This window comes from Akkermansia sp. N21116, assembly GCF_029854705.2.
Lineage (GTDB): Bacteria > Verrucomicrobiota > Verrucomicrobiia > Verrucomicrobiales > Akkermansiaceae > Akkermansia.
This window is the reverse complement of record NZ_CP139035.1, coordinates 2,075,257-2,190,599: the sequence shown is the minus strand read 5'-3', so window position 1 is coordinate 2,190,599 and position 115,343 is coordinate 2,075,257. Positions and strand designations below refer to the sequence as shown.

At 53.0% G+C, this 115,343-nt stretch carries 81 protein-coding genes, 2 tRNA genes and 1 other RNA gene (2 of these 84 only partly in view); 33 read left to right on the top strand and 51 right to left on the bottom strand.

The features are described 5' to 3' along the window. Both QET93_RS08480 and QET93_RS08475 read right to left on the bottom strand, forming a co-directional pair. Positions 1–92: the beginning of a hypothetical protein gene (locus QET93_RS08480; RefSeq protein WP_322189943.1), read on the bottom strand. 226 nt of this gene lie to the left of the window's left edge; 92 of the gene's 318 nt are visible here — the first part of the coding sequence; the start codon lies at positions 90–92; its stop codon lies beyond the left edge, outside the window. A gap of 570 nt (positions 93–662) precedes the next feature. After that, positions 663–1,259: a DedA family protein gene (locus QET93_RS08475; RefSeq protein WP_280131483.1), complete on the bottom strand. Its 597-nt coding sequence runs from the start codon at positions 1,257–1,259 to the stop codon at positions 663–665. A 305-nt stretch (positions 1,260–1,564) separates the two neighbouring features. Between QET93_RS08475 and gap the strand changes: the two genes are divergently transcribed. Further along, complete coding sequence (gene gap, locus QET93_RS08470; protein WP_280125395.1) at positions 1,565–2,566, top strand: type I glyceraldehyde-3-phosphate dehydrogenase; 1,002 nt, start codon at positions 1,565–1,567, stop codon at positions 2,564–2,566. A 171-nt stretch (positions 2,567–2,737) separates the two neighbouring features. Next, positions 2,738–3,934 (top strand): phosphoglycerate kinase, encoded by a 1,197-nt coding sequence (locus QET93_RS08465; protein ID WP_280131484.1) that lies wholly within the window; start codon positions 2,738–2,740, stop codon positions 3,932–3,934. 149 nt (positions 3,935–4,083) lie between these two features. On the opposite strand, the gene QET93_RS08460 is transcribed toward QET93_RS08465, so the two are convergent. The 9 genes from QET93_RS08460 to QET93_RS08420 all read right to left on the bottom strand — a co-directional run bounded on the left by QET93_RS08460 (position 4,084) and on the right by QET93_RS08420 (position 22,717). Then, on the bottom strand, positions 4,084–14,253 hold the full coding sequence (locus QET93_RS08460; protein WP_322189942.1) for an autotransporter-associated beta strand repeat-containing protein: 10,170 nt from the start codon (positions 14,251–14,253) through the stop codon (positions 4,084–4,086). Positions 14,254–14,383: 130 nt separating this feature from the next. After that, positions 14,384–14,719 carry a hypothetical protein gene (locus QET93_RS08455; protein WP_280131551.1) on the bottom strand — a complete coding sequence of 112 codons (336 nt, stop codon included), beginning with the start codon at positions 14,717–14,719 and terminating at the stop codon, positions 14,384–14,386. Positions 14,720–15,028: 309 nt separating this feature from the next. Continuing rightward, entirely contained in the window at positions 15,029–15,238 is a 210-nt protein-coding gene (locus tag QET93_RS08450; RefSeq protein WP_280125715.1) for a hypothetical protein, read from the bottom strand. Further along, on the bottom strand, positions 15,235–16,185 hold the full coding sequence (locus tag QET93_RS08445; RefSeq protein WP_280131552.1) for an AraC family transcriptional regulator: 951 nt from the start codon (positions 16,183–16,185) through the stop codon (positions 15,235–15,237). The genes QET93_RS08450 and QET93_RS08445 overlap by 4 nt, the downstream gene beginning before the upstream one ends. 505 nt (positions 16,186–16,690) lie before the next feature. Then, positions 16,691–17,503: a nucleotidyl transferase AbiEii/AbiGii toxin family protein gene (locus tag QET93_RS08440; RefSeq protein WP_345786080.1), complete on the bottom strand. Its 813-nt coding sequence runs from the start codon at positions 17,501–17,503 to the stop codon at positions 16,691–16,693. 4 nt (positions 17,504–17,507) lie between these two features. Continuing rightward, positions 17,508–18,065 carry a hypothetical protein gene (locus tag QET93_RS08435; RefSeq protein ID WP_322189941.1) on the bottom strand — a complete coding sequence of 186 codons (558 nt, stop codon included), beginning with the start codon at positions 18,063–18,065 and terminating at the stop codon, positions 17,508–17,510. A 964-nt stretch (positions 18,066–19,029) separates the two neighbouring features. After that, positions 19,030–19,959, bottom strand: coding sequence for a D-alanyl-D-alanine carboxypeptidase family protein (locus QET93_RS08430; protein ID WP_280131555.1), 930 nt, complete (start codon positions 19,957–19,959; stop codon positions 19,030–19,032). A 165-nt stretch (positions 19,960–20,124) separates the two neighbouring features. Beyond that, the gene (locus tag QET93_RS08425; RefSeq protein WP_280125710.1) at positions 20,125–21,357 is read right to left on the bottom strand and encodes an aspartate kinase; all 1,233 of its coding nucleotides are present in this window, start codon (positions 21,355–21,357) and stop codon (positions 20,125–20,127) included. 22 nt (positions 21,358–21,379) lie between these two features. Continuing rightward, complete coding sequence (locus tag QET93_RS08420; protein WP_280125709.1) at positions 21,380–22,717, bottom strand: homoserine dehydrogenase; 1,338 nt, start codon at positions 22,715–22,717, stop codon at positions 21,380–21,382. Between the two features lie 174 nt (positions 22,718–22,891). Between QET93_RS08420 and QET93_RS08415 the strand changes: the two genes are divergently transcribed. Further along, positions 22,892–24,487, top strand: a complete 1,596-nt coding sequence (locus QET93_RS08415) for a GDSL-type esterase/lipase family protein (protein ID WP_280131556.1) — start codon at positions 22,892–22,894, stop codon at positions 24,485–24,487. Between the two features lie 51 nt (positions 24,488–24,538). Then, complete coding sequence (locus QET93_RS08410; protein WP_280131557.1) at positions 24,539–27,802, top strand: FG-GAP-like repeat-containing protein; 3,264 nt, start codon at positions 24,539–24,541, stop codon at positions 27,800–27,802. A 102-nt stretch (positions 27,803–27,904) separates the two neighbouring features. Here the strand turns inward: QET93_RS08410 and uvrA are convergent, their stop codons facing one another. From uvrA to QET93_RS08395, 3 genes are all read right to left on the bottom strand, one after another. Continuing rightward, on the bottom strand, positions 27,905–33,454 hold the full coding sequence (gene uvrA / locus QET93_RS08405; protein ID WP_280131558.1) for an excinuclease ABC subunit UvrA: 5,550 nt from the start codon (positions 33,452–33,454) through the stop codon (positions 27,905–27,907). Positions 33,455–33,752: 298 nt separating this feature from the next. Then, positions 33,753–33,977: a hypothetical protein gene (locus QET93_RS08400; protein ID WP_280131559.1), complete on the bottom strand. Its 225-nt coding sequence runs from the start codon at positions 33,975–33,977 to the stop codon at positions 33,753–33,755. Between the two features lie 6 nt (positions 33,978–33,983). Further along, on the bottom strand, positions 33,984–34,235 hold the full coding sequence (locus tag QET93_RS08395) for a hypothetical protein (protein ID WP_280125704.1): 252 nt from the start codon (positions 34,233–34,235) through the stop codon (positions 33,984–33,986). A gap of 159 nt (positions 34,236–34,394) precedes the next feature. Here QET93_RS08395 and QET93_RS08390 point away from each other — a divergent pair, with 159 nt between their 5' ends. The 3 genes from QET93_RS08390 (at position 34,395) to QET93_RS08380 (ending at position 36,880) form a co-directional block, all read left to right on the top strand. Beyond that, a complete protein-coding gene (locus QET93_RS08390; RefSeq protein WP_280125703.1) occupies positions 34,395–34,625 on the top strand; it encodes an RNA-binding protein in 231 nt (76 codons plus the stop codon). Between the two features lie 162 nt (positions 34,626–34,787). Beyond that, complete coding sequence (trpB, locus tag QET93_RS08385) at positions 34,788–35,999, top strand: tryptophan synthase subunit beta (RefSeq protein ID WP_345783049.1); 1,212 nt, start codon at positions 34,788–34,790, stop codon at positions 35,997–35,999. Positions 36,000–36,103: 104 nt separating this feature from the next. Then, a complete protein-coding gene (locus QET93_RS08380; RefSeq protein WP_280125701.1) occupies positions 36,104–36,880 on the top strand; it encodes a ParA family protein in 777 nt (258 codons plus the stop codon). A 73-nt stretch (positions 36,881–36,953) separates the two neighbouring features. On the opposite strand, the gene QET93_RS08375 is transcribed toward QET93_RS08380, so the two are convergent. From QET93_RS08375 to QET93_RS08350, 6 genes are read right to left on the bottom strand one after another with little or no spacing between them, the layout of a single operon-like run. Beyond that, positions 36,954–37,922, bottom strand: a complete 969-nt coding sequence (locus tag QET93_RS08375; protein WP_280131560.1) for a hypothetical protein — start codon at positions 37,920–37,922, stop codon at positions 36,954–36,956. A gap of 25 nt (positions 37,923–37,947) precedes the next feature. Continuing rightward, complete coding sequence (locus QET93_RS08370; RefSeq protein ID WP_280131561.1) at positions 37,948–38,304, bottom strand: hypothetical protein; 357 nt, start codon at positions 38,302–38,304, stop codon at positions 37,948–37,950. Then, positions 38,301–40,010 carry a portal protein gene (locus QET93_RS08365; protein WP_280131562.1) on the bottom strand — a complete coding sequence of 570 codons (1,710 nt, stop codon included), beginning with the start codon at positions 40,008–40,010 and terminating at the stop codon, positions 38,301–38,303. Before QET93_RS08365 ends, QET93_RS08370 begins: the two co-directional genes overlap by 4 nt. Before the next feature lie 33 nt (positions 40,011–40,043). Further along, entirely contained in the window at positions 40,044–40,250 is a 207-nt protein-coding gene (locus QET93_RS08360) for a hypothetical protein (protein ID WP_280125697.1), read from the bottom strand. Between the two features lie 33 nt (positions 40,251–40,283). Then, on the bottom strand, positions 40,284–40,721 hold the full coding sequence (locus tag QET93_RS08355; RefSeq protein WP_280131563.1) for a hypothetical protein: 438 nt from the start codon (positions 40,719–40,721) through the stop codon (positions 40,284–40,286). Continuing rightward, positions 40,718–40,996 carry a hypothetical protein gene (locus QET93_RS08350; RefSeq protein ID WP_280125695.1) on the bottom strand — a complete coding sequence of 93 codons (279 nt, stop codon included), beginning with the start codon at positions 40,994–40,996 and terminating at the stop codon, positions 40,718–40,720. The genes QET93_RS08355 and QET93_RS08350 overlap by 4 nt, the downstream gene beginning before the upstream one ends. Before the next feature lie 220 nt (positions 40,997–41,216). Between QET93_RS08350 and QET93_RS08345 the strand changes: the two genes are divergently transcribed. The 3 genes from QET93_RS08345 (at position 41,217) to QET93_RS08335 (ending at position 42,600) form a co-directional block, all read left to right on the top strand. Next, positions 41,217–41,822, top strand: a complete 606-nt coding sequence (locus QET93_RS08345; protein WP_280125694.1) for a hypothetical protein — start codon at positions 41,217–41,219, stop codon at positions 41,820–41,822. A 187-nt stretch (positions 41,823–42,009) separates the two neighbouring features. Next, the gene (locus QET93_RS08340; RefSeq protein WP_280125693.1) at positions 42,010–42,306 is read left to right on the top strand and encodes a MarR family winged helix-turn-helix transcriptional regulator; all 297 of its coding nucleotides are present in this window, start codon (positions 42,010–42,012) and stop codon (positions 42,304–42,306) included. A gap of 18 nt (positions 42,307–42,324) precedes the next feature. After that, positions 42,325–42,600 (top strand): hypothetical protein, encoded by a 276-nt coding sequence (locus tag QET93_RS08335; protein WP_280125692.1) that lies wholly within the window; start codon positions 42,325–42,327, stop codon positions 42,598–42,600. Between the two features lie 88 nt (positions 42,601–42,688). On the opposite strand, the gene QET93_RS08330 is transcribed toward QET93_RS08335, so the two are convergent. Further along, complete coding sequence (locus QET93_RS08330; RefSeq protein WP_280131564.1) at positions 42,689–43,633, bottom strand: peptidylprolyl isomerase; 945 nt, start codon at positions 43,631–43,633, stop codon at positions 42,689–42,691. Positions 43,634–43,940: 307 nt separating this feature from the next. Here QET93_RS08330 and QET93_RS08325 point away from each other — a divergent pair, with 307 nt between their 5' ends. The 5 genes from QET93_RS08325 to QET93_RS08305 all read left to right on the top strand — a co-directional run bounded on the left by QET93_RS08325 (position 43,941) and on the right by QET93_RS08305 (position 50,112). Beyond that, complete coding sequence (locus QET93_RS08325) at positions 43,941–46,106, top strand: AMP-binding protein (protein ID WP_280131565.1); 2,166 nt, start codon at positions 43,941–43,943, stop codon at positions 46,104–46,106. Positions 46,107–46,116: 10 nt separating this feature from the next. Then, positions 46,117–47,490, top strand: coding sequence for an exodeoxyribonuclease VII large subunit (gene xseA / locus QET93_RS08320; RefSeq protein ID WP_280131566.1), 1,374 nt, complete (start codon positions 46,117–46,119; stop codon positions 47,488–47,490). Positions 47,491–47,505: 15 nt separating this feature from the next. Next, entirely contained in the window at positions 47,506–48,747 is a 1,242-nt protein-coding gene (locus QET93_RS08315) for an N-acetylmuramoyl-L-alanine amidase (RefSeq protein WP_280131567.1), read from the top strand. A 65-nt stretch (positions 48,748–48,812) separates the two neighbouring features. Beyond that, an RNA gene (rnpB, locus tag QET93_RS08310) (RNase P RNA component class A) lies at positions 48,813–49,212 on the top strand. 39 nt (positions 49,213–49,251) lie between these two features. Next, the gene (locus tag QET93_RS08305; RefSeq protein WP_280131568.1) at positions 49,252–50,112 is read left to right on the top strand and encodes a metallophosphoesterase; all 861 of its coding nucleotides are present in this window, start codon (positions 49,252–49,254) and stop codon (positions 50,110–50,112) included. Between the two features lie 31 nt (positions 50,113–50,143). Here the strand turns inward: QET93_RS08305 and QET93_RS08300 are convergent, their stop codons facing one another. Both QET93_RS08300 and QET93_RS08295 read right to left on the bottom strand, forming a co-directional pair. Continuing rightward, the gene (locus tag QET93_RS08300) at positions 50,144–50,467 is read right to left on the bottom strand and encodes a hypothetical protein (protein ID WP_280131569.1); all 324 of its coding nucleotides are present in this window, start codon (positions 50,465–50,467) and stop codon (positions 50,144–50,146) included. A gap of 20 nt (positions 50,468–50,487) precedes the next feature. Further along, positions 50,488–50,901, bottom strand: coding sequence for an Rrf2 family transcriptional regulator (locus tag QET93_RS08295; RefSeq protein WP_280125685.1), 414 nt, complete (start codon positions 50,899–50,901; stop codon positions 50,488–50,490). Between the two features lie 138 nt (positions 50,902–51,039). Between QET93_RS08295 and cysK the strand changes: the two genes are divergently transcribed. The 3 genes from cysK to mdtD all read left to right on the top strand — a co-directional run bounded on the left by cysK (position 51,040) and on the right by mdtD (position 54,938). After that, positions 51,040–52,041 (top strand): cysteine synthase A, encoded by a 1,002-nt coding sequence (gene cysK / locus QET93_RS08290; RefSeq protein WP_280131570.1) that lies wholly within the window; start codon positions 51,040–51,042, stop codon positions 52,039–52,041. A gap of 39 nt (positions 52,042–52,080) precedes the next feature. Then, on the top strand, positions 52,081–53,352 hold the full coding sequence (locus QET93_RS08285; protein WP_280125683.1) for an O-acetylhomoserine aminocarboxypropyltransferase/cysteine synthase: 1,272 nt from the start codon (positions 52,081–52,083) through the stop codon (positions 53,350–53,352). A 179-nt stretch (positions 53,353–53,531) separates the two neighbouring features. Beyond that, on the top strand, positions 53,532–54,938 hold the full coding sequence (gene mdtD / locus QET93_RS08280) for a multidrug transporter subunit MdtD (protein ID WP_280131571.1): 1,407 nt from the start codon (positions 53,532–53,534) through the stop codon (positions 54,936–54,938). Between the two features lie 72 nt (positions 54,939–55,010). On the opposite strand, the gene QET93_RS08275 is transcribed toward mdtD, so the two are convergent. Then, positions 55,011–55,973, bottom strand: a complete 963-nt coding sequence (locus QET93_RS08275) for a hypothetical protein (RefSeq protein ID WP_280131572.1) — start codon at positions 55,971–55,973, stop codon at positions 55,011–55,013. Positions 55,974–56,510: 537 nt separating this feature from the next. Between QET93_RS08275 and QET93_RS08270 the strand changes: the two genes are divergently transcribed. Continuing rightward, entirely contained in the window at positions 56,511–57,491 is a 981-nt protein-coding gene (locus QET93_RS08270) for a metallophosphoesterase family protein (RefSeq protein WP_345786079.1), read from the top strand. Between the two features lie 201 nt (positions 57,492–57,692). On the opposite strand, the gene ilvB is transcribed toward QET93_RS08270, so the two are convergent. Continuing rightward, positions 57,693–59,546: a biosynthetic-type acetolactate synthase large subunit gene (ilvB, locus tag QET93_RS08265; protein WP_280131574.1), complete on the bottom strand. Its 1,854-nt coding sequence runs from the start codon at positions 59,544–59,546 to the stop codon at positions 57,693–57,695. 647 nt (positions 59,547–60,193) lie between these two features. Then, positions 60,194–62,431: an inorganic phosphate transporter gene (locus QET93_RS08260; protein ID WP_280131575.1), complete on the bottom strand. Its 2,238-nt coding sequence runs from the start codon at positions 62,429–62,431 to the stop codon at positions 60,194–60,196. Between the two features lie 200 nt (positions 62,432–62,631). Between QET93_RS08260 and QET93_RS08255 the strand changes: the two genes are divergently transcribed. Next, positions 62,632–63,585, top strand: coding sequence for a hypothetical protein (locus QET93_RS08255; RefSeq protein ID WP_280125677.1), 954 nt, complete (start codon positions 62,632–62,634; stop codon positions 63,583–63,585). 94 nt (positions 63,586–63,679) lie between these two features. Here QET93_RS08255 and QET93_RS08250 read toward each other — a convergent pair whose 3' ends face one another. The 8 genes from QET93_RS08250 to ppdK form a co-directional block, all read right to left on the bottom strand. Beyond that, positions 63,680–64,279 carry a LysE family translocator gene (locus QET93_RS08250; RefSeq protein WP_280125676.1) on the bottom strand — a complete coding sequence of 200 codons (600 nt, stop codon included), beginning with the start codon at positions 64,277–64,279 and terminating at the stop codon, positions 63,680–63,682. Between the two features lie 28 nt (positions 64,280–64,307). Next, positions 64,308–65,780, bottom strand: a complete 1,473-nt coding sequence (gene rseP, locus QET93_RS08245) for an RIP metalloprotease RseP (protein WP_280125675.1) — start codon at positions 65,778–65,780, stop codon at positions 64,308–64,310. A 222-nt stretch (positions 65,781–66,002) separates the two neighbouring features. Beyond that, the gene (locus QET93_RS08240) at positions 66,003–68,621 is read right to left on the bottom strand and encodes a glycoside hydrolase family 3 C-terminal domain-containing protein (RefSeq protein ID WP_280131576.1); all 2,619 of its coding nucleotides are present in this window, start codon (positions 68,619–68,621) and stop codon (positions 66,003–66,005) included. A gap of 219 nt (positions 68,622–68,840) precedes the next feature. Then, a tRNA-Met gene (locus QET93_RS08235) sits at positions 68,841–68,915 on the bottom strand. Positions 68,916–69,028: 113 nt separating this feature from the next. Next, positions 69,029–70,150, bottom strand: coding sequence for a redox-regulated ATPase YchF (ychF, locus tag QET93_RS08230; RefSeq protein WP_280131577.1), 1,122 nt, complete (start codon positions 70,148–70,150; stop codon positions 69,029–69,031). A 385-nt stretch (positions 70,151–70,535) separates the two neighbouring features. Continuing rightward, a tRNA-Asp gene (locus QET93_RS08225) sits at positions 70,536–70,613 on the bottom strand. 102 nt (positions 70,614–70,715) lie between these two features. After that, positions 70,716–72,098, bottom strand: a complete 1,383-nt coding sequence (locus QET93_RS08220; protein WP_322189940.1) for an MATE family efflux transporter — start codon at positions 72,096–72,098, stop codon at positions 70,716–70,718. Between the two features lie 196 nt (positions 72,099–72,294). Beyond that, positions 72,295–75,042 (bottom strand): pyruvate, phosphate dikinase, encoded by a 2,748-nt coding sequence (ppdK, locus tag QET93_RS08215; RefSeq protein WP_280125671.1) that lies wholly within the window; start codon positions 75,040–75,042, stop codon positions 72,295–72,297. Positions 75,043–75,336: 294 nt separating this feature from the next. Here ppdK and nuoB point away from each other — a divergent pair, with 294 nt between their 5' ends. From nuoB to QET93_RS08190, 5 genes are all read left to right on the top strand, one after another. Continuing rightward, positions 75,337–75,918: an NADH-quinone oxidoreductase subunit NuoB gene (nuoB, locus tag QET93_RS08210; protein WP_280125670.1), complete on the top strand. Its 582-nt coding sequence runs from the start codon at positions 75,337–75,339 to the stop codon at positions 75,916–75,918. Positions 75,919–75,967: 49 nt separating this feature from the next. Beyond that, positions 75,968–76,555, top strand: coding sequence for an NADH-quinone oxidoreductase subunit C (locus tag QET93_RS08205; protein ID WP_280131579.1), 588 nt, complete (start codon positions 75,968–75,970; stop codon positions 76,553–76,555). Between the two features lie 78 nt (positions 76,556–76,633). After that, entirely contained in the window at positions 76,634–77,392 is a 759-nt protein-coding gene (locus QET93_RS08200; protein WP_280131580.1) for an RbsD/FucU domain-containing protein, read from the top strand. A gap of 104 nt (positions 77,393–77,496) precedes the next feature. Further along, positions 77,497–77,829 (top strand): hypothetical protein, encoded by a 333-nt coding sequence (locus QET93_RS08195; RefSeq protein WP_280125667.1) that lies wholly within the window; start codon positions 77,497–77,499, stop codon positions 77,827–77,829. Between the two features lie 99 nt (positions 77,830–77,928). Continuing rightward, complete coding sequence (locus QET93_RS08190) at positions 77,929–78,993, top strand: AMP-binding protein (RefSeq protein WP_280131581.1); 1,065 nt, start codon at positions 77,929–77,931, stop codon at positions 78,991–78,993. 28 nt (positions 78,994–79,021) lie between these two features. Here QET93_RS08190 and QET93_RS08185 read toward each other — a convergent pair whose 3' ends face one another. Continuing rightward, positions 79,022–79,900, bottom strand: a complete 879-nt coding sequence (locus QET93_RS08185) for a DMT family transporter (protein WP_322190168.1) — start codon at positions 79,898–79,900, stop codon at positions 79,022–79,024. A gap of 266 nt (positions 79,901–80,166) precedes the next feature. Here QET93_RS08185 and QET93_RS08180 point away from each other — a divergent pair, with 266 nt between their 5' ends. From QET93_RS08180 to QET93_RS08145, 8 genes are all read left to right on the top strand, one after another. Beyond that, positions 80,167–81,147 (top strand): hypothetical protein, encoded by a 981-nt coding sequence (locus QET93_RS08180; RefSeq protein ID WP_280131583.1) that lies wholly within the window; start codon positions 80,167–80,169, stop codon positions 81,145–81,147. Positions 81,148–81,248: 101 nt separating this feature from the next. After that, a complete protein-coding gene (rbr, locus tag QET93_RS08175; protein WP_345783047.1) occupies positions 81,249–81,827 on the top strand; it encodes a rubrerythrin in 579 nt (192 codons plus the stop codon). Between the two features lie 157 nt (positions 81,828–81,984). Next, positions 81,985–84,648, top strand: coding sequence for a cytochrome c biogenesis protein CcsA (gene ccsA, locus QET93_RS08170; protein WP_280131584.1), 2,664 nt, complete (start codon positions 81,985–81,987; stop codon positions 84,646–84,648). Between the two features lie 66 nt (positions 84,649–84,714). Beyond that, positions 84,715–85,140 carry a hypothetical protein gene (locus QET93_RS08165; RefSeq protein WP_280131585.1) on the top strand — a complete coding sequence of 142 codons (426 nt, stop codon included), beginning with the start codon at positions 84,715–84,717 and terminating at the stop codon, positions 85,138–85,140. Between the two features lie 15 nt (positions 85,141–85,155). Beyond that, positions 85,156–85,632 (top strand): methylated-DNA--[protein]-cysteine S-methyltransferase, encoded by a 477-nt coding sequence (locus tag QET93_RS08160; protein ID WP_280125661.1) that lies wholly within the window; start codon positions 85,156–85,158, stop codon positions 85,630–85,632. Further along, positions 85,619–86,239 (top strand): hypothetical protein, encoded by a 621-nt coding sequence (locus QET93_RS08155; RefSeq protein ID WP_280131586.1) that lies wholly within the window; start codon positions 85,619–85,621, stop codon positions 86,237–86,239. Before QET93_RS08160 ends, QET93_RS08155 begins: the two co-directional genes overlap by 14 nt. 234 nt (positions 86,240–86,473) lie before the next feature. Beyond that, positions 86,474–87,799, top strand: coding sequence for a Na+/H+ antiporter NhaC family protein (locus QET93_RS08150; RefSeq protein WP_280131587.1), 1,326 nt, complete (start codon positions 86,474–86,476; stop codon positions 87,797–87,799). A 156-nt stretch (positions 87,800–87,955) separates the two neighbouring features. Next, the gene (locus tag QET93_RS08145; RefSeq protein ID WP_280131588.1) at positions 87,956–88,642 is read left to right on the top strand and encodes a M15 family metallopeptidase; all 687 of its coding nucleotides are present in this window, start codon (positions 87,956–87,958) and stop codon (positions 88,640–88,642) included. Positions 88,643–88,736: 94 nt separating this feature from the next. Here the strand turns inward: QET93_RS08145 and QET93_RS08140 are convergent, their stop codons facing one another. The 16 genes from QET93_RS08140 to murA form a co-directional block, all read right to left on the bottom strand. After that, positions 88,737–89,774 carry an endonuclease/exonuclease/phosphatase family protein gene (locus QET93_RS08140; RefSeq protein WP_280131589.1) on the bottom strand — a complete coding sequence of 346 codons (1,038 nt, stop codon included), beginning with the start codon at positions 89,772–89,774 and terminating at the stop codon, positions 88,737–88,739. Positions 89,775–89,936: 162 nt separating this feature from the next. Continuing rightward, positions 89,937–90,743, bottom strand: coding sequence for a hypothetical protein (locus QET93_RS08135; protein ID WP_322189939.1), 807 nt, complete (start codon positions 90,741–90,743; stop codon positions 89,937–89,939). A 17-nt stretch (positions 90,744–90,760) separates the two neighbouring features. Further along, positions 90,761–92,554, bottom strand: a complete 1,794-nt coding sequence (locus QET93_RS08130; RefSeq protein WP_280131591.1) for a collagen-like protein — start codon at positions 92,552–92,554, stop codon at positions 90,761–90,763. Between the two features lie 331 nt (positions 92,555–92,885). Further along, on the bottom strand, positions 92,886–93,668 hold the full coding sequence (locus tag QET93_RS08125) for a hypothetical protein (protein WP_280125654.1): 783 nt from the start codon (positions 93,666–93,668) through the stop codon (positions 92,886–92,888). A gap of 44 nt (positions 93,669–93,712) precedes the next feature. Beyond that, on the bottom strand, positions 93,713–94,141 hold the full coding sequence (locus tag QET93_RS08120; protein ID WP_280125653.1) for a hypothetical protein: 429 nt from the start codon (positions 94,139–94,141) through the stop codon (positions 93,713–93,715). A gap of 18 nt (positions 94,142–94,159) precedes the next feature. After that, the gene (locus QET93_RS08115) at positions 94,160–94,858 is read right to left on the bottom strand and encodes a MotA/TolQ/ExbB proton channel family protein (protein WP_280125652.1); all 699 of its coding nucleotides are present in this window, start codon (positions 94,856–94,858) and stop codon (positions 94,160–94,162) included. 65 nt (positions 94,859–94,923) lie between these two features. Next, on the bottom strand, positions 94,924–95,694 hold the full coding sequence (locus QET93_RS08110; RefSeq protein ID WP_280131592.1) for a hypothetical protein: 771 nt from the start codon (positions 95,692–95,694) through the stop codon (positions 94,924–94,926). A 12-nt stretch (positions 95,695–95,706) separates the two neighbouring features. Beyond that, positions 95,707–97,503: an alpha-amylase family glycosyl hydrolase gene (locus tag QET93_RS08105; protein WP_280131593.1), complete on the bottom strand. Its 1,797-nt coding sequence runs from the start codon at positions 97,501–97,503 to the stop codon at positions 95,707–95,709. Positions 97,504–97,665: 162 nt separating this feature from the next. Continuing rightward, positions 97,666–99,048 (bottom strand): CCA tRNA nucleotidyltransferase, encoded by a 1,383-nt coding sequence (locus QET93_RS08100; RefSeq protein WP_322189938.1) that lies wholly within the window; start codon positions 99,046–99,048, stop codon positions 97,666–97,668. Then, entirely contained in the window at positions 99,041–100,309 is a 1,269-nt protein-coding gene (locus QET93_RS08095; RefSeq protein ID WP_280125648.1) for a TlpA disulfide reductase family protein, read from the bottom strand. Before QET93_RS08095 ends, QET93_RS08100 begins: the two co-directional genes overlap by 8 nt. A 243-nt stretch (positions 100,310–100,552) precedes the next feature. Further along, complete coding sequence (locus QET93_RS08090; RefSeq protein WP_280131596.1) at positions 100,553–101,080, bottom strand: hypothetical protein; 528 nt, start codon at positions 101,078–101,080, stop codon at positions 100,553–100,555. Positions 101,081–101,221: 141 nt separating this feature from the next. Continuing rightward, positions 101,222–112,048 carry an autotransporter-associated beta strand repeat-containing protein gene (locus QET93_RS08085; RefSeq protein WP_322189937.1) on the bottom strand — a complete coding sequence of 3,609 codons (10,827 nt, stop codon included), beginning with the start codon at positions 112,046–112,048 and terminating at the stop codon, positions 101,222–101,224. A gap of 279 nt (positions 112,049–112,327) precedes the next feature. Then, a complete protein-coding gene (locus QET93_RS08080) occupies positions 112,328–112,951 on the bottom strand; it encodes a 5-formyltetrahydrofolate cyclo-ligase (RefSeq protein ID WP_280131598.1) in 624 nt (207 codons plus the stop codon). A gap of 140 nt (positions 112,952–113,091) precedes the next feature. Further along, positions 113,092–113,829, bottom strand: coding sequence for an N-acetylmuramoyl-L-alanine amidase (locus QET93_RS08075; protein ID WP_280131599.1), 738 nt, complete (start codon positions 113,827–113,829; stop codon positions 113,092–113,094). A 240-nt stretch (positions 113,830–114,069) separates the two neighbouring features. Continuing rightward, on the bottom strand, positions 114,070–114,339 hold the full coding sequence (locus QET93_RS08070) for an HU family DNA-binding protein (RefSeq protein ID WP_280125290.1): 270 nt from the start codon (positions 114,337–114,339) through the stop codon (positions 114,070–114,072). Positions 114,340–114,439: 100 nt separating this feature from the next. Beyond that, on the bottom strand, positions 114,440–115,343 hold the 3' portion of the coding sequence (murA, locus tag QET93_RS08065) for a UDP-N-acetylglucosamine 1-carboxyvinyltransferase (RefSeq protein ID WP_280131600.1). The gene runs 374 nt beyond the window's last position; only the last 904 of its 1,278 coding nucleotides appear in the window; its start codon lies off the right edge, out of view; it ends in the stop codon at positions 114,440–114,442.

Here is a 115,343-nt window from a genome sequence, read left to right as displayed (position 1 = left end):
ACGGAAGAGCCTGGTTTAATTGATTCCATTTCTCTAATATGCTGCTCCATCCATGCTGAAGCAATAGCTGTAGAAATCTCGGGAGGCGGCATTTTCACCTGTTCGACTTTTGTTCGGTCAACTACCGGAGCTGAAATGGAAACGGGGGATTCGTTTGCGCATGACTCAGAAGAAACGGAATACAAACAGAGAATAAAAAATATTTGTTGGTGAGTATTTCCATCATTGTTCAGATCTCTATTTTTGTGTTCTCACAAAAATTCCTTTAGGTCAATTTTCATACAATTACAACAAATCAAAAAAAGTCAAGGTGCATTTTTTTCGAAGCAGTATATTCCGATTCTGTTAACAAACGTTCCTAATCTCGATAACTCATGTCAATGATGCGTGGGGCAGATGTTCGATAACGTTTTTGGATGACAAGGCATCCAATTCGCCATCTTGCAAGAGACGAGTAACATAACAATCATCCATGTTCCCCATCCTTGCGCACTTACTAACCCGGAGTTATCGCCACAACAGTCGTCATTCGTTTTTTTCCGGACCCTGTGTGGTTATCTCATCTGTTTTTGCTTCAGGAAGAATCTGAAGTATCTGGCCGTGTTTCCCCTGCTCGGCATCATCTATTTAGGCATCTCCATCTACAAGTGGGATGCAGTTTTTCACAGTGAAGAATCCGTATTGGAGGCAACCTCTTCCTTTTTCTTTTTACGGGAAGGATCCGTCACACGCAGCATCACGAAGTACAGAACCGCGATCACAAAGGACAAAATGGTGATTTCGAGGCTTTCAGCCTTGGCTGTGCGGATGAATTCTTCCGGGTTATCCAGCATGTGAGGATTGTTGAGGCCCATCCTCTGACCGTACCAGGCAAGTACCCAGCACCAAAGAAACGATCCGACAAAGGTATACAGGGAAAATGCCCAGAAATTCATCCGTATCAGCCCTGCCGGAATAGAAATCAAATGCCGTACGACAGGCAGCAGGCGGGAAAAGAAAATAGCGCCCTTTTCATAGCGTTCCATGAACACCTCGGCTCGCGCCAATTCACCAGGAGGCATGAATATGTACTTTCCGTACTTCAAAATAAGAGGACGTCCCACAATCAACGCAAACCAATACGTCAGTGCGGAACCGGCCCATGTCCCGAGAGCGGCAACAAAAATGACTCCCCAAAAATTCAAATGACCTTGCGTAGAAGCTATTGCCGCCGGAATCACCACCACCTCACTTGGAACCGGGCAAATAGAACTCTCCATCGCCATCAATAGAAAAATTCCTACATACCCAATCCCGTGAACCCACTCCAGCCACAATATGATCATCTCATGCATCATGTCCGGAAGAACATACCCTCCGACACCGTAATTTCAAGAGATTTCGCCCCCATCATAACCGATATCCCCAGTCTCTGCGTGACAAATCCGTCATTCGCGAATGCCAAATCAAGACAAGAATAGTATTGACGGACACCCAAATCACTTCTATCATTCTTCAGGTCCTTGTTCCAAGTCGGCGCCGGGACTGATTTCTAAATCAAACTTAAAAACCAAGACCTTATCTTATGGCAAAGTACGCTATTAATGGTTTCGGACGTATCGGCCGCAATGTTCTGCGCGCCATGTCCAAGGAAGAACGCGCCAAGGTTGTTGCCATCAACGACTTGACCCCGATCGCAATGATCGCCCACCTTCTCAAGTATGACTCGACTCAGGGTAAATTCGACGGCGAAATCGCCATCGAAGGCGATTACCTCGTTGTCGACGGTCACAAGATTCTCATCACCGTCGAACGCGATCCCGCCAACCTTCCCTGGAAGAAGCTCGGCGTTGACGTCGTCCTTGAATCCACCGGTCTCTTCACCAAGCGCGAAGGCGCCCAGAAGCACATCGACGCCGGAGCCAAGAAGGTTCTCATCTCCGCTCCCGCCACCAATCCCGACCTGACGTTCTGCCTCGGCATCAACGACAGCGAATACGATCCGGCCAAGCACAACATCGTTTCCAACGCTTCCTGCACGACTAACTGCCTTTCCCCCATGGTGAAAGTTCTCGAAGCCAAGTTCGGCATCGAAAAAGGCATGATGAGCACGATCCACTCCTACACGAACGACCAGCGCATCCTTGACCTGCCCCACAGCGATCCCCGCCGCGCCCGTTCCGCCGCCATCAACATCATCCCGACCACGACCGGCGCCGCCAAAGCCATCGGTGAAGTGATTCCCTCCCTCAAGGGACTCCTCAACGGTGCTTCCTTCCGCGTTCCGACCCCGACGGGTTCCCTGACCGACTTTGTCGCCATTCTCAAGAAGAACGTGACTGTTGAAGAAGTGAACGCCGCCATGAAGGAAGCTGCCGAAGGCGAACTCAAGGGCATCCTCGCCTACAGCGAAGAAGCTCTCGTTCTTCAGGACATCGTTTCCGATCCTCACTCCTGCATATTTGACTCCGGCTTCACCTATGTCGTCGGCGGCAACATGGTCAAGGTGTGCGGCTGGTACGACAACGAATGGGGTTACTCCAACCGCGCTGCTGAAGCCCTCAAGAAGCTCGGCGACAGCCTCTAAAGACAACTGGGTCTTTCGGATTGGAGCATCCTTTCCGTTCCGGCGTTGTCGGATAAGAAAATCAGGGACTCCATCCCGAACCGTTGATTCCATTTTGATCCGGGGGAGGCAGCAATTGCCTCCCCCGTTTTCTTTTTCATCATCCATCCATCTCAAACATTACCACATATTATGGCCAAACTGACTGTTCGCGACCTCGATGTCAAAGGCAAGGAAGTCCTCATGAGAGTTGACTTCAATGTGCCTCTTAAAGACGGTTCTATCACCAACGATGCCCGTATCGTTGCCGCTCTGCCCACAATCAAGTATCTTCTGGACAACGGAGCCAAGCTCATCCTCTGTTCCCACCTCGGTCGTCCGAAGAACGAACCCGATCCCGTTTTCTCCCTGAAACCCGCCGCCGTCCGGCTGGGTGAACTTCTTGGCAAACCTGTCACATTCGTTTCCGAAGCCATCGGAGCCGAAGCCGACAAAGCTCGTGCCGCCATGAATGAAGGCGACGTAATCCTTCTGGAAAACGTGCGTTTCTATCCCGGTGAAAAGAAAAATGACCCGGACTTCGCCAAGGCACTCCTCGGCAATGCCACCATCTTCGTCAACGATGCATTCGGTTCCGCCCACCGCGCCCACTCCTCCACGGAAGGCGTTACGCACTTTGCCAAACAAAGCGCCATGGGCTTCCTGATCGAACGCGAACTGGAATACCTTGAAGGTAAACTGGAAAACCCGGAAAAACCCTTCGTCGTCATTATGGGCGGAGCCAAGGTTTCCGACAAAATCGAAGTCCTCTCCAAGCTTATGGAAAAAGCCGACACCTTCCTTATCGGTGGAGCTATGGCCAATACCTTCCTCGCTGCCGAAGGCTACGATCTGGGTGCTTCCAAAATCGAAGGCGACAAACTGGATCTCGCTCGTGAAATCCTTGCCAACGCCAAAGCCAAAGGAGTTCGATTCGTCCTTCCGGCCGATGTCCGCGTTGCCATGAAGTTCGAAGACGGCGCAGAAACAACCTGTCCGGCTCCTTTCGCCGAAGGCGGCAAGGTGTGCGAAGGCGGCATGGCCATCGATATCGGCGACAAGGCGATTGAAGAATTCTCCGCAATCATCAAGGGAGCCAAAACCGTTCTTTGGAACGGCCCCATGGGAGTGTTTGAAATGGACTGCTTTGCCAAGGGAACCAAGGAAATCGCCGAAGCACTGGCCAACAGCAATGCGATCACCATCGTAGGCGGCGGCGACTCCGTCACGGCAGCCAAAAAGTTCAAGGTTCAGGACAAGCTCTCCTTCTGCTCCACGGGAGGCGGCGCTTCCCTGGAACTTCTGGAAGGGAAAATCCTTCCCGGAGTCGGTTCTCTGACCGACAAATAATTCGGTAGGATTTCCCTCTATTCCATCTACAAGGCGTCTCAATTGTCGAGGCGCCTTTTTTTTATTGGTTCGGTACGTATAAAACAACAGAATCCGCCTTCCCCACGCGGGAAAGACGGACTCCTGTTTTCTTGTCTTCCGACTTCCTATCAGAAGTTGTACCGGTAACCCAGCGAGCCGCTCGCCCAGGTCGCTCCGCTGCGGAGTTCCGTGTTCGCCTCCGCAAAGATTGTGCCATTCACTCCTACGGGAACGCTCAGCCCCGCTCCGAACTGAACCCCTGTCATCCCCGCCTTCGCTCCTTCCACCTCGCGGCGGATGCCGGGGTTGCCTTGCAAGCCTACCTGGCCGCTCGCGCGGTCGTCTCCCATGTCCTGCACTACTTGCACCCGCAGTTCGCCCAGCGCCTCCCGTCCGAAGACGTTGCTCCCTACAAGGCCCAGGTAGCGAAGACCCGCCGTCACGCTCCCCGTCGTCGCGTCCAGGTCGCTGACGTCCAATCCCGCGTTCCCAGCTCCGCTCTCGCGGTAGTCGTCCATGCCGACGTGTACCAGCGAGGCTCCGAACAGGGGCTGGAGGATCTTCGTCCCTTCGTCGTTGAGCTTGATGTCGCAGGTCGCTTCGTAGAGGACTCCCCAGCCTGTCCCGTCGCTTGTCCCGTGGCCGGTGTAGCTGTCCGTTCCGAAGTTCACCGTCCGGTCGACGCTCGCGTCGTAGCGGCTCCCGGTGACGATGAGTGAGTGGCCCCACTTGCGTCCCTGGTACTTCCCGAACAGGCTGATGTAGGTCCCGTCCAGGTCTCCGCTGAGGCGGTCGGTTCCGTCGCTGCTCAGGTCTCCGTAGTTCGCGCTGAAGGCTGCCCCGAGGGTTACGGTGCTGCTGACGTTCACGTCGGCTCCCACCGTGCCTCCCCAGTTGACCAGTTTGTAGCCGGCGTAGTCGCCGCTCGTGTCGAGCTGGTTGTAGCTCCCTGTCCCCTGCAGCCAGAAGTTGTAGTACGGCAGGGTGTTCTCGTAGGTGTAGTCGTTGTTGTTGAGCCCCATGCCGGCTACGCGGTTGCGCAGCATGCTCTGCTGGTAGGCGAGGTCGCTCTTCGCCGCGGCCAGGATGCCCGTGACGGTGCTGCCCGCGACGGCGGCCAGCTTGCGGCTCGCTCCGCTGCGGTTGCCCGCCTTGACGTCGTCCATAATGCTTGAGAGGACGCGGTCGAGGCTGGTGCCGGATTCCTGCAGGCCCGCCTGCCAGATGAGGTCGGCACCGGCTCTGGCGACTCCGCTCCGGGCAACTTCTTCGAGGAGGTTGCCGGAGCTCACCGAGAGGTCGGCGAGCAGGCGACGCCCGTCGTCGCTGACGTGCAGGTTGGCTCCCGTGTAGAAGAGGCCGAGGCTCTGTTCCATGTTGACCGTCCAGGTGATCAGGCTGCTGCCGAAGCCCAGCGGGTTGCCGGAGGCGTCGAGGAAGCCGCCGTGGGCGGCCATGAGTTCGAGGGAGTCGGTGTCGGATGGTTTCCAGCTCCCGTCGCGGCTGCCGTTGACGAGGTTGAGGGTGACGCCGTCGCCCAGGGCGATGTGTCCGTCCGCGTCGATCGAGGCGATCGGGTTGGGCAGGACGAGGTCGAGGGTGGAGCCGGATTGCAGGTCGACGTTGCCGGCGCAGGAGAGGATGCCCGGACGATTTTCTCCACGGTTTAAGGTGAGGCGTCCATGGGTACCAACAGTCAAGCTGTTAATGAGGATGTCTTCCGCCAGACGCAGAGTGGCCTTCCCGTTTCCTGTGCCGACCGTGACCCGATCGTAATTACCGTCGTGTGCAGAGAGAACAAGGGTGCCTTCGCGCACGGCAAGGCTGAGGTCTTTCGAGGCTACGCCGAGGGTCTGGGTGCCCTGGCCTTCCTTGGCGAGGGTGCCCCGGCCTTCGAAGGCGATGCTGAGGTTCGAGTCGCGGTCGCTCTTCACGGTCAGGGTGCTGCCCGTTCCGTTGAAGCGCACGATGCCCGCTCCCGTCAGCAGGCCGACGGTGACGTCGTTGCCGCCGGCCACGTCGAGGACGGAGCCCGATTGGAGTTCGAGCGTCGAGTTGCCCGAAAAGTCGCCTCCGTCCACCAGGCGCAGCGTCCCGTAAGCCATCGAGAAGGTGCCGTCCCCGGTGATGTGGGTGGCCAGGTCCATCGTGTCGCTTCCGGTGACCACCAGGCGGGAGTCCACTCCGCGCAGTTCCAGGGTGCCTCCCTGCCCGTATACGCCCTTCACCAGGGTTTCCCCTCCGATGACGGTCAGGCCGTCTCCGGTGCCGGCGGTGAGGCTTTCGAGGCTGTTATGCCCGTTGAGGACGAGGGTGCCTTCCCGCGTTTCGATGCCGCCGTCGATGGTCACGTCGCCGTTGATGGTCAGCGATCCCTTGCCCGTCTTGACGAAGTCGACGATGCCCGCCTTGAGGTTGCCTTCGTAAACGGTGTCGAGGTTGCGACCTTCGTAGCTGCCGTTGACCAGTTCGACACGGGCGACGCTGTCGGTGCCGAGGTTGTTTTCGAACTCGAGGGTGTAGCGTTCCCCGGTGGCGGAGTTGAGGCCACCCGAGAGGTTTTCGACGTGCAGGCCAAGGGTTGACGCGTCGCCGGGGGCTCCGCTCATGACGACGTTGAGGTCGGCGTTGATCATCACCATCTTGTAGGCGTCGAGGTAGTTATAGTGGGTGGAGGCGGGCGTTTCTTCGGGTTCTCCCGGATTGCGGTAGCTCAGGTCGAGGCGCCGCCGGCCGTTCCCGTCGAGAGTCGCGTCGGTGGCGTAGTAGATTTCCCCTCCGGCGGTGACGGCCAGACGGCCCGCGTCGAGGTTGGCCTGCAGGGCGTCGGCATCCAGGTTGCGCTGGACGGCATAGCCGAGGTATTCCAGGACGGGGTTGAAGCGGATGGAGCTGAGCCATGCGTGGGCCGCGTCGCTGATGCCGTTGGCGGTGCGCGTCAGAGGATCGGTGACGGCGAGGGCTCCGTCGGTGAGCTGGAGGAGGATGGTGGTGCCTTCCGCCCGGAGGTCGTGGAGTTCTTCCAGCAGTCCGTCGGTGAGGTTGATCTGCATGTCGCCGAGGTAGACTTGGTGGGATGTCCCCGGCGTCTCGAAGGAGATGAGCGATTGAGCGCTGCCGGAGCTGCCGCCGATGAGGGCGTTGCCGCTGCCGGCGGTCAGGAGAACGTTGGGGGTAGAAACGCCGCCTTCGTCTGTGGCGCCGGAAATGGAGATATTGCCCGTGAGCCCGGTGATGGAACTGCCGTAGTCGAGACCGCCGGAGGAGGCCCCTGCGCCAAGATGGATGCTGGTGAGGGCGCTGCCGTTGAGGCCGCCCAGGTCGACGGGTGTCGCCTGGCCGGTGAGTTCGACCGTGACTCCGCCTGCGGGGGCGTAGTTCGAGGCTCCGGACAGGGCGCCGCCCCGTACCGTCAGAGAGGATCCGGAGGAGGCCATGCCGTTCAATTCGAGAGTACCGCCCGAGACGGTAACATGGGATGTGCCGAGGCTGGCTCCGTCGACAAGTTCGAGACGGCCTTCTTTCAGCGCGATCTCGCCGGAGACGGTATTGCCGCCGTTGCCGAGGACGAGGGTGCCTCCCCCTTGCTTGGTCAAGAGGCCGGAGCCGTTCAGGACTCCGCCCAGGGTTACAGTCTGTCCGTCGCCGAGGCTGACGAGCGTTCCGTTCTCGCCCGTGCCCGAAAGGGTCATAGCATGGGAGGCTGTCCAGCCCGAGCTGCCTGTGGCCGCGGTGAGAGTTCCGTTGCCTAAAGTGACCGTGCCTTGCGTGCCAGAGAGGACATCATCTGTCGCAACCCCGGAAGCATTGCACAGCGTCAGCGTACCGCCGGCGAGGGTAAGGCCGGAACCGGAGTTGACGGAGATGGTCCCATCGACGGCAAGTTCTCCGTTGGAAAGCAACTTGAGTTCGGCTCCATCGGAAAGGATCAGACCGGAGGCCGACATCGTGCCGGAGAGTCCCAGGGATTTGTCGGTCGCCGTCGAACCGACGGCGCTGACGGTGAGGGCGGCGGCCTTCAACGTGCCGCCGAAGATGTCCCCTTCGTTGAGGAGGTTCAGAACGAGAGTACCGGAAGTTTTTTCAAGGGTACCCGCCACACCGGAGAGCTTCCCGGAGAGGGTGACCGAACCTTGCTGGACTACATTGACCAGTTCCAGCGAAGCTTCGTCTGAAACGGAAACCGTTCCGGAAAGTTTCGCATCCCCAGCCAGTCCGGACAATTGTACAAGTCCCGTACCGGAGATGGAGACTGCCGCATCGTTCCTACCGGAGTCATCGAAGACGAGGCCTCCGCCCGAGGAATGATTTACTGCCAGTGTCGTTCCGAGAGCGGCAAGAAGCTTGATGGCCTGCTTGTCCGTGATGCCGATAGCCGATTCGGGAATGGCGTCGGTCAACACGTTGGTAATCGTCACATCCGTTCCCGCGACGTTGCCCAACGTACCGCCCAGGAAATCGACAATCCCTGTTCCCAGGGAATTGGAGTTCCCCATTTCAATCATACCGTCGTAGAGATAAGTCCCTCCCGAATAGGTATTCTTGAGATTGGATGCCAGAGAAAGCTTGCCGGCACCTTTCTTTGTCAAAGCAGTCTTGCTGCTTTCCCCGGCATCCACGATCCCGCTTCCGGCTGTATGGTCGTCCGCAGAGAACATGTAGCCAATCGTGCTATTGTTGACATCGACGGAACGTGGTTTGACCTGACCGGAAATGAGAACGGAAGGTGACGCGGAATCGTCAAAAACGATCTTTACTCCATCGGGACCTTCCGAGTATTTGGCTTCGTGTGTCCATGGATTTTGATTGGACGAACTCCATACGTGATCTCCGGACGAGTTGCCGTCCCATGTCCACGAACCTATCTCAGTTAACTGAAGATAAAGCGTTTTCCGATCGTCGCCGAGCTTCAGGTTGTAATTGTAGTAATCCGTGGATTGCGGATCGTATGTCCACCATGTTGAAAGATATTCCGGGGTATTCAAAGAAGCCGCTCCTGTTGTTGTGATGAGGGCATAGGCACCTTCCTGATTCTTTTGATCGCGGCCGAAATTATGCAGAACCAAGCTGAAATTTGTATCTCCCGTGATATTTCCGCTTAAGTTGATAAATGCCGGAGCAGCCGTCGTCCTGTTCTTGAGATCAAAAACAAGAGACTTGGTTCCCTGAAGAGTCAAATCGGTTCCTTTCAAATACCCGTTGCCGGATATTGTCAGTGAAGAGGATGTGAAAGCCGAGGTAAGCTCAAGAGTTCCATCCAGAATAGAAGTTGAACCGGTATATGCCGCTTGCGCCAGTGTCTGTTTTCCGGTTCCATCCTTTACCAGTGATAAAACAGAACCGTCATTGACTCCGGACCAGTCTTTGATGATACCGGCGTAATTGGCATTACCGTCTGTCTCGACAGTCAAGGTTCTAGCTCCTCCCTGAGCATAAACGGAGGATTCGGCAATGCCGGAGATGCCTCCTATTGTAATCTCATCCCCATTGACAACCAATGCCGTATTGTCAGGTTTTTCCTTGATGCTTTCCGTGAGGTTGATCGATGCCCCTTCCAAACTGGAATTCAGGCGCAACCGCACGTTATGAACATTGACGGTGCCATTGAAATCATTGGAAGCATTGCTCAATGTCAGCAAATTATCGGAAGCTTCCTGGTCTCCGTTGACAATATTCAACGTTCCGTGACCCGAGACTTTGCCGGAAATCACAGTGCCGTAGGTTTTGGCTCCCCATCCCGCATCCTGGAATGTCGTGGTATCCCCGGCATGCTGACCGAAGGTCAGTGTTCCCGTCAGTTCGTGATTGCCGTCGAGAACTTCCAGAGTCCCTCCATTCTTCGTGGTGATGTCCGAGGCAAACTTCACGGTACCATACGTGTTGTAACTGAGGCCTAAACTGAATTTGGCCGTATCTTCGATGTAAACCGTTCCCGTACCGAAACGGTGTTCGGTTTTTTGATCGTACGTTTTCCAGAGAATACCTAGTTGGAGTTCTCCTTCCGAGACGATTGTATCGCCATGCTGGTAGATGGCAGTGTGAGCGGTGGTTCCATCGTTCTGTTCATCGGCGGAAGCATCGCAGAAGGTAAGGAGGGAAGCCCCCTTCTTGACAAAGGTATTGTTTCCGGATGTCGAACCTGCAAACAGAGCGTTGTCATGACTGGATTCCACGGCTGCTTCTCCGTCCAATACCAGGGAATTGTCCCATCTGATGCCGGATTTCAGAGTGGCTCCGCTTCCCAGATGGACATTGCCGCTGCCAAGAGAGGAAGCATTGGTTATTGTGAGCGTTCCTGCCTGGACGGTGGTACCTCCCGTGTAGGAATTGGCACCGCTCAGAATCAATTCACCACCGCCGTTTTTCACAAGAGACAGGCTCCCATTGGCCGCATAGGCATTTTCACCCGTCGTCTTCATCTTATCGCCGATGGTACCGTTGAAGGCATTGGAAAGACTACCGGTAATATCCAGAGTCAATGTGTTGCTGCCTTCTCCGGAGCTGACATAACCGGAGCCCGTCAACCCTTTCAACGTAGCATTGCCCGTATCCACAACGAGGTAAGCCTGGGTAGAAACCAATTCCACCTGCGCGGACGAGAGGGCATCATCATTCTGCAGGATCAGCCAGCCCGGACGTTTTTTTGCCGTGGTGGTCGCCTCAATCATGCGAACCGTTCCTTCGTAGTCCGTATTGGCGGAGGAAATGATCAATTTGTTGTTTTCCTGCCAGGCAGCGTTGTCCTTAATCGTCGGGTCATAAACCAGATTACCCTTCCCTGACAATTTACCGCTAATGCCGATTTGCTTGGCCCATGTTTTCACGAGCGTCAAATCATTGTTCAGCATCATGGCTCCTTGCAGATCCAGCGCGATTTGACCGTTGAAACCGGCATAAAGGGAAATCCGGCTCTTGCCTTGGACGGTAACATCTCCGGCGACAATATGCCTGGCATTGTCTCCTCCATTAAGGAACAGGTCGGAACCGGTTTCCAGAATAATGCGGGACTTGCCGGTACTAACCGATTGACCGTTGACGGCGTTGCCCAACTGAAGCTGCCCCCCGATCACGTGAATTGTACCATTGAAATTCTCCAGAGTCTGGGCTGATAGCATCTTCATGGTCCCGGTACCCGTTTTTTCCAAAATTCCGGAACCGGATATCGAACCGTTCATCGTTCCTGTCAGAGTACCTTCGGAGCCGGTATCCCACAGCAATTTGGAATCGGTATCGGTCAGGACGACATTGTTGGAGTAGGGATCGGAGGCCGTCAATTGCAGAATACCTTCCTCGTTGACAGTAACATCGCTTGCCCCCAATGCGGAGGCATGAGATGCCCGCAATGTCCCGGCGTTAATCACGGTACCTCCGGCATAGGTGCCTGCTTTTTGGAGGATGAGAGTACCGGCTCCCGTTTTGACGACTTTGCCGTCGCCTACAAGGCAGTCATTGACCGTTATCGTATGGTTGTTGGTGTTAAAGGTTGTTCCGGTAACCGCATCCGTCAAAGTCACGATATCCGTGGCATTGTCATCCAGACGATGGGGATCAATACTCAAATCGGCTTGAGCAATGATTTCGACAGTACCCAACGTAAGGGAAACCTTTGCGTCGGTTTGGTTTCCGGTGACACTCCACTGGTAGTCCGTGATACCGTAGTCCCCCAGTTTGACGGTACCGCTTTTAAGGTTGATGGCCACGGCATTGGTCGGATTGCTGCTGCACAGCCCTTTGACATTGATCGTGCCTCCTTCAAGATTAATTGTCGAGTTGCCTTCCCATCCGGTGGCAAGGACCGTGTCGGCCGCATCAATGGCGGCATTGGTCGCAATATGGAGAGTTGTCGTGTTGCTGCCCGTACCGGCTGTATTGAGCGAGAAAGAAAGATCCGATTGTTTGCGGGCATTGTTGGTGCCCGTTACCTTCAGGGTGCCGGATGTCAGCGTAATCGTTTGGGCGGCGGTACCGGAAACGAGGAAATTAGTGGTTTCCAGCGTATTTTCCTTGCCAATATCCATCGTCAGGGATGAATTGGCAGCCAGTTTGATGGTTCCTGTTACGGAACTACCGGCTTTTCCCGTCAAAGTAATCAGGGATTTGTCGTTACTGGAATTGGAAGTCAGATTGGAAAAATGGATGGCAGAGTCAAAAGTGACGGAACCGCGCTCATTGACAAATTCTCCTGAGAAACCGGTCATGTCCTTGAATGTTACATATCCTCCGTCCGTATGGGATATTTTGCCGGAGCCCGTAATGGGGCCGTAGTAGGTGGCATATTTCGCTCCGTAGGATCGGATAACCGCTCCATTTTCACCAATGGTAATTGGATTATAAACTTGTGTTTCCGGAGTACCCGTCGTAACAACACCGCCTCCGTTCAAGATAAGAGTCGGTCCGTTGGCTTCTGCATTACCCATGAGGACATTCTCTGAAGTTTCCCAATTGATCAATCCCGACTTCATTTCGATTGTTCCGTGGAATCCTTCCCCTACCTTGAACGTCGTGTTATTTCCATCGTTCCCCCCCGACGCGCTCAGGTTCCCTCTACCCCATATCTGCAAGTTGCCACCCTCTTTCAGTTCCTGATGATCGAAATCCGTCAAAATGGAAGAAGAACTACCGAGCTGCAAGGTTCCTTCTGCTCCCAGTGTGATTTGTCCTATTGCCGCGTCAGCGTTGGATACCCACAGGGATCCGGCGGAAACAGTCGTATTGCCCCCCGTACGGTTAACCGGTACTTGCATGATCACATTCCCCCCCTGGACTTCCAAGTCGAAGGAACCGTTTAACGAGCCGATTCCGGAAAACGTGTAATCGCCGTTGACCGTCATTTTTCCCGGAGCCAGTTGTTCCTGAAGGGTTACCGTTCCCGCATGATCGGGAGAGAACGTAACGTTATCGGCATCGTAATAGACATCATCCTGCGACGTTCCCGTTTTGAACCATCCACTTCCGATGGATTCCCACATTCCGGAATTACCTCCGTTCCAAGTGATATTTTCCCCGGCCGTATATTGAAGATCCGTGAAGGAAATAGACCCGTTACCGAAGACGATATCGGCGGAGGAACGCTTTGTAAACCGGATGTTCCAATGGGAGGAATCATCTGAAAAATTATAACTGTCCGCCTGGACGAGGATCGTAGGAGTGGACGAGCCTGTCGTAAAATCCCCGGTCAGTTTCAAAGTCGTTACGGCATCCGTTCCATACGTAACATTGCCGGTGACTTTCAGCAAATTGCCGGAGGGCATGGTGATCGTGCTCTTCCCATTCAACACCAAATTGCCACCCACAGTGGCATTCGATGAAAGCAGGAGGAACGTCGATGCATTGATGGTCAGGTTGCCCTGGCCCAGTGCGGATTCCTTGGCAATTTCGATACCTCCGGCATTGAGGGTTGTCCCGCCGGAGTAGGTATTGGCAGCTGTCAATACCAGAGTTCCAGCCCCTTCCTTAATCAAACCGCCCGTACGTACAATCTCTTGTCTATCTTCTGTTATAACAACATTGTCCCGTAGCGTAGCTCCAAGGATGATCTTTTTTCCATCTCCTATTTTGGTCGTATTGTCTCCCGTCCCATCTCTTGTTGCTTCTGTATTGATTGTGAATGTATTCCCTTCAAGCATGATTTCATTTACCACACCATCAGGATTGTACTTCCGTATTTCATTCCACTTCCAGTCAGAATCAAGAACGCCAAGCGTTCCCCCCGAAAATATCGTTGTCGTTTGAATATTGGCATCAACTCCCCCCGAACCAACATTCATCCTCCCTCCCGTCATATAAAAATAATCCATGCCGACTGGCTCATTCCCCGGAGCTGGTAAAGCACCATTGCTACCCCAGTTATTATCCCGACCGATATTAAGCTGCTGAACATTCAAAGTACCGCCACCAATCGTAAAAGTACTATTTTCCCCTGCATAGTTATTGTCGGGGATTGCCATAAACATATCCAATCTCGAAGTTATGGAAACGGTACTATTCCCTGTCATTTCAAACGTGAACCAGGCACGGTTGTCACCCAACTGCATCGTTGCCGCAGTCAGCGATGCGGATTCTTTCACTAATACAACCGTTTTGTTGTTTCCTCCGTTTGTTTTGAATCCACCAGATAAAGTCAGAGAGGCTGTACCAGACAATGTCAGAGTATCATTCCCTAGCGTCCAATTTTCCGTGTAATCAGTCACTGAACCCTCGGAATAGGAATAATCCATTGCTGAGGATTCCTGTGGTATAAACGAGGAAAAACATCCCAAAACGGCAGCAAGCAGAGAAAGAGGAAGTCGAAGTTTCATAGAAAAAAGAAATAGAATTGTCTTTTTTCTATCGAATTCCAATTCCGCTATCAAGCAAAAAAACACATTAATTGTCCGAACCTTACTCAACCATTTCCCATAAAAGCAGCAAAGAAAAATAATATTATTATTACCTGATAATAAGTAAATTACATTGATAATAAGCGGAATTGGAATCCGCCATTCTGGCTTCGATTGACAAGGCAATCATCTTCAGCATCCAGATAGAGTCCGACCAGTTGGCTGTAGTCTTGGCCTCCAAGTTGATTGCAGCGACAGATTTGACGATCTGGAATCCAGCCACCGAATGTATGCCCAGGCTTCCGGCGGCAAATCCGATGGTGAGTTCCTCTGCCGTCAGATCTTCGATAAGCAATGCATTAGATCCCAGAAGAGAAAGAGGTTCAAGTCCGTTCCATGTTCCCCAGACGGTATCTCCTTGAACTGATCCGGATATCGATCCCATATAAGAGAGATTGAGATACAATCAAGCATGAAAGCGCCGATTGATCTTGTTTTTTCTTCCAATGAATTTCTTGGAGACTTTCAAAAAATCAAGCGGATAAGTATTGAGAATCTTCTCTCAACATTACTATAATAGATTTACCATCTGCATTTTAGATATCGTATTGTCTCATGATTCAGAACTCCGGGAAAAAGCGAAGAAAAGAAAAAGCTGCCGGTTACCTCAAAATATGAGGACGCAGGGAGGAACGAACGAACAGTCCTGCCCAACTAACACGAACCATTCCCTTAAAATGAGCAGAGTCAGACTTCATTCATAAATCAGCCACGCAGTGGCAGTCGTATCCTTGTCCCCCGAAAGACGAATCCAGCGAGCATCAAAATCCGACGGAAACTCATGTTCCCAAACTTCTCCGGGCTTGACGGTCACCGTCTTGTAGATCATCCACGGGCCATGGCCGATTGGGTTGGCTTCGATAACAAAGGTCACGGGAAAGTCGGACTTGTGGCTCAATTTCATGAAACCTCCCCTTCATACACCATTTGTCGCAAGGAATGCAGGGAAGCCTTCTTCCGCCTCATGTTTTCCCTGTATTCGGATGGAGACATTCCCTGCCACTTGGCAAACGATACGGCAAAATACTGGGATGAAGAGAAGCCGCTTTGACTTGCGATTTCCTTGATCGACAACCTATTTTGTGCAAGAAGCATTTTGGCTTTTTCCAATCTGAGCTTGGACAGATACTCGCTTGGCGTAAAGCCCGTTAAGAATCTGACTTTTTTCTCGAAGGTCGATTGGCTCATATTGAACGAGTACGCCATTTTATCCATCGTAACACGTTGTTCGAAAGCCCAGTAATTCATTCTTTCCTGCAGAGTTTCCAGCCAGCCATCATGCCGTAACCCATCCACACTGGTTCTTTCCAGAAGGCGGGCTGTTTCCACCAACATGGAATCCAGAATAAGATTGATTCGTTCCACGTATCCCGTTTTATGAGAAACGAGTTCATCATTCAGACTCCTGTAGAACGAAAGCAGAGAACCAGCCTGGGGAATAAGAGCCGATTTGTTACCGGCAAAAAGACGGCCGATATGGTTTTGCGTTGTCGCCATGAGCCGAGACCATTCACCCAATTTCATTTTTCCGCTTCTTTCAAAGATTTCCGGACGAATAATCATCCAGGAAACAACGCCTCGTTCATGCCTGCCCAAGGGATTGCCGTGACGTTGCCAGGGACATGTAATAAAGCCGTCTCCCGGATACAACTGGTAGCATTTATCATCGACTTGCCACGTATGCGTTCCTTTGAGAATATAACAGATTTTAATCCCGTCATTGCAATGCATATCCAGAGAATGTTCATGGATCCCCGAAAACTTGAGCAGTCCCAATTCTATAAAATAATTCAAAAATGGAGCTATATCCGGAGAACCGGACCAATGAATAAAATAAGGAGAATTACTCATAATAGACGATTATTGCAGGAAAGCAGATTCAGAATAGGGCGACGGAAAGAAATGAATCAATAAGATATGACAAGGCATCTGGCATTAACGTCCAATTAACTCAAATTGGCACAATTTCATGTTCCCGATTCCTGTTTCTGTGAAACCGTATCTCCCAAACAAGGTACAGAGCGGTAAATCAAACACGGATTCCCGAACATATTGTCTTGTGTGATCTTTATGACAGAAATACCTTGTCAAATAAGACTAAAAACACTCTCAAAGTGTACACATTTTGTACACAGATTGTGTCCGTTTCATGAAATTGACCATTTCCCTATCAACAACAAGCCCCCCTCCAAGTTATTCACTTAAAGAGGGTTATTATTGGTACTCGAGAGGTGGCTCGAACCCCTACGGATAATTTACTTCATATTCGTAAATTTACTGCATCAGTGAATTCCCGAGCATGGAGTAAATCAAACGAATGCAATAAGGGGCTTGCTGGTCGAATGAGGTCGAGTATTTAGGACAACTTCACCATGTCCGCTAATTGCAGGAAGTACTCTGTTGACCAGATATTAAGCTTGTTCTGATCTTTGATGAAAGGCATGACGTCATCCTTGACCTGCCGGATGTCAGTCTCCTTGATTTTGTCTTTCAGGATTGCGCGGAAGCGATCCGGTGTGAGCCTCCCCGGTTCTTCTGATCCAAATTGATAGGCTCGCTCACAAAAATGCTTGAAGTCCATGGCGACGTTTTTGCGTACATACCATTCGAAATCGTACCAGTCGCGTCCCTTGACACGATTCTTCCATGAACGATAGATCAGAGCATGCATCTTGCCGGCAAAAAGATCTGGCAGCGTAAAACAATTGGTATAGAAGGAAAACGGCTGCAAGAGAAGTTTCTGCTCGGTGGAGAATCCAAGAGGAGGCGTCGTATCTACTTCAATCTTGATTTTGATTTTTCGGTCGCGCCCCAAATGGATGTCGTACTGGGCCGTATCGCTTTTCAGGAAAGCGGACTGGATCGTACTCTGCGCCGTCTTTTCCTTGGTCGTAATATCGATGCTTTGTCCCAAAGCGGCAAACTCGGCGGTAATGGCATCGAAATAGGGATCCAGACGAAATCCGGGATCGGGGGCGAGGAGAGAAAAATCCATATCTTCGGAAAAACGGTCCAATCCGTGGAAGATACGCAGGCATGTCCCTCCGTAAAAAGCGGCCTTGTTGAAGAATCCTCCATTGTAAAGGCCTCCGAGAGCTACTTGCTGCATGACCTCATGCACGGCGTTCAGCCTGTCGTTATCGTTCCCTGTCTCATAGGAAGCCAGCATTTCATCAAACACGTTCACGGCAAATCGTCCTTTCCAGAAAATTCAATTCGTTCTTTTTCTTGTTCGTCTTTTCGGCACATGCCCGGATAATGGAGATATCCATTTCTGAAATCATGTCCCAGTCAGCTCTCAGATACTCCTCCAGGTAAGACCGCATGGTCTTCATCGACTGAATGCGGAGATTGGACGAAGATACGATCAGATCGCACAAGGCTTTTTCGGGAGTCGCTGTCAGGTAGAAATACCCTTCTTCCGTCTTTTGCCGGGTCAGTCCAATCGGGAAATAAGCCTCAGGCACCTGAATGTATTCGTAGCGGCCTGTCCCGTTGTCAAACACCTTGCTTCGCTTCATGCAGGAGGACTTGAGGAGAGTCACCCGCTCCGGAATCACTCCTGCCCGGGATAATACCGTTTCATAGGAAACATAAGAGGGATGAAGAAGATGATTCGCGACAAGCTCACGCGAATAGGTGCCTTCCCCATCTTCGGGAAGACACAGGTAAAGATCCCGGCGAAGGTTGAGAATGACGCCTTCTCTCTGCAGGAGGGATATTTTGGCCATAGGCGCCTTGTACTCCTTAAGCGCGGACTTAAGAGTATGTGTGTTGACAGGAACAGTCCCGAACTGTTTGGACAGGAAAGAAGCCATGTGATCGAATAGAGAAAAATTAGCGAGAATTGTAGGGAAAATCAATTTAAAATGAAATAAGGATGCAAAAATCGCTAGAATTGATGACGAATATCAAGTGTGTTCAACGGTAGCGAGGTTAATGAGCGGATAAATGCTACCCTTGTAATCGCTCCCTCGTCGCCCGGAGGTCGACAAACCGACTGCTTCCCAGACCCAGGATACAAAGAATGCCTCTTTTTTCCCAGTTGTAGACTGTTCTGCGGCAAGGGCAGGATGAAGCCTCAAACAAGTCGGTTCCCTTAGCGAAAAGCGATAATTTGACAAGTTGAGTTTCCCTCATGACATATCGGAACCCATTTACGCGAACTTGCCCTTCCAGACGCTGGGATAGAGCTTTCATATCTATAAATATCGTCTTTTCTATCCGCTTTACAGGAAGGTGTTTGTCTTCGACCCAGGCATGGACGGCCCCCCGGGAGGGAGATGACCCCGAAACAAAAATCCCAGAGTTGGTCATGGATTGACCGATGCGGCAGTATTGGGATATAGGGATGGGAGATGCTTGTTTCAAATGCATGTGTGATTCATAGACATCGTTTCAACTCCGAAGTAGAAAGGAACAATGAAAATGGATCACACATTTCGGTTTTCACTGTCTGAACCGTTTTCCCATTGGTGGATGAAAACTCCGAAATTACCCTCACCACGGTTCAACAAAGCTTGGGCAGACAGCGGCCAAGCTCCTGCTCAACAAAATGATCAATCCCGGTATCGTTTTGAACCCTGCGGAACGAATTCTGAAAACGCGTTTAATAATCCGGGAGTCTACTTCATCGCACCAAACACCATCCAGGAAGTAAAAAATTTCTACTTCTCTCAACACGCCCCAAATATCTCAGATCTGCAAGGCCCACTTCAGCAAATTCTCGGATTCCTGCCAAATCAGGCTGGGTTTACACCCCAGAACTACCACAATGGCATGACGACCGTTGACGCCTCCGGAGGAAACCAGGCAACGGCCGGCAGCGTTTGTATAACCGGTCTTCATCCCTGTCACCCACGGATATTTTTCCAATAACTTGTTCGTATTGCGCAGCAGTGTATTGCGACCGCTGGAAAGGGAAAAATTAAATGTCGGCGTACAGACCATGTTGCGGAGAGACGGGTTGCGGTAGGCGAAATAGGCACAACGAGCCATGTCGATCGCCGTGGAATACTGGTCGGCGGGTAATCCATTCGGATTGGCAAAACGCGAGTTATACATCCCCATGCTTCTGGCCTTGGCATTCATCATGTTCACGAAGCGGGGAACGGAACCGGCCGTATCTCGGGCAAGAGCGAGAGCTACATCGTTGTAGCTTCTGACCATCAAGGCATGGAGGAGTTCTCCTTTGTTATAGGTTTGACCGGCTCTTAATCCCAGTTTGGTCGGGTCGGCATGCGTATCGGAAGGTTCGATTACGACATTGCTGTTGAGAGACCCGTGGTCAAGAACGACAAGAGCCGTCACCAGTTTCTGGGTACTTGCCACCTGGCGCCTCTGAGAACCGTTGTGGGAGTATAGAACCCGCCCGGTCAAAGCATCCATCACGCATGCGCTGGCACAATGGGGTGTACGCGGAGGAGACGAAGGCAATGCAAGAGGACGCGACGGGAAATTGGATGGAAGCGAACGAGAAACGGGCATCTCCGGCACAGGAACGGCAACCGGAATAGCTGTAGCGGTCGGAATATACGATACGGCAGGTTCCCGCCCACCAACGGACTCACATCCAATCAATCCCAGGGACGTGGTCAAACAGGCAAATAAGGCAAACAAGCGCATGACCGCCATTACACTATATAAGTGTCTCAAGCAAGCACCAATAAACATTTTTACTATTTCCCGAAAGTTTCAGCTTCATGGAACGAACATAAAGCACAAGCAGTCCGGCTCATACAAACCGGACTGCTCCTACCTAAAAAACAAATTGAATTATTCGCAGACCAATCAGGCCAAACGGTTGATTTCATCAAGATGAAATGCCTGGTGAACAACCTGCGCGGCACGGTCCAAATCGGATTCATCCACAGTGACGGTAATTTTAATTTCCGATGTAGAAATCATACCGACCTTAATGTCGGCATCGGCCAACGCCCGGAACATCGTCGCGGCAACACCGGTATGGGAACGCATCCCGATACCGACGACGGAAATCTTGCCAAGCGCGGCTTCCGTTTCTATGTTGGCATTGGGTCCCAGCTCCGGCAACACCGGCTTCAAAGCCGCTTGTGCACGCCCGAGATCGTTCATATGCATGGTAAACGACTGGCGAACCAAACCGTCATGAGCCACGTTGGAGACGATCATATCCAAATTGATTTCCGCATCACCCAAAACCGACAGAATTTTGGCGGCATAACCGTTCTGAACCGGGATATTGGCCACTGTTACGCGGGCTTGGTTACGTTCAATTGACACGCCGCGAACGGCGATTGCTTCCATGGAGGGGATTTCTTCGTGCACGATAGTACCTGGGTTGTTATTCAGAGAACTGCGAACTTCAAAAACAACGCCGAATTTTTTAGCAAATTCGACGGAGCGTGTTTGCATGACCTTGGATCCGCTGGAGGCCATTTCCAGCATTTCGTCATAAGAGATTTCATCCAGTTTGACAGCATTCTTCACCACGCGGGGGTCACAAGTGTAAACACCATCCACATCAGTCAAAATCTGGCAGATATCCGCTTTAATCGCCGAAGCGATGGCGATGGCGGACAAATCGGAACCGCCCCGGCCCAGCGTATGGATCAGCCCGTCTTCCGTCACGCCCTGGAAACCGGCGCAAATCAAGGCGTAACCCTCGTCAAGATACTTCTTCATCATGACCGGTTCGATGGATTTGATACGACCGCGCGTATGAGAACCGAATGTACAAATCCCCGCCTGGGAACCGGTGATGGAAACCGCCTTGATGCCCAGTTCATGGAGAGCCATCGTCAGAAGCGCAATGGACTGCTGTTCGCCCGTCGCCATTAAAACATCCAGTTCCCGTTCGCAGGGAGCTTCGGAAATGCTTTTAGCCAGAGAGATCAATCCGTCGGTAACGCCGCTCATTGCGGAAACTACGGCAACCACCTGGTTACCCTCCCGGATCAAATCATGAATGCGCCTTGCTACATTGCGGATGCGGTCAATACTGCCGACGGACGTGCCTCCGTACTTTTGAACGATCAGTGACATAGGATTTTCTTATAATGAGTAATCAGGATTCGGAAACAAGGTGTTCTATACGCAGCACACTGGGATATGCTCCTACATTGGCAAGCAAAACAATCCCCGTCAGGGCATTTTGCAACTGCCCCCACGGGCAGGAATGGAGCATGAACACGAGGTCGTTCCATACATTTCCCTCTGCATCCACATGGCTGAACGAAGAAGAAGTCGCCGAGATGCCAATACCGTGGCGAGCCAGGATGCCGGCCATTTCCGCTATAACGCCGGCACGGTCCGCTACCTGGAAACGCACGTAGTAGGGCGTCACGGTATCATCCACATCCATGACCTTGCAGGCGGAAGCATAGGGGTTGAAGCCCGTATGATACTTGGGGTGGCGACTTTCGCGCATAGCCGTAATAGCATCGCTGATGACGGCGGAGGAAGTCGGATTCTTGCCGGCCCCACGTCCGTAAAAAAGAGTTTCCCCAACAATATCACCCGTTACGGCAATAGCGTTGAATACTCCGGAGACGGAAGCCAGAATGTGCCACTTGGGAACAAAACTCGGCTGCACGCGCAACTCCAGTTCACCATTTTCATGGCTCCTTATAATGACAAGCAATTTAATCGTGTACCCCAGTTTGTCGGCAAATTTAAAGTCGCAAGGAGAAAGATTTTCAATGCCACTGACAAAAATCTTTGCCGGGCTGATCGTCATCCCGTACGCCAGCATCGCCAGGATCAAAGCCTTGTGGCCGGCATCCCATCCATTGACGTCAAACGTGGGATCCGCTTCTGCATAACCGAGTTCCTGAGCCTTGGCAAGAGCATCACGAAACGTGGCGCCATGATCTTCCATGGCGGAAAGAATATAATTCGATGTCCCGTTAATAATGCCGACAATCGACGTAATATGATTACATATCAAAGAATTACGTAGACTTGCAATAATGGGGATTCCTCCCCCGGCGGAGGCTTCGAAGTAAATGGGAACTCCCAACTTGGCAGACAACATGAAAATTTCAGTTCCCCGTTCGGCCAATAGAGCCTTGTTCCCTGTCACGACGGGTTTACCTGCCTTCAAAGAAGAAACGATCAAGTCATAGGCATCCTTCGTTCCGCCAATCAACTCGATGATGATATCAATATCAGGGTCCTGCACCAGATCCCGCCAGTTATCCGTCAAGTGACCGGAGGGGATTTCCACCTCGCGGGGCTTGTCCAAATCCCTCACTGCTACCTTTTTGACGGAAAAAGGAATTTTGGCACGCGCTTCCAGAATATCGTGATTCCGTTGAAGGGTTTCGTAAACACCAGTCCCAACTGTACCAAGTCCGGCCAGTCCCAATTGCAACGGTCTCTCTTTCTGCTCTACCTGATCCATGTTAATGTAACGGGGGAATAATTATACGGAAATCAGCCTCAAGCACAAGACATATATTGATATACCATTGGAGAAACAGACTGATTAAAAAAGAGCGGAAGCTCATGAGATAATGTCCGAAATACACTTTTTGATTGAATCCCGCCCCGTCAAGCCGTAGATGAAAGGAAAGCAATGAAAGCAATATACTCCCTGATATTGATTGTACTATTAGCCCTGACACCGGCATTTTCCCGTGAAAAAGTAGCATTTTTAGGGGATAGCATCCCGTATGCCGGACAATGGCCCGCCCTTGTGGAAAACGCGCTACGCCAAACACCCAGGTTCGCCGATGCGGAGATTGTCAATTTTTGTCTGCCGAGCGAAACCGTTTCCGGACTCTCGGAGCCGGGACATGCTGGAGGAGCCTTTCCCCGGCCCTGCCTGCATGACCGCCTCGACAATATTTTGAAGCTCTACCATCCAACGGTCATCATCGCCTGCTACGGCATGAACGACGGAATTTACATGCCTCTGGACCAGAAACGTCTCAAAGCCTACCAAAAAGGAATCAATCTCTTGAAAAAGAAAGCGGAAGCCATCAAGGCAGAGATCATCTTCGTCACACCACCCCTTTTCAGGGCCGATCATCCCGAAACGGATACCGATTCCTATAACAATGTCCTGGAAACATTCGGTACATGGCTCGTCGATCAGAAAAAATCCGGCTGGAAAATCATCGATATCCGCCCTTCCCTTCAGAAAGATATCGAACAGGAAAAACAGGATCATCCAGACTTCGTGTACGCTGGAGATGGAGTCCATCCCGCCGAACGCGGCCATGAAATGATCGCCCATGCCGTCATCGACGGCTTATCGACGGTATGGAATACTCCTCTGCCCCAGGATTTCCCCGACGCTCCAGCTCGCCGTCAATTGTACGACAACGCAGCACTCTACAAATTCGCCTGGTTGTCTGCCGCTGGTCACAAACGCCCGGGAATTCCGCAAGGTATTCCCATTGACAAGCTTCCTCCGGATGTAATCGGCAAAGCCACCGTCTCCAACTGGGGAGGAGGTATTCGCCACGACTTTACAGTAGCCGGCAAGCAAGCTCTCCTCGTCCTCCCCCAACAATGGGCTCAAGGAAAGCCCTGGATCTGGAGAACGGAATTCTTCGGACATGAACCGCAAGCCGACCAAGCTCTTCTGAAACAGGGATTTGCCGTCGGATATATCGATGTGAGCAACATGTATGGAGCGCCCAAGGCACTGGATATCATGGACGAGTACTACCAAACCGTCACGAAAGCCTACGGTCTCTCCCCAAAAACCGTTCTGGAAGGATTCAGCCGCGGCGGCCTCTTTGCCTACAACTGGGCATCCAGGCACCCCGGACAAGTCATGGCCTTGTATGTAGACGCTCCGGTCTGCGATTTCAAGAGTTGGCCTGCCGGCAAAGGAAAAAGCAACGGTTCCCCCGAGGACTGGAAAAGACTCCTCGAAGTGTACGGCATGACGGAAGCCGAAGCTCTTGCCTACAAAGGAAATCCTGTCGATAACCTTAACGTCCTCGCCAAGGCCCGCATTCCGATTCTGGCAGTCGTAGGCGATGCCGACGATGTCGTACCCGTCGAAGAAAATACGGCAATTGTCGAAACCCGTTACAAAAAACTCGGAGGCCCCATCACCGTCATCCACAAACCGGGCTGCGGACACCACCCTCACAGCCTGAAAGATCCGGCTCCCATTGTCGATTTCATCATGAATATCTATTCAAAAAAACATTGATCTTGCCTTGATTTTTGTCATATTGATAGGCGTTCCTAATCGCCTATCAATATGTTACACCATTACCTCCATCCCCGACAATTTCTCCTGCATGTCGGTCTTCTTGGATTCGGCTTTGTCACGGCCAATACAGGCGCGGCAGCAGAAGACCTGACCGGGCTGAAATCACATTGGAATTTCGACGAAGCCAGGGACTGGCACAATATGCCCTTCCCCTTTTCTCAACCGGTTACAACCGCCGACGATTCGGTAGGAACCAACGGACTCTCTCTCAACGATAAACTGGATCCTGTAAAATCATGGGCATCCGGACGGCAATTCTCCGGCATCCGTTTCGATTCCCCCGGTCAATTCCTCCAGTCCCGTCAGCCGCTGGATACCTTAAAAGGTTCGGCCACCCTCTCCTACTGGATAAAGACGGATACAGAAGGCACCGCCGATTCCCCTCCCGGCATTGTCGGAGATGTGGCCGGCATGCAGTGGGGAATCATCACACCTGAAGGCAAACTGGCCGTCGTTCAGAACGGCAAAGTTCTTGCCACAACATCCGCTCCCGTCAACGACAACGAATGGCACCATATCGTGATCATGAGGAAGGCGGACAGCGGCCAGGTCGTTATCTTCCTGGACGGCAAGCCTAGCGGCAAGGGAACAGGAACCCCGGGAATTCTCCCGGGAGAATATACCGGTTTCGGCGCCATTCAAGGAGGAGGCGGCTACAAAGGCCTTCTGGATCAGATCCATCTTTTCGATAAACCTATCGACACCAACGCCGTCGGCGTCCTCTTCGACAACCACGCGCCCAAAGCGTATCCCCAGGACGCCCTTGTCACCCGCGGCAAACCATCCCAGACGGGCAGTATCCTTCATCTCTACACCTTCGACCCGGATCAGGACAAACTCTCCGTTTCCCGGTACGGTCAAGGCAAATTCGGAACCGTCAAATACAACGGCGACGGCACCTTCACCTACACGTCGGGAGCGGATTTTAAAGGCAGGGATAGCTTCTCCGTTACGGTTGCAGACGGCCGAGGCGGATTTTCCACCACCCGAATCGACGTTGGCGACGAAACAACCGTTCCCAAATCTCCGGTCAGCAAATTCACCTCGTTCCGGGATCTCCCGCCCATCGGAGAGGGTTCCGGGAAAACCGGTTCACGCATCCCCGTTTCCTTCGATTGGGACAGCAACGGCAAACCCGACCTGCTCGTCTGCGGCAACAACCGCATCTGGGCCTACAAAAATCAGAAGGGGCAATTCTCCGCTCCTTCCGTCGTCAAGGACGATTCCGGAAAAGAACTGGAAGCGGCATCCATCGCCATCCTGCCGCAGCCACGTAAAAAAATCCCTCTTCTCATCGTCAGGACCAACGACGGGACATTGCATACGTACGAACTCCAGCCCTCAGCCGGAAATTCCCCCATCTTCCAGAAAACGGGTACAATTGTCAACGACCAGGAAGGAGATTTCAAATGTCCGTCCAATGCACTCGCATTCGGCGACTTTGACAACGACGGCCTGCCCGACCTACTCGTCGGCAACAGCAGTTCCGGACTCTTCTTCCATAAAAACGTCGGTAAGCCCGGACAAACCAAACTGAAAACCGAAGCGGAACATATCGTCAGCAACTCATACAATCTGGCCCCTTACTTTGCGGACTTGAACAGAGACGGTAAACCCGACCTCCTTCACGGGATCAACTGGGGATCCATTCACTACTGGATCAACAAAGGAGGAAAAAACATCCTCGACACCGATCTCCAAGGTAATCTCATCCTGACAGATGAGAAGGGCAATATCCCCAAAAAAGGAGACAATACCGTCCTGAGAGCCATGAACGGCACCTTCGGAGCATTGGATGATTTTAACGGGGACGGTATTATCGATATCGTATTGGGAGCTTACAACGACGGCATGCTTTCCATGGCCAACGGAGTTAGCGTCAACGCTGCCGCCCGCAACCTGGCAGCCATTGAAAAAATCTACCGCGGTCACGAGAAAGATCTCGGCAAAGTTCTCGAAGCCAACAATCAGGAATTGCTTAACAGATATCGCAACCTGAGTCGCGAATGGATCACTTGGGCCGTCAGCCTCCCCTCCGCCGAATACCGGGAGAAAGCCTACCAGATGCTCAAAAACCACATCGCCAAATTCCCCTTCCTCAAGCGCGGCAAGCTCGATGCATGGGTCAAAAAGGATAAAGACGGCAACACGACTTTCGGTCCCATGCATCATGTTCCCGGCATCTTCGTCATGAACTGGGTCACTCTGCATTGCATGAAACCCGACAGCGCCGAGCACCGCATTGACGTCGCCAATACACTGGGACTGCAAGGGTTGGACCGCGAACGCTATCTCGCCTCCGGCCTCGCCCTGGCTGACAACAACAAATGTACGGAAGGCCAACTCCTTGCTATCAGGGATTTCCTGAAATACCACCCGCGTGTCCTCTTCCCGGACGACCACATCTCCATTGACCAAAACATGGGCGACGGCCGCGAAGCCATGGCCTATGTCTTCAAATCCAATAAGAATACGTTCGGAAACGACGTTGGCGGCCCTGCCTGTGAAAGCGCCGGAGACCTCAAGGAAGCTGCCGAAAAATATCTCGGTAAAGGCGCAGCCACCGGAGACTACTTCACGTTCGTCATGGGACATGAAATCTGCCATTCCCTGGATGCTTACGTCTATGGACGCAAAAACAAGGATCTTGCCAAGCGATGGAATGAGATGCTCATCTATGCCGCCAACAACGGAGGGGAAACGGAAGTCGTCGTCCCCGGAGAAGACGGTTGGATCGATCAGGAAAAAACCCGGGAACGTTTCAAAGAGAAAAACCTCTGGGACGGAATCACCCCCTGGAACCAGGCCTGGGACAATTATTGGCACGCATGCCCGTACAAGGATCTCACCTTCATGCGCGGCAACATAGGATGGTTCCTCGCCGCCAAGCAGGAAACCCTCGCAACGCAGGCCAACCACAATTGGGCCGGTTCGGAAGCCCGCCTCGTGGGAGCCATTGACCGCTACAACAGAGGTTACAAAGCCAACATCAACGAGGTCGTACTCTTCCTGGACTTCCTGTCAGCCGGACTTAACAAGGTTCCCATGTACTCATTCACCGTAACCCAGAACCCCAACAGGGTCCAATTCAACGTCCAACACTCCTGGCTGGAACGCAATGACAATGGTTACATCACCAAAATCTCGGTCGGCCCGCACGTCTACGAATTCGATGTAGACGATCGAGGCAAAGTCATCGCGATCAAAAACCATCCCTTTATGAAGGAAATGGCCCAAACGACGACGGAATAGAACAGTCCCCTGCCGATATTTACTCTCTCCTCTTCTTGCTTAACACCCCCTCCCGGATAAAACCCGGGAGGGCATTTTTTCGCCTTGCAGAAAAACGTTTCGTTACTCCTTCTCCTTCAACTCCTCCGCAATGTAGCGAGCCGTAGGTGACTTACCTCCGGCAATGCGTTCCGGCGTTCCTGCCGCTACGATAGAGCCTCCTTCATCACCCGGTCCGGGGCCCATGTCGATGATGTAGTCGGCTTCCGCCATGATTTCAGTGTTGTGTTCGATGACGACGACGGTGTTGCCTTGATCCACAAGGCGGTGCAGGACGTCGATGAGACGGCGTACGTCGTGGGGGTGGAGCCCGATGGAAGGTTCTTCGATGAGGTAGAGGTCTTTCGGCAATTCCCTGCCCTTCAACGTCGCTCGCCGGGAAATCAATAGTCCCTTGATCAATTCAGCCACCAGTTTCAAGCGTTGGGATTCGCCCCCGGACAAGGTGTTGGACGCCTGTCCCAGAGTCAGATAGCCCAACCCGGTATCCACCAGCAATTGCAGAGGAGCGCCGATACGCGGCTGGGATTCGAAGAATTCGGCGGCTTCCTCGAAATTCATTTCCAACACGTCGGAAATGGTCTTCCCTTTATAGCGGACGGCCAGAGTGGCGTCATTGTAGCGTTTCCCATTGCAGGAGGGACACTTCACATAACACGGAGGCAGAAAGTCCATTTCCAGTTTCTGCATGCCCGTTCCCTTGCACGATTCACAGGCGCCGCGGGATGTATTGAAGGAGAAGCGCCCTTTGTCGAAACCGAGTCGCCTGGCATCCTCCGTCTGGGCAAAGAGGGTACGAATGTCATCCATGAACCCGACATACGTTGCCGGTGTCGAACGCGGCGTCTTGCCGATAGGAGACTGATCTACCTGGTACACGGCCCGGAAGCAACCGAACCCCATGGCAGTATCCCAGCCGGAACGCCGTTCACGGTCAAGCTTTTCTCCGAGAGCGCTACGGGCCGCCCAGTATACGGTATCGTTCATCAAGGATGTCTTTCCGGCACCGGAGACGCCGGTAATGACCGTCAGAAGACCGATCGGTATCCTGGCGTGGATATCATTGAGATTATGGACTCGGCAACCTTCAATGGACAACCATCCGGTTTTGTCCGTGGCTGCCGGAATTTTCCTGCGTCGGCCGCGGTAGGGATGTTTAGGCCGTTCCCGGAAAGCCAAGCCTGTCACGGATTCCGGCATAGCGGCAATTTCTGCAAACGAGCCTTGGGCCATGATTCGGCCGCCATGGATGCCGGCTCCGGGTCCCAGGTCGACAATGTGATCGGCGCGCCGCATCGTTTCCTCGTCGTGTTCGACAATGAGAAGAGTGTTGCCGCGCTGCTTCAATTCATCCAGAGTTCCCAGCAAGCGGTCGTTGTCGCGAGGGTGCAGGCCAATCGTCGGTTCATCCAATACGTAAAGGATGCCACGCAAGTGGGAACCGAGCTGAGCCGCCAGGCGAATGCGCTGGGTTTCTCCGCCGGATAGCGTCGTCGCGCTGCGGTCCAGAGACAGATAGCCAAGACCGACGCGATCCAGAAATTCGAGTCTCTGGATGATTTCCGCCAGGGAATCCCGAGCAATGACAGCCTCACGCCCGTCAAAATGCCACGATGAGACAAGCCGGGCGGCATCCACGGCGGACAATGCGGACAATTCCCCAGGCCGCATCCCCTGCAAGCGTACATTGCGGGCAAAGGCATTCAGACGTTCGCCTCTGCAATCCGGGCAGACACGCAGGGAGGAGTCTTCATCCCCAAGGCTGCGCTCGACATCGCGGTCGTAGCGCAACTCCGCTTCAGTCAGAGACTCCGCCCCTTCTTCTTTCATGCGAACACCGGCCACAAAGCCGTGACCGCGGCAGGACGGACACCACCCTCTGGGAGAGTTGAAGGAAAATGTCGAAGGTTCCGGTTCCGGGAAAGACTCTCCGCACTGAGGGCAAGCCAGCCTGGTCCCCAGGAGCAAAGGTGGATTTTTCCGGGAGGATTTACCCGTTACCACATGGAGGAATCCCTCGCCCAGCTCCAGAGCTTGAGCCACCATATCCGCCAGTTCCTGCGGAGATGTTGTCCGGTCGGGCTGTCCCGTGACAAGATCGACATCGTGGTTGGAGTAGCGGTCCAGAGGCACAAAGTTGTCCATATCCACCCAGGCACCGTCAATCCAGAAAGCCTTGTAACCCTTGCCTGCCGCCCATTTTGCCAAATCATTGTAATGCCCTTTGCGACCACGAACGACGGGAGCCGCCAAGGCGACTCTGCCATGTTCCGTCAACAGGCGGGAAACCAGTTCGACAACCTCCCCATCGGAACGCCGCCCGACTTCCACCTGGCATTTCGGGCAGTAGCATACTCCCAGTTTGGCGTACAGGAGGCGCAGGAACTGCCAGATTTCCGTCACCGTTCCTACCGTGGACTTGGTTCCTCCGCGCGATACATTCTGCTCAATGGCGACAGTCGGAGGCAGTCCTGTCAGACGGTCGATATCCGGGCTTTCCATCTGTTCGGTGAACTGACGGGCGTAAGGAGACATGACATCCATGAAACGCCTCTGTCCTTCGGCAAAAAAGATGTCGAAGGCCAGGGAACTCTTTCCGGAACCCGACAGGCCAGTCAACACGGTCATATCGCCGCGCACGACATCAAGATCCACGTTTTTGAGGTTGTGATGACGGGCTCCTCGCAAGGCCAGAACACCTTCGGGAATGTCGTCTACTTCCCCCGGTTCACTGTTGTCCGGGAACTCGGCGGGTCTTCCTTCCAAGGCATCTCCTAGGAATTTCCAAGTAAATCCCTGCTGCGCGGCAACGATTTCCTCCGGAGTACCGACACTCACGACACGGCCTCCCCCTACGCCGCCTTCCGGGCCAAGGTCGATCACATAGTCCGCGGCCTTGACCAGTTCCATATTGTGCTCGATGACCAGTACCGAATGTCCGGATTCCGTCAAGCGGCGGAACAGTTTCAGCAATACGTCAAGATCCGAGAAATGAAGCCCCGTTCCCGGTTCGTCCAGAATCAGAAGTTTACCCTTTCCCTTGCCGTCCTTGCTGTTCTTATCTTCGTCCAGCAGGATCTTGGCCAGCTTCAACCGCTGGTTTTCCCCTCCGGACAGAGTATTGAGTGACTGCCCAAGAACAATATGTCCCAGGCCGACATGCACCAGAAGGTCGAGTTTGGACATGATGCGCCTGCCTTGTGCCGAGTGTTCGCATGCAAAAAATTCCATCGCCTGCCGGACGGTCATCTGCAGCACGTCAGACACGTTCTTGCCTCGGATGTAGATGGACAGAGCCTCCTGCCCATACCGGGTACCGTCGCAAAGAGGACACGGGACGAAAATGTCCGACAAAAACTGCATTTCCACCTTTTCGCTCCCCATACCGGCACACCGGGGACATCTTCCATCCCCATGGTTAAAGGAAAAAAAACCGTTTGTCAGGCCTCGGGATCTGGCCGCTTCCGTTTTGGCAAACAAAGCGCGGACATCTTCGAAAATACCCGCGTACACGGCAGGAGTCGAACGGGGCGTACGAATCAGCGGACTCTGGTCAACCATGACCGCCTGGGAAAGATGCTGCCAACCGTCAATGCCTCGCACACAGCCCGGACGTTCTTCCGTCGATTCGCCGCGATAGCGGCAATTGTTCAGATAAATGACATCGTGAGCCAGTGTACTTTTACCGGAACCGCTCACGCCCGTCAGGCAGGTGTATACCCCCAGGGGAACATCCACGTCCAAGCCGTTCAAATTGTTGCATGACGCTCCGCGAATACGGAGCCAGCGGGCAGACTTAAGGCGTTTTTCCGGAATGGGAATACTTTGTCTTCCGCTCAGATAGGCACCAGTCACGGACTCATCGATACCGGAAATTCCCTCCGGTTCTCCGGAGTATACGAGTTTCCCGCCCGCTGCTCCGGAACCCGGTCCCATATCGATCAGGTAATCGGCAGCTCGCATAACGGATTCCTCATGCTCCACCACTACCAGCGTATTGCCCCGGTGACGAAGACGCCGCATGGCATCCACCAGGCGTCCCGTGTCGCGAGGATGCAAGCCGACGGTCGGCTCGTCCAACACGAACAGGGTATCCGTCAAAGAGGCCCCCAGGCAAGTCGTCAAGCTTACGCGTTCGATTTCCCCGCCGGACAAGGTACGTGTCGTGCGGTCGGACGTGATATATCCAAGTCCGACCTCGTTCAAATACGCAATGCGAGAACGCAATTCAGCAACCGCGTTTTTTAATGACGAATCATTGCCGGCATGAGGTACAATGTGATCATCCACCCATGCGAGCAATTCGTCCATAGGCATTCCGTGAAGATCCGGCAGCGTTTTTCCGTCGATTGTAAAACACATGGATTCCTTTCGCAGACGCCTGCCGCAACATTCCGGACAAGTCGAATATTCACGGAATTTACTCAGCCAGACACGAATCATCATCTTGTGCGTCTGGGACTCCAAAGCCTTAAAGAAACCGACCAGGCCATACCACTTGTCCTCTTCCCACGCAGCCCTCCAATCGGGAGTTTCTCCCTCCATCACCCAGCTGCGTTCCCTGTCCGTCAGCTTGTTCCACGGGACATTCGTTCGAATGCCGCCCACGCGTTTGACCGCACGCATCAGATCCTTTTTGCATTCGGCCACGCGCCCTGATTCAAAAATGTGCAGGGCGCCGTCCTTCAGGCTGCGAGCCGGGTCTATAGCCCGTGAATAATCAATGGAAATAATGCGTCCATAGCCTTTGCATGCCGGACAGGCCCCCAGGGGAGAATTGGATGAAAACAACCCCGGCACGGGTTCCATCAGCGGGAACCAGTCACCGCGGAAAGACACCGGATCCCCCCACTCCGCTCCATCCGTGGAGGGAATCAGCCACACGACATTTCCTCCCAGATTCATCGCCGCGTCCACGGCCTCCATCAGGCGTTTTCGGGAGTCTTCCACCAGGCGGATACGGTCCTGAATAACCACCACGCCGTCCTCGGCATCAGCAGAAGCAATTCCGCTCGCCAAGCCGGCAGGAGAATCCTCCTCCAAGCGTTCCGGCTTTCCGGCTGCCAGAACCCGCACATATCCCTGCGCGGACAAATCGCGGCGCATGGCTTCGTCATCCATGCCTTCCGGCCTGCGAACGCAAAAAGCCACAAGAAGATTGCACCCCTCCGGCCATGAGGCAAAAGCCTTGTCACAAATCTCGGCCGGCGTCATCGGATGAACCTCCCTCCCCGTCTCCGGGTCATGCCCTACGGCCAGGCGGGAAAAAATGAACTTCCAGTACTCATGCAGTCCCGTCATCGTACCCACAGTCGAGCGCGACGTGCGGATTGAATTGCGCTGATGCAAGGCAATTGCCGGGAGGATATTGCCAACGGAGTCCACATCGGGCTTCTTCATCCTGTCCATGAACTGCCGGACATAGGGGGAAAACGTTTCCATATAACGCCGTTGCCCCTCGGCATACAAAGTATGCATCGCCAGACTCGTTTTTCCGGATCCCGACGGCCCCGTTACCACAGTTAACGCCCCCAGAGGAATATCTACATCAACATTCTTTAAATTATGCTCTCGGGCTCCACGAATCGAAATGGACCTGCGGTCACTGCTCATGAGCGCAAGCTAGCACTTTCCCAGGAATCATTCCAGTTCTCTGGAAGTCATGTTAAAAACAGGACGTGTTTTTGACTTCATCAACGACCACAAGAATAAACGCCCGCATGCCATCAAGCATACAGGCGTTATCCGTTTACTACTACCTATGAAACCAACACTTTCTCTAGTGAGGGTCCCCAAATGCTCTCTCCTTCATTTGGAAACCATGTTGCTTATGTGGGTAAGACAACAGGAAACATTCCTGTGTTCATTTTTTTGATTAGCTTTTTGTCATACAATTTTACATCAAATTACACTAATAATCCCTCCTTCCTTCGAGTTTATCGACCCGATTGGCCAAATCCCTGATACTCAGCGCCATCTCCGAAATGGAAACAGAAGCTTCGCGCAAGACCTCGGCATGTTTCTCCGCCAATGTCCGGTAATCGTGGTACACGACCCCGAACGCGACGGCAAACACGGCACCGACGCCCATTTTGGCCAGCTGTCCGGTGGAAAGACTTTTCAAGTATTCGCACATACCTTCTCAAGCCTCCTCCGCAACCGGTTGTTGTCTTGTTTTTCCATCGTACGGCAATCCATCGTCGCTTGGGAAATCCCACGTCAACGATCCGCTGCAGCCGGACAGCCAGCCTATGGCCCCGGCAAGCAAAGCCGCTATCAGGTAGGACAGAATCCTGGCCCACACGGGTTTCATCCCGCGGTCTGCCAACTTCCGTTCTGCCTGTTCACGGTATTCCCGCACTTTTTCCTTTTGTTGTTGTGTCAGGTCAGACATGACGCCACGGTAAGAAGGCCCCCCTTCTCCGTCATCCCGTCCAAAAGGTTTTCATCACGTCGAAACCGTGACACAGCCTGCAGGAAAATTGATTTGACCCGGCGGGGGCTTCGGGTTTATACAGAAATCCTAACCAAACCGGAGGCTCGTTAAACGACCGTGGAGGACGATATTATTTGTACTGAAAAAATCATAGCCGATCGCAAAACTTTCTTTTTGGATCTCAAGCAGAATTCCAGAGGACAGGTAATCCGCATTACTGAAAAGGTCAGTTCCAACCGGGACCGCATTATGGTTCCCGCCGAAATTCTGGATGACTTCATCGCAGCATTGCAGGATATACGCAAATCCGTTTCTTCTTCCTCTCAGGAAAGAGAAGAGGAAGAATAAATGCATCATCCCAAACCTTCATCAAGGGAGACTGTTTCAGTCTCCCTTTTTTGAAGATGGGGTTCCCGTTCCGATTCATCATTGACGCGGAATGCTCTGTCATCCCGTCTCCGAGTTTCTTTCCCGACTTCCGCACCATTTTCAATAACATACGACATGGACATCAATCTCAATACCTACCTGCGCAACTTCCCTGACGAAAACGGCTATTTTGGCGAATACGGAGGCATGTACCTCCCACCGGAACTCCTTCCCGCCTTTCAGGAAATTGCGGAGGCCTACCAAGCCATCTGCCATTCCGCCCAATTCATCAACGAACTGCGCCGCATCCGGCGCCAGTTCCAGGGACGTCCTACGCCGGTCTACCATTGCGAACGCCTCTCCCGCCTGCTGGGTACGTGCCAGCTCTACCTCAAGCGCGAGGACCTCAACCACACGGGCGCTCACAAGCTTAACCACTGCATGGGAGAAGGACTTCTGGCCAAATACATGGGAAAAAAGAAACTTATTGCCGAAACGGGAGCCGGGCAACACGGCGTTGCCCTGGCAACAGCTGCCGCCTTCTTCGGATTGGAATGTGAAGTACACATGGGAGCCGTCGACATCGCCAAACAAGCGCCCAACGTCACCCGTATGAAAATCCTCGGTGCCAAAGTCATCCCCGTCACGGAAGGCAATGCGACACTTAAGGAAGCAGTGGACTCCGCCTTTCGTTCCTACCTTGAAAGCTACAAGGATTCCATCTACTGCATCGGCTCCGTCGTAGGCCCTCATCCCTTCCCTCTCATGGTCCGAGATTTCCAGATGTGCGTCGGCGTTGAAGCACGTGAACAATTCCTGGAAATGACCGGACTCCTTCCGGACGCCATCTGCGCCTGCGTCGGCGGCGGCAGCAATTCCATGGGCTTCTTCACCGCCTTCCTTGGTGATCCCGTCGACATCTACGGTGTCGAACCTCTCGGCAAAGGCCCGAAACTCGGCGACCACTCCGCATCAATCACCTACGGGAAAAAAGGCATCCTGCACGGATTCGAAAGCATCATGCTTCAGGACGAAGAAGGAAATCCGGCCCCCGTCCATTCCGTCGCCAGCGGCTTGGACTATCCGTCCGTCGGCCCCGAACATGCCTACCTGCACGACATCGGTCGTGTCACCTATGATACAGTCACGGATGATGAAGCCATCGACGCCTTCTTCAAACTCTCCCGCTATGAAGGGATCATCCCGGCCTTGGAAAGTTCACATGCCGTTGCCTACGGTATGAAACTCGCCAAAACCATGAAGTCCGGAGCCATCCTGATCAACTGTTCAGGGCGCGGAGACAAAGACGTCGATTACGTCGCTGAACACTACGGCTACGGAGACGACCGTTAAAACATCCGGCCAGTCCAGTTATCCACATCCCGAGCGCCGGATGGTTCTGTTGCCCCCAACAACCGTCCGGCGCTCAGTCTCTCCACCCTCCCCATCACACCACTATGAACGTCATCGCCATTGCCAACCAGAAAGGCGGGGTCGGAAAAACAACGACAGCCATCAATCTGGCCGCAGCCCTTGCCCAGTTGAAAAAGAAGATCCTGCTTATCGATCTTGACCCGCAGGCCAACGCTACCAGCGGACTCGGTATAGATGCCCCCGAAGGCACCAGCCTTTACCCGGCCCTGATCGGTTCCCAGTCCATTGAAGAATGTATCCTCGAAACCGGACGTAAAAACTTGTCACTCATCCCGGCCAACATGGATCTGGCAGGAGTGGAAATCGAACTTGCCCAGTCGGGCAACCACCTCGTCCGCCTCAGGGAAACTCTCCAACCTCTCCGTGATGCAGACAATTACGACTTCTGCATTCTCGACACACCTCCTTCCCTCGGCGTCCTGATGACCTCATCCCTCGCCGCCTGCGATGAAGTCCTTACCCCCCTTCAATGCGAGTGGTTCGGCTTGGAAGGACTTGCCAAAATCCTGCATGTCATCTCACAAATATGCCTTTCCGGCGTCAATCCGACCCTACGGCATGAAGGAGTGCTGATGACCATGTACGATGGTCGCACCAACCTTTCCAGACAAGTCGTCGAGCAAGTCCAGCAGTACCTGCCCGACACCCTCTACTCCACTGTCATCCCTCGTTCTATCCGCCTCGGCGAAGCCCCGAGCTTTGGCAGAACCATCTTTGAACACGACCCTGCCGGTATCGCTTCCCAAGCTTACATGGCTGCCGCCAAACTTTTCGTCAAGCGACATAAAAAGCATAAATAAACCTTCCAGTGAAAACAAACACCACAGTTGAATTTTAAAATTCAACTGTGGTGTTTTATTGCTCCTTAATAACTTACCTCCTACCAAAGATCATGCGATCATAGGTTTCGTTAGCAAACTTGTGATTGGGGTGGTTGACGTTCATGTAGGCATCGTGAAGTGGATGCGCGGGATCCGACTCAATACGCCTGGCCTCATTGGAGGAATCCGGTGTCGGAGTACTTTCTCCCTTCAAGGGAGATTCTCCAACCATGAGAGCAACCTCCCTCATCAGGCGGATGAACTCGGGATTGCCGCCGAAAGAAGGATTCTCCATCAATTCGGAAGCATCAATGCCTGCGCGTTCCGACAGTCTCTCCACCATCGTGGCCGCCTGCCTCATATTGCGTTCATAGGACCCTCCCCACTCCTGCTGGAGAGATTGTTCCGCAATGTTCATCTGTTCTTCCAGCCGGGCCTGAGCATCGGCAGCAGCCTTCTGGTATTCCACGGCATATCTCTGGCTAAGGGCAGCCATAGCCTGTGGAGGCACGCCGTACTCGTAGGCAATGCCGGCCATGTCACGGGCCATCTCTGTGTTCCATTCCTCCGGAGAGATGCCTTCCGGACACTCCAAGGAAAATTCCTCGCACGTATCGGGCAACCCCACCATACGGCGAAAGGTCACCATCCTGTCTTTTTGATCATGTCCGGGATAATTCCGCATCTTCTCCATGGCTGCATAGCTTTTAGCCAAAGCTGCCGGGGAACGGAATTTAGTCAGCGATTTCTCGACATCCTTGAGCTCCTCGAATTTCTTATACCATTCCGGTACGAAATTTCCGTCCGGAGTAACAATGCCGTCTACGACCGGGAACGGAATATCCGAAGAATTTTCCGGTGATACATCCGCAGAGGTCTCCCTGGCGGGAGAATCCGGCATGTTATTCGTTTCCTCTCCGGCAGATGCGAGCCCGGGCTGCTGTTCAGCTTCGGGAGCTGCAGCGGCATCTTGCAGGAGGGTTTTCCTGAGTTGTTCCTTATCTTGGTTTTGTTGTTCCATATGATTTGATTATTATTATTGTTGCTTATTGTTCAGGAGTCCGGAATCCGGCCTCCGTTTCCATTTCTTCCTCCAAAGGTTCAGGAACGCTTTCCCTCTCCCTCCGGGCAAGATTCAATTGATGCCGTACATAGAGGAAGACCTCCCGGTACGCATCACGCCGCATGGCATCCAGAGGATCGAATGAGCCGGATTGCCCTTGAAAGACGGGCAAATGAACCTCGAAATGTCTTTCCAGTTCCTTCAGTACTTCCCCTCCTTCTTCGGAACCCAGCACACGTAAAAGCTGCCGGCGGCGGCTTTTTTGCAGGAACAGGCATTCTTCCAGAATCCCTTCCTTTCCGTTTCCCTCCGTACGATACGGTACAGGATATTCATTCATGGCATCATGCCTCCTTCCGGTATTGAAGACACGGACGGAGATGCGCTCTGTCCGGTCAATTCGGCCAGGAGAGAGGCCAGTGCTTCACTATTCCCGCTTTCATCCTGCTGCATCTGGGTAGATTCGCCGTTTTGTCCGGCCACTGTCTGGCGCGATTCTTCTTCTCGTTCCCGGCGAATTTTCCGCACCTCTTTCATACTCTTCAGCATTTTCTCCGGCGCCCCGTCAAACCGGCACGCCATACGGAAACAGGCATCCCAGTCCACATGGTCCAGCAAACCGGGAGAATAGGAGCTCATCATTCCCAGGCGCTGAAGGCTCCTGTCGATTCCTTCGCTCTGGATACGGCGCAACACCAGAGCAATCCGAGACTGGTACACGACACGCGGTTCGCCGATACCCAGAAGTCCGTCTGCTCCCTTCTTCATCACAGCCTCGGGTGGCCGGGGAAATTTTCCCTGCCGGAAAAGAAGTGCGAAAATGCGACACATGATCGGGTACAGGTCGCTGACAAACAATGTAAAAGACGGAGAAAACATCAGAACTCGTTCGTTTTCCCGGGCCATCACCTCCGTCGCTGTCATTGATCCGGCCCGGCTACCCCACAACTCCAGCATAGGAAGGTAGAAAGCTCTACGGATGGCATCCTGTTTCTTGTCCAGGCGATCCATGCCGATGTCATATCTTCCCTGAGTAGCCCACTCCTTCGGCAGATGCAATGAAGCGGCTTCGGGAGTAATGACCGTGCGGCCTCCGGCACGCATGTCGACCTCGCCGATTTGGTTAGCAAGTTCCAGAATACGGGGGAAGGCGGCCACTTCACCGAGTGTATCAAGTATCCTGTTGAGAAATTGAGCTTGCCGAATTTCCGGAAAAACAAGCCTCCCCGGAGCCAGTCCATAAGGGGTATCCCCCCATTTCAAGAACCGGCTTACCAGGTATGGAAACTCCCGATATCCTCCCTCTTCCGTCAGCGTACGGTCATCAAGGGAAATATAAAGGCTTTCGTACGGCATATTGAGGGCATCCTCCCGTTTCCTGTTTCTGGACACTCTGGGACGGACGGCATGCAGGAAGCGCAAAACGGCGGTATGGAGGTCATTGCCTTCTTCAATGATTTTGCGGGCTTTGGGGCCGAGGTTCCTCCGTCCGAACATCCGTTCCGCCTGGTAGGCGCTCAACGAAAACTCGCGGAAGTACGTATCCACCTTTCCTTCTTCATTTTCTGCACAGCAAAATCTGCCGCAGGGAATGTGGGTGAACATCAAAGCCCCCGTAGAACTCACACCGGAGTACAAACTCCCCGTACCGAAAGCGACGCGGTCAAGAAAACATTCGTGGATTTCCGTATAAAAATTGGAAACCGATAATTCCTTGAGTGCAATTTCCGAACATTCGTTGTACCAGCTTTCCGCCTCATCCCCGCCAATACCGTCGGGAGCGGCCCATTTGAACCAGACTTCATGACTCGGGGTAATGTAACTCATATGCCCGCTAGCCAGCTTCTGGCATGCCTCCACAGCTGTCGTGTCGTAGAGGTGTTCTCCGGCAGTGCCGCCGGGAAAGGAAGATTCTTCCTCCTCCGAGACCCTGCGGGGCAGGACATACTCCCGCAGGGCATCCCACCAAGGCTCCCAGGGAGCGCGGGCTGTCTTCAGAGAAGAGAAGGCAGCCAAGGTGGATTCCAATTGATTGGATTGAACCATAATCGTAGTTGTCGATAGAGCGACGAAAAATCGTCACCCGAGTGTTTTCCTTAATTCTCCGGGAGAAGAAAGCTCCCGAAGGCTGGCCTCGGCTTCTCCCCGGTCATGCATCACGGTAGAGAGAAGCGTTTTCCGCCTTCTGACTCTCGCGTTGTAATCCCCGGCGGTATCCTGCAGCACCTCTTCCTTCTGCACGGGGGGGGCAGGAGTCGGGGCTACAGGTATGGATGGTGTTTTCATGAATCCCATATCGTGTTGTTCTTTCTTTTGTTATTATTGGTTGGAATCGTTGTTGTCATGGCAGATGCTTCTTCCTTGGCAGGCAAGCCTCAGAGTCCGTTCCACCGGATAAAATGCAGGACGGTTCCGCAATCGCCCGCCCCGGATGAATCCAGCCAGAGGAAACCTTGCGTAATCCGGCACAAACCGGGGGACCAGAAGAGGATTCCCCGCCATGAAGTGGATGAACCAGGCATCGCATCCTTTTTCATCATAACTGTATTCGGGGTTGATGATATGAGCACGGAAGTCCCGGGAAAACACGGGACGAGCCATCAGGACAAGTCCGCTCTCATTCACCAGAACTCCTCGCTCCAAGTGAAGCAAGAAATCCTTCTCCGCAGAACGGCCTGCCCATGCATAGTAACTCCTGGTCATCTCCCGGGCATCCGCCCAGTCTTCCGGGCGAGGTTGGAAATACTCTTCGTTCATACCAGATAAGGATTATCCATCATGACAACTTCCTGTCTGCCAACGGACTTCCCCAACCACTCCATTTGCAGCACGGGCGATACGGCCCGGAAAACAATACTCGTCTTCCCAACGACCACCCCATAGCAAATCCCGGACGTTTTTCCGGCTTTTACTTCCAGGCAACCTCCAGAAAGCACCGTTGCACGGTAGGTCTCTCCGACACGTACATTCTCCCGGATCAAGCGGGATTGCTTCCGGGATCTTATCTTCTGTTTTGGCAATTTCTCGCTCATGCGTTGAACAAATAACCATATTTTCCAAATTTCACATCATATTTGAGACCAGCGCAATACGTGCCGCAGACAACACCCCGGAGGCAGGTATTCCCCACTTCGAATACAAGAAGCCAAATTCTGTTTTTTCCCGTAAAAGTGACTGAATTCCGGAACGCGGAGGGTTCCAAGTCAATGTTCCCCCACCGTCTCCGGTCAAGGAAGAGATCAACAGAACATTATGAAATACGAAGAATCGCCCTACAGCGTACTCGGCATTTGCAACGCCGCCTTAAGCCGGATTGGCGAAGCACCCTTGATATCGCTGAATCCCAACCAATCGTCGGCAGCACGCTATTGCCACCTCCACTATCATCCGGCACGAAGGGAAACTCTGACACTCGCCAGGTGGACATTCGCCACCCGCAGCACCACCCTGTACCCAGAAGCAGATATGGATACCAACTCGCCTTATGCGGCACGGTTCAATCTGCCATCAGACTGCCTGCGCGTACTTGATGTCGATTGCAACGATTGGACTCTCCAGGGAAGACGGATCCTGGCGCGTGCCTCCAGCCTCCGAATCTCCTACATCGCCGATCTGGAAGACGGAGAATTATTCGATCCGCTCTTCACGGAAGCGTTGGTTACCCACCTGGCGGAAAAACTCGCCGTCCCTCTGACTACCAGCCAGAGTCTCAGACAAAGCCTTGCTCAGGAATTCCACAAGGTCATCCTGCCTCTGGCCGCCACGACCAATGCCGTCCAGTCACATTCCAACGATACCCATCCGCTCAAGCGGATTCTCGGAAACCGTGTGAATAACCCGCGCCGGATATGTGAATAATTGCAACAACTCCTATCAAAACATAATATAATACACTAACCAACAACAATAAACAATATATTCAAGCACTGTGGACAACTTGTGAATAACACGGGAACAAGGTGAGAATAAACAATCTTCACCCATCGCGGAACAAGCAGTTATCCACAATACGGCCTCATGCCGAGGCACAAATAAAAACACCGATATGAAAGCCATCGAATGCATCCAGAACTTTGCCTCCAATGTCCGGTTGGCAAACTTCAGGCTCAGCAGCGCCCAGGTGATCTTGTCCATCGTATCCGGTCATCACCGGCATAGCACCATTGTCGAGCATACGGGGCTCCATCCCAATACGGTCACGAATATCCTCAGGGATCTGATCGGCCAGGGATACGTCCGTAAATTCGGAGACGAACGCCCCTACGTTTATCGCACAACGAAGAATGGCAATACCATCTGCATCCGGCTGCTCCGAAACAACAACGACAACAACAATCGATAAAACGCCCCGTCGCACAGCATGGACAACGACCTTCTGAGTATCAGGGAAAAACGGCTCTGGCTCGCCGACATCTTCCGTAATGAAACAGGAGAATACTCCCAGGCGGACAAATTCAAAGCCCTCGTGGAAGACACCAAACTTGCAGCCATTCAACAGGAGGAGGAAGAACACAACGAGAAAAAACGCCGGACGGACAGGGACAGCCTGCTCCACCTCCTGGCGACACTGCCTCCACCCAATCCTGTTTTCCGTCAAGCGGAAACCAACGAAGAGCCTCCCACCCAAACTACTTGAGTACGGTTCCCGTATTCGCAACAACGCGCCCCCGGCGGACAAGTCTCCTCCGGGGGCGTTTGCATGGAACCGTCAAAAAGGGAAAAACCTACTTTGCGTCCGAAACAATAATCCTCTTTTTGGCATGAGCCTCCCGCCGAAGTTCATCGGCATAAAGACTTGCCGCACGATCACGACGAACACTCTCCAGCGCACTCTTCAATGTCGGTTTTGCCTCTTCAAAAGAAGGGATTCTCTCCTCGACAACAGGTCCGGCCTGGAAAATGTGCCAGCCCAAAGGACTTTCCACCAGCACTGGCTCGCCGTCGGGGAGGGCAAATAAATCTACACCCTTCAGCAAATCCTTCCTGTCTGCCGTCACCACGCCCAGTTCCCCGCCCTTCCTGGCGGTGGCAGTGTCCTCACTGTGCCTTGCCGCCAGATCGGAAAATGAAACTCCGCTTTGCAATTCGGCAGCCACAGCCTCCATCTTCTGCTTGACCTCACTGGAATCATGGTGCAGACCCGCCTTGAAAATGTGTTTGAGCGTACGGTGGCGGGGAACCTTGATTTTTTCCCGGACGCGATCATAATAAACCTTGAGATCCGTATCGGACACGGGCACCGACTCATCAATGCTCCGAACTAGCATCGCCTGCTGTTTCAAGCGAGCTGTAATCTTGTCAGCCAACTCCTTATCAGTTAGTTCCTGCACATGAAGCGCCTCAAGAAACGCCTGTTCCCCTTCTGGGAAACGCGCTCGGAGCTCCTTAAAATACCGGCCGGACAATTCTCCCTGATCGGGCAGCCTCATGTCATTGGTACGCGTTTTCAAACGCAACAGGGCAGCTTCAACCAAGTCGTACATAGCCTGAATGCGCAAAGTCTCCTGCTGCTGGGGAGTCAACACTTCTGACGAAGTGGGATCCCACCCCCGGCGCCATCCGCGCGTGTAGGCGATTTCCGCCTTGCGGCGTTCAAGCTGGTTTCTGGTAATAGGTTCCCCGTAAACGAGAGCGATCGCATCCGAATTATCGTTGAACGGGTTGTCCATCGGCTTGAAATGCGCCCGGAATCTCCCGGAAAGATACCCGTCCCATACATAAAGATCCCCTACTATATAAAGGAGAAATAAGGAATAAAATGTGAGTTTGAAGGCAAACTTCCGGAATGGATTCGTCATCATAAATGCTAATGCAGAAACAGGCTTACCGCATCAAGCCATGAGAGGACGACCTTGGCAAGCACGATTCTCCGTCTTTTTTCATCCCCGTCATTCGGGATGCGCCGGCATTCCATCTTGAATTGTCACAGGATGCAGTTACAATGACCCGAGACCGACTTTCCCCCACATCTGCATCATGCCATTGACAGGACAACACAATCTGACAGGACAGGGAGACTTCCTGATCCTCAACAAAATTTCGCTCAAGGCTCTGCTCGCCCTTGAAAAACAAGTCGGAACCGCCAACGCCTTTTACCTGATGGAAGAGACATGCCCCCTGGACTCTCCCGTCGAACACTATCTGAACGCAAAGTCCTCCGCCGGCATTTCTTTCCGGGTGGATATGAGCGACCTAAAAAAACTGCGGGATTTTCTCCAGGAAAAACTCGCCGACCACAAAACCATTATTTATCTTCCCGGCGTTGTCTCTTCAATCAAAGGTTCCCTCTGCCATATCCCCGACTACATTCTAGAAGCCCTGGGAGACTTCAACATCCCTCCCACTCCGGTATTTGTCGCCTATTACGGATCCTCCATTCTGAAAGCTGAAGTACCTACGGAATCTGAAGGGACTACCTACATATCCATTCTCCCCAAGCTGGAGGAAGGACCCGATATCGCTACACGAACAGCCGAAGCCTGGATGGAAGCCTCCGCCGACCAGTTCGCCACCCTTCCTCAATTGCAAGGCTCCCTGGCCGCTGCCATCCTTACGGGAATGAAGCAGCACATGGATGCCCGCATTATCGACGGCATCGACGACTCCACCCTCACATTCGGCAAGCTCCTCGGCGCCTCCATCGCCTTTTCCAAAAGGCTGGCCCAAATTACCTCCGACCGCCGCATCGGTATCATTCTTCCGCCTGGCAAGGGTGCCACCATCGCCAACCTGGCCTGCATCTTCGCCGGCAAAGTGCCCGTCAACATCAACTACGCCAACTCGGAAAGCGCGTTCAAAAGTGCCGTCGTCCAATCGGGCATCGAACGGTTTATTACGGCGGATACCTTCATGCGCAAACTCCAGGCTTTCCCCTGGCCGCCCCAGAGAGACCTGATTTTCATTGAGCGTGAACTGCAGGGAATCTCCAAGAGTGTAGCCCGCTGGGTCATCATCTCCCGCATCACACCGGCCCACATGCTGATCAAATGGTTGAAGCTCGACGACTTTTCAGCGGAAGACGAGGCCATCCTCCTCTTTACCTCCGGCTCATCCAGCGAACCGAAGGGAGTTCCTCTCTCCCACCGCAACATCATGGGCAACATTGCCCAGTGCGCCTCTCGAATTGTCCTGAAACCCAAAAGCCGTTTCCTGAGTTCCCTGCCCGTTTTCCACGGCTTCGGTATTACCATCGGGCTCTTCTTTCCTTTAATAGCCGGACACGACTACGTCACCTACCCCTCCCCGGTGGAAGCCAAGCGTCTAGGAGAATTGATCAAGCTGTATAATACCGGCTTGGTCGTCTCAACGCCCACATTCCTGCGCGGATTCATGCGTCGTTGCCCAGCCGACACATTCAGCGGAGTACAGTACCTCATTGTAGGAGCAGAAAAACTTCCGGCGGATCTCGCCAAGTCCTTCACTGATAAATTTGCCGTAACTCCGCTGGAAGGCTATGGCCTTTCTGAGGCGTCTCCCGTCTGTGCGGTCAATTTCGAGAATCCGAACCCCGTTCCCGGTTCTCCCCACGTCATCCCCGGACTCAAAAAAAACTCCGTCGGAGAATGCCTGCCTGGAATTGCCGTCCGCATCACCGATCCATACAGCGACAAACGCCTCCCCATGAACTACAAGGGGATGATCTGGCTGAAAGGGGTCAACATTTTTAGCGGTTACCTCGGCAAAGAGAAACTCAACCGCCAGATATTCCAGGACGGATGGTTCCGTACGGGAGATATCGGCTCCTGCGACATGCAGGGGTTCCTGCGTATTGAAGGCAGACTCGCGCGGTTCTCGAAAATCGCCGGAGAAATGGTTTCCCACGAAGTCGTGGAAGCCGCCCTCATGCAAGCCTTCCATATGGATCCGGGAGATGAAGAACGCCATCTAGCCGTCGTCTCCATCCCCGATCAGCAAAGAGGCGAGGCCATCGCCATGCTTTCCACGACCATTCGCGAGTATATTCCCCAGCAAATCATGTCGTTACGGTATGCCCTTCTGGATCAAGGAAATCCGGCGATATGGTGTCCGAAGGAGATCATTCCCGTCAACGAAATCCCGATTCTGCCCACGGGCAAGCTTGATCTGGCCAAGTGCAAGCAAATCGCTTACGAAGCCCTGAAGCTCACCCAGCACGACATTTAATTCCCCCTCCATGGCTTTCTCCCTGCAACAGCCGGGCTCCGTCTCCCCCGATCCCGCCAGGAACGCCCTATCGGTCACCCAGCTCATGGACCGCATCGGCAATGCGGTGCGCGTTTCTGTCGGCACCCAATGGGTCGAGGGCGAAATCAGCAACCTCAGCATACCCTCCAGCGGCCACATCTACTTTACACTGAAGGATGCTGGAGCGCAGATCTCCTGTGTCTTCTTCCGCTTCCGCGCTACGTCATGCCGAGTCCAATTCCGCGACGGGCTCAAGGTGCGCGTCTTTGGCGAAGCCTCAGTCTATGAAAAACGGGGACAGGTGCAGTTGAACCTGACGAAGGTGGAAGAATCCGGCATCGGGGAACTCCAGATGCGCTTCATGGAATTGAAGCAGAAACTGGAAGCCGAAGGCCTCTTCGCCCCCGAACTCAAGAAACCTATTCCCGCATTCCCGAAAGCTGTCGGACTGGTCACCTCCGCCACAGGAGCCGCTCTGCAAGACATGAGGCATATTTTTGAAGAGAGAGCCCCATGGGTGCGCGTCTATTTGATTCCGGTCCCCGTCCAGGGGGAAGGAGCGGAAGTCCATATCGCCTCGGCTATCCGCGCCTGGGGCAACGCTCCCTCCAACGGACTGCCCGCCATCGATACCCTGATTGTCGCCCGGGGCGGCGGTTCCATTGAAGATCTCTGGAACTTCAACGAAGAAATCGTCGCGCGAGCCATCGTCGCCTGTCCTCTCCCTGTCATTAGCGGAGTAGGGCATGAAATCGACTTCACCATTGCCGACTTTGCCTCAGACCTGCGTGCCCCCACCCCCACGGCAGCTGCCGTCCTCGCAACACCGGACGGCCCAGCCCTTCTCCAGAAACTCGAAACGGCCCGGCGTTCCCTAATGGCCAGGGTTTCGCATACGCTCTCCCGCGCCAGACTCAATCTGGAATTCTATGAGCGCAGCCGATTGACGCATCCCTCCGATTTGATCGCCCCCTTTGCCCAGGAACTGGACTCCCTCGAATATGAACTAGGAGAATCCGTCGGAAACCGCCTGACACGGCAAAGCCACCTGCTGGATGCCCTGGAAGTTAAGATCAAATCCCGCCATCCCAAAATTCTGAACGAACACCGTAAAGAACAACTCGATGTCCTGCGGCAAAAGCTCGAAACAGCTGTCCGCAACAAACTACAAGCCCTCAAGGCTACCATCGACCTTCAGGAATCCCGTATCCGTGCAACCAGCCCCGAGAAAACCCTCCGCCGAGGATACGCCCTTGTCCGAACGGAATCCGGTAATCTTGTAAGAAATCCCGACGCCGTTTCCTGCGGTGAACTTCTCCATATCACGGTGGATCAGGGAGCCCTTGACGCCCGCAAAGTTTAGGGCATCATAACGGGTATGGTTCCCGGTACTCCCGCACTCCGCTTCAAAAAGCGTCTGCTCTTCCTGTGCACCGTCCTGCTTCTGACCGTTCATGCCCCGGCCCGACAAGCCGATGCAGACGATTCCCAGCGCCTCTACCCCTACGGTGGTCCGTCACCGGAAGAAATCATGGCACTCGGCAATCCCTATGCCAGCAAACAGGAACTCATCGGCATTCTGAACCGCGTTTTTTGCGATCCGGAGGATTGCCGTTCCTGGCTTGTTCCCAAATCGGGGGGCATCTCCCTGTTCGATGGTTTCATTCCATGGAATACGCCGGTCTCCGGCATTGGGAAAACATGGAGAACCCCGTCGGAACTCCCCCCAATGAAAACATCACGCAAACCGCTCGACGGTGTCCGTATCGCCATTGATCCGGGACATCTTGGCGGCAAGTGGGCCTACCGTGAACAGAGGGAAACACTCGTCGAAGGCAAATATCCCGTCCGCGAAGGCACAAGCACGCTCATCGTCTCAGAACTGCTCGCCCGCTACCTCAAAGGCATGGGAGCGAATGTCCTTCTCCTGCGCGACTCCGCCACGCCGGTCAGTACCCTCACCCCGGAAATCATTGCCAAAAGGCTTGCTAAAATGCGCAATACCAAGGTAACTCCCAGCCTGCAACGGGAAGCAGACATGTTTTTCGTCCGCCGGGTAGAAATCAATGCCCGCGCCGCCAAACTCCGCGAGTTCAAACCCGATCTCACCGTCTGCATCCACTTCGATGCCGGTTCCGGCCCCAAGCCAGTTGACAAACTCCATTTGCTCCTCAACGGATCCTACTCCCGCGAGGAACTGGACGATCCTGAATTGCGCCGGGGCATGCTTTCCAAACTCCTGGGTAAAGTTCATCCCGTCGAAGCGGAACTCTCGGCTCATGTAGCCGCCTCAATGGTTCGGCGCCTGCAACTCCCTCCATTCGTGTATGCCGTTCCCAGCAAAAAAGTCAAGGAAGTCCCCGGCAACGATTACCTCTGGTGCCGCAATCTCCTGGCAAACTGCCTCTATCCCGGTCCTGTCATCTATACCGAACCTTATGCCATGCTCAACTCCATCACGGCACGTCGCATGGTGATGGGCGACTATGCCGGCTACCAATACTTTTCCGGAAAAAGGCTTCCCTCCATCTATCGGGAATACGCTCGCTCCGTCGCCGACGGTATCAGGAATTACTTCGTTTCAAAACGCCCAGCCCCGGGAAAGGCCGTTTCGTCATGATCGCTACCGAAAGAGCCAGTTTGTGCTTTACCATGTCCCGGCTAGCGGGTATCAACTGTTGCGCCGGCCAGGTTCGGGCGACCGCTGTACCTTCTCTCGGGAAGGCATAGAGGAAAGTCTGGACATCACAAGGCAGCGTGTCCCGTGAAAGCGGGAGACGGAAGGTCCAAAGACCTTCCGGACGGAAAGTGCCACAGAAAACAAACCGCCCGGGTTCGCCCGGGTAAGGGTGAAAAGGCGAGGTAAGAGCTCACCGCTCCAAGGGTGACCGAGGAGGCATGGTAAACCCCGCGCGATGCAAGACAAACAGGGGAAGAGTAGCCTGCTCGCTGAATCTCCGGGTATTAGTCGCATCCGCCCCCTGAAAAGGGCGGGCGCCGGAAACTCCGGTTTCCGGTGAGAAAAATGGTCGCACAGCGCCTGCAAAGACGTGGACAGAATCTGGCTTACAGAACCTGGCCGGCAATCTTATTCCGTTTATTCCCTCCTCTACCGCCTTTGACAATGTTCCGCGTATTTGCCCTCCCCCATTATTCTCGCAAAGTTTGGATTACATTGGCAATTATAGCAGCAATCTTCTTGTGGGGATGGATTACTTCGCTAAGTATCAGGGAAGAATCCTTCACATGGAACATTCCGGAATGGACGGGAACGGACAAATCAATAAGCCTCATCCTGATCTCCGACCTCCATTTGTCACCCGGCGACGAGAGCCTCCTTCTGAAGATCGTTTCTATCTGCGATGCCCAACAACCGGATGCCGTCCTCCTTCTCGGCGATTTCTCCAGCGGCTTCAACGGATCGTCCGCGATGGCTCCATCCGTTTATGCTCCCCTGCTGGCACAATGCAAAGCCCCAGTCTATGCCGTACTCGGCAATCATGATACTTATTACGGATGGCCTGCCATCCAGAAAGAACTGGAAAAAGCAGGCATCCGCGTCTTCAACCCGGGTTCCACAACCATCACCGGAAAAAACGGTGCCGTCATCCAGCTTGGAGGAGTGGGAGACATCGTTTCGCGACGTTCCATGGTCATCAGGGACGGAGTACCCAAACGGGAACGCAAAGACATGCCCTACATCCTCATGTCCCACTCCCACAATATCGCCCCTCTTATCCCGGACGGGGTCAATCTAACCGTCTCAGGCCATACGCATGGAGGGCAAATCTGCCTTCCGGGAGGCAGGCCATTGGGAGACCTGATCGGCAAGATTCCACATAATGACGTGATCTCCGGCCTGCAATACATCGACGGTCATCCCATCCTCATCACCCGCGGGATCGGGTACAGCCTCCTTCCCATCCGCATTTACTGCCCGCCGCAAATCATCTGCCTGAAACTGACGGCTCCTTCCGTCAAATAGCAGAAACGCTTCCTTCAATTTTCACGTACTCTTAGGATCGTGATTCTTCATCATTACCATCGGTAGTTTCATCCTCGGCCGGTTCCAGATCCTCAAGTTCCTCCTCATGGCGCTTTTTCGGCCAGAACATCCAGACAATCAAAACGGTCAGGAAAAAATAGCCGAAAATCTTGCGCATCAAATCCCACCGTTCCTCCTTGGCCTTCCGGGCTGCTTCCTCAGGCGTCAGCCCGGCCTCGGCAGCAGCCGGAGTCTCCTGACGTTCCGTCATTCCGTCAGTATGAGGCTCCTGGGCGGCAAGAGAACCTGCCAACAAACCGGCGAGAACGGAACACAATAATAACTTCCTTTTCATGATGCGTGTCGCCATTGTACTCAAATATAGAACATGGGCAACCGGGAATCATGGACAAGATTCTCCAATGTAATATTGCCGGCTTCGCGTTCAGCTGCGGCATTAAGTTTCTCCCAAGCCGCACTGACGGAACGAGAAGACTCACCGGATTGTGCCGTGTCATGTGCGAGAAGCGTTCCGTCCATTGCATGAATCACATCCAGAAGGGAAATCGACGATGGGGTATGGGCAAGAATATACCCTCCGTTCTTACCCCTCCGGCTCTCCACCAGTCCGCATTTGCGCAACTCGTTCAGTATCTGAGCAAGAAAATGAACCGATATCGCCTCGCTTTCCCCCAACACGTCTATCTGGGACAATTCGGGCTGTTCGTACCGGCGAGCCAGCTGCACCATCACTCGAACGGCATAATCCAGTTTCTGCGGGATCTTCATGCCATCGGTTTACACTGGTTTTTACATATTCTGAAGAAAAAAAATAGATTTACTCTATTTTTACTTGCTTTTCTCTCTGGCCTCAGGCAAAAAAGCTCTGTTCTCCAGTTTATCAATCAAAATACTCAACTTTAAGTCATGGCAAATAACACACTCTACCCATCGGTTCTCGACACAGTCGGGAATACTCCTCTTGTCAGGCTTAACCGCCTGACGCAAGACCTCGGGGCCTCCGTTTATCTCAAGGCTGAATTCCGCAATCCTCTATTCAGCGTAAAGGACCGAATAGCCAAGGCGATGATCGAATCAGCGGAAGAACAGGGTCTTCTGAAGCAGGGCGGCACAATCATCGAACCAACCTCCGGAAACACGGGTATCGCCCTGGCTGCCATTGCCGCCGCCAAAGGCTACCGCCTGATCCTGACAATGCCGGAAACCATGTCGCTGGAACGCCGGACCCTGCTGCTCCATCTGGGAGCCGAAATTTACCTGACACCCGGTTCCCTCGGCATGAAAGGTTCTATCGCCATCGCCCGCAAACTCAAGCAGCAATATGGAAGTAACGCCTTCATTCCAAGCCAGTTCGACAATCCTGAAAACCCTAAGGTCCACTACCGTACCACCGGACCGGAAATCCTGAATGCGACCAATGGAAACATAGCCGCTTTCATAGCGGGAGTAGGGACCGGCGGCACGATCAGCGGTACGGGCAAATTCCTTAAGGAACATACACGCGCTCGCATCATCGCAGTTGAACCTGCCGGCAGTCCGGTCATATCCGGTGGAGCACCGGGGCCTCACAAAATCCAAGGGATCGGCGCAGGATTCATTCCCGGTAACCTTGATCTGTCCGTTCTTGACGAAGTGCTTGCCATCACGGACAACGAAGCCCTTACGACAGCCCGTAATCTGGCAACCATCGAAGGGATACCAGCAGGAATTTCGACAGGAGCTACCGTTGCTGCGGCCCTGAAACTGGCCTCATTGCCGGAATACTCCGGTAAAAACATTGTCGCCATCGGAGCTTCCGCTACGGAGCGCTATCTCTCCACACCACTTGCCGAAGACTCCCGCAATGCTGCAGAGCACTTGGCCGTCACCTCCATCACTCCTGAAGAAACAACCGCACTTCTCGGTTAAATTCCTTTGAATGTTCTTTTAACCTTATCACTATTTGTAATGAACTACAAGCCAGAAACACTTGCCATCCACGCCGGACAACCGGTCGAAAGCGATACCCTATCCCGGGCTGTCCCCGTATACCGGACTTCCTCCTACGTTTTCAAAAGTGCCGAACATGGGGCCAACCTGTTTGCACTAAAAGAACTGGGGAACATCTACGCCCGCCTGATGAACCCCACTAACGATGTACTGGAACAACGTATCGCCGCACTGGAAGGTGGCGTCGGAGCCCTCTCTCTGGCCTCCGGTACGGCTGCCATCCAGTACACGATCATGAACATTCTCAAGGCCGGAGATGAACTCGTTGCCGCTTCCAACCTCTACGGCGGCACCTACACCATGTTCGATGCCATCCTGCCCAACTACGGCATCACGACAAAATTCATCAAAGTCAACGACTTCAATGCCGTGGAAGACGCTATCAATGAGAAAACACGGGCACTTTACATTGAAGTCATCGGTAATCCCGCCCTTGATGCGGCGGACATCGAACGCTACTCGGCCATAGCCAAAAAATATCATTTGCCCCTCATCGTCGATTCCACCTTCACGCCCCCCACCCTGCTCCGTCCCATCGACTATGGAGCAGATGTCGTTATCCACTCGCTCACCAAATGGATAGGAGGCCATGGAACAGGCATAGGCGGCATCGTCGTCGATGCGGGCAAGTTCGATTGGACTGATCCCAAATTCGCTCTCTACAACGAGCCGGACGACGGATACCACGGCCTCCGTTTCGCCCATGATCTGGGAGTTCTCCAGCCTCTGGCTTTTATTCTGAGAATGAGAACCGTCCTCCTGCGCAACCTCGGAGCAACCCTTGCTCCCGACTCAGCCTGGCAATTTCTGCAAGGAGTAGAAAGCCTCCCCCTGCGCATACGAAAACACTCGGAAAACGCACTGGCCGTCGCACGCCACCTCCAGCAGCATCCCAAAGTCGCATGGGTCCGCTACCCTGGCCTGGAAGAAGATCCATCATATCATATCGCCACTAAATACCTCAGGAACGGCTTCGGAGGCATGGTCGTCTTCGGCCCCAAGGAAGGGTACGAGAAAGCCGTGCAGATCATCGACAACATCAAACTCTTCTCACACCTCGCCAATGTTGGCGATGCCAAAAGCCTGATCGCCCACCCCGCCAGCACGACCCACTCACAGCTCTCCGAAGAAGCCCTGCAAAACTGCGGGATCACCCCCGAACTGCTGCGCCTGTCGATCGGTCTGGAACACATCGACGACATCATTGCCTCTTTGGACGAGGTTCTTTAAGAGGCATCTTTCCCTCCACACCCACCCCGGCTGTTTTCGTTCCCTATGAGCAACAACAGCCGGGGATTTTTTTACTTGCGTAACCGCAGGCTGACACGAAAACACTCCTCCTCCGCCTCGTCAGACACGAACCACCCTTGATCCGCTCCTCCATTCAGACCGATACTGCCGCCGGAATTATGTTCAAGTTCCCAATGCCACCCCAGGCCATGCGTTACCTGCCCCTGCTCGTTGCTTCGGCATTTTTCATGCAGCTTCTGGACGGCACCATCCTCAACACGGCCATTCCGTCAATCGCCCGCAGTTTCCACAGTGACCCGCTCAAACTGCATAATATCGTCATTGCCTACATGCTCACCGTGTGCATCCTGATCCCGGCATCGGGATGGATTTCGGACAAATTCGGTTCGCGTAAAGTTTTTCTCTTTGCCATCTCGTTTTTCATGCTCGGCTCCCTGCTATCCGCGCTCTCCACTTCAGTCGGCATGATGACATCTTCCCGTATCATCCAGGGTATCGGAGGGGCCTTCCTGATGCCGGTAGGCCGACTCGTCGTGTTGAGGTCCTATCCACGATGGATGTTCCTCAAAGTCCTTAATTTTGTCACGATTCCCGGCCTCCTCGGTCCCTTGCTCGGTCCCGTCCTGGGAGGTGTTCTTGTCCAATATGCCACTTGGCACTGGATCTTCCTGATTAACATTCCCGTAGGACTGGTCGGCCTCTGGGCAACACTCAAGATCATGCCGAACCTGACTGCCGTCAAAAAGCAGAAATTCGACTGGTCCGGTTTCCTCGTCTTTGCCGCCTCGGCCGTACTTGTCTCCATGGGACTCGAAGGACAGGGTGGACTTGCCGATAAATCCAGGATGGCTATCCTGTGCTCGGCCGGAGGACTCCTGCAAATCTTCTACTGGATTTTTTCCATGCGAAAAGACACTCCTCTTTTCAGCCCATCTCTTTTCCGCATCCGTAACTTTGCCATTGGAATCGCCGGTAACCTCGCCAGTCGTCTGGGGGGCAGCTGCCTGCCGTATCTGATCCCTCTCTTCTTTCAGGTAGGCATGGGATATTCTGCTTTCAAATCCGGACTTTCGCTCATCCCGCTGGCTATGTGCAATCTGCTTGCCAAAACCATAGCTACGCCATTGATCCGACACCTGGGTTACCGCAACATCATGGTTGCCAATACATTGCTCATCGGTTCCCTTCTCATGTGCTTCTACAGGATTTCTCCTGCTACGCCGGAAATCATCCTCATCCTCCTGCTTGCCTTCCTCGGCACGGTCAATTCCATCCAGTTTACCTGCATGAATACCCTCACCCTCATTGACTTGCCTGATGAGTTCGCCAGTAGCGGCAATTCCCTGCTCTCCATGATTATGCAACTATCCATCGCCATCAGCATCGCCGTCGCTTCCCTGCTTATGGACGGCTATGGCAATGCAGTAGACACCAGTTCGTCTTCCATCCTACAAGCTTTCCACAAAACATTTCTGACAATCGGATTCTTTTCTTTCGCCAGTTCAATCATTTTCGCCTTTGTCGATAAAAACAAAGGAATCGTCGTAACCGCACGCCAGCATTGACAAAAAAACGTTTCGGAGGAAACAACTCCTCCGAAACGGCTGTAGAATAGAACAGGAATCTTGAAATGCCTGTTAGAAACTGTACATGACGTTTACACCGAACACAGGTGTAAAATTGCGGTACACCTGCGTCACCTTGTGGTACGGCTTTCTTTCCGTTGCACCACGGTGATTGGCTGCCATACCGCCGTTACCCAGCCAGAGAGCGCTGACAAACGGTCTTACTGTCACGTTTTGAGTAGTTTTAAGCGGCAACGCCACATCCAGGGAAATTCCCTGAGTACCATTCGCATTCAATGAACTGCCGGCAAAATACCCCGCTGTAGCATTCCACGTGCCCGAGACGACCAGTGACATCTGCGGGGTCATTTCATACTGGTATCCCAATGTATTGGCGAACCACCAACCGGACATCCATCGAAACGTATACCGCACGTTCGAATTGACAAACCACCCGTTCTCCGCCTTGTCGAAATCGTAATGAATATTGGCAACGACACTATGCTCCTCCAACTTTGAACTATTGAAAATGAAGCCGGAACTATCCTTTCTGGCACCATAATCATTCAAGGATCCGGGAATCCCTCCATTGACAAACGAATAGTAGAGGGACGTTGTCAGTTTATCGTTCCACTTGTGCTCGCCTCCAATAAAAGCAGAACCTTCATCCGTCACTCCCGTATTCGCGCGACCATGATCAAACCGATTGGCTGTCATCCAGACATATTTGATACCTGCAATCGCCGCGCACTTGTCGTTGATCTGATATTTACCCAGAAGTTCCACCGGAATAACGTTATCGCTCCCCGAGTCCTTGAATGCCAAGCCACGAGACGTATATTTTGTTGCATAGCCTACGCTTACCGAACCCTGGAATGGATTCGTCCCTGCCTTGGGTATCACCGGCACCAATAGCTTGGATACGGGTTGCGGCGACTGGTAGGTAACAATCGTTGCATTCGTCCCGGCATAAGCGGTACCGCCCGTTACTATGGCCGTACAAATAAGCGTCTTCGCAAGAGAATAATAGTTCATAGACTGGATCATACTGGTTAATAGTTCAATCGATTGCCTTCAGAAAAAATCGATACAAACAATTAAACATATTATTTCAAAATTTCAATTCAATATGGATTCTAAAATTTATTTTCTTGGAACTGATTGATAATCAAAATCAATCAAAAATTGAGGTTTCGAGGACAAGTTCCAGATGCAACAGTTTGATCAAGTTCCGGTTGAAGACCTTTAATCTTTTTTGCCAACGATATTTTACCGTGATGCTGGGATAATCGATTTAAGAGGCACTGCCACCTCATCTGTAAGCAACGTAATGATGCCACTGTCATTTGACTTGACATCCTATCGGAACAATCATAAATTTATATGGGTAAGATTGGACTATTTCTGATTTTTTTACAACACAATCCGGCGCCTTTTACCAGCATTCGCCAGTTTAGCCGACAATGCCTGGGTGAACGGAACAGTATGACCAATTCGACATTACCATCAATTAACATGTAAAAAAGCCATTGTCCTTCAAAAACATTGATCATGAAAACAAAATCCGCATTTATGGGGATGCTTCTCCTGCTGGGAATTCTTCCTATTGCCCAAGCATTAAGTCCCTCGCTGAAATTCAATGAAGACGGCAAATTCAAAATTGTCCAGTTTACCGATGTTCATTACATTTACAACAATCCGAAATCGAGTATTGCCATAGAGAGAATCAATGAAGTCCTGGACACGGAAAAACCCGATTTGGTCGTCTTCACGGGGGATGTTATCTTCGGAAAGCCGGCGGAAGAAGGATTCCGGACGATCCTGGATCTGCCCTCCAAGCGCAAGATTCCCTTTGCCATGACATTTGGCAACCATGACAACGAGCAGGGATTGTCACGGGAGCAACTGTTCAGGATCATCGAATCCGTACCGTACAACATGACTTCCACCGTCGATAGCCTCTCCGGTGTCACCAATTTCGTTCTGCCGATTAAATCTTCCGATAATAAAAAAGATACAGCCGTTCTGTACGGTTTCGACTCTCACTCCAATTCACAACTCAAAGGAATAGGAGGTTACGATTACATCAAATTCGACCAAATTCAGTGGTATCGCAACAACAGCGCTCGCTACACTCAGCAAAACGGAGGTACTCCTCTGCCCTCGCTGGCATTCTTTCACATCCCGTTACCGGAATACAGCCAAGCCGCCTCGGATGAAACAGCCATCCTGGTAGGTACGCGTAAGGAAAAAATCTGCGCTCCCCAGCTCAACTCCGGCCTGTTTGCCTCCATGAAAGAAATGAGGGACATCCTGGGGATATTTGTCGGCCACGACCATGACAATGATTATGCTGTCGATTGGAAAGGCATCCTGCTGGCATATGGCCGTTACACTGGAGGCAATACCGTTTACAACAATCTGGCAAACGGCGCCCGAGTTATTGAATTGACCGAAGGAGAAAAAGGATTCAAAACCTGGATACGGCTAAAAAACGATGAAATCATCAACAAAATCAGTTATCCTGCGGATTTTGTGAAAAAGAAAAATTGATTGTTCCGTTTTCAGAAAAGAATCCTCTCAGTCCGACGGCATGAGAGGATTTTCATTGTTTTATCCGACCTCCCTTTAGGAGGGGGGGGGGACCGCCTCAAAACGCCCTCCCTAAACATCATAACAATAAAATCCCCCCTTTCCATGGAGAAAGAAAGAGGGGATTGATTGAATTCTACAAACCGTTATTTGAGAGGCCCTTTACAGAGCCGTCGGGATTTCCTTGCCGAGATCGGAAGCCTTCTTACCCGTTCCGTCTCCGGCGATACGTTCCAGAATGACATCTTTGTAGGACATGCCTCCCGGAATAATCGGCAAGACATGGACATCATGAGGGATCATGACATCAAGTACGTACGGACCGGGCGTTTCCACCATGCGTTTGATAGCAGCCGGTAATTCAGCCTTGTCCACAACACGTTCGCATTTAATGCCGAATCCGGCACATACCGTGGGAAAATCGGGATAAATGACCTCCTCGGTGTGGTGGGTAGGATCATACTGGTCATGAGGGTCGGCCAGGAAGGTCTGGGCACGGTTGGAATCGTACTTCAAATCTTCCCACTGCACCACCATCCCAAGGTGCTGGTTATTCAGAATAATACATTTGACAGGCATGCGCTCCACATGAATCGTCGCCAGTTCCTGAATATTCATCAAAATAGAACCGTCACCATCGATATTGATGACAAGCTTGTCCGGGAAAGCCATCTGGGCTCCCATTGCGGCAGGAAGTCCATATCCCATGGAGCCAAGCCCTCCGGAAGTTGCCAACCGCCGAGGCTTGGCAAACTTGAAGAACTGCGCCGCAAACATCTGGTGCTGGCCCACCCCGGTAGCGATAATGGGATCCAGACCGGCCGTCTGATTGTATAATTCTTCAATCACGTACTGGGGAGAAATATACCCGGAACGCTCTTCATAGGTGAAAGGACAAAGCTTCTTCCATTCGTCGATGATCGTGAACCAGTCGGGATTACGGTCGAAGCCAGAACTCTTTCGCTGGCAACCGGCATCTTTCAAGCCGTCGATCAACACCTGCAAAGCCTGTTTGACATCGGCCCGGAACGGGTACTGAACCACCTTGTTCTTATTGATTTCGCTGGCGTCAATATCAATATGAATAATCGTAGCATTGGGACAGAACTGAGCCACACTACCAGTCACCCGGTCATCGAAACGCGCTCCAAGAGCAATAACCACATCGGCTTCATTCACCGCATTGTTGGCAAACACGGCACCGTGCATACCCAGCCAACGCAGTGAAAGATCGTGCGTTTCCGGAAAAGCCCCCACGCCCATCAGCGTCGTTGCAACCGGAATCTGCGCCAATTCGGCAAATTCGAGCAACTCGCCGGAGGCATCGGCGGAAATGATACCACCGCCGGCATAAATCACCGGACGCTTGGCCTCAAGCAATAAGGAAATAATCGTTTTGAGACGTTCCGACGGACAGGGAGGAACCGGATGATAGCCAGGAAGATCCATCGGCTGATCGAAATCCGGAGTAATCAATTTTTCCTGGCAATCTTTCGGCATATCAATCACCACAGGACCGGGACGTCCCGTCTGGGCAATATGAAAAGCTTCCTTGAGTACACGAGGGATTTCGTTCGGATCAGTCACCAAATAGCTATGCTTGACGATTGGAGCCGTCATGCCGAACACGTCGGTTTCCTGGAAAGCGCCGCGCCCAATCAGACTGGTCATCACCTGTGCGGTAATGGCAACCAGAGGAGTTGAATCCAGATAGGCGTCCGCAATAGCGGTAATCATGTTCGTAGCCCCAGGGCCGGAAGTGGAAATGCACACACCGGGCTTGCCGGTTACGCGACCATACCCTTCCGCAGCAAAGCTGCCGCCTTGTTCATGCCGGGGAAGAATCGTACGAATGCGCGGTTCATGGCTGAGAGCCTGGTGCATCGGCATACTGGCACCTCCCGGATAGGCAAAGACGACATCGACACCTTCGCGGACTAGGCAAGCGACTAGGACTTCAGCTCCAGTCATTTGTTTTTCAGCAGGACAGGTGTTGTGTGTATCGTTTTTGCTCATGGCAGATTATAATGGAGTTAATAACCAATAATATATCGGAGCAAATACTGTATCGCAAAGCCCCCCAAAAGAAAAGCCTTTTCTGTCCTATCCTTTACCTTCCCGTATGATATCCCTTATCCTCCTCACTAAGAAGAAAGTACCCACTCCATCCTACCGGAAAAAGCGTACCTGTATGACTTGACGATTTCTTCGCCCGGCCACACCTCAACTCCAGTGACGGGGGCTGCTACGACATTGCATCAGGGCAAGAGACGATTGGCTTTTGCTTTACCCATACAGTCCGGGCGAAACATGGGAATTCGCCAGGCTCGAAGGAAAAGTCATTCTCAACAATAGAAAGAGTCTCAGTTGCAATTTCTTACAACTGAGACTCAGCTACTACTACCTATGAAAAACACCTACTGTTAAAGAATGATTCTCTCTCTTTAATTCATTCTCTTTCGTGGGGCGTCTCTTCATCCATAAATACGTAGTATCGGAATGAACCTTTCAAAAAATTTCATAAAGCTAATGTATTTGTCATACATTTCCAGGAGAATCGTACGTCTACCTTCTGAAAAGCCTGCCAGAGCCGGGGAAAAACAAGAGGTGTCCCATCTATCGTATGGAACACCCCTTGTGAAAAACAGGATTCTCAACTGAAATCAAGCCGTCACAAAATTGCGCTGGTCATTGGCCAATGCTCTAAGCTGGACAGCCATAAAACGGATCTCCTGAAGCATATTGAGGTACAGAATCGAGGAACGCGTCCTCGTCTGGTTTCTCTGCGCACGCTTGATCTGCCGCTTGGTTGCACGGGCAATCAATTGCAACAACTGCTCCTGGGCAACCACGGTAAAGTCGAACTTGGAGTAGTTACTCGTCTTGAGCATCAGCGACACGTCATTGAGCAGTTTCAGCATCTCCTGATGCACTTCTTTCAAATCAGACGTCTGGTCAACCGTCAACGGCGTGTGATTGTTGTCCACATAGGAGAAAATAAAATCGGTAAACTGTTGGAGGCTTGCCACAGCCTCATTCAAATGATCCAGTGCCTGGACGAAATGATAGCCGGTATCCAGCGAGCGGGACTGCATCTTGTAAAGTACCGGAAGGATGTCGTACTTGTGGTGTTCCTTGCTGGTCGTCGCCAGATCCTCCGCATCGGAGGCCAGTTCTTTCAGAGCCTTGCGATCCTGCTGGATCAAGGCATCCAGGGTTTCGGAATAAATTTTCGTCAGTGTGCTCACACTGTCGGATACCTGCTTGTTGCAAACGTCGATGATGTTGTCTTCCGTAATTTCATCGAAACGTTCCTGGGAGAACTTGCTCTCGCGATGGCGGTGCAACACGGCGGATTTCACCAAGATAAACACTGTCAATGCCAGCATGGGGAAAATAGCATATCCCTGCCCGTAGTGAAGAATGATCGCCATGATGCCGGCCATGGTAAACGCGGCAAGCCCCGTCATGAACCAACCGGAAATCACCGTCAAAACCCCCGTTACCCGGTACACGGCGCTTTCACGGCCCCAGGCTTTGTCAGCCAATGAAGACCCCATGGCAACCATGAAGGTTACATACGTTGTGGACAATGGCAGTTTGTAGGATGTCGCCCAAGTAATCAGCATGGCGGCCACCGTCAAATTCACCGTTGCCCGGATCAAGTCAAATGCCACCCGGTCTTTGGATTCCAGCGGAATAGGGGCCGGATTCCAGCGGTGGTTTATCCGGACGAGCATACGCCCTGGAATCAACTTCTTCACTCCCGCTCCCATTGCAATGGCCGAACGGACAATTGCGCGTGCCGGCGGCACGGAACCAAAACGTTCAATGCCTCCATCTCCCTGACGGGACAATTCGACACCCGTAGCAATGACGCTACGGGCTTTCTTGGAAAACCAAAGAGCTAGGACCATAATGCCTCCGGCTGTCAGCAAAATCATTGGATTCGCATGAGCCTCTCCGGCAAGCTGCCCCATATGCAGTCCTGCAAGGCTGCCGCCTGCCGCCACATGGTCCATAGCAATCTGAAACGCGCCAAGCCCTCCCATGAAAACGCCGATGAAGTTCACAAGGTCATTGCCGGCAAAAGCTAGTGCCAGGGAAAAAGTACCAGCAAGAACGGTCAGTTTCAAAATATTCACCATGAAGAGATGCTGCAGGATAGCCATGAATGCGGAACATCCGATGAAAGTCAACAGAAGGGAAATCCCCATGTTTTTGTCCAGCATCGCCAGGAACTCCGGATTCATGATCGGCATGCTCTTCATACCCTTGAACAGAGCGAAATAACAAATCGCCGTCATTCCCAAACCACACCACAGGGAACCAACCCAGAGGAACGGTTTCTGATAGCGGAAAGAAAAGGCAAGGCGGGATACCCACATCACAATGGTGCCCACGGTAAAAGCAATGACGACAGAGAGCAGAATACCGCTGATAATTTCAATGCACTTGTCCGTATTGATATATTCTAAAAGCCCAAGAGCATTCTTGCCGCTATCGGAATAAATCTTGAAGAGGGACGTTGCCACCGACGATCCCAGCAATCCGAAAACGAGCGAAACCGTCGTCGAAGTCGGCAACCCGAACGTATTAAAGGTATCCAGCAAAATCACCTCGGCAATCATCACCCCGAGAAACAGGAACATGACCTCATGGAAGGTGAACATGCCGGGATTGAAAATCCCGCTTCGGGCAATTTCCATCATGCCGCTCGAAAGAACAGCGCCAATCAAAACGCCGATCGATGCAACCGTCAGAATCACGCGCACAGGTGCCGCTTTGGAACCTATAGCCGAATTCAGGAAGTTGACCGCATCGTTGGCAACTCCATTGATAAGATCGAACGATGCCAGAAGCATCAATGCGATCATGATAATCCAATATATTGTGTCCATATGGTAGTGGTTTTGGCGGGCGGAGGGCATCCGCGTGCAACGCCACGGAGGTTTTACACGAAATCGTCACGTTTGGCGATAATTTTCAGAAAATTCCCCACCGGGTTTTTAACGGAGAAACGAACGGATTCAGATATTCTCTCTCATCAGATTTCCTTTTAATCGTGACAAATTCTTTTATATATGGTAATTGGAGAACTGTGTTTTACCATATTTACTCATTGATCGCCGAAGGGCAATTGAATGCCCATGCAGCAGAATTCCACAGGTATGGTGCCCTGATCATGACGGACGAAGGAGGCGTGGGATGTATCCATCCCTGGCCCGAACTCGGTGATGCGACTCTTGATGAAGAACTGGAAGCACTCAAAGCAGGCTCCCCTCTTACTCTCGGCAAGCGTGCCTTGAAATGCGCCAATGTCGATGCAGACGCCCGGCACAAGGGAATCAACCTCCTGCACGGACTGAATATTCCGGAGAGCCACGCAACCCTGCCGCCGTGTGTCAGCCCGGCTTCCGTCCGCATCATGGGTATCAATGGCTTCCGAGCCGGTAAGCTCAAAGCGATGTCGAGCCCGAAATCTACCTTGGAACGACTTGCCACTTTGGCATCCATCGCCCCGAACTGGCGTTGGAGAATCGACTTCAACTCCAGTTTGAACGAACGGGAAGCCGATGAATTCTGGAGGGAGATGTCCCCTTCCCTGCGGCAGCTGGTCGACTTCGTCGAAGATCCTTGCCCCTACACCCGCGAAAGCTGGTCCCGCCTCATGTCGGAAGGCATGCGCTTAGCCTACGATCAAGGCTCCGACCTGGACCACCAGCCTCATTTGGATACAACGTCCCCTCCCATCCGCATCATCAAACCTGCACGGGAAAAAATGCCGTCTCCCGGCTCGGGGAAACATGTCTTCACCTCGTTCATGGACCATCCCATCGGACAGCTGTGGGCCACCTACACGGCAGCTCAATACTATCAGGACACTCCCAGCGAAGAAATCCCCCTCTGCGGACTCTGCACTCATCTCCTCTTCAAAAAAGATGCCTTCATCGAAGCCTTGGGCGGTCTTGCTCCCGTCATCACCGTCCCGGAAGGTACAGGACTGGGGTATGACGATCTCCTTGCCGCCCTTCCCTGGAAAAAGCTGGAATAAACCCCTGACAAACATCGGAGGGACCAAAGACGACCGCCCTCCATCATTCACAACTTCCAACCGCAGGGGAATCTTTGTCCTTGCGGTTTTTTTATTAGAATGTCGCCATCTCAATAGCGCACAACAGGACAAGAATAGCCATCGCCCAATCGATTTCCTTCCTGAACTTTGACAGGAAACGGTCGATTCCGGCACCAAAAACAGCCCACATCGTATTCGCCACGTAGGCCGAACCTCCCATAAACGCAATCAACAGAACAAGAATCCACGGATGACCGTCTGCAATAGGAATAAGATATCCTCCGGCAACCGTCAGGCAAAAAAGAATCAGTTTCGGGTTGATTGTCTGCAAAATAAACCCTTTGAACACCGTGTTGATGGAAAAGGAAGGCAATTCCCCATTCCCGCCTTTTCCGGCATCCTTGGCAATCATGATCCCGAGGAAAACCATGTAGGCACAGGAAGCCCACTTCATCCACGGTCCCAGTTCAGGAATCAGACGGCGCAGATACTCCTGCGCCAGGCAACATACCGACAGAAACACGACATTGGCCAACACAACCCCAATCGTGAATCGACGGGTACCCTCTACACCATGGCGGGAGGCGTTCGCCATAGCCATCAAATTATTGGGGCCGGGCGTAAACTGCGACAGAACGGTATAAACGGCGAACGAATAGACGAGAGAACTCATTGAGATTCAATCCCAAAAATCCTGACAATCAATCTTGGGAAACAGAAGCCGTTCCCGAAGAGATAGATCCGGCCACCGCAGCAAACACAGGAGCCGGCAATTCCTTTTCAGCATCAGACGGCTTGAAGAAATCCCCCACATCCTTGAACGATACGAACAGGAAAAAGCCCATCAACAGGAACACAAACCCCGTCTGCACAAAATCCAGGATCCGTCCGCTCACCGGACGCTTCAGTAAAATCTCCGCCGTCCCCAGAACAACGTGTCCGCCATCCACCACGGGCAGAGGCAGAATATTCAAGACAGCCAGATTGATATTCAAAACTACGGCAAACCACAACGCCAGTTTCCAGCCTCCATCCGTCTGAAGCATATTGTAAAAATACCCGGCAATACCGATAGGACCGCTCAGGTGCTCCATACTTATATCGCTATTGGGGGCAAAAACCTTCTTCATCGTATCCCCCATCCATTTCAAACTCTGTCCGACCTGTTCCCAGGGAGTCGGATATAAAGTCGTCTCCCTGATCTCATCTCCCAACTTCCACTGAATTCCCGTAATGGCCCGCGCCTCGGAATGTCCCTTCCAATTCGCGGGAATTTCAGGGGTCACATCCGCGATAGACTCCTTGCCGTCAGCATGGCGCACGGTCAACTTCATCGGAACGCCTGCCTTTGCCGATAACGCAACTGCCGCCGGGCTCCACAACTTCTCACCGTTCAATGCCATCAGAACATCTCCCGACTTCAAACCGGCCTTCTCCGCCGGACTTCCCGCCACGACTTCACCGACCACACAGGAACCGGCAGGCAGGATCCCTATCTGACGCATTGCGCTTCTCTGCCACCATCTGGTTTCAGGAATTTTGAACCCACTCTCGAATTCAAGCGGTTTGTCCACACCGGGACGCTGGACAAGGAAACGGATCTTCGTCCCTTCACCCAGCATAATACGTTCCCGTACCCCCTCCATATTACCAGTCCACTGCGTTACAGGATTACCGTCAATCTCCAGAATCTTGTCACCCGGCTTCAATCCCGATGCAGCAGCCGGAGAATCGGCAGGAATATACCCAACAGTCGTCACAGGAAACTCTACGCCCGGTTTACCCAATCCCCATACCACCAGAGCAAACGCCACCGCCAGCAAAAACGAGGAAACCGGTCCGGCAGCCGCTACAATAATCTTGTCCAGAGCCGTTACCGGCTTCAAATCCTTGGGAAGTTCCACCTCTCCTTCGATCGCCTCCATCGGCGCCATCTGGGGCAGCGACACAAATCCGCCGGCAGGGATCCACCCCAGTCCCCATTGCACGCCATTGATCGTCTTCTTCCACAATGGCTTGCCAAACCAAATCTGGAACCGGTCCACATACATTCCCCTCCACCGCGCAGCAAAAAAGTGTCCCAGTTCATGAACAAAAATCATGAAATTGAACAACAGGATCACAATAACGATAACCCCGGCAGTACCCAGACCTGATAAAATTGTATTCAACATAAAAAAATGTAAAACCCGTACTTACTGACATTTTTCCAGCTGGGCAAGCCCCATCCACGCCATTCCGTCAATGACATGTCTTTCCCTACAGAATGCGCCTTCATTCTCGCTTCTCTAAATCTGGAAAAGTCACTTGTTCCAGACTCGCCCGCTCCTCAACAACAATCCCGGGCAGCCCTCTTGCCACCCGGGATTATTAAGATAACTTGTTGGTACAGCCATCTAGCGACTCATCGTCACGGATACCGGAGGAGTAAGGTTGCGACTGGAATTACCGAGGCGAATTTCAAATTCTCCCGGTTCCGCCTTCCAATCATGCTTTTCCGTATCCCAGAAAGAAAACGCTCGGGGGGCTAACTCGAATTCCACGGTCTTTGTTTCTCCCGGTTTCAAGAATACCTTGCGGAACCCTTTCAGTTCCTTGGGGGGACGCGGCACAGACGCCTTGGGATCGGAAACGTAAAGCTGGACAACTTCGGCACCTTCGCGGGAACCGGTATTGCTCACTTGCGTCGTCACCTTGAGAGTATCGCCAGCGGTGATCTCACGGGCAGACACGGAAGGGGGAGCAATCGTGAACGTTGTGTAAGAGAGGCCATAGCCAAACGGGAAACGCGGTTCAATCCCCTGCTGGTCAAACCAGCGGTAACCGATGAAGATACCTTCCTTGTAATCGGTATGGGGGTCGACGGACAAGGGACCGAGAGTTCCGGGATAGGTTCCCTGGGCATGGCAGGCATAATCCTTCTCCTCTTTCCCAAAGGTACAGGTCAATTTACCGCTCGGGTTGACCTTGCCAAACAAGATGTCCGCAATGGCATTCCCAGCTTCCTGCCCTCCATACCAAGCCTCCAGGACAGACGGAACATGGTCGATCCAGGGATCCAGTTTCACAACGGAACCATTGACGAGAACAACGATGATATTTTTATTCTCCTTGGCCAGCTTTTCAATCAATTCGGACTGGGCACCAATCAGTTCCAAATTGGGAATATCCGTACTGGATTCACCCCAGCCGCCTTCACGGTCATAACCATGGTGGGTGCCGCCGACGAAAATAACCGCATCGGCATCCTTGGCGGCGGCAACAGCGGCATCCGGGTTCTGCCGGGGATCCTGCCAGACCAGTTGAGCGTAAGCATCCCCTCCGACATCGTTATATTCGACTTTGAGGTCATATTCCCTACCCTTCTGGAGGCTGACATCAGCCAACAGATTGTGAATGCCGGGTTTCCACTGGTCGATAATCAACTTGCCGTCCAACCAGACACGCACGCCGTCATCGGCATTGACGCCGAGCTTCATCGGCCCCGTCACGGGAGCAACCAGTTTACCCGTCCAGCGGACGGAAAGCCGGTTGGTCGGCATCTTCGGATCGGAAGGAATGCCGAACATGGCCTTGCCCCATTTACAATCAATCGCCTTGGAAATCCCCCTGACAACGGGAGCCCCCTCCAAATTCGGATTATCGTAATATTCTCCTGTTAACCCCTCTTGGCCGTCAACCGAGCGGAGGTAGCGGGAGGGGAACACGGAATTATTGTCAAAAGTCAGGCCGGCAACATATTCCACCCTGTCTCCCAACACCTGGCGTATACCCTGTAAAGGCGTAATTTCATACGGAGAATTGACGCCGCCGGAACCGCCGCCACCACGATGTTCCTTATCGGCATTGGGGCCGACCACCAGCACTTTCTTCAACTTCGATGCATCCAGAGGCAGCACTCCCCTGTCATTTTTCAACAGTACCATGCCCTCGGAGGCAAGCTCCCTTACCTTTTTCTGGTGAGCGGGAGTTTGGACTTCCCCGGTCTTCTGAAGCTCCGGATCCAGCACATGCGTCCGGGCCATCAGACGCAGCATACGGCGCACTTTGTCATCCAACACATCCATCGGAACTTCGCCCGATTTGACAAGATTCAACAACGCAGAATCCTTGCTGAAATGCCCTGACCCCATTTCCAGATCAAGTCCGCCCAGTGCGGAACCTTTCGCACTGACCACAGCGTTCCAGTCGGAAACGACCAAACCGTCAAACCCCCATTCCTTTTTGAGGACATCATCCTGAAGCCACTTATGTTCAGCAGCATGAATCCCGTTCAAACGATTGTAGGACGACATAAGCGACCATGGTTTGCCCTCCTTGACAGCTATTTCAAATGGCACCATGTAAAGTTCGCGCAGAGTCCGTTCATCAACATTGGAACTGGACAAACAGCGGTGATTTTCCTGATTGTTCGCTACAAAATGCTTCACACAAGCGGCCACATCAAGGCTTTGCACTCCCTGAATATAGGCGGCAGCCATCGTCCCGCTCAAATAGGGATCTTCGCCATAATATTCGAAATTGCGCCCACAGCGCGGAGTCCTCATCAGGTTGACTCCGGGCCCGAGAATCATGTGACGTTTCAAAGCTAGCATTTCCTCGGCAATCACCTTGCCGTATTCATGCGCCGCCTCAGGATTCCACGTGCAGGAAAGGCTAATACCCACAGGCAATGCACAAGGCTCCGTAAATCGCGTCACCCCTTGTGGACCATCCGCCATTTTCAACTGGCCGATACCAAGGCGCTTTACCTCCCCGGCCTCCATCCAGCTCCGGCCATAACAGAGAGCCACCTTCTCCTCAGTCGTTAACTGGGCAAGAATTTTGTCGATCCTCTGTTCCAAAGGCATATCGGGAGTCCCCAAAACGGGAGATCCTGCGGCATCCCCGGCCTGGGAATACATACAAGAAGCCGCCACAACCACAGCAGTCGCCATCAATGCATGGCGCAACGACTTTTTCACCCCACTCTTGCCGTCACGGTTCATTCCGGCATCCGTTCTTCCTGATTTCACTGTATCGCGTATCACGGGTATATATACGCCGCCTCCGGCAGGAAAATTACAAAAAGTCTGCATGGACTATGCCAACCAAGCAATCGACAGAGCAAACGCACAGTTTTTTCAAAAGTAGGTCTCCGAAGTAAATTGGCTCTTCGTCAAAGGCGGTGGATGCCTTCTAAACAAAAAATCCCCTGGAATTCATTCATTCCAAGGGATTTTTTTGTTCTGAAATGGTAGCAGGAGCGAGATTTGAACTCGCGACCAAAGGCTTATGAGTCCTCTGCTCTACCACTGAGCTATCCTGCCTTTTGTGGGCTTTGCCTTGAAGGCGGAAGGGTGTATATATGAGATAAGAACGATTGTCCAGAACTTTTTATGATTCCTGGAAAAAAGAGGAAGAAATAATCCTTACCAGCGGATCACACGTTAAAGCGGAATTCGATGACATCCCCGTCCTGAACAACGTATTCCTTGCCTTCGATACGGAGTTTGCCCTGTTCTTTGGCGTGGACTTTGGAGCCGCAGGCAACGAGATCGTCAAAGGCAACGATTTCCGCAGCGATGAATCCTCGTTCGAAATCCGTATGGATGACACCGGCCGCCTGGGGAGCCTTGGCGCCGGCCGGAATGGTCCAGGCACGCGTTTCCTTGACGCCTGTGGTGAGATAAGTTCTCAGTCCCAGAAGATGGTACACGGCACGTATCAAATCGGATACGCCGGAATCCCTGACTCCGAGGTCCAGAAGGTATTCTTTCGCTTCTTCCGGATCAATGTCGATCAATTCCTCCTCGATTCGGGCGGAGATGACAATAGCTTCGGCATTGTGGTGCTCCGCAGCGTATTGACGGACGCGGGAAACGTATGGATGCCCTTCCGGATCATTGATGGCCTGAGCCAGTTCGTCTTCATTGACGTTGCAAGCAAAGATACTCTTTTTGCCGGACAAAAGACAGAAGGTCTTCAAGAGCTTCACTTCGTCGTCCGACAAAGACTCCTCCAACATGATGGCAGGAGTGCCTTCGTAGAGATGGGGAAGCAGTTTATCGATCAGCGAGATTTCCTCTTTTGATTCTTTGTCACCTCCCCGTGCCTTGCGTTCACGGGAAGTACGACGCTTTTCCATAGCTGTGATATCGGCGAGGATCAGTTCGGAATTGATGATTTCAATATCTCTCAAAGGATCGACGGAGCCCAGTTCATGAATGATGTCGTCATTGTCAAAACAACGCACGACCTGGACAATAGCATCCACTTCGCGGATGTTGGCCAAAAACTGGTTCCCAAGGCCGGCCCCTTCGGAAGCGCCTTTGACCAAGCCGGCAATATCAACAAATTCGATAACTGTCGGAACGATTTTTTCCGATTTGGACATTTCCGAGAGCACATCCAGCCTGGAATCCGGCACTGTTACCATACCGACATTGGGATCAATCGTACAAAAGGGGTAATTGGCCGCCTGGGCCTTGCGCGTTCTTGTAACGGCGTTGAACAAAGTGGATTTGCCGACATTGGGGAGACCTACGATACCTGCTTGCAACATAGCCGGAATTGGATAGCCTCCCACTGCTAAAAAGTCAATTTCCAAATCTTTCAGGACAAGAAAAGTCTTTCCTTCTTCCTGTCCCCATCAGCTTCAACTACTCCTGCCGGAATCCCTTCCGACAGGAGCAGAAGACGCAATACAACGGTACGAGAAGGAAAGAACCTCGCATCGTCCAGAAACTCCCCATTGCTCGCAATGGATCATGAAGAGTTGTATATTCTTCCCACACACGGGTAGGGTTTGTCAACACTACAGTCCAAAATAAAGAGTATAAGATCACCAGAAAGCCCGGAGGAAATGCCACAAGCAATATAGCCCGGAAGCGAAAACAAAAACCGCCCTTCTCCATAAGGAGAGGACGGCGATTTTGACAAAAAAGTGGTGGCGAAGCGGACGGGGCTCGAACCCGCGACCTCCAGCGTGACAGGCTGGCGCTCTAACCGAACTGAGCTACCACTCCGTAACACCTTCTTTGTCGCTCACCATCTCCGGCGAGGACGGGCGATAGGTTACATACATAGGTTCATTTTGACAAGATTTTTTTAATTAAAACGGAATAATTTTATTGATGAGTTTCTGCACTCATCAGGGAAAATTCTCTCCGGCATGTTTTAATAACCCTGAATATCAACATGATAGATGCCGCACTAAGACCGAATATGAATCCTATCCAAATTCCGTTTGCTCCCATGATTTCGGATGTCACCCATGTCGTGCGCGACAAGATGAATCCAACCGGAAACCCGATGATCCAGTAGGAGATAAAGGTAATAATGCTGATGGCTCCCGTATCCCGGAAACCACGCAATATGCCTGCACTCACGACCTGGAGACAATCCGGCAGCTGGTAGATAACCCCCAACAGGAGCAGCATTGATGCCGTACCTACAATGGCAGGATCATCATTGAACAGCATAACAACTTGCCTGTTGAAAAAGATGATGAACAGGGCGCTTAAGACCAGAATTCCCAGTACCAGGGCATAGGATGAACGAATGGCGGACAAGGCTCCAGCCCTATCCCGTGCCCCATTATGATAGGCAACGCGTATCGAAGCCGCAAGGCCAATGGACAATGGAATCATGAATAGCATTGAGGCTACGTTACAGGCAACCTGATGACTTCCTACCTGAATGTACCCAAGAGGAGCCAGTACCAAGGAGGCACCACAAAAGAGGAGTACCTCGCAAAACATGGATATCCCGACCGGAAATCCGATTTTCAGTACGCGCCCCAACATGTCGCGCGCAGGTCTCCTCAAAGCGATGATATGCCGGCGATAAAGTCTGTGTTCCGGGTGAAGATAAACAATCCCGAACATGGCAAGTGCCTGAAACCAGTAAATGACTGCCGTTGCCGCGCCGCATCCGGAGCCCCCCATGGCCGGCAACCCGAACCATCCGAAAACGAATATGTAATTAAGAGGGATGTTCAACAGCAGTGAGCTAATGCCTACAAACATGGCCGGACGCGTCATGTTGGAACCCTCGTTCAAACTGCGCAGTGCAACGAAGATCAAGTTGGCCGGGGCCCCCCACAGGATGGCGTGCAAGTACCCCGTTGCGATACGGCGCATAGCCGGGTCCGGCGAAATCCAATCGAAGACCGAGCCGGCAAAGGATTCGATGCCTATTACGCAAGCTCCCAGCAACAAGGCAAGCCAGAGACCGTTGTGCATGACGTAGCCGCTGCGCCTTGCCACATCCCTGCCACGGTAATTGGCGACGATCGGTCCCAGCACCATCAGGATGCCACAGGCAAACAATTGGACGGGAATAAATACGGAGGCTCCGAGCGATACGGAGGCCATATCGACGGACGATGCGCTGCCGGCAACAATCGTATCCACACACCCCATTCCCATGTTGGTCAAATTGGCAATCAACACGGGGATACTCAAATAAATGATGGTTTTCATTTCCGAGCGCTTTCCAAGGAGGTCCATGTTTCCTGTCTGTTTCTCGTTCATCTTACTGGGAGGAGGGGGATCATTCGTTTTTTCGGGGAAAAGCCAAGAAATTTTACACAAAAAATTCGTTAAAAAAATCCCTGCAGGCTTTTACCAGCCCGCAGGGATTCGGAAAAAACCATCGGGCAGTAGGAGGGAAGAACTCCCTCCCGCTGCCTCAGAGGGGTGTTGATCAGGCGTCCTGCTCAAGGGCAGCCTGGGCAGCGGCAAGGCGAGCCGTCGGCACGCGATACGGAGAGCAGCTCACGTAGTTCAGTTTCAACTTGTTGCAGAACTTGACAGAAGCGGGGTCTCCACCGTGTTCACCGCAAATGCCCAACTTGATATCGGGGTTGGTCTTGCGTCCGAGTTCGCAGGCGATTTCCATCAACTTGCCAACGCCTTCCTGATCAATGGAGGCGAAAACGTTTTTCTTGATGATTTCCAGATCTCCATACCTGCCGAGGAAAGAACCGGAGTCGTCACGGCTCATCCCCAGACCGGTCTGCGTCAGGTCGTTCGTCCCGAAGGAGAAGAATTCGGCAGTCTTGGCGATTTCATCAGCCGTTACGGCGGCACGGGGGATTTCGATCATTGTACCGACATGGTAGGTCACGCCCTTACCCTTCTCTTCGAACACCTTCTTGGCGACTTCGTCGATAATGGCCTTCTGGATGTCGAGTTCCTTCTTGAAGCCGACGAGAGGCACCATGATTTCGGGAATAACGTCGTAGCCTTCTTCTTCAGTCACTTCTACAGCGGCTTCAAGGATGGCGCGGGCCTGCATTCTCGTCACTTCCGGGAAGGAGATGCCGAGACGGCAACCGCGGTGGCCGAGCATCGGATTGAATTCGTGCAATTCCGACACACGGCGCATGATTACTTCCACGGGCATACCGATCTTTTCAGACAAGTCGAGCTGCTGCTCCTTCGTCTGGGGAAGGAATTCGTGCAGAGGCGGGTCGAGAAGGCGGATGGTAGCGGGTAATCCCTTGAGTGCCTTGAAGATTCCCTTGAAGTCTGCTTTCTGGAAGGGAAGCAGCTTGTTCACGGCGGCTTCACGGGCGCTCACTCCGGCGGAAAGGATCATTTCACGCATGAAGTCGATGCGGTCGCCTTCGAAGAACATGTGCTCCGTGCGGCAGAGACCAATGCCAACGGCACCGAAAGCAATAGCTGTCTGGGCCTGCTTCGGAGAGTCGGCATTCGTGCGAACCTTCATCTTGGTGCATGCGTCGCACCATTCCATCAGTTTGGCGAAATTCTGGTACACACGGCTGTCTTCCGGTTTCATCGTCTTGCGAATGAGCACCTGAATGATTTCAGAGGGAGATGTTTCCACCTTGCCGGCGAAAACGCAACCTGTATTACCGTCGATGGAGAGGTAGTCGCCTTCGTCGTAGGTGACTCCATCAACCGTCATCGTACGGGCGACGTAGTCGATTTGCAGGGCATCGGCACCGCAAACGCACACTTTGCCCATCTGGCGGGCGACAAGGGCAGCGTGGGAGGAAACACCGCCTCGGGCAGTCAGGATGCCTTCTGCAGCGATCATGCCGCGAAGGTCTTCCGGAGAGGTTTCCATGCGGACGAGAAGAACCTTTTCACCACGTTCGGCCGCGTCAACGGCACGTTCGGCGTTCAGGTAAAACCTACCGGCAGCAGCACCGGGGCCTGCGGGCAGACCGGAGGCAATCACTTTTGCTTCCTTAAGGGCTTCCCGGTTAAACACGGGGGTCAGAAGCTGGTCAACCTGGTCGGCGGGAACGCGACGGACTGCCGTCTTCCAGTCGATGAGGCCTTCTTCCACCAATTCGCAGGCGATGCGGAAAGCTGCAACACCGGTACGTTTGCCGTTACGGGTTTGCAACATGAAAACTTCACGGTTCTGAATGGTGAATTCGAAGTCCTGCATATCCTTGAAATGTTCTTCGAGGACGGCACGGATACGCATCAGTTCCGTATGGGCTTCGGGCATCACCTTGGCCAATTCGGCAACGGGAGCGGGAGTACGGACACCGGCCACCACGTCTTCGCCCTGCGCGTTCATGAGGAATTCACCGTAGAATTCCTTCTCGCCTGTAGCCGGGTTACGCGTGAAGGCGACGCCGGAACCGGATTCTTCACCCGTGTTGCCGAACACCATGGCCTGTACATTGACGGCGGTACCCCATTCGGAAGGAATATTGTACTTGCGGCGGTAAACGATAGCGCGGTCATTGTTCCAGGAGCTGAATACGGCACCGATGGCGCCCTGCAGCTGTTCCCACGGGCATTCCGGGAATTCCTTGCCCACGCTGTCCTTGACGAGTTTCTTGAAACGGGCAACGAGTTCCTTCAGGTCGTCGGCAGTCAGTTTCGTATCTTCGATTTCGGCTTTGCCATGGCGTTCTACCTTGATTTGGGCAATGGCGGCTTCAAAGGGGTCATGATCTTCTCCGGGGGCTTTCTGCACTCCGAGAACGACGTCGCCGTACATCTGAACAAAACGGCGGTAGCAGTCCCAAGCGAAACGGGGATTGCCGGTAGCCTTGGCAAGGGCTGCAACACTCTTGTCATTCAGGCCGAGATTCAGAATCGTATCCATCATGCCGGGCATGGATTCGCGAGCTCCGGAACGGACAGCCACGAGAAGGGGCATGTTTTCCGTATCGCCGAACTTGGTGCCCATGATAGCCTCCATGTTGGCAATACCAGCCTTGATGTCGGCTTCCATGGTTGCGGGATAAGTGCACCCGTTGTCGTAGTAATACGTACAAACTTCCGTCGTAATGGTAAATCCGGGAGGCACGGGCAAACCGATACCGGCCATTTCAGCAAGGTTGGCACCTTTGCCACCGAGCAGGTTTTTCATGCTGGAGTTACCTTCGGCAGTCCCTCCGCCAAAGGTGTATACAATCTTGTCAGGGGAAGCGCTTGACGCGCAGGAATTGGTTGACATGTCGCTAATATTGTCGAATTGGGTTACACTCCGCGAACGCGCCGTCATTCTTCGCAATGAAAGAATTCCTACGCGAACGGGGTTCGGAGAGATTGCTAACGAGATCATGAAATGTCAATCTGTAAATGACCCAAACACAGGAAATTTTTCATAATCGCGCGCGTAGAGAGATGAAGAATCCTGTAATCTTCCTCTCCGTGACACAAAAAAGACTTATCTGGCATCAAATGATATTTAAGGCTTGAGAGATGCGGACAGGTCGCTAATCTCACTGCAAGCAGTTTTATCTATCCTATGGGCTCACAAGATACCACCACCTCGCAGGAAACCGGATGTCTGGATTCAAATGCCGATGGCAATTTCGTCTTCACCACCATTGACGCAGCACTTAACTGGTTGCATAAAAACTCTTTATGGCCTATGCCCATGGGGCTTTCCTGCTGTGCCATTGAATTGATGGCAACAGCGGCATCCCGATTCGACATTTCCCGATTCGGATCGGAAGTACTCCGTTTCTCCCCTCGGCAAGCCGACGTCATGATTGTGGCCGGAACGGTCACCTACAAAATGGCTCTTGCCGTCCGCCGCATCTGGGATCAGATGCCGGAGCCCAAATGGTGCATCGCCATGGGGGCCTGCGCTTCTACCGGAGGAATGTTCCGTTCCTACTCTGTACTCCAGGGGATTGACAAGCTATTGCCTGTCGATGTGTACATCTCGGGTTGCCCGCCCCGCCCGGAAGCACTGCTTGAAGCCCTGATCACACTCCAGAAGAAGATCACCACGGAAAAACCCGCCAAGGAACTATTCGTCAAATCGGAACCCAAGCCCGCCAACGCCCCCAAGCCGGCTGCGCCCTCCTTCCCGATTCAGTAATTTCCTCCCTTTCCTTATACAATTTACATCCGTTTTCTCACTCATGTCCATGCAACAGATCCAAGCCGCCCAGACGCAAGCAGCCGACCAGATCGTCGCCCATTTCGGCAAGGTTATCCTTGACCGTGTTTCCTTCCGGGGCGATGAGACGCTGGTCATTGGCGCCGCCGACATCCACGAAGCCCTCCGCTGGATCCGTGAAGCCCTGGGATTCGATATCCTGGTCAATCTCTGCTCGGTTGACAACTTCGGCGCCGATCCGCGCTTTGAAGTCCTCTACACCGTTTCCCAGGCTGAAAAAGGAGTCAATGTTACCTTTAAGGTCCGCGTCAACGAAGGAGAATCCATCCCCACCGTCACGGATCTGTATGGCGGTGCCAACTGGCAGGAACGCGAAATCTGGGATCTCATGGGTATTCCTTTCGAAGGCCATCCCGACCTTCGCCGCATCCTCATGTGGGACGGATATCCCTATCACCCTCTTCGCAAGGATTTCCCCGTTCAGGGAATTCCCGTCGAAACCCCCGGCATTGCCTTCGCCGAAGAAGCACCGCTTGCCGGAGGGCCGTTCGCCACGACTCCGGGAACGGGAACAGCTCAGGACCGGGAAGCCCGTTCCAGGCATATGGATATCTAACGGTCTCCCATGTCGCAATGAGGGAATTCCGGAATATACACGCGAAGATGCGAAAGCCAGTTCTCCCTACGTAGATTCATGTCACCCATCAAGACAGTTGTCGCATGCCTCCTTATTGGGCTGAGCCAGTCCGGTTGCCAGTCGCCCATGTATGGTGACGAAGTCTGGCAGGCTCAGCTTACGGACAACCTTGCTTTGATGGGAGCGCGCAACTGGGTCGTCATCGCGGAATCCTCCTATCCGGCCTACATGGGTACCGGAGTAATCACACTGCTGGCAACCCAGCCATCCGACGTCGTTTTCAGCCAGGTACTTGACACCATTGAGGCGGAAGGCCATGTCCAGCCTCGCATCATGATCTGTTCCGAGCTCCGCAGCATTGAGGAAGATTATGCCCCCGGCATCAAAAAATACCGCAACCAGGTGTATAAAATGCTTCCCGGGCGCATGTACTTCGAATTGCCCAGTAAAATCATCAACGGTCAGATCGAAGATGCTACCAAGCAATTCAATGTCCTGGTCATCAAAACAACAACTGCGCTTCCCTATTCCAACATCTATATCGAACTGGACTCCGGCTATTGGAACTCGGAATCGGAAGCTGCTCTGCGCAACAAAATAGAGCCCCGCAATCCGGTACAGAAATCCGTCATCCCCAACTTCTCCCCTACTCCCGCTTCGCCGAATCCAAGCACGCTTCCGACACTGCCCACCAGCCCGGAATCCCAACCGCAATCTCCTCAGAATACCCCACCACCGGCACCCCAGCCGACTAGTGTTCCGGAAAGCCTTCCCCAGCCTAATTTCACGGGGGCTCAGTCCGGATCCCTGGCATAAGTCCTATTGTCCGTTTCATTCGGAATCGGTTCCACTTCCATCGCCAGGATGATTCTTCTCCTTCAGCCTATTTATCTTCAACCTAACCTCCTTACTTCCTGCGTATGACTGCCGACAATACCCTTTACCATCACATTGACAAAGCTACGGAAGAGCGTCTGAGAGTGGAAGCATGGGTTGGCGACGCCATCCTCGCACTTTACGTCAGGGAATGGATCCTCTCCGAAGAACATAAGATCAACGGCAAACTCTTCATCGAATTTACCAGTAACGAATTCCTTCGCCGGACAGGCAACCCCACCGGCGTCGAAGCCCAGATTGGTCGTATCTTCAAATCCGACGGTTTGGAAGCCGCCTACGCCTGGATCGAACAAACCTTGCGCCCCAGAATGGAAGAACGCTGGCATTCCCTCCGAAAAACAGGTCTGGATCACTGATACCCTTCCCTTCAAGCTATGCTTGCCCAGGATCGCATTTTTCCATGGCCACTTCCGGATGCGGATTCCCCTCGTCCTTTTTTTGCCTCAGCCCCCCATATGCGTCCTTGGGCAGACAGCGTTGCCGATTTTCTCATTGGTGAAATCCCCCCCGGCTGCATCGCCTTTGCGACATCCGGTTCGTCCGGCGGTTCTCCGAAAGCTATTCTGTTCACCAGGGATGCTCTTGAATGTAATGCGCTTGGAGCCATTCAACACATGGGAGCCGACCACGGAGACTGGTGTTGTCCGCTTCCTGCCTGGCATGTCGGCGGAGCCATGACATACATCCGGGCCGCCATAGCCGGCACCCACGTCCACGCCTATACAGGTAAATGGAATGCTCGGGACTACACTGATTTCCTTGGACAATGCGGAGCTGCATGGACCTCCCTTGTGCCCACTCAGGTTGTAGATATTGTCCAGGACGGTATCACCGCCCCTCCGGGATTGGCATGCGTCCTTGTTGGAGGTGGCTCCCTGTCGCAGGCCAATGGTCTCCGGGCACGTGAACTGGGATGGCCCGTTGTCCAAAGCTACGGAATGACGGAAGCCGGTTCCCAAATTGCTACCGCTTCACCATCAGATCCTTTTCATACCGACCGTCTCACCATTCTGCCTCATTGGGAAGTCCGCGAATCCGAGGACGGACGTCTCTCCCTGCGGGGAGAAGGGCGCTTCTTCGGCGTCGTCACAGAAAACCGTATGGGCGGTTTTTCTCTGAGAAGCATTTCTCCACGAGAATGGTGGACCAACAACGACATCGTAGAAATCCACGGCAACACATTGACCTTTGTCCGTCGCGCCGACCGGCTGGTCAAGATCCTGGGAGAACTCGTCGATCCCGATGCACTGGAACTCTCCATGTCCGGCATGTGTCCGGGAGTCGTCGTGGAATCCCTTCCCTGTTCGCGTCGCGGCGCCATGCTGGTTGCCTGCCATCCCGATGCTGCCGCCCTGCGCAAAGCTGCCGACCAATGGAATACATTCGCCCCGGGCTTCCAACGTCTCTCCAGGCTAGCCGTCATGGATGTACCGCGCAATCCCATGGGAAAAATTGACCGTAACTCATTGCGCATCCTCCTTTCCTCCAAAGAAGCCCCCCTGGAGCGTATCTCCAATTAGAGCGTTTTTCCCCAAATGCCGCAAGCAATCAGGCTTTCCGTGTTCGCGGTTTCCTACCGGACATGACCAGTCCGGCCAGCGTCATCAAAGTTCCAGAAACGGACATCCATGTCAGAGGTTCACCCAAAATCAAGGCCGAAGACATCACCGTAATCACCGGCACCAAATAGATATAGACGCTCACCTTGACTGCTCCCAGTATCCGCAAGGTCCAGTTCCAGGAGACAAAACAAATGGCCGACGCCCCGAGCCCCAGATAGAGGATATTGATCCAGTTAACCGGCTTCTCGAAGGCTACCCATGACCACGGTTCGTCCACCAACCACAAAACCGGCAACATCAATACGATTCCGTAGAAAAAAATCCGGCGGGTTGCCGCCACCATATCGCTCTGAAAGCGGGAAATTACCTTCATCAGAATAGAATACAAAGACCAAACCAGAGCAGCCAGGAGAGCCAGAAAGTCCCCCAATGGATTGACCTCTACCAGTCTGTTCCCACTAAAACTCATCATGGCAATGCCGGAAATCGCTACGGTAAACCCCACATAAAACAATCCCCCCTGCTTCTCCCCTTTCAGAAACACAGATGCCAGAATAGCCGTTAGAAACGGAGATACACATACGACTACGCCCACATTCGATGCCAGCGTGTACGTCAACGCTATATTTTCCAGCAGGAAATACAGAGTCACGCCACACAATCCGGCCAAAACGTAAAAGATCTCCCGCGACGGCCTTTCCCATATGATTTTTTTTCTATAAATCACCTGGAGGAAAACATATCCGATGACAAAGCGGGTCAACAAAATCTCCAAGGGAGAAAAATCTCTCAACAATACCTTGGTAGACACAAATGTCGTCCCCCAAATAAAAATGGTCATCAAAGCGGCAGCATGTGCCCACATTCTCCTTGAGTTTTCCATAATATACTAATATTAAATAAGTTTAAGTAAAAACAAATTCTAATTCCACGAAAAAAAGAACGTTCCTCTCCAGAGAACCCGACGGACTGTAGCACATTTTCCGTCCCGTGCCTGCACGATCTTGCCACATCCGTGAAAATGACATGAAATCCCGCTTGGATTCCTGTCTCTCGGGCATATTTCCTATGCGATTATCTTGCACTTCCGGGCAATCTGCCCCAGTATGCTGCTATCACCATTGGAACATCATGAGGTTTATTCTATTCCTGATCCTTACTGCCGGAGCCACCGTCGGACTTTATTACGCTGGTCTGGCCTATGAAGAGCAAAGTGACGAATTCACCAGTTTCCAAAGAGATTGCGCCCCCAAACAAGTCACGCGGGAAAAATTGAAAACAGAAATCTCGGATATTCAAAACCGCCTTCTCGACATTGACAAACAGTACGTTGAAAAAATCGGTAAAGTTGCCGACCAACTGAAAAAAAGCTCTGCGTTGAACCCATCAGAATCATTTGCCCTCACTCTATTGCAAGAAAAAGACATTGCCGGGCAAACATTAACCATCAAACAACGAATCGAATCAATCGACGCTCACCTCAATCTGGTCCGGGAACAAACTAACAAAACCATTCAAAAAAACGAAGACGCCATCATCAACAACACCACCCGGCTGGACAACACCATTATCACCGAACGTAACAAACTTGGCAGTTACTACTCTTCACACCCCGACCTAGGCAAGGAACTCGCCGCACGTAATGTTCTTGAAGCAAAGCTAAATCAGCTCAAAAAAACGGTCGATAAAAAAAATGAACAAATCCTGCAAGCAAATCTGAATCTCAAAAAGAAATTCGAGGCAGTCGAACAAAACGCTCTTGATGAGAAATCTACGCTTGATCAGCTTCTCACCCAAATTTCCGAATCCTCACTCAACGAGCAAGGCCTCATTTCCTCAAACTACTATCGCAAGCTGCTTGCCAAAAACCCATCCTTCGGGGCTCTCAACAAAAACTACACCCAGGCAATTCAGGATCTGACGAACAAACGCAACAAAAAACACGACGAACTTCAAGCCATCGTCACTCAAATCGAAAGCCATCCCTACACCATCCTTCAAAAGAACTCCATCCATGGAATCAGATCGCTCGTTATCATGATTCTAATCGGAATCGACGCCATTTTGATCACCTTCTTCTACTTCGTCCTCCTCCGGAGAAACTACGCCTGACACAGCAATAATTTGATTTTCATTGGAAAAAATAATTTAGAATAATTCTTGTCTTCATCATCAAGAGTGATAATTTACCCCCATAACCTAACCCACCTGTAATCATGAAAGAACTCAAAGGAACAGAAACAGAAAAGAACCTCCTGAAGGCATTTGTCGGAGAATCCCAGGCTCGCATGCGCTATACTTACTTTGCCAGCGTAGCCAAGAAGGAAGGTTACGAACAAATCTCGGCAATCTTCACGGAAACAGCCGACAATGAAAAAGAACACGCCAAGGTCTTTTTCAAATACCTTAAAAACGCCTGTGCGGACATCATGACAACCGCCTCTTCCATTGAATTGAAAGATACCGTCGCCTGCCTGCTCGCCGCCGCTGAAGGAGAACACGAAGAATGGTCGGACATGTATCCTGCCATGGCCGACGTAGCCGAACAAGAAGGCTTCCCCGCCATAGCAGAATCCTTCCGCCGCATCGCTACCGTGGAAAAACATCACGAAGACCGCTACCTCCAGCTCGCCCAAAACATCAAAGACGGTACTGTCTTCCTCAAAGACGGTGAAGTTTGGTGGAAATGCCGCAATTGCGGTTACATCGAAAAAGCAACCGAAGCCCCCAAGCTTTGCCCGGCATGTAAACATCCCCAGGCATTCTTTGAACTTCTGGCTGATAATTTCTAAAGATTTCCGTCATTATTTTCTCTGCGAAACCCGTAGCGCTCCCCGGCGGTGCGGGTTTCTTTTACCTCATTTCCATCCCGGCTACCCTCCGGGCAAATTCACCAAACCCGGGAGTTCCTTTCTTGCCCTTTCCGGTTCAACTGTGTACCTTCCCTCCATGTCTGAACAAGAAACGCCATCTCCAGACTCAGCCCTCAAAAAGATCTCCGCTTTCCTTATGCGCCTGTCCGGCTCGTTGCTCACCGGCATCATCCTGATGGGCATTCTATTGGTTTTGACGTTTTACGGAACAATTTACCAGGCATCCTATGCCGGAGGCACCATGCCTGAACTGGCGGCAGATTCTTTCTTCAGTTCACTGTTCGTCATCATCCCCTTAGGTAACAGCAATACATTCGGCATTCCTCTGCCAGGAATGTTGATCACCTGCATTCTTTTACTCATCAACCTGGTCATCGGCGGCATCATCCAGCTTCGCAAAAACTTTTCCCGCTGGGGACTCATGCTGGCACATGCCGGTATCGCCGTTCTGCTGGCTTGCGTCGCCCTGGGTAATTGGCAAACCCAGGTCATCGAAGAAATCCCACTCACCCCGGGACAATGCAAATACTACCCGGAAATGGATTTCGGCATCATGCTGCACCGTTTCACGCCGGAATTCTATCCCGGTACCCAGAAACCGAAATCCTACGAATCCGTCATCAGTATCACCGACAAAGACTACAGGATCACCGATGCAGACCATATCCATATCCGCATGAACGAGCCCTTCCGCATCCACGGGTGGACTCTCTATCAAATGAGCTGGGGAAACAATGGAGGAGAAATGACTTCGATCCTGCGCGCCTCCCACAATCCTCTGGAACAAGGTCCCAAATGGGCTTCCTACATCATCACTCTCGGCCTCCTCCTGTATTACGGGATGATGTTTGCCAAATACCTGAAAAATAAAAATGCAAGAATCTCTCCGAAACAGGAAGAAAAAACCGGAGAAGCCACTCCCCTCCCTGTATCCTCCGACCACGGGCGAGGACGCAGGAAAAAACTACTCTTTACCTCAATCGTTCTGGGGATTCTGGCCGTCTTTGCCATCGGCATGATGGCTGCCCGGCCTGCCGTCCGCATAGTCGATATCGACCACTATATTCCCTGGTCCCAAGAAATGAAAGAAGCAGCTGCGGGAATCGCCGTAGAAGATGGAGGGCGAATCAAACCCTTCTCGACCTATGCCGGCTTCAACCTCCTGAGAACCCACGGAAAAAAGAGCGTTTCCTTCCGCTCCAACGGGAAAAAAATCACACTCTCCCCTGAGGAATGGGCACTGGATTGCATGCTCCGCCCGGAATTTGCTTCTCAAATGCCCGTCTTCCTCATCAATCGTGAAGAAACCGTCACCCGCCTGGGCCTCCCCCCCATGCCGGATAAAAGGAAGCAATATACCTTCCAGCAATTGGAACCTCTGAAGGAAACGATCTACGCCCATGCCAACCGCATTGCCTCCCAGCAAATGACCGATGCCACCGGCCGCGAAATATCCGGTCTGGCCCAGAACCTCCGCCAAATGGAACTGTGGATGTTCATGCCCGTCATAGCTCTTCAGGCTCCCGAAAGGATGAACGCCCCGGGTTTCCCGAGGTGGTACCATCGCATCAATGGCAACTGGACGTCTTCCCCCAGTAAATTGCAAGCCTCCAATTTTACCTCCTGCGCAATCAAGGCAAGAAAGGGAGCAATCAATAACGACAAAGACTTCACGCATGAAGCAGAACAAATCTTCCTCCTCACCCTGGTCGCCAACAACACGGCTGCCTCCGTCAGCTACCGCAACCGCCTTGACCGCGAGTTGATTTACTACAACATGGATCCCCTCTACACGGCCCTAGCCTTTTTTGTCGCCGGATTCGTCCTGCTGATTATCGGCAGCCTCCTGCCATCTCCCGATCAGGGGAAACAGGGACTCGGAGCAAGGATTTACAAGCTCGTCTTCGGTAATGGCCTCCATGGAGCCTGGTTTCTGGGAGCGGCAGGAGCCATCGTTCTGCTCGTCTCCATGATCATCCGCAGCACTATCACCCTGCGTTCCCCGGTCGGCAACACCTATGAGACAATCGCCTTCATCGCCTGTGCCGGAGTCATCGTCTCCCTCGTCATGGAAGCTTACAGCAAACGCGGCATCATCCTAGCCACCGGACTCGTCCTGGGAGGTCTCGCCTGCCAGATGGGCATCCTCTACGAGTCGGGCCAGGCAGCCGACCACATGGATCCGCTGGTAGCCGTCCTCCGTTCCAACTTCCTGCTCTCCACACACGTCATCACTATCGTCCTCGGGTATGCCGCCGGGCTTCTGGCAGCCATCATTTCTCATGTTGCCGTCTTCTCCAAACCCATGGGGTTGCTCACCGAGAACACATCCAGAATACTCACCCGCATGGCATACGGAGCACTCGCCTTCTCCCTCCTCTTCAACCTGATCGGTACCGTTTTCGGGGGTATCTGGGGCAATGAAGCCTGGGGACGGTTCTGGGGCTGGGATCCTAAAGAAAACGGAGCTCTGATGATCGTCTTGTGGCAATTGATTATTCTCCACGCCCGAACCGGGGGATATATCAAGAGTTTCGGCCTCCACCTGGGCAACATGATCGGAGGCATCATCATCGCTTTCGCATGGTGGGGAGTCAACACCATGGGAGTCGGCCTTCATTCCTACGGCTTCTCCGATGCCAAGTCAGCCCTGTACCTCTTTTACTATGTAGAGTCGGCTCTCATCCTGGCTGCTCTTGCCCTGCACTTTCTGGACAAGAAGAAACTCCGCCAGAGCTGAACGGAAAAGAGCCGAAACCTGTCCAATAGACAATGCCGTCATTCTGTCGGCAATCGTTATACGGCAATGAACACCGCATCCATCCCCACCCACAGGAAAACCCTCTCCCGATTCGGTCTTGCCCCAGGACTGGTCATCCTCATTCTAGCAACCGATATCCTCCTCTCCGGAGGGGAAGCCGGCACGGGGGGATTCTTCCTCATCATCTCCATCTTCGTCTCCATACTTATAGGAACCATCGCCTTTCTCTGGCAGTGGTTCAGCGGCAGAGACCGCTTCATGACCGCCTTTGCCAAGGGACTAGCTATTGCCATCCTCATGGCCATCCCCTCCCCTTTGGCTACATTGCTTCCTCTGCTGGCAGGTTTCCTCTCCTTTGTTCCGTCATTCCAAACCAATGAATCTGCCGAAGAACAGCCGGCCCCATGCGACGCCGAACAGGAACCGAGTATGAGAACTGCCCGGGGACGTGTCGTCTCCACCCGGGAATAACTCTCTGCAAGCACCATGATCGCCGAACTGACATCTCCCCTGGGACGCCTTCTTATTGAAGAAACCGGAGGAGCCATTTCCCGTATCCTCCTGCCCGGCAGAGCAGCGACACATCCGACCGTTCCCATCGTATCCGCATCATCATCGCCAATCCTTCAGGAAGCATGCCGCCAGCTTGGCGAGTATTTCGCCGGAAAACTAACGGATTTCTCAATTCCTCTGTCGCCAGTGGGCACTCCCTTCATGCTCTGCGTCTGGCAAGAACTCAGGAACATTCCCTACGGCACAACCGTTTCTTATAAAACCATTGCCACCGCCATAGGAAACCCTCGCGCCGTCCGAGCCGTCGGTATGGCCAATGGACGCAATCCCATCCCCATCATCATCCCCTGCCACAGAGTCATCGGTACCAATGGCAGTCTCGTAGGCTACTCGGGCGGGCTCCCGATCAAACGGCAACTTCTCTCTCTCGAAGCTCATGAATTATTTTGAATACGGAACCAGGGAAACCGACCATCTTTCATCAAGAGATCCTCGCATGGCTCATGCTATCGCCTCTCTCGGAATCATCAAAAGAAAGCTCACCCCGGATCCCCTTGCCGCACTCATCTTCTCTATCATCGCCCAGCAAATATCCGGCAAAGCGGCAGACAGCGTATCCAAACGCTTTCTTGACTTCATCGGGGGAACCGTCACCTCTCCAGCCATTCTTGCCCATTCTCCGGAAGAGTTGAAATCCTGCGGCATGTCACTTCGCAAAGCCACCTTCATCCATCGCATCGCCGCTGCCTTCGCCGAAAAAGCCATCACAAGGGAAGCCCTCCGTCTCATGAATGATGCAGAACTCCTGCGTACCCTCACATCCATGCCCGGAGTCGGTCCCTGGACTGCTGAAATGTTGATGATTTTTTCTCTCCAGCGTCCGAATGTTCTCAGCTGGGGAGATTTCGGGATTCGGAAAGGATTGACACTCCTCCACCACCGGGAAGAATTGGATAAAAAATGCTTTATGGCTTTCCAAGAGCTTTATTCCCCGTTCTGTTCGATCGCTTCCTTTTACTTGTGGGCCATCGCTTCCGGCGAATACATACCGGATTAACATGAGCGTTCTCGCAGAGTAATGAAATAATCAACCTTCCAAAAGACGATTGTACAACTCGCTTCCAAGGAAAAAGAAAAAGTTTTGTCCCTTGATGAAATCAACATTGCTGCCGGAACTGGCATTGGGGACATTCGGGCACGGGACAAGGAATTAAAAAATCATGACAGACAAGGGAAATATCATCATTTATAATCTCCCAGCGCATTCCTTCGTTCTCATTCGTTCCTTCCCATGACTCAATCTTCGCTCCAGAATCCCCCCTCACCCAAGCCAAGCCTCTGGGCACTCAGTCCCCTCTTTGTTTTCACCGGTTTCTACCTCCTGATAGCTCTTATCGCCCAGGATTTCTATAAGGTACCGATAGCCGTCGCCTTCCTGCTAGCCAGTGCCTGGAGTATCGTCATCACCAAGGGAATGTCCCTCTCGCGGAAAATCGACTATTTCTCCGCCGGAACGGCCAACAGGAACATCCTGATGATGATCTGGATTTTCATCCTTGCCGGAGCCTTCGCCCAATCGGCCAAGGCCATGGGATCCATTGACGCCACCGTCAACCTGGCCCTCTTCATCCTGCCGGACAATCTGCTCATGGCTGGTATTTTCATCGCCGCATGTTTTATCTCCCTTTCCGTAGGGACCTCGGTAGGAACCATCGTAGCCCTGACTCCGGTTGCTATCGGCATCGCAGAAAAATCCGGGATTCCCCTTCCCTTCATGGTAGGAATTGTCGTAGGAGGAGCCTTCTTTGGCGATAATCTCTCCTTCATTTCCGATACCACCATTGCCGCCACACGAACCCAGGGATGCGCCATGAGCGACAAATTCAAAGCCAACAGCCTGATCGTCATTCCGGCAGCTCTCCTCGTCACCCTTTTCTACATTTATGAAGGCACCGGAATGGGCCATGTCGTTCCCGTCTCTCAAGTGGAATGGATCAAAGTCCTCCCCTACTTGATCGTCCTCGGAATGGCTATTGCGGGCATCAACGTCTTCGCCGTCCTGGCCATCGGAATCGCCGCTACGGGCATCATTGGAGCAGCTACGCAGTCATGCATGCCCCTGATTTGGATCAACGCCATGGGCAAAGGCATTGCCGATATGGGAGAACTCATCATCGTCACTCTCATGGCTGGAGGAATGTTGGAAATGATCCGTCTCAACGGAGGCATCACTTACATCATTGACAAACTCACAAGCCGAATTCGCGGACGCCGCGGAGCCGAAGGATGCATCGCCGCCATCGTCTGTCTTTGTAACCTCTGCACCGCCAATAACACGATAGCCATCATCACCGTAGGCTCTATCACCAAAGACATTTCGGAAAAATTCCGTATCAATCCCAGCAAAAGCGCTAGTTTGCTGGATACCTTCTCCTGCCTGACCCAGGCCCTTATTCCCTATGGAGCGCAACTCCTCATGGCTACTGGTCTATCCGGTATTTCCCCCGTCGGTATTATGCGCTACCTGTACTATCCATTCGTCATGGGGGTCTTTGCGATCCTGGCCATTCTCTTTCGTTTCCCAAGGAAATATTCGGCACCGTTCCGCCGGCAATAACTCATTCTCCATGAATAAACAAATCCGGACACATATTCTCCTTCCTCGACTTTTGTCCCGATTTTTCACAATGTTTGATATATTCACAGGAAAGGAAACCAATTCCCAACTCAATCGGGGAATATTTCCACCACACAACCATTACAGCATATACTCATGAATTGGAGAACCATACAACGCCAACTCGGCATTAATGCCGATGGCATACCCGGTCCTAAGACTGCGGAAGCCATCGCAAAAATCCTCGATCTCCCCCAGGGAAACTGGAACGATATCCAAACCGACCTCGGACTTGATGCCGACGGAATTCCCGGAGACAAAACCCTCCATGCCGTCGCAGAAGCCCTCAACCTCGAATCTACCTCCCGCCACTGGCCTACCCAAGCCGAAGTTCGCTCCGGCAAATCCATCTTCGGACAACCGGGAACCCACCTCGTCACCATTCGTGTACCCTACCCGCTAAAACTCTCCTGGGACACCGGAACCAGTGTAGAAAAAATCACCTGTCACGAACAGGTTGCCGATGCCATCACCAGCATCTTCCAACAAACGAAAGATGCCTACGGCATAGATAGAATCTCAGCTCTGGGGTTGGATCTCTACGGAGGTTGCTACTCCAATCGCGCCATCGTCGGAGGAAAATCCCTCTCCATGCATGCTTTTGGTATAGCTATCGATCTGGATCCCGACCACAACGGACTCAACACCCACGCCCCCAAGGCCAGGTTTTCCTCTCCGGAATACGACACATTCTGGAAGATCGTCGAAAGTGAAGGAGGAATCTCCCTCGGACGAGAACGCGACTACGATTGGATGCACTTCCAATTCGCCACCTTATCGTAACGATATATTGCCCCTTAGTATCGAACAGCCGTCTCCGTTTTGCAACGGAAACGGCTGTTCTTATAATCCACTGCTGCTATTCCAAAAAAATTGTCTAATAGGCAAATTCGGCGTACAGGGCGCGATGGTCCGTTGGCCATTTTTGCAGATTGGAAGGTTTTTCTACCGGATCTTTGGTATCGGCAGGAATCCGCTGATTGCGGCACACCATTCCGCTGGGGCCAATCATATGAATCTTGCTCAATGATAATTTCTGTTCCGGAAGATAAAAAACGTAGTCAATACGTTCCCGGTCATCAGCACTGGGAGACCAAGCCAGTTTCTGAAGAGGAACCCCCGGACAATCCGTCGGAAACGTGAAGCCGGGATGTGTCACGGGATTGGGATATTTTTCTCGGTAGGCATCCATGAATCCCGCTTTCTCCAGAGCAACCGTTACATCCCACGGTATGACAAGACCATTGTGGTCAAACAAACGGGCCGTACTCTCCGTCCAATCCAAATGGGATGGTTCATTGAAATCTCCCCCCAATAGGACAATGCGTCCCATAGCCTTGTCTTTGGCTGCTTCTTCCAGAAACTTGGCAATAGCTATACTCCGCTGCGAATCCCGGTTATCCTTCAGCACGGCATCCACATCCTTGACAGCTTCCGGCAACCGGTGCCAATCCGTCCCGGAATAACCGCGCGGCAGGTAGGAAGCACAGTGACGATAATCAAGATGAGCCGTATAGACGGCAAACTCCCGGCCATTCACGTCCACAACCGCCTTATAAATCGATCCCTGATCGTTCTTGAGAGGGTAAACCGTTGAAGATTCCTTGATCGGGTACTTGCTCAAAATTCCGGAATCGTTGGAATAAAATGAGTAATAGGTTTTCCCCTTCTCTCGTAGTTTTTCCACAATCCGGTCACAAAATCGGGTGTCCTTGTAATTGCGCACTTCGCTCAAGGTCACAAAATCGGCATCCGCCTTGGCAATTTCATCAGCAACGGTATCAAAACCTCCAGAAACAACCGTACCTTCCTGCCATATATTGAACTGCAAAAGCGATATCGTATATCGTGGTTTAAACGATACAAACAGAGCCATCGCAAGGCAAAGGCATGAAATCCACAATAACTTCTTCATTTACTAATTAAATACGATCCCAAAAACGGCAACCTTTCATCAAAAGCCGGATACGCACATCCATCCCTTGCTCTCCCTTCCTCCAGTCCAATGCGTATCCGGACATTACATGGAACAGGCTACTTTAACATACCTCACGCCCATTCCTTTCTCTTGATCGAATTATTCTCTTTTCCGTTCAAGCTCCTCCTCTTTCATGAACCCGGACGCCGATTGTTCGATCTTGTAAAACTCATCCAGTACGTCCCGCATCATTTTTACCCGGTAGGCCTGGGGAAGACCTGCCACTCCCGTATTGCCTACCGTCAAGATATGCGCGTAGCGCGCGCAATAGCGCACATACTCCCGCTCATCCATCCGGTGCGGATCAAACGAACAAAAACGGTACCGGTGTCTCTCATTCCACACATTGAACCAATGGAATCCATCCGGACTGTTGTGCACGGCAATATTGGCAAGGCTCCCTACTACGGAGTCTTCGTGCGCATCTTCCGGCATCTCCATGAGATGAGCATTCGCCGATATCTGCGGCAAATACTTCACCGATAAAGCATAGAACATGCCGCTGAAGAAACGGTCCACCACTGGATGAGTCATCCAGGCACAGCCGGACTCCATCATCGCCAGATATTCGTCCGGCCTCAAAAACAACGTGTCGGGATCCGTCTTGATCACATACCCCTCCTCATTTCCATCCTCCCGCGCCGCTGCAAGCAGGCTGTCGAGCACTCCGCATACCGCCGCCTTCCCATTCAGGTTCCTTCCGCGGGCAAAGCCGGTTACGTGGTAATGCACGCCGGCGGATCGTCGGAGGCTTTCAACAATATGGGCAGGGAGAGGATCCCCCGCGTCATCGAATATATGAATGTTCGCATAAGGCATCCGGCGACGGAGAGTATCCACCGACATCAGGATCACCTCCTCCTCCCCCCTGTAGCAGAACATACACACCGTCTGTTTCTTTTCCATCTTCTTCATCATCTTGTTCAATTGTGAATCTTCGTCCCGTTCAGATACATTCCACCCTGGGTTGAAATATTGATGCCCCCCGTCACCTCCAGCGTCGAAGCCGGCCCATACAAAGCCACCTTCCCAGTACCGGAGCCCACATGCACCTCGCCTGATGCGCCATAGAGTACGCGGTTCCCGTAGGCATCACAGATGTTCACTTCCCCCTGGTAATTCGACAGGTCCGCCGGAATGTGCGAGAAATCCAGGCACTGCGTATACGGGCCGCCCGCCGCCCCATACATTCCCATCATATACGTATCGGAAGCATTCGACCGATTTCCGTACTCATCAGAGGCATACACATACAATGCCATGACCTCCGAATCATCCGGGTGACTCATCGTCCCCATCTTCAATTCCAAAGCTCCCGTCAGCCCATTCACGGATGATACTCCGCCGCCGCTTCCTCCGGAGGCGTTCACTGTATTTCCAGACATGCTCAGGTTGGAGCCGACGCCAATAGCCCCTTTCTTACCGCCAAATGAGGTGACCGCGTATGTCCCGATGTTTGCCGTGCGAACAAAGCTCGATGCCTCCCATCCATCCAGGGTCGATGCATTGATTCCCGCGGCAACGGCTATTCCCTGTCCAACCGCTACGCTCACATTGCCGCTGCCGCTCAATGGCCCCAGATCAAGCACAGACGTCCTCTCCCACGTTTCATCACGCGTACTCAGTATGTTCTTCCCCTTGTAGGAAAGGTGGACAGGCCCGTCGTAATTCGACAAATCAATCTCCCCGCTGCCAGCCGCATTCAACGTCAGGCCCATCATCGACAAATTCTCGCCCAGGAGAACCGCCCCCGTCTTCCCGCCAATCGACGTAACTCCGCCCGGATCGCCTTTCGGGCCCTGAATGCCCTGGATGCCTTGCGGCCCCTGCGCTCCGGTTTCCCCTCTGGCTCCCGGAGCCCCGGGTTCCCCCTTGGGCCCCTGTACGCCGGGAGAACCGGCAGCACCTACCTCTCCTCGTGGAATTCCTAAATTCAGTTTACCATTTACCACGGAAGCCGTTGCCTGTGTCCCCGCATCCAAAGTCGTTACTGTTCCGATTGTCAGTCCTTGCATTTCGGCCAAAGCCGCAGCAACGACAGCCGCCCCTTGATTCGCTTCCTTTGCGGCGGCAAGCGCAGTTGCGGCATAACCGGATGCTCCTTCAGCCGACAATGCAGCAGCAGCAGCAGCGGATGTCACCGTTTCCTTTACCTCGCGAATACCGGAGACAGCTTCCTCAACCTCTCCGGTTGCCCCTTCAAGGCGAACCGTATAGCCTTCCAAGCTTGCATCTATTCGACGCTGCAGTTCTGAAGCAACATATTCCTCCGTCACATACTCAGGCACCGGTACCGGCAGACCCTCCGTCCCCTTGATCACATCATTATGAATTTGCAGGTTCAACTGCCTCGTCGGCACGGTCACAGTCAGGGAACCGATCTTCAGTTCCAATTCGGCAATGAGTTCTACATAGTCGTCATTGGCCAGCAGATCGGACAAAACAGCCGAATCAAAATGAATCATGCCTGCGTAGTACGGATTTTTCCTCGAATCCTCCCTTAATTCAAAATGATCCGTATAAACTAGAAAACCATCGAACTGGTAATCTCCCTTCGGTTTGGCGCCAAAGCGCATCGTCAAGTGATTCAGTTTCCGGAATCCGGTACCGGGATAAGGTTCCATGAAAAAGACCTCCAATTCCCGTGAGTCGCCGCGCGATAGCCGGAAATGCTCTTCGCCGGCAATGCTGTAATCAGGATTAATGTAAATTCTCATATTTGTGATGTTCCTTCGTCCGTGAACGAATGATCACAACCACAAAAAACATTTTTTGTAATCCACAAAAAACAACCGGACAATTCATGCCCGCTCCCTTAACGCCTGAAACGCCTCTGTCCACTATTCAGCGCTCCACAGTGCGGACATTCATGGGTACCCGTACCGCGACGTACATAAAAACGCATGCCGCAAAGCCTGCAAACCCAACGGGAAACGCCTCTTCTCCATTTCGCCCACCAATCCCACAGCAAAGCCGTTACATACACGCAAGCGAAGAAGATCATCGCCGCCAAAAAAAGAAATACCAGAAATTCCTCCACCTGAAACGTCATATCCCCTCCTCCTCTTCCTCTTTCCATGTTACCATAATCATCCCGCTCCTGTCTTTCCGGGAAGGAATCCATCTCAACTCGCGGATATACCCCATGGCCGCCTCGTCGGCTGCTTCATTTCCCGAGCCTTCCGTCACCACAACATGCGTCGGCACACCCCACGGCGATACGACAACCCAAAACGACGTCTGAAGCCCCATGAAATTCCTGCCCATGGTCGGCTTCACATCAGCCACCGGCTCCATCCCGGACAAATCATCGTCGGGAGACGAAGCCTCCGGAATAAAAACGACCGGCCTGTCAGCAGACGGCACCAGCCATTTTTCCACAGAAGGGGAAGGATAGGATAATTGCGACAACAGAGATGTCTGCAACTTACTGGGCGTTCCCATGTCGACATCCACAAGGTGCGCCTCATGGTCTCCCAACCCGGCAGTCAACGGAACAAAAGCACCGCCGCTATTCCCCAAGTAGGCAGGATCTGCCCAAACCGGAGTCCGATCCAGAATAGGAGAAGCATTGTTTCTGCCCGGAATCGTTTTCCCGGATGAGTCCGACTCCAAAAAAAACACCATCCCGGAATAATGCGACTTGCGTAAATTCGAATCCAGAACGGATACCTCGACACAATTCATCCCCACAATCAGCAACAGAGCAAAAGGGATAAAAAATAAAACCACCCGCCAGGAGAAAAATCCCGTCCCCCTCCAGTCGAACACCAGCCCGGCGTTGTGATCCTCCCTTTTCTTTCTCCACTTCCTTGGGATTTTGACCATCATACCGGATTTAACCCTTCACAACTATTGAACAACAACACACACGGTTAATCCAAAGGCGATCCGGCCACGGCGCACGTTAACCCATGTTCCAACACCATCTCAATCAGCTTCTGCTCCATGGCCCGACTCACAGCCTGATCCATATTCAAAATAATCGTAATGCGGCCCGCTCCCTCGCTACCCTCTTTCGCGACAATATCATCCAATTCCTTCTCCAGTCCGGCAACGCCATTCTCCAACCTGCGGTTATCGAAGAAAACCACGGGAGATTCGCCGGCCGTAACCGATACGACATAGTATTCCCCCTGGATATTAATCAAAAATTCGGAAGGAGGCGTCTTCACATTGAATCCGTACTTGGGAACAATACCCGTCGTAATCAACGTCACTACAAACAAGAGAACCACGACATCCAGGATAACTGCCAGATGCACGAAAAAAGCGCCTTTCGGCAATGTGGACTCCAATTTCATAGCAAACAGAGCTGGAATTTATCCACGGGAAACAGCCCCGGCAGGCTTTCCTCTCTCCTCATCATCGGATTCATCCCCGTCATCGTCAATCGCCTCGCTACCTTCCTCATGACGCATATCGGAAACCAGATAAACCGCTTCCATCCCCGCACGCTGAACTTCGTGAATCACCAGGCGAGCCCGAGACGACAGATAAGCATAAAAAATATAGGCCGGAATAGCCACCAAAAGTCCGAATGCCGAAGACAACAATGCCTGGAACATTGCCTCGGACATCACCAGGTTCGGCACCTTGCCCTCGAAAACACCTGGTTGAGAATAAAACCTCACCAACGCAAAAATCGTTCCCAGCACACCGATCAAAGGAGATAAAGTCGCCACCACCAGCAAGCCGCGAATATTCTTTTCGATCTTGTACACTTCCAGCTGAGAGGATTCTTCCGCCACAGACCTCAGCTCCAGCAAAGGCAGGGAAGGACGGCTCAACACCGACTCCACCACGCGGGCTACCGGGCCGGGCATCATGGATGCCTCATGGTATGCCTCATTGAAATTCCTCTTTCTGATCAACAGTGCCAGTCCCTTCAAGAAATCCCCGATATTAATCCGTACACGGTGAAAATACAGGAAGCGCTCCGCCACAACGGCAAGTCCATACAGGGAAAAGGCGCACAAAACCCAAAATAAAGGTCCTATTTGTTCAATAAGCTCAGTCATCGTTCTCGCGTTCCAACTGATTATTCACATCCACAGGCTTATTACAAACCTAATCATCCATTCCGTCACGAAACCTTCTGTTTCAAAAGCCTCAGTAAAAGAACCAGACCATACACTCCAAAAGCCATCCCGCAGGCACTCCATGCCTGCAAACACGCCAGCCACACGGCATCGTGAAGGCACATTCCCGAGAGCAGGGCCACGGCAAATTTCTTCCGCGTCGGACTCTCCGTCTCACCTTGAGCCACCCACGTGCAAATCATCGTATAAAGAGCCAGGCTCGCCGGGTACCAGAGAATGTTATACATCAGCAGCTTCTCTCCTATCAAGGCATCGAAGCTCATCCCTGAAATCTGCACAAGGGCAGCCACACATGCCAGAAAAGCCCATACACCCCGGCTTCCCCCCATCAGTACAAGCGCCACCTTCGACCACTGCTTGTGCATCCAGTTATAGAAAATGATCACTGCAATCAGAAGCAGGCCCAGCAGGACATTCCCCCCGACAGCCCCGCTCAAAATCAGACCAAGCGTCCCGTCCGCCATCGACAGCCACCGCAGAGTCCAAACACTCACATCGCCCCGGGGTACGGGTCTATCCAAGCCATGTCTTGCATCCCAGCGGACATCCAGACGGTCATTTTCCCACATTCCGTAGAGATAGAAGCAAAGCCCCATCAAGACAATCATGCACCACCCTGTCCACTCGTTCCCTTCCGGAATCTGACCAGCCGTCCAAACCCATGCTACCAGAGCATTGGTTGCCAATGTCGGGGCAAGAGCCAGACGGGCGGATTCTGCAACTCCTTTCAATTCTCTGTAATTCCTGTTCTTCATGGGATACTGTTTTTAGTCGGTACTTATTCCTTCCCCATCACAGGTCAACTCCATCGCACAAACCTGCCCGCTATCCAAAGGCACCCTAATCCCGGGCTCCAGCAATTCCCGGACAGATACCTCAATAGCCGGAGTCTCTTCTTCCAAAAGATCGGTAAATCGCACATACCCGCCACCCGCCTTGCCGCACCACGTCAAAGCATTCTCCGGAATGGATACGCGCAGATCGGGGAAATTCTTGTGCGGCGACAGATTGGCCACAACCAGCACGCTCCGGCCAGACGCTCTATCATGCTTCAGGTAACTGTACACCCAATGACCGGAAACCTTTTCCCCCTTCTCCCTGCCATATCCGGGAGTTTGCATATTGGCCCAGTTGAGACCGTAAAAATCTCCCTCCGCCATTGCGGGATGTTTCAGCAAGTTAAGGAATTTTACATGGAACTCCCGCAGCCGCCTGTCTTCCTCCGGGAGCTTCTCTACATCGAATCTCCCGTGATCCAGCCACTTCTGCAACCTGGGCAAGCATGTGTAATCGAAAATGCTCGTCCTGCCATCCGTCCCGCCATAACCCGAAGGTCCCTGGGCATCCTCCCCCACTTCCTGTCCATTGTATATCAGCACAGGCCCTCTTCCCGCTCCCAGAACAGCAGCTTCCACGGCGGGCATGACAACCCGGCCCTTCCCTCCCCAATGCTCCGGAGACGACATGCGCGGTTCATCGTGGTTTTCCAAATACCTCACCCCGCGTTCCATAAACATATTGCCCATCTTGTTCAAATGGTCCATATCGTTGGCCCAGGCTCCCTTCTGGTAAATATCCGTCGCCAAATGGTACATGCCGGCGTCGTACACCGCAGCAAACCCGCAATCGAGTAAATCAGGCATAGGATCACCCTCAGTCGTCTTCATATGGTCGTCATACGCCTCCGCGATGAAGAAAACGCCCCTGTCACGCACGCGTGCCCGGGCAATCGCCCACTTCCAGAACGGCATCGGCACCATGTGCGCCATATCGCACCGGAATCCTCCCACTCCCTTGGCCTGCCAGAAAGCGAGAATCTCATCCATGCTCCGCCACGTCCCGGGCACCTGGTTTCCGGCAGCCATTATTCCGGGCAAATTCCGGGCTACCCCCGGACCATCCAGAAAATTGAAGCCGAAATTCAATTTGACGGTTTCATACCAATCATACCGGCTCGGCTGCCACGTCACGGCATTGTTTCCCGTCACTCTTGCCATGAAAAGTTCCTTTTTCCATTCCCCCGACGGCAGGCGGAAAGGAGGATTGCCCTCCCCGATTCCGTATTGCAGGTAGAAAAAGGAATTGTCCGGATGATAAAAACAAGACGTATCGTCATGATCCCCGAATCCGTCATGGTCGCCATGACGGGATTCATACCCGCGCGACACATGGTTCCCCACAAAATCAATCAACGGAACAAGCCCCTTGCGATGGCAGCGCGCCAGCAAATCTTCGAACTCCTCCATCCGTAACAGGGGATTTTCCGCCAGGTCGGGATCCACATCATAATAATCTACGATCGCATACGGACTTCCTGCCAATCCCTTCACAATACTCTCGGGCTGGGCCGGCAAATCGGGATAATTCGTACACGTCGCATGCCGGATCACCCCCGTCAGCCAAAGATGGGTTACACCCATGGCTACCAGTCCGTCAAGAGCCTCATTCGTAACGCCGTTAAATGTCCCGCATCCATTCTGCTCTTTCCTCCCCCAAGGGATGCCGTCTATTTTGTCATTGGAAAAATGTCTGACAAAAAGCTGATAAATAACGGGGCGCATCATAACAAAATCCTTCTGGGAAACTCCGGATGGGTGCCGGCGTCAATCGTTCATCATCCAAAACACCGCCATCTCCGGATACATATTTCTAGTTACACTTAACAGAATCCCTCCGGAGATTCAATTCAAATAGGCACCCCGTTTTCAAAATGACAAGATCGCTTTTCAAACCGGAGGTTCGCCTTCCGTGCCTGGAAACTTGCCGGACTTCCAGTATTGCCTGGCCGCTTCAAGAGCTTCCTCCCGCGTTTTAAGGCGTCCTTCAATCTGCTCCAGAAACAAGCCATCCAGCATCGTTCTGAAAACGGGACCGCATTTCATCCCCATCGCGATCAGATCCCGTCCCGTCACGAAGGGAGAAGGAAGAATAGGTTCATTCTCTATCTCCCGCCGTCTTTCCTCCAAAAAACGATAATGTCCCAAGTCTCCATTAGAACACAGGCAATCGGCGCGGTGCAGCTTCATTTCATCATCGAACACGGGAGACGCCATAAACTGGCGTACCTTCCCGCGTCTCATCTTGTCCACATTAATAAACTGCATGTGACGCCCCACCATGAAGGAAACCGCATCCACCACAGAATTCGGATAATGCAGTCTCCGCAAAATACCGGATACCATGTCGCGTCCCACCGCCTCATGTCCGGAAAACCTGATGCGGTCATCTTCCGGATCCAGAAACCTGCTCGCAGGCTTGCCGATATCGTGGAGCAACGTTGCCAGCACCAATTCCAGCGACGGCTCGGTACCATCGTCCTCCAAGCGATCCAGCATCATCATCGTATGGATATAAACATCGCCCTCCGGATGCCATTGGGGCGGCTGGTCGCAACCGACGAGTTCCATGATTTCCGGAATGATCCATTTGATCAGGCCGCTCTCCACCAGCATTTCCACTCCGCGGCGGCGATGCGGCGAAAGCAGGATCTTGTCAAACTCATCACGAATCCTCTCCGGAGCAATCCGTCCCAGCCAGTCGGCATGATCTCGGATCGCATCCCAGGTGGAAGACTCAATATCAAACCCTTTCGTTACCGCAAGCCGCACGGCGCGCATCAGGCGAAGGGAATCCTCCCGGAAACGCTCCTCCGCATGACCGATACAACGGATCAGCTTCTTCTCCAAATCTTCAAGGCCGCCCACATAGTCGATAATTTCCCCGGTTTCCGGATCTTCAAACATCCCGTTAACCGTAAAATCACGGCGGAAGGCATCTTCTCGGGGGGATGAATAATGGACCGATTCCGGGCGTCTCCCATCCTTGTAGTCCCCATCCTTGCGGAATGTCGCCACATCAAAGTAAATGTCGTCGCACGGAACCAGCACGACACCGAAATGGGCTCCTACCGCCCTTCCCTTCGGAAACAGAACCAATACCTCATCCGGCACGGCAGACGTTGCGATATCCACATCATGCAAAGGCACCTCCAAAAGACGGTCTCGGACGCATCCCCCGGCAAAATAGCAAACATATCCCGCACTACGCAGACGGATAGCCACCTTGCGCGCTGACTCAATCAATCGGCAATCATCCATAAGGTCACGCATCTTCCGGCATGGGCCGCAGAGGGGGAGGAGCAATAAGTCCCCCCTGTCCGGCCGGTTTCGATTGAGAATCATTCGCATTCGGCACGGGCGCAGGCACAGCGACAGGTTTGGGGACGACAGGAACGGCCTGCTGCTGAGAGGCGGCAGAAGGCGGAGGAACGACGGCAGGATCTTTCTGCCCGCTATTGAGCCGGGACATCGTCTGGTCCAAAATTGATTCAAACAACATGTCCGGCACACCTCTCAGACGCACCACTCCTTCCTTGTCCAGTAAATATACGGACGGAACCTGGGCAATTCGATACAGTTGGAACACACTGCCCTTCGCATCATACAACCCGGGAATAGAAATATTCATGGCGCGGATCGTCTCCGCAGCCTTCGCCGGTTCAGAAAGACAAATCGGCACAATATCCAGATTCGGATACTTCTCCTTCAGCACATTGGATTTAGCCACCAGAGACGCAGATTGAACGGAATCCGGCTTCCAGAACACAAGAAGCGTAGGAACAGCCTTGGGAATACTGACAAAAGCCCCTTCTGCCGTTGGCAAACTGAACGCCGGGGCCTTGCGGCGGGTACTGAGGTTGTTAATGTCGTACAGCAATTCCCGAGCAATATCTTTCACTTTACCCAAGTCGCCAAAAGATTCCTCGAAACTCTTCTGGATGGCTTCTCGCAAATATTTCAAGCGGAAGGCATTCAGCTTCGGATCATCCTGCAGCATGCTATTCTTTTCCCGCATGGACAGCACAAGCCCCATCGCCGCCATCCCCTGATCCTTGGGATTCTGGTTCACCGTACGGATCTTTTCCAGAATTTCACGGCAACGCAAATTACTCGACTGTCCCAGCACCGGAGCCACCCGACCAATACCCGGAGAACTGACCAGATAATGCTCCACGGATTCAAGCAAAGAAGCAGCGATCTTTTTCTGAGAAGCCGCATCGAATGATGAAGCAATCGCCTCGGGATGTTCCAGCAGCCACACCACGGCTGGCAATGATTCCGGCTTCTGAAGAAGAGGGGATGTTTCCTTCCAGAGGGCACGAACGATCGTCTTGGGATCGGGCTTCGTCTTCTCCAGTTCTGCACGCCGTTCCGGCTGGGCAAATTCATAGGCCGCATTCCATTCGGTCATCCGGGAATCCCATGATGTCAGAATATCCTTCATCCGGGCCTCGTCGGCCGATGCCATTCCGGTCATTGCCAGAACCAAAGCTATACCAAGAACGTTGCTCTTCATATTTATTTCCATCATGCCTTCCCGCACGGTGGCAGTCAATCCGGCAGGCAGGCAACGCAAAAAAAGAATCCCGCAGACGGCCTTGACCTTATATCTGCGGGATTCCCAACTACTACCTATATATGAAACTCAATAATGCCTTTTTAGCTAAAGATTCGGCTCTCTCCTTCCAAACTCTTCAGAGCATCATTGATAACGGTTCGACACTTCTGTCCCGCTTTTCGTTCAATCGGCAAAAATTCCTTTTGTCATACGAATTCAATTCGAGGACAATGCATCTTCAAGTTTCTGATTATCAGCAGCCAAATCGAAATCGAACGGTTTCCCGATCACCTTCATTTCATTCTCGACCCTCTTCTGAGAGTCGTTCGAATCCAGATTTGCACGAATCGTCCTGCCCAGAGACATCAAATTGGAGGTATAAAGTTTCTCGACCGAATACGTAGCATTCTCTAAAATCCCGTTGCTGTTAAAGTAAAACGTACGTGTCAGCACGTCGCCATTCTTTCCTCCGATCAGTAATCCCGCCCCCATCGGAGCATAGGCGAACATGTCATTGTCCGCCTTGCGGAAACGGTAAATCCACCGGCTTTCGCGATTGGAACCGGATTTAACATCAGACGGTTGTCCGAGACGCTCATAGAGCATGGGCTTACTGTATTCCCCCGCCTTGATTTTGGCGACCAGCACTTCATCTTGAATTTCTTTGTTCCCATAAGTAACAGAACATGAAGACAAAACAATAATGGCAAACAAAAAAGCGAATAAACGGCAAACAAATTGCATGGGGAAAAGTAAAACAGATTTATCCAATGTCAATACGCGTTCAGGACTCCAAAAGTCATCTGCATTAACAAGAAGTCCGGGACAGCTCCACTTTGCGACTAATGGAACTGCCCCGGTGTATTCTATTGTATTGCGTCTACTTTAGAAGTTATAACGATAGCCGATGCTACCGCTCGCCGACGTCATACGGCTGCGGATGTCTGCCGTAGCATCCACGAATATCGTCCCGTTTTCGCCGGACGGCAGGCTCAACCCGGCTCCGAACTGGAGCCCCGTCGTCCCCGCCTTGCTTCCCTTCACCTGCCGGCTGAACCCGGGATTGGACAGGAATCCTACGTTGCCTTCGCTGCGCGTGTCGCCCAGGTCCTGCGCCACCTGCACCCGGAGTTCCCCTAGCGATTCGCGACCGAACACGTTCCCGCCGATGATCCCCATCAGACGTCCGCCCACGGACACCGTCGCCGACGTCCCTTCAAGACCGCTCACCCGGAGACCCGCGTTGCCGGCTCCCGTCTCATTGTAGTCGTCCACTTCATTGCGCATCACGCTCACGTTGACCAGCGGCTGGAAGATCGCATTGTTCTCTTCGTTCAAGGCAATGTCGTAGGTCGCTTCGTACATCGCTCCATACGTGGAACCGCTCGTCGAGCCGTGTCCCGTGTAGCTGCCTTCTCCGTAGTTGACGGTACGGTCGACCGTTCCGTCGCTCCAACCCGCCGTCACGATGAAGTTGTGACCCCACTTGCCCTTCTGGTACCGGGCGAACAGGTTCGCGTAGTAGATGTCCAGGTCGCCGCTCAAAGTGTCGGCTCCGTTCGACGTCAGCTTGCCGTAGCTCGCCGACATCGCCAGCCCCACCGTGAGCCTTTCGCTCAGGTTCGTGTCCACACCGAAGGTTCCTCCCCAGGTATTGTATTTGTAACCGGCGAAGTCGCCCGACTCCGTCAGGCTGTTATACGTCCCCGTGGCCTGTACCCAGGCGTTCCACAGCGGCAGTTCGCCGTCGTAGTTGTACCCTTCGGGAAGCCCCATGGTCGTCATCCGGTTGCGCAGCAGAGTCTGCTGGTAGCGGTAGTCCGCCTGCTGGGCTCCCAGAAGGCTCGTTACCGTGCTGCCGGCGGCGGCGGCCATCTTGTGGCTGGCCGAGGAGGCACTGCCCGTCTTGATGTCGTCCATGATGGAGGAGAGGAGCAAGTCGAGATTGCTGCCGCTCTTCTGCAGTCCGGCGTTCCAAATGAGGCCGGCCCCGGCCTTGGCCGTTTCGGATCCGGCGTATTGATCCAGCGTATTGACTTTGTTGAGGACGGGGGTTGCCAGGAGCTGGCGGCCGTCGTGGCCGATGGAGAGGTCGGCCGACGTGTAGAACAGTGAAATGCTCTTCTCAAACGTCACCGTCCAGTCTGTGAAATCCGTCCCGCTTCCCAGCGTTTGGCCGGAGACGTTCAGGAAACCTCCCGTCGCGTCCATCACGACCAGGTCGGACAACGGCGCATTCCAGCCTTCGGAATCGTGGTTGATGAACCGCAGGGACATGCGTTCCGGCAGCGTCACCGTACCCGTGGCGGATACCGACGTGTTGTCGATCCCCGGAGCCGCTACCGTCGTCAGGAGGGAGCCTTCGCCGAAGGCCGCGTTCCCGGAGATGTCCAGTTTCATATGGCCCACCGTAGAGGCGGGATCCGATGTCCCGAGAACCAGGCTCCCCCCTCCATGGACCAGAAGGCCGGAGGACTTCGCGTTGTTCTTCAGGACGAGTTCCGCCCCGTCGTTCACCGCCAGATGTCCGTAGGAAGCCGTGCCGGACGGGAGGTCCACGACAAGGCGGCCGCCCTGGACGTCAAGACTCAACGAGTCATTGCTCATGGCAAGCGTCTGCGTCCCCGTACCGGCCTTCGCCAACGTACCCCGGCCTTCCATCGCGAAGGAAATCGTTCCTTCGCCATTGCCTGTGAGTTTCAGGACGGCAGGCGCCGCGTCGACTCCCTGGAAGTCGACCGTACCCGGGCCTGTCAGGTAGCCCATTTCGATGGTTTCGCCGCCGCCGATGTACAACCCGGCATGTTCCTGAAGGTTCAGCGTGGTATCGGAGGACAGGCTTCCCGTGCCGACAAGCAGCGTTCCGCCGGCCATGTCCAGCGTGCCGGAGCCCGTCACCTGCGTATCGAGCACCGTATTGCCGGCTCCCGTCAGCGTCAGCCTGGAGGCCTCTCCCGAAAGGGATAAAGCGCCGCTGCCCTTCAGACTTTCGGTCTTGCCGGTTCCACCGATCACGGTCATGGCTCCCTCCCTGCCCGTATCAAGGGTTCCGAAGGAACTCGTCCCGTTGAGCGTCAGCGTGCCTTCGGACGTTGTTACCGTACCGCTCGTCGAAAACGATCCATTGATCGTCAATCCCGCCGCGCCCGTCTTGATAAAGTCCGCACTGCCGCCGGCGATGTTGCCGTCATAGACCGTATCGAGCTTCTCGCCTTCCGTGTTCAGACCGTTGACGAAGTTGATCTTCGCCGCCCCGGATCCGGGATCAGCGTTGGCAACGGTGATGGTATAGACCGTTCCATCTTCGCCAAGACCCCCGAGCAGGTTTTCCACCTTCAACCCGGCGGGATGGCCGCTGCCCGCCGCGGGAGCCCCGGACAGGCTGATGTCCAGATCCTCGTCGATCACCACCGCCTTGTACGCGTCGAGATAGTTGTAATGCGTGCCCGCGTTAAGCTGACCCTTGTCGTCCGACGCGAAATAAACGTCTCCGCCCGCCGTGATCGCCACCTGGCCGTCGGACAGGTACGAATCGAACTGGGCCTGGCTGATATCGACCGTCTTCACGGCGTAGCCGAGGTACTGGAGCAACGGATTGAAACGGATGGACTTGAGCCATGCCAGGGATCCTTCGGAAAGATCGCTGTAGCCGTTGAAGGTGGCGCTATGCGTCTGCGGAGCATCGGCAACGAGCCGGCCGTTGGTGAGCTGCAGCAGGACGGTCGTGCCCTCCAGATTGTTCCGTGAGATCGACTTCTGCAGGTCGAGCGTCAGGCCCAATGTCAGGGAACCCAGGGAGACGTCATGTCCGGCGGCTGACGCCCCGGCATCGGAACCGAAGACGATGACGCCATCGGCGCGTCCGGAAGAGCCGGGCACATAGTTGTTCTCACCCAGCATGAGCGTCGTCGGACCTTCCAGCGTCAGGTTGCCCGAACCGATGCCGCTGATCGTCGTGGCACGGTAGGGAGAAATATCCGTCTTAACCGGCACGAGGATGGAGGCAATGGCAGATGCCTTCAAACCTCCCAGATCAATGCCGGCCACTCCTTCATGGGCCAGGATGGAGACATTGGAATCGGAAACATAGCCCGAGGCCCGGGTCAGGCTGCCGTTCTTAATCGTGATGGCGTTGGCAATGCCCAGGCCGCCCAGATCGGCCGAGGCGGAGTCGCCGTCGACGACAAGGCCGCCCTTGGCGAGAGCCGAGGAGGAACTCAGTTCGACAACGCCTTCCGTCACCGTCAGGGTGCCGTCCCACTGGGTGTCTCCTTCATTCGTGCCGGACAGCACAAGTGAACCGGCTCCGCTCTTGGTCATGACTCCGCTGCCGGACAATGCTCCCGACAAGGAGATGGAAAGCCCCTGCCCCACATCGACGGTAGAACCGCCTTTGTCGGCCGTACCGGCCAGAACAAGCGTATGATCCGAACTCCAGGAGGTCGCCGCACTTAAAACTCCGTTCCCCAGCGTCACCGTTCCGGGAGTTCCTGTAATACCGGAAGCTCCCAAGACAAGTTTGCCTCCATGAACGGTCAAGGCCGAATCCTCCGACCCGAACTGGATGCCCGACAGCGCAGCTTCGCCTCCGTTGATCGTCAATTGTCCGGAACCATTCTGGCCGAGAATGGCGGTTGCATCGGCGGCGTCCAAGGTTCCCTTATCAAGAATCAGAGCGCCGGAAAAACCTTCCGTCCCCAGTTCCAGGGAATCCTTCACACGAACGGAGCCTTCCGAATCCGCCGATCCAATCTTCAGCGTAGCGCTGGCCGTCAGACGTAGATTGGCGACATCGATGTCATTGGTCGTCAACAGAGTAACGTCGGATATTCCGTCTGGCTTGTAACCGGACATCACCAGCCAGCCGTCAGCCATGGAGAACTTGCCGGAAAAGGTATCGTCGCCGTTCTGGAGTTTCAGAAGCAGGGAGCCGCCATCGTTCTTCTCCACTGTCCCAAGGATTCCCGACAAGCGACCGCCGATGGCGATTTCCTGATCGGCTCCCGTATTGGACAATGCCAGCGTAGAATCCTCGTCAACACTCACCGTACCAGTCAACACGGAGGTATGATTGATTCCTGCCAGGGCGACAGTTCCCGCCCCTTCTACGGAAATAGAGGCATCTTTGATGTCTTCGCCCTGAGTCAGGGTCAAACGGTCTTCTGCTGCCACTGTGCCGACCGAGAAGGAAACGCCTTCCGCGGAAAGACGGTTGTCCAGAGTCACGTCTCCCTTGGCAAGGAGAGTCCCGCCCGAAGTCGTTTCATTGGCCCGGAACGTGATCAGTCCGGAGCCGAGAGCATCATCGTTGGTCACAACGACCGTACCGCCCTCCAGACGGGTTCCGCCCTCGTACGTATTGTGCGTTTCAATCGTCAACTGGCCGCCGCCCTGCTTTGTCAGGATGGCGGTTCCGGTGATATTGGCATCGGAATCTCCGGCAAAGACGAAGGAATTGGCATCTCCCGACTCGTTACTCACCGTCACCGACTTGGGCGTCACGTCACCGACAATCGTGACGGTGTGATTGAAGTCATGGCTCTGGCTCGTACTGACAAACCACAGCACCTGGTTATCCGGACCATACTGGAGACTTTCCGATTCATCGGCATCCCAGACCTCTCCCGGACTTTCGTTCACACCCTTCCATACGGCATTCGTATCTCCCGCCTGCCCCTTCCACGTCCACGAGACAATGGTCGAAACACGGAGGACGACAGTATTGTCCACCATGTCCATCAGGAAACCGCGCGTACTCGTATCCGACAAAACGTATTTGAAATCACCAAGGCTCAGAAGGTCATTCCCGGTAAACAACTGATACGTTCCGGGGGTCAAATCCTGATACCCTGACAGGACGAGGTTCTTGTCAGCCGTCGACTCATTGGTAAACGTGCCGCTCAGGGATACGAAGGACGCATCCCCGGTTTCCCGGCCGGCCATGTTCATGGTCAATACGGAATTGCCCGTCAGCGTCAAATTCGTCGAGGACAGGACGCCCGTGCCGGACATCGTGATATTCCCCAGTCTCGGAGAAGCCAGCGCCGTATCGTCGAACTTCAGCATCCCGCCGGACACCGTCGTCAGGCCCGTATACGTCGGCTGGGTCTTGATCACCACAGTCCCGTTCCCCGTTTTCGTGACGGCACCGCCGCCGCTCAGCACGCTTTCAATCGTACCGGAAGACAACAGGGCAGTCGTACCTTCCTTCAAATGGAGGGCGTCCCCCTTCAGGGTTCCGCCATCCATCTTCAGCGTCCCGGCATACGCGCTTCCGCCGGCAACGGTTGTCTCGCCCGTCACCGAAAGTGCATTCTCAATAGCCAGGTTATCCAGATCAAGCGTACCGCCGGAAAGGGTAACCGTACTGCCGGAAAAAGCCTTGAGGCCGCCTGCTTTCAGCGTCCCTCCGGAAACCGTCGTCGTTCCCGCGTAGGTATTCTCCCCGGTCAGCACGACCGTACCCTCTCCCGACTTCTCAATCCCTCCGTCCCCGGAAAGAACGTTGGCTATCGAACCGCTCTTCAACTGAGCCGTCTTGCCTTCCGCCAAATTGACGGCATCACCCGTCAGCGTACCTCCGTCAAGCGTCAACACTCCCGCATAGGCGGAGCCTCCGTTCAATACGGCCGTACCCGATACCGTCACTCCGTTGGCTGCCGCTTTGCCGTCCAGATCCAGCGTTCCGCCGGCAAGGACTACCGTACCCGTGCCGAAACCGGACACATGGCCCGCCTTCAAAGTCCCGTCGGAAACCGTCGTCGTGCCCGCATAGGTACTGGCACCCGACATGGTCAGCGTCCCGGCTCCGGTCTTGACGAAATTCCCCGAGGAAATGATCCCGGACAGGGTCACTTCATTGCCGTTGGTATCCAGCGTCAGTTCCTTGTCGGCGGCGATATCCAACAAACCGGAGATATCCTTGTCATTGCCCGTGCCGTCCCACCTCAGCGTCCCCTTCGACGAGGCCGCATCCGTACCGCCTATCGTGATTTTCGACGCAGCCTCCATCGCATCAAACGCCGTCGATGAGAACAACAGCGTACCGCCATTGCTCAACATGACGCTGCCTTTGCCGACGGATGAAGCGCCCTGCGCCTTCAGGACGGAGCCCGTTCCCTGGACGGTGATGCTGCCCGTACTGTCGGAGGCTCCCGTCACGGTAAGCGCCCCTCCCGTCAAGAGCAGGGAACCCGCTCCGGACAAGGACGCGATACTCTCGTCCGAAGCCAGCGCTACCGACAAGATTCTCCCGGACGTTACCACATTCACCGTCGAAGAACCGAGAGAGACAACCGACGTCGTCCCCGCCCCGCCCTTCACGTTCATCGTATCGAAACCCGAGAATTTCGCCAGAAGAGCCGATACATTGTCCAAATTCAGGACTTTGTCGCCCGTCACGGCACCCGTCCCCGCCGATCCGCCATAAATCGTTCCCGTGTAATCATAGAAGCGGTCTCCTGCTGCAACGTCCGAAATCGTCACGTTCGTACCGGCGCCGATCGTACCGTTCCCGTAGTTCCCGCCATAAATCGCGTTGTTGTGCTTAACCAGCAGATCCTTACCGATGAAAATATGAGTCGATCCACCGACGCCCCGGTCGTGCTCGGCGCTGCCGCCCACAATCAGCCGGGCCTCATTCATGTCGATCGTGCCACCCTCCAGATTCAACGTCGTATTGCCGGTCACTCCTCCGGCCCAGCCGCCGCCGGCCAGATCGGCACCGACTCCCGTCAAAGGAACTCCGGATCCATCCAATTCACCTACCAAAGTACCGCTCTTGAACGTTACGGTCGAATCTCCGGACACAACACCATACAACCCGGCACCGAAAATACGCATTGCCTGGTTGGCCGCATCCACGGCATCCAGATCAGCTCCCGCACCATACGTTTCGCCGAACACGACATTCGTATTGCCGGCAACCCCCACATCCGTCGCCCCCGAGGCAAGCTGGCTGCCGCCGACAATGATCAACCGCTTGTCCGCACTGCCGGATACCGAAACCGACGTATTGCCGCCCACGGATATCAAATTGCCCCCGCCAAAAATACGGCTGGAAGAACTGATGCCCGTCACCACAATATTCGTATTGCCGGCTACCGTCGCTCCAGCCCCGGAACCGCCCCCGTAAATCACGTTGCGGAACGTGCCCGACTTGATCGTAACATTCGTATTGCCGCCAACCGAAACCGTCCCGTTACCGCCGGATTTGTGTCCGCCGCCGATAACAAGATTGTTGTACGTTCCTCCGTCAATCGTCACATGGGTATCACCCAGCACATTGACTTGAGCATTAGCACTGCCGCCTCCCGAAATCAGGCCGCCGCCTGCAATCACCCCGGAAAACGTCACATCAGCCGGTGCAGTGACCGATACATTACCATCTCCATTAATGGTGAGATTGGGACTTCCCCCGCCTTCTGCTCCGATATGCGAACCGCCGTAAATATTCTTGGCAAAGATTCCCGATTGGCCGGCCTCCAAATCCACGGTAATGTACGTACTTCCGCCATGAATCAGAGCAGACGCAGTGTTTTTCATCGTTGAACCGCCAAACACGTTACCCGCGGTCGTTTGCACATTGGCAATCGTAATATGAGTATCCCCGGTAAAGTTGACACTGACATTGTCCGGAGAGTAACCGCCCCCGTAAACATTGCCGTCCATTGTGGAGGGGTAACCGGAAGCTCCATTCAATATTTGAGCATTTTCGCCGATATAAATATAGGAATCGCCCGTCATACTGGCAGCATATGCCGGCCCCATCCCCATGACGAGATTGCTGGTCGTATCGCCGATCAGTTGAAGATGTGTATCTCCCACAAAAGCCCGATTATACTCAGACCATTGATTCATGTTCGCTCCAAAAATTCCTTTGAAGTTCCCGCCTCTCACATCCAGCCAGACATTCTTCTGGACTGTTGCGGTCTTGTCGTCTCCCGCAGCAAGCATACCTCCGACAAGATATGCCGGAGTATCACCGGAACCGGTGATGACGGCAGCAGCGTTGGCTCCATTTAAATAATAGAATTTTTCATCACCTTGAGCACAAAGAGCCCAATCCCCGTCAACCGTTCCTCCCGTTCCGGCAAGAGCCGCAAATCCTGGAGCGCCTTGTGCCAGCCAGGAGGAATCCTTCCAGGAAATAATCGACATGCCGTCATTCTCAAGTGCCGCTTGATTCAGAGCCCAGGTCAGCGTATTGCCATTCAAGGACAAAGTGCCGTATTTATCGGGAGACAATGACGAACCATCCGTCAAAACTCCGGTTCCACCTCCAACGGGAGCAAAACCGGCATCGACAATCGTCACCTGGTTCAAACCTCCCCCCAAGACATATTCTCCGTCCGACATCCGGCTATCCCATACAAGCTGGCCTGCCGAGAAATGACTGGAAAATGTTTCGGGTGTACCAAAGTAGGAGGTCGCTCCATCCAGGAAATAGGAAAAACATTTCAAGGCAAGCGTATTCCCCGTCCCGCTATCCGTCGTAAGCGACGTTTGCAGGGAATCCAACGAGCCGAAATAACCGAGAGTCACTCCCGTACCCAGCTTGATGGGACCGGAAATACTGCCGCTGAGGACATTCAACGTCCCACCCAGGACTTCCGTACCGCCCGTATAAGTATTTTTTCCATTCAGGATCAATGTTCCGGAGCCAGTCTTAATCAGCTTCCCGGCGGAAATACCTTCACCCTCCGGTTCCTGAGACAAAATCCCGTTCAAAGTCACGGTCTTTCCTCCGCCCGCCTCAAACGTATCCGTTTGCCGATTATAAGTCGCCTGTGTATCGAAGGTTACATCTCCGGCCATGCGCAACGAGGTAGAAGCATCCAATGTCCAGCCTTCATCAAGGACGCCAATCGTACCGCCTTTCAGCAAAATGCGATTGCCTCCCTCGGAAATTCCGTATTCACCGATGTTCATCCGGGTATCGGCACCGCTCATTGTAATGGATGTTGAAGCTCCCGCTGCTCTCAAGCCCATCATGTTAGCGGTACCGCCAGTCATATTCCATATCGTATAACCATCATCCCCCGTACGGACTGCCCCATTGACAACCCGGAATTCCCCACCGCTCATATCGAATCTCGTTACCGAATCATAGCTCCAATGTCCCAATCGCACAGCATAAACCGCAGCCTTATGACTGCCATCCCCCGTACCCGTAATATCAAGCAAACCTGATGAAATTTGTAGGATGGAAGTCGCCCATGCGTAATCACTCGTTATTAATCGTTGCGCACTGAAAGCACCACCCTCAATTGCCAGAGTACCGGTCACAATGGAAACGACACTTCCCCCTTCGGTTCCAAAATTCTTGGTCACATTAATCGTCATGCCCTCACCGACGCCAATTCCGGAATTACCATTAAAAGTCAGTGTTTCGTAACTCCAAGTTCGTTCTGTGGAACTGGATATATGGAGAGGAGCGCCCGTCAGGATCGCTTGGTTCTGGTTGAATACGACTTCATTGTTGAGTCTTAAATTCGCGTTTCCGGAGATATTGCCCGTAATGCTTCCTCCGTTATAATTAAGTTCCGCTCCCGGGCCTAAAACGATGGCATTTGTTATGCTGCCGGAATTGAAATTCAATGTTGCTCCGGCATTAATGGCACATGAATTGAGAACAGCTTCGGAATTGTAATTGAGAATGCCCCCATTGTTAATCGTCACCGATCCCAGGGCAGAAGAGGCATTATAAGTCAGTGTTCCGTCTACCCTGGGATTAACCGTACCGCTTACCGTCACATTTTCGTTGATCGTCAGAGAAGTCCCTTGGGAGATATCCAGGCGTCCCTGTGCGTAATCCGTCCATGTCAAAGATCCGTTATCCAGAGTCAATTGCCCTCCTTTGAGGATTATGCCGTCCGTTGTCACAGTGTTACCTCCAAGGCTCAAGGTAGTGCCGTCGGCAGCGGTTCCGGAGATATAGGCAATTGAACGGGCACTTTCTGTTGAATCACTCCATGTTTGCCCGGATGCATCGTCAAGTGTCCAAATGGCATCGCCCCAATTGGCCGTACCGGACGTAAAACTCCCTTGGAACACTTTCCCCTGATAGGCAACAATCTGCATACCGGCAATACATCCTCGCCCTCCACCTGTATTGCGACCTCCATAAATATCGAGAACATCATCGCTCAACCCGGAAATATGGATGGCATTCCCTCCTAAAACAGGACGCTCTGCATTTGTATTTGTATCTCCCCATATTCCCCCGCCAACGATTGTTTTGTCTCCATCCATCGAATACAGGACACCATTCACTTCTTTGGCAGAAAATTTTGCACCTCCCGTATCGGTAGAAGCATAGATGTACAAATCATAGACCAAAAACTGAGTGTTCAGATTGGTCAATTGAACCTGGGGCCCCTTGCTGGTACCGGTTCCGTCCGTACCATCGTCCAAATAGCCTTTCAACAGAGGATCTGTTTTATCAACCCCCCATGTATTCTTGGATGTAAAGGAGAGATTGATATCCGTCTGCACATTAAGAGAATTGAACATAGCTGTCGGAGTTGTCAGAACCGCTCCTTCCATCTGATTCCAGTATTCGGAATCAATCAGCCCGGACGTGGAAGTAGCTTCGCCTCTGCCTTTATCGAAGTTGATGCTGATCGTTGCTCCGGAAGTCGCAGCATAGGAGACGGAAGAGATAGCAGCCAGTACTGCTGCCGCCAATGGAATAGGAAGTCGCAATTTCATAGTTTACGAGAGATATTAACGTTTTATATATAGCAGATCCAAAAACCGTTTTCAACCAAAAAAAACCATTTTGGAACCTATATTCTCTTTCAACGACTTACATTTCTACAACCTTGCCCGGGAATGTCAAATTGTCAAAATAACGCGATCGTTATTTAACTCAACGTGACAAACTTATCATGAAAAATAGCGGTTTTTGGATCCGCTTGTACAAAAAAAGCCAGCCTCCGCAAACGAAAGTGCGGAGGCTGGCTGCCGGTTTGAAAAAAGAAGAAAACGTCAGGCAAATTCCTGCCCCAGGGAAGAATCTTCCAGCAGATCAATATTGCGGCCTTCTCCGGCGACAACCACGGCATTCAGGATGAAATCGTGGGAATCAAGGGGAATGTCGCTTCTGAGCTGGCATGGGAAACATACGCCAATTTTAAGGCTGTCGGGAGATTGGGAGAACACCGCATCGTAAAATCCTTTGCCAAATCCCAGGCGTTTTCCGTCACGGGTAAAGGCAACGCCGGGAGAAAGAATGAGATCCAGCCGAGCGGGTGCGATCAGCTCCGCATCCGGCCTTGGTTCGCGAATTCCTTTATATCCCGGAAGAAGTTGCTCCGACGTATTGGTTACGCGCCGGAATTCCATATCATGGGGGCCGATGCACCGGGGAAAATACCATTCCACCTCGGGCATCAGAGCCACCAGCGGAAGCAAATCAACTTCAAACGGCCTGGCGGCAAAAGCGGAGACCCGGACGGGAGATTCCTTCTTTTCTTTCAACCCATTGATCACGGGAATCAAACGTCTGCGGATCGTACGGGACAATCTGGCCACTTCCGGAGCACCCAGAAGCTTCAATTCCCGCTTGATTTGGTCGCGTATGATTTTTTTCTGTTCCAGTATTGTTTCCATCAAATAAACCTTTCTACCTTATTTAGGCAGGTTTCACGCCAGAGACAAGTTTTTTCCGGGAAAACAAAGAGAGTGGGCGACAGAAGGGAAAGCGTTCCGTCGCATCAAGCCGGATCTGGGTTCTCCCCTTGCCTGCCGCCTCATCTGATACAACGGCAGTAATAGTCCACACGCGAAATGAACCAAGCCCATTTGGCCCGGGGAACACCGTTGTCCAAAAGAAGATGGGGACATTTTTTACCCGTCCAGTAATAATGCGGCACGACATTGCGCAAAGGGATGTCGTACTCATACATGAGAAAAGCGATCAATTTCACGGAACGGTCAAAAGTGCGGGCGATGCTCTCCCCGCGCTTTTCGCACATTTCGATCCCGATGGAATAACGATCGCCGGGACCGCCGGAATCGGCATGGTAACCCGATTCATTCAGAGGAAGATGCTGGACGACAAGATCCTGGTCGACAGTGAAATGCCAGTTGTTGCGCAAGGCGCCGTTATTCAATGCCCGCGCGTGCTGCATCGCGCCGGCGCTCGGATTTTCCGTATTATGCACGGTAATGAAGCGCGGCTTCATCGAGTGTCCCTTTGTCCTGCGGAGGCGGGAATTGGACGACATCATCATGTTTTCCACAATGCGGCATTCCTTCCTGAGACGGCCGGGAGAACGCTTGATCAAGGGCACGGAAGACGGAGTGAAGGAGATCATTGGCGCAGGACCGACCTTGCCCGAACCGGAACAACTCGTCAGCATCAGCAAAGCCGCCGCTTCCAGCAAAAAAGTACGTCTGCTGCGCGCTGCCGCATCGTCCGCCACAAGGGGTTTCCCCAACTCCATTAATTTCGTCAAATAATCCGAGGCATTAATAAAATCTTTCATAGGTAGTCCACTTCGAGTCCTTATACCGGTTCTTCTAAGCAAACAACATCCCGGACTCTTCTTAGGAATTAGATTTATTCCACTGCTGAGGCAAGAAAAAAAACAAGCCGGGAATGAAAATATACGGAAATGACAATATTTTGCATTTCCGTACAAAAAGAGGCTGTCCCACCACAACGGATGCGACAGCCTCTTGAGTAAATACAATCATCCGCACAAAAAATGTGCGACGATGCAGCATTAAGCCTTCAAAGAAGAAGAAGCCTTAAAAGCAACCGTCTGGGATGCGGGGATGGTAATCGCTTCCCCGGTCTTGGGGTTGCGGCCTGTACGGGCGGCACGGGTCTTGGTAGCAAAGGTGCCAAAGCCCATAATCTGCACTTTGCCGGACTTTTGCACACCAACTTTGATTGCTTCAACAACGGCGGAGAGGGCTTCTTCAGCCTGCTTCTTCGTTGCATCGGCACCCAGCGTCTTCTGAATTACTTCGATAAGTTGAGCCTTGTTCATAGGAGATTTCAGAAATACATGAGGCATTGTATGCTGTAAAGATAAAAATCAACTCTTAACGTCTGATTTTGACACGTCTCCTCCAGGCCGGCAAAAGGAATTATTCTTCGTCGTCCGGCTTTCTTTCCACAGCGGCTCCGATGGACAGAAGTTTTTCATCTATCAACTCATAGCCGCGGTCAATGTGGTAAAGCCTGTGGATCTCGGTCGTTCCCTCAGCCTTAAGGGCGGCAAGAACAAGAGCCGCGGAAGCCCGGAGGTCGGACGCCATCACGGGAGCGGCACTCAGGCTTTCCACGCCGGTAATCACGGCGGAACCGTTATCCACTTTGATGTCGGCCCCCATGCGCTTCAATTCCGAACAATGCATAAAACGCTGCGGAAAAATCGTATCCTTGACCACGCTGATGCCGGGAGTCGTCGCAAAAAGCGCCGTCATCTGCGCCTGCATGTCCGTCGGGTAACCGGGATAGGGAGATGTCAAAATTTTGCCGCTCCGCGGTTCCTTCCCCGGGACGACGGTAACGACGTCGCCGCGTTCGCTGAACTGGACGTTATGCCCGCAATCGATCAAAGCCTGGGTAATAGCCTGCAGGTGTTCCCGGCAGACGCGACGGATCGTAACCCCGTCCCCAACCATGGCGGCAGCCACCATGTATGTCCCGGCTTCGATGCGGTCCGGGATCACGGTATGGTTGCAGCCATGAAGCCTTTCCACACCTTCAATGACGATGCGGCTCGTGCCGGCTCCTTCGATTTTGGCTCCCATGCGGATCAGGAAATGGGCCAGGTCGACGACTTCCGGCTCGCAGGCGGCGGATTCGATCACCGTCTCCCCCCGGGCCAGGACAGCCGCCATCATCAAATTATCCGTCCCCAGTACGGTCGGGCCGTTGTCCCCCCTCAGATCGACAACGGTGCCATGCAGACCGTTTTCAGCAGAAATTTTCAGGACACCATTGGCAATTTCCACTTTGGCGCCCAACGCTTCAACGGCCCGGATG

Excerpts from the sequence above, each read along its gene's own strand:
- QET93_RS08375 (WP_280131560.1), bottom strand. The coding sequence starts at position 37,922 with ATGGAACAACAAAACCAAGATAAGGAACAACTCAGGAAAACCCTCCTG.
- mdtD (WP_280131571.1), top strand. The coding sequence starts at position 53,532 with ATGTTCAAGTTCCCAATGCCACCCCAGGCCATGCGTTACCTGCCCCTG.
- QET93_RS08400 (WP_280131559.1), bottom strand. The coding sequence starts at position 33,977 with ATGTGCGAATACTTGAAAAGTCTTTCCACCGGACAGCTGGCCAAAATG.
- QET93_RS08195 (WP_280125667.1), top strand. The coding sequence starts at position 77,497 with ATGACTGCCGACAATACCCTTTACCATCACATTGACAAAGCTACGGAA.
- QET93_RS08155 (WP_280131586.1), top strand. The coding sequence starts at position 85,619 with ATGAATTATTTTGAATACGGAACCAGGGAAACCGACCATCTTTCATCA.
- QET93_RS08125 (WP_280125654.1), bottom strand. The coding sequence starts at position 93,668 with ATGATGGTCAAAATCCCAAGGAAGTGGAGAAAGAAAAGGGAGGATCAC.
- QET93_RS08325 (WP_280131565.1), top strand. The coding sequence starts at position 43,941 with ATGCCATTGACAGGACAACACAATCTGACAGGACAGGGAGACTTCCTG.
- QET93_RS08100 (WP_322189938.1), bottom strand. The coding sequence starts at position 99,048 with ATGCGTGACCTTATGGATGATTGCCGATTGATTGAGTCAGCGCGCAAG.
- QET93_RS08460 (WP_322189942.1), bottom strand. The coding sequence starts at position 14,253 with ATGAAACTTCGACTTCCTCTTTCTCTGCTTGCTGCCGTTTTGGGATGT.
- gap (WP_280125395.1), top strand. The coding sequence starts at position 1,565 with ATGGCAAAGTACGCTATTAATGGTTTCGGACGTATCGGCCGCAATGTT.
- QET93_RS08220 (WP_322189940.1), bottom strand. The coding sequence starts at position 72,098 with ATGGACCTCCTTGGAAAGCGCTCGGAAATGAAAACCATCATTTATTTG.
- ychF (WP_280131577.1), bottom strand. The coding sequence starts at position 70,150 with ATGTTGCAAGCAGGTATCGTAGGTCTCCCCAATGTCGGCAAATCCACT.
- QET93_RS08295 (WP_280125685.1), bottom strand. The coding sequence starts at position 50,901 with ATGAAGATCCCGCAGAAACTGGATTATGCCGTTCGAGTGATGGTGCAG.
- QET93_RS08445 (WP_280131552.1), bottom strand. The coding sequence starts at position 16,185 with ATGAGTAATTCTCCTTATTTTATTCATTGGTCCGGTTCTCCGGATATA.
- QET93_RS08140 (WP_280131589.1), bottom strand. The coding sequence starts at position 89,774 with ATGAAGAAGTTATTGTGGATTTCATGCCTTTGCCTTGCGATGGCTCTG.
- QET93_RS08335 (WP_280125692.1), top strand. The coding sequence starts at position 42,325 with ATGGACAACGACCTTCTGAGTATCAGGGAAAAACGGCTCTGGCTCGCC.
- QET93_RS08120 (WP_280125653.1), bottom strand. The coding sequence starts at position 94,141 with ATGAAATTGGAGTCCACATTGCCGAAAGGCGCTTTTTTCGTGCATCTG.
- QET93_RS08425 (WP_280125710.1), bottom strand. The coding sequence starts at position 21,357 with ATGTCACTGATCGTTCAAAAGTACGGAGGCACGTCCGTCGGCAGTATT.
- QET93_RS08160 (WP_280125661.1), top strand. The coding sequence starts at position 85,156 with ATGATCGCCGAACTGACATCTCCCCTGGGACGCCTTCTTATTGAAGAA.
- QET93_RS08105 (WP_280131593.1), bottom strand. The coding sequence starts at position 97,503 with ATGATGCGCCCCGTTATTTATCAGCTTTTTGTCAGACATTTTTCCAAT.
- QET93_RS08440 (WP_345786080.1), bottom strand. The coding sequence starts at position 17,503 with ATGCTGGCTTCCTATGAGACAGGGAACGATAACGACAGGCTGAACGCC.
- QET93_RS08190 (WP_280131581.1), top strand. The coding sequence starts at position 77,929 with ATGCGTCCTTGGGCAGACAGCGTTGCCGATTTTCTCATTGGTGAAATC.
- QET93_RS08200 (WP_280131580.1), top strand. The coding sequence starts at position 76,634 with ATGTCACCCATCAAGACAGTTGTCGCATGCCTCCTTATTGGGCTGAGC.
- QET93_RS08370 (WP_280131561.1), bottom strand. The coding sequence starts at position 38,304 with ATGAATGAATATCCTGTACCGTATCGTACGGAGGGAAACGGAAAGGAA.
- QET93_RS08360 (WP_280125697.1), bottom strand. The coding sequence starts at position 40,250 with ATGAAAACACCATCCATACCTGTAGCCCCGACTCCTGCCCCCCCCGTG.
- uvrA (WP_280131558.1), bottom strand. The coding sequence starts at position 33,454 with ATGAGCAGTGACCGCAGGTCCATTTCGATTCGTGGAGCCCGAGAGCAT.
- QET93_RS08475 (WP_280131483.1), bottom strand. The coding sequence starts at position 1,259 with ATGGAGAGTTCTATTTGCCCGGTTCCAAGTGAGGTGGTGGTGATTCCG.
- QET93_RS08110 (WP_280131592.1), bottom strand. The coding sequence starts at position 95,694 with ATGAAGAACAGGAATTACAGAGAATTGAAAGGAGTTGCAGAATCCGCC.
- QET93_RS08430 (WP_280131555.1), bottom strand. The coding sequence starts at position 19,959 with ATGCGCTTGTTTGCCTTATTTGCCTGTTTGACCACGTCCCTGGGATTG.
- QET93_RS08185 (WP_322190168.1), bottom strand. The coding sequence starts at position 79,900 with ATGTGGGCACATGCTGCCGCTTTGATGACCATTTTTATTTGGGGGACG.
- QET93_RS08080 (WP_280131598.1), bottom strand. The coding sequence starts at position 112,951 with ATGGAAACAATACTGGAACAGAAAAAAATCATACGCGACCAAATCAAG.
- QET93_RS08095 (WP_280125648.1), bottom strand. The coding sequence starts at position 100,309 with ATGATGGAAATAAATATGAAGAGCAACGTTCTTGGTATAGCTTTGGTT.
- QET93_RS08090 (WP_280131596.1), bottom strand. The coding sequence starts at position 101,080 with ATGCAATTTGTTTGCCGTTTATTCGCTTTTTTGTTTGCCATTATTGTT.
- QET93_RS08260 (WP_280131575.1), bottom strand. The coding sequence starts at position 62,431 with ATGGACACAATATATTGGATTATCATGATCGCATTGATGCTTCTGGCA.
- QET93_RS08180 (WP_280131583.1), top strand. The coding sequence starts at position 80,167 with ATGAGGTTTATTCTATTCCTGATCCTTACTGCCGGAGCCACCGTCGGA.
- QET93_RS08135 (WP_322189939.1), bottom strand. The coding sequence starts at position 90,743 with ATGGAAAAGAAACAGACGGTGTGTATGTTCTGCTACAGGGGGGAGGAG.
- QET93_RS08075 (WP_280131599.1), bottom strand. The coding sequence starts at position 113,829 with ATGAAAGATTTTATTAATGCCTCGGATTATTTGACGAAATTAATGGAG.
- QET93_RS08165 (WP_280131585.1), top strand. The coding sequence starts at position 84,715 with ATGAACACCGCATCCATCCCCACCCACAGGAAAACCCTCTCCCGATTC.
- QET93_RS08070 (WP_280125290.1), bottom strand. The coding sequence starts at position 114,339 with ATGAACAAGGCTCAACTTATCGAAGTAATTCAGAAGACGCTGGGTGCC.
- cysK (WP_280131570.1), top strand. The coding sequence starts at position 51,040 with ATGGCAAATAACACACTCTACCCATCGGTTCTCGACACAGTCGGGAAT.
- QET93_RS08355 (WP_280131563.1), bottom strand. The coding sequence starts at position 40,721 with ATGAACGAAGAGTATTTCCAACCTCGCCCGGAAGACTGGGCGGATGCC.
- QET93_RS08130 (WP_280131591.1), bottom strand. The coding sequence starts at position 92,554 with ATGAGAATTTACATTAATCCTGATTACAGCATTGCCGGCGAAGAGCAT.
- QET93_RS08410 (WP_280131557.1), top strand. The coding sequence starts at position 24,539 with ATGTTACACCATTACCTCCATCCCCGACAATTTCTCCTGCATGTCGGT.
- QET93_RS08305 (WP_280131568.1), top strand. The coding sequence starts at position 49,252 with ATGTTCCGCGTATTTGCCCTCCCCCATTATTCTCGCAAAGTTTGGATT.
- QET93_RS08315 (WP_280131567.1), top strand. The coding sequence starts at position 47,506 with ATGGTTCCCGGTACTCCCGCACTCCGCTTCAAAAAGCGTCTGCTCTTC.
- xseA (WP_280131566.1), top strand. The coding sequence starts at position 46,117 with ATGGCTTTCTCCCTGCAACAGCCGGGCTCCGTCTCCCCCGATCCCGCC.
- QET93_RS08345 (WP_280125694.1), top strand. The coding sequence starts at position 41,217 with ATGAAATACGAAGAATCGCCCTACAGCGTACTCGGCATTTGCAACGCC.
- QET93_RS08330 (WP_280131564.1), bottom strand. The coding sequence starts at position 43,633 with ATGGACAACCCGTTCAACGATAATTCGGATGCGATCGCTCTCGTTTAC.
- QET93_RS08340 (WP_280125693.1), top strand. The coding sequence starts at position 42,010 with ATGAAAGCCATCGAATGCATCCAGAACTTTGCCTCCAATGTCCGGTTG.
- QET93_RS08205 (WP_280131579.1), top strand. The coding sequence starts at position 75,968 with ATGCAACAGATCCAAGCCGCCCAGACGCAAGCAGCCGACCAGATCGTC.
- QET93_RS08250 (WP_280125676.1), bottom strand. The coding sequence starts at position 64,279 with ATGAGTTCTCTCGTCTATTCGTTCGCCGTTTATACCGTTCTGTCGCAG.
- QET93_RS08465 (WP_280131484.1), top strand. The coding sequence starts at position 2,738 with ATGGCCAAACTGACTGTTCGCGACCTCGATGTCAAAGGCAAGGAAGTC.
- QET93_RS08275 (WP_280131572.1), bottom strand. The coding sequence starts at position 55,973 with ATGAACTATTATTCTCTTGCGAAGACGCTTATTTGTACGGCCATAGTA.
- QET93_RS08085 (WP_322189937.1), bottom strand. The coding sequence starts at position 112,048 with ATGAAATTGCGACTTCCTATTCCATTGGCGGCAGCAGTACTGGCTGCT.
- ilvB (WP_280131574.1), bottom strand. The coding sequence starts at position 59,546 with ATGAGCAAAAACGATACACACAACACCTGTCCTGCTGAAAAACAAATG.
- ccsA (WP_280131584.1), top strand. The coding sequence starts at position 81,985 with ATGTCTGAACAAGAAACGCCATCTCCAGACTCAGCCCTCAAAAAGATC.
- QET93_RS08395 (WP_280125704.1), bottom strand. The coding sequence starts at position 34,235 with ATGTCTGACCTGACACAACAACAAAAGGAAAAAGTGCGGGAATACCGT.
- nuoB (WP_280125670.1), top strand. The coding sequence starts at position 75,337 with ATGGGCTCACAAGATACCACCACCTCGCAGGAAACCGGATGTCTGGAT.
- QET93_RS08455 (WP_280131551.1), bottom strand. The coding sequence starts at position 14,719 with ATGGGATCGATATCCGGATCAGTTCAAGGAGATACCGTCTGGGGAACA.
- QET93_RS08365 (WP_280131562.1), bottom strand. The coding sequence starts at position 40,010 with ATGGTTCAATCCAATCAATTGGAATCCACCTTGGCTGCCTTCTCTTCT.
- QET93_RS08150 (WP_280131587.1), top strand. The coding sequence starts at position 86,474 with ATGACTCAATCTTCGCTCCAGAATCCCCCCTCACCCAAGCCAAGCCTC.
- rseP (WP_280125675.1), bottom strand. The coding sequence starts at position 65,780 with ATGTTGAATACAATTTTATCAGGTCTGGGTACTGCCGGGGTTATCGTT.
- QET93_RS08435 (WP_322189941.1), bottom strand. The coding sequence starts at position 18,065 with ATGGCCAAAATATCCCTCCTGCAGAGAGAAGGCGTCATTCTCAACCTT.
- QET93_RS08270 (WP_345786079.1), top strand. The coding sequence starts at position 56,511 with ATGGGGATGCTTCTCCTGCTGGGAATTCTTCCTATTGCCCAAGCATTA.
- QET93_RS08450 (WP_280125715.1), bottom strand. The coding sequence starts at position 15,238 with ATGAAATTGAGCCACAAGTCCGACTTTCCCGTGACCTTTGTTATCGAA.
- QET93_RS08380 (WP_280125701.1), top strand. The coding sequence starts at position 36,104 with ATGAACGTCATCGCCATTGCCAACCAGAAAGGCGGGGTCGGAAAAACA.
- QET93_RS08350 (WP_280125695.1), bottom strand. The coding sequence starts at position 40,996 with ATGAGCGAGAAATTGCCAAAACAGAAGATAAGATCCCGGAAGCAATCC.
- QET93_RS08420 (WP_280125709.1), bottom strand. The coding sequence starts at position 22,717 with ATGGATCAGGTAGAGCAGAAAGAGAGACCGTTGCAATTGGGACTGGCC.
- QET93_RS08300 (WP_280131569.1), bottom strand. The coding sequence starts at position 50,467 with ATGAAAAGGAAGTTATTATTGTGTTCCGTTCTCGCCGGTTTGTTGGCA.
- QET93_RS08285 (WP_280125683.1), top strand. The coding sequence starts at position 52,081 with ATGAACTACAAGCCAGAAACACTTGCCATCCACGCCGGACAACCGGTC.
- QET93_RS08115 (WP_280125652.1), bottom strand. The coding sequence starts at position 94,858 with ATGACTGAGCTTATTGAACAAATAGGACCTTTATTTTGGGTTTTGTGC.
- QET93_RS08415 (WP_280131556.1), top strand. The coding sequence starts at position 22,892 with ATGAAAGCAATATACTCCCTGATATTGATTGTACTATTAGCCCTGACA.
- ppdK (WP_280125671.1), bottom strand. The coding sequence starts at position 75,042 with ATGTCAACCAATTCCTGCGCGTCAAGCGCTTCCCCTGACAAGATTGTA.
- QET93_RS08145 (WP_280131588.1), top strand. The coding sequence starts at position 87,956 with ATGAATTGGAGAACCATACAACGCCAACTCGGCATTAATGCCGATGGC.